This window comes from Delftia sp. DT-2 (assembly GCF_028401915.1).
Lineage (GTDB): Bacteria > Pseudomonadota > Gammaproteobacteria > Burkholderiales > Burkholderiaceae_C > Comamonas > Comamonas tsuruhatensis.
On sequence record NZ_JAQOTI010000004.1, the window covers coordinates 56,606 to 168,887 of the forward strand.

Annotated in this window: 105 protein-coding genes, 2 tRNA genes and 1 pseudogene (2 of these 108 cut by a window edge); 59 read left to right on the forward strand and 49 right to left on the reverse strand. The window is 67.7% G+C overall.

Annotated features, from left to right (window positions below):
* Window positions 1–949, forward strand: partial view of a LysR family transcriptional regulator gene (locus PO605_RS07515; protein ID WP_016448205.1) — the 3' portion only. The gene continues 2 nt to the left of window position 1, outside the view; 949 of the gene's 951 nt are visible here — the last part of the coding sequence; the start codon is cut by the window's left edge — 1 of its three bases falls inside, at window position 1; its stop codon occupies window positions 947–949.
* 29 nt (window positions 950–978) lie between these two features.
* Here PO605_RS07515 and PO605_RS07520 read toward each other — a convergent pair whose 3' ends face one another.
* The gene (locus PO605_RS07520) at window positions 979–1,539 is read right to left on the reverse strand and encodes a dihydrofolate reductase family protein (RefSeq protein ID WP_047470746.1); all 561 of its coding nucleotides are present in this window, start codon (window positions 1,537–1,539) and stop codon (window positions 979–981) included.
* Window positions 1,540–1,759: 220 nt separating this feature from the next.
* On the opposite strand from PO605_RS07520, the gene PO605_RS07525 reads away from it, so the two are divergent.
* Genes PO605_RS07525 through PO605_RS07535 form a run of 3 tightly spaced genes read left to right on the forward strand, consistent with a single transcriptional unit; the run spans window position 1,760 to window position 4,248 of the window.
* Entirely contained in the window at window positions 1,760–2,866 is a 1,107-nt protein-coding gene (locus PO605_RS07525) for an alkene reductase (RefSeq protein ID WP_047470749.1), read from the forward strand.
* A gap of 59 nt (window positions 2,867–2,925) precedes the next feature.
* Window positions 2,926–3,945: a zinc-binding alcohol dehydrogenase family protein gene (locus PO605_RS07530; protein WP_047470751.1), complete on the forward strand. Its 1,020-nt coding sequence runs from the start codon at window positions 2,926–2,928 to the stop codon at window positions 3,943–3,945.
* Between the two features lie 3 nt (window positions 3,946–3,948).
* Complete coding sequence (locus PO605_RS07535; protein ID WP_047470753.1) at window positions 3,949–4,248, forward strand: putative quinol monooxygenase; 300 nt, start codon at window positions 3,949–3,951, stop codon at window positions 4,246–4,248.
* A gap of 40 nt (window positions 4,249–4,288) precedes the next feature.
* Here the strand turns inward: PO605_RS07535 and PO605_RS07540 are convergent, their stop codons facing one another.
* A complete protein-coding gene (locus PO605_RS07540; RefSeq protein WP_231574382.1) occupies window positions 4,289–5,233 on the reverse strand; it encodes a LysR family transcriptional regulator in 945 nt (314 codons plus the stop codon).
* Between the two features lie 105 nt (window positions 5,234–5,338).
* Between PO605_RS07540 and PO605_RS07545 the strand changes: the two genes are divergently transcribed.
* Together PO605_RS07545 and PO605_RS07550 are read left to right on the forward strand one after the other, a co-directional pair.
* Window positions 5,339–6,319 carry a Bug family tripartite tricarboxylate transporter substrate binding protein gene (locus PO605_RS07545; RefSeq protein WP_047470757.1) on the forward strand — a complete coding sequence of 327 codons (981 nt, stop codon included), beginning with the start codon at window positions 5,339–5,341 and terminating at the stop codon, window positions 6,317–6,319.
* A gap of 12 nt (window positions 6,320–6,331) precedes the next feature.
* Window positions 6,332–6,751 (forward strand): 5-carboxymethyl-2-hydroxymuconate Delta-isomerase, encoded by a 420-nt coding sequence (locus tag PO605_RS07550; RefSeq protein ID WP_047470759.1) that lies wholly within the window; start codon window positions 6,332–6,334, stop codon window positions 6,749–6,751.
* Window positions 6,752–6,818: 67 nt separating this feature from the next.
* Here PO605_RS07550 and PO605_RS07555 read toward each other — a convergent pair whose 3' ends face one another.
* Window positions 6,819–8,105, reverse strand: coding sequence for a M16 family metallopeptidase (locus PO605_RS07555; protein WP_047470765.1), 1,287 nt, complete (start codon window positions 8,103–8,105; stop codon window positions 6,819–6,821).
* A 236-nt stretch (window positions 8,106–8,341) separates the two neighbouring features.
* Between PO605_RS07555 and PO605_RS07560 the strand changes: the two genes are divergently transcribed.
* Window positions 8,342–8,806, forward strand: coding sequence for a WapI family immunity protein (locus tag PO605_RS07560; protein WP_442855466.1), 465 nt, complete (start codon window positions 8,342–8,344; stop codon window positions 8,804–8,806).
* A 165-nt stretch (window positions 8,807–8,971) separates the two neighbouring features.
* Here the strand turns inward: PO605_RS07560 and guaA are convergent, their stop codons facing one another.
* The 4 genes from guaA to PO605_RS07580 all read right to left on the reverse strand — a co-directional run bounded on the left by guaA (window position 8,972) and on the right by PO605_RS07580 (window position 12,399).
* Window positions 8,972–10,588 carry a glutamine-hydrolyzing GMP synthase gene (guaA, locus tag PO605_RS07565; RefSeq protein ID WP_272206215.1) on the reverse strand — a complete coding sequence of 539 codons (1,617 nt, stop codon included), beginning with the start codon at window positions 10,586–10,588 and terminating at the stop codon, window positions 8,972–8,974.
* A gap of 31 nt (window positions 10,589–10,619) precedes the next feature.
* Complete coding sequence (locus tag PO605_RS07570) at window positions 10,620–11,054, reverse strand: type II toxin-antitoxin system VapC family toxin (RefSeq protein ID WP_012204856.1); 435 nt, start codon at window positions 11,052–11,054, stop codon at window positions 10,620–10,622.
* Window positions 11,051–11,329 (reverse strand): type II toxin-antitoxin system Phd/YefM family antitoxin, encoded by a 279-nt coding sequence (locus tag PO605_RS07575; RefSeq protein ID WP_047474144.1) that lies wholly within the window; start codon window positions 11,327–11,329, stop codon window positions 11,051–11,053. The genes PO605_RS07570 and PO605_RS07575 overlap by 4 nt, the downstream gene beginning before the upstream one ends.
* Before the next feature lie 140 nt (window positions 11,330–11,469).
* Window positions 11,470–12,399 carry a LysR family transcriptional regulator gene (locus PO605_RS07580; RefSeq protein WP_047474145.1) on the reverse strand — a complete coding sequence of 310 codons (930 nt, stop codon included), beginning with the start codon at window positions 12,397–12,399 and terminating at the stop codon, window positions 11,470–11,472.
* Between the two features lie 93 nt (window positions 12,400–12,492).
* Between PO605_RS07580 and ilvD the strand changes: the two genes are divergently transcribed.
* Window positions 12,493–14,187: a dihydroxy-acid dehydratase gene (ilvD, locus tag PO605_RS07585; protein ID WP_047474146.1), complete on the forward strand. Its 1,695-nt coding sequence runs from the start codon at window positions 12,493–12,495 to the stop codon at window positions 14,185–14,187.
* A gap of 113 nt (window positions 14,188–14,300) precedes the next feature.
* On the opposite strand, the gene guaB is transcribed toward ilvD, so the two are convergent.
* Window positions 14,301–15,776 carry an IMP dehydrogenase gene (guaB, locus tag PO605_RS07590; protein ID WP_013803023.1) on the reverse strand — a complete coding sequence of 492 codons (1,476 nt, stop codon included), beginning with the start codon at window positions 15,774–15,776 and terminating at the stop codon, window positions 14,301–14,303.
* An 84-nt stretch (window positions 15,777–15,860) separates the two neighbouring features.
* Here guaB and PO605_RS07595 point away from each other — a divergent pair, with 84 nt between their 5' ends.
* A complete protein-coding gene (locus PO605_RS07595; RefSeq protein WP_272206216.1) occupies window positions 15,861–16,415 on the forward strand; it encodes a DUF4124 domain-containing protein in 555 nt (184 codons plus the stop codon).
* Between the two features lie 19 nt (window positions 16,416–16,434).
* On the opposite strand, the gene PO605_RS07600 is transcribed toward PO605_RS07595, so the two are convergent.
* Window positions 16,435–16,779 carry an RnfH family protein gene (locus PO605_RS07600; protein WP_016448868.1) on the reverse strand — a complete coding sequence of 115 codons (345 nt, stop codon included), beginning with the start codon at window positions 16,777–16,779 and terminating at the stop codon, window positions 16,435–16,437.
* Window positions 16,772–17,224 carry a type II toxin-antitoxin system RatA family toxin gene (locus PO605_RS07605; RefSeq protein ID WP_016452375.1) on the reverse strand — a complete coding sequence of 151 codons (453 nt, stop codon included), beginning with the start codon at window positions 17,222–17,224 and terminating at the stop codon, window positions 16,772–16,774. The genes PO605_RS07600 and PO605_RS07605 overlap by 8 nt, the downstream gene beginning before the upstream one ends.
* Window positions 17,225–17,392: 168 nt before the next feature.
* On the opposite strand from PO605_RS07605, the gene smpB reads away from it, so the two are divergent.
* From smpB to PO605_RS07625, 4 genes are all read left to right on the forward strand, one after another.
* Window positions 17,393–17,866 (forward strand): SsrA-binding protein SmpB, encoded by a 474-nt coding sequence (gene smpB / locus PO605_RS07610; protein ID WP_016448870.1) that lies wholly within the window; start codon window positions 17,393–17,395, stop codon window positions 17,864–17,866.
* 109 nt (window positions 17,867–17,975) lie between these two features.
* Complete coding sequence (locus PO605_RS07615) at window positions 17,976–18,392, forward strand: hypothetical protein (RefSeq protein ID WP_016448871.1); 417 nt, start codon at window positions 17,976–17,978, stop codon at window positions 18,390–18,392.
* 30 nt (window positions 18,393–18,422) lie between these two features.
* Window positions 18,423–18,956 (forward strand): sigma-70 family RNA polymerase sigma factor, encoded by a 534-nt coding sequence (locus PO605_RS07620; RefSeq protein WP_272206217.1) that lies wholly within the window; start codon window positions 18,423–18,425, stop codon window positions 18,954–18,956.
* A 10-nt stretch (window positions 18,957–18,966) separates the two neighbouring features.
* The gene (locus PO605_RS07625; protein ID WP_272206218.1) at window positions 18,967–19,815 is read left to right on the forward strand and encodes an anti-sigma factor family protein; all 849 of its coding nucleotides are present in this window, start codon (window positions 18,967–18,969) and stop codon (window positions 19,813–19,815) included.
* 15 nt (window positions 19,816–19,830) lie between these two features.
* Here the strand turns inward: PO605_RS07625 and PO605_RS07630 are convergent, their stop codons facing one another.
* On the reverse strand, window positions 19,831–20,526 hold the full coding sequence (locus PO605_RS07630; protein WP_272206219.1) for a DAPG hydrolase family protein: 696 nt from the start codon (window positions 20,524–20,526) through the stop codon (window positions 19,831–19,833).
* Between the two features lie 156 nt (window positions 20,527–20,682).
* Here PO605_RS07630 and PO605_RS07635 point away from each other — a divergent pair, with 156 nt between their 5' ends.
* A complete protein-coding gene (locus PO605_RS07635; RefSeq protein ID WP_046240364.1) occupies window positions 20,683–21,348 on the forward strand; it encodes a TetR/AcrR family transcriptional regulator in 666 nt (221 codons plus the stop codon).
* Between the two features lie 75 nt (window positions 21,349–21,423).
* Here the strand turns inward: PO605_RS07635 and PO605_RS07640 are convergent, their stop codons facing one another.
* The 4 genes from PO605_RS07640 to PO605_RS07655 form a co-directional block, all read right to left on the reverse strand.
* Window positions 21,424–22,515, reverse strand: coding sequence for an enoyl-CoA hydratase/isomerase family protein (locus PO605_RS07640; RefSeq protein ID WP_016448876.1), 1,092 nt, complete (start codon window positions 22,513–22,515; stop codon window positions 21,424–21,426).
* A 153-nt stretch (window positions 22,516–22,668) separates the two neighbouring features.
* Window positions 22,669–23,682, reverse strand: coding sequence for a Bug family tripartite tricarboxylate transporter substrate binding protein (locus tag PO605_RS07645; protein ID WP_047472685.1), 1,014 nt, complete (start codon window positions 23,680–23,682; stop codon window positions 22,669–22,671).
* Window positions 23,683–23,724: 42 nt separating this feature from the next.
* Complete coding sequence (locus PO605_RS07650) at window positions 23,725–24,222, reverse strand: MaoC family dehydratase (protein ID WP_047472684.1); 498 nt, start codon at window positions 24,220–24,222, stop codon at window positions 23,725–23,727.
* A 1-nt stretch (window position 24,223) separates the two neighbouring features.
* Window positions 24,224–25,420: a CaiB/BaiF CoA transferase family protein gene (locus PO605_RS07655; protein WP_047472683.1), complete on the reverse strand. Its 1,197-nt coding sequence runs from the start codon at window positions 25,418–25,420 to the stop codon at window positions 24,224–24,226.
* Window positions 25,421–25,503: 83 nt separating this feature from the next.
* Between PO605_RS07655 and PO605_RS07660 the strand changes: the two genes are divergently transcribed.
* Complete coding sequence (locus tag PO605_RS07660) at window positions 25,504–26,394, forward strand: LysR family transcriptional regulator (RefSeq protein WP_047472682.1); 891 nt, start codon at window positions 25,504–25,506, stop codon at window positions 26,392–26,394.
* A gap of 123 nt (window positions 26,395–26,517) precedes the next feature.
* Here the strand turns inward: PO605_RS07660 and typA are convergent, their stop codons facing one another.
* The 9 genes from typA to PO605_RS07705 form a co-directional block, all read right to left on the reverse strand.
* A complete protein-coding gene (typA, locus tag PO605_RS07665; protein WP_026062109.1) occupies window positions 26,518–28,347 on the reverse strand; it encodes a translational GTPase TypA in 1,830 nt (609 codons plus the stop codon).
* A 23-nt stretch (window positions 28,348–28,370) separates the two neighbouring features.
* A complete protein-coding gene (truB, locus tag PO605_RS07670) occupies window positions 28,371–29,336 on the reverse strand; it encodes a tRNA pseudouridine(55) synthase TruB (RefSeq protein ID WP_047472681.1) in 966 nt (321 codons plus the stop codon).
* A 4-nt stretch (window positions 29,337–29,340) separates the two neighbouring features.
* A complete protein-coding gene (gene rbfA, locus PO605_RS07675; protein ID WP_016448883.1) occupies window positions 29,341–29,712 on the reverse strand; it encodes a 30S ribosome-binding factor RbfA in 372 nt (123 codons plus the stop codon).
* A 6-nt stretch (window positions 29,713–29,718) separates the two neighbouring features.
* Complete coding sequence (gene infB / locus PO605_RS07680; protein WP_016448884.1) at window positions 29,719–32,574, reverse strand: translation initiation factor IF-2; 2,856 nt, start codon at window positions 32,572–32,574, stop codon at window positions 29,719–29,721.
* A 23-nt stretch (window positions 32,575–32,597) separates the two neighbouring features.
* Entirely contained in the window at window positions 32,598–34,085 is a 1,488-nt protein-coding gene (gene nusA / locus PO605_RS07685; RefSeq protein WP_016448885.1) for a transcription termination factor NusA, read from the reverse strand.
* Between the two features lie 86 nt (window positions 34,086–34,171).
* Entirely contained in the window at window positions 34,172–34,750 is a 579-nt protein-coding gene (rimP, locus tag PO605_RS07690; RefSeq protein WP_047472680.1) for a ribosome maturation factor RimP, read from the reverse strand.
* A gap of 278 nt (window positions 34,751–35,028) precedes the next feature.
* Window positions 35,029–35,430 carry a thioredoxin family protein gene (locus PO605_RS07695; RefSeq protein ID WP_016452383.1) on the reverse strand — a complete coding sequence of 134 codons (402 nt, stop codon included), beginning with the start codon at window positions 35,428–35,430 and terminating at the stop codon, window positions 35,029–35,031.
* 10 nt (window positions 35,431–35,440) lie between these two features.
* Entirely contained in the window at window positions 35,441–36,775 is a 1,335-nt protein-coding gene (locus tag PO605_RS07700) for a c-type cytochrome (protein ID WP_047472679.1), read from the reverse strand.
* Entirely contained in the window at window positions 36,772–37,599 is an 828-nt protein-coding gene (locus PO605_RS07705) for a c-type cytochrome (RefSeq protein WP_047472678.1), read from the reverse strand. Before PO605_RS07705 ends, PO605_RS07700 begins: the two co-directional genes overlap by 4 nt.
* A gap of 168 nt (window positions 37,600–37,767) precedes the next feature.
* Between PO605_RS07705 and PO605_RS07710 the strand changes: the two genes are divergently transcribed.
* Both PO605_RS07710 and PO605_RS07715 read left to right on the forward strand, forming a co-directional pair.
* Complete coding sequence (locus PO605_RS07710; RefSeq protein WP_047472677.1) at window positions 37,768–38,757, forward strand: DnaJ C-terminal domain-containing protein; 990 nt, start codon at window positions 37,768–37,770, stop codon at window positions 38,755–38,757.
* Window positions 38,754–39,089: a MerR family transcriptional regulator gene (locus tag PO605_RS07715; protein WP_047217228.1), complete on the forward strand. Its 336-nt coding sequence runs from the start codon at window positions 38,754–38,756 to the stop codon at window positions 39,087–39,089. The genes PO605_RS07710 and PO605_RS07715 overlap by 4 nt, the downstream gene beginning before the upstream one ends.
* An 89-nt stretch (window positions 39,090–39,178) precedes the next feature.
* Here the strand turns inward: PO605_RS07715 and PO605_RS07720 are convergent, their stop codons facing one another.
* Window positions 39,179–39,340 (reverse strand): hypothetical protein, encoded by a 162-nt coding sequence (locus PO605_RS07720; RefSeq protein WP_012204826.1) that lies wholly within the window; start codon window positions 39,338–39,340, stop codon window positions 39,179–39,181.
* A 247-nt stretch (window positions 39,341–39,587) separates the two neighbouring features.
* On the opposite strand from PO605_RS07720, the gene PO605_RS07725 reads away from it, so the two are divergent.
* Entirely contained in the window at window positions 39,588–40,214 is a 627-nt protein-coding gene (locus tag PO605_RS07725; RefSeq protein ID WP_016448892.1) for a lipocalin family protein, read from the forward strand.
* A 24-nt stretch (window positions 40,215–40,238) separates the two neighbouring features.
* Here PO605_RS07725 and PO605_RS07730 read toward each other — a convergent pair whose 3' ends face one another.
* The 4 genes from PO605_RS07730 to PO605_RS07745 all read right to left on the reverse strand — a co-directional run bounded on the left by PO605_RS07730 (window position 40,239) and on the right by PO605_RS07745 (window position 46,113).
* Window positions 40,239–41,927 carry an ABC transporter ATP-binding protein gene (locus tag PO605_RS07730; RefSeq protein ID WP_046240372.1) on the reverse strand — a complete coding sequence of 563 codons (1,689 nt, stop codon included), beginning with the start codon at window positions 41,925–41,927 and terminating at the stop codon, window positions 40,239–40,241.
* Window positions 41,924–42,997, reverse strand: coding sequence for an ABC transporter permease (locus PO605_RS07735; protein ID WP_082001570.1), 1,074 nt, complete (start codon window positions 42,995–42,997; stop codon window positions 41,924–41,926). Before PO605_RS07735 ends, PO605_RS07730 begins: the two co-directional genes overlap by 4 nt.
* Before the next feature lie 173 nt (window positions 42,998–43,170).
* Window positions 43,171–44,199, reverse strand: coding sequence for a microcin C ABC transporter permease YejB (locus PO605_RS07740; protein ID WP_016448895.1), 1,029 nt, complete (start codon window positions 44,197–44,199; stop codon window positions 43,171–43,173).
* Window positions 44,200–44,295: 96 nt separating this feature from the next.
* Window positions 44,296–46,113 carry an extracellular solute-binding protein gene (locus PO605_RS07745; protein WP_016448896.1) on the reverse strand — a complete coding sequence of 606 codons (1,818 nt, stop codon included), beginning with the start codon at window positions 46,111–46,113 and terminating at the stop codon, window positions 44,296–44,298.
* A 123-nt stretch (window positions 46,114–46,236) separates the two neighbouring features.
* Between PO605_RS07745 and fabI the strand changes: the two genes are divergently transcribed.
* The 4 genes from fabI to PO605_RS07765 all read left to right on the forward strand — a co-directional run bounded on the left by fabI (window position 46,237) and on the right by PO605_RS07765 (window position 49,049).
* Complete coding sequence (gene fabI, locus PO605_RS07750; protein WP_016448897.1) at window positions 46,237–47,037, forward strand: enoyl-ACP reductase FabI; 801 nt, start codon at window positions 46,237–46,239, stop codon at window positions 47,035–47,037.
* Between the two features lie 215 nt (window positions 47,038–47,252).
* Window positions 47,253–47,378: a hypothetical protein gene (locus PO605_RS07755; RefSeq protein ID WP_269431527.1), complete on the forward strand. Its 126-nt coding sequence runs from the start codon at window positions 47,253–47,255 to the stop codon at window positions 47,376–47,378.
* Between the two features lie 69 nt (window positions 47,379–47,447).
* Entirely contained in the window at window positions 47,448–48,083 is a 636-nt protein-coding gene (locus PO605_RS07760) for a superoxide dismutase (RefSeq protein ID WP_047472676.1), read from the forward strand.
* Window positions 48,084–48,128: 45 nt separating this feature from the next.
* Window positions 48,129–49,049: a ZIP family metal transporter gene (locus tag PO605_RS07765; protein ID WP_016448900.1), complete on the forward strand. Its 921-nt coding sequence runs from the start codon at window positions 48,129–48,131 to the stop codon at window positions 49,047–49,049.
* A gap of 24 nt (window positions 49,050–49,073) precedes the next feature.
* Here PO605_RS07765 and PO605_RS07770 read toward each other — a convergent pair whose 3' ends face one another.
* Window positions 49,074–49,805 (reverse strand): IclR family transcriptional regulator, encoded by a 732-nt coding sequence (locus tag PO605_RS07770; protein ID WP_047472675.1) that lies wholly within the window; start codon window positions 49,803–49,805, stop codon window positions 49,074–49,076.
* 159 nt (window positions 49,806–49,964) lie between these two features.
* Between PO605_RS07770 and PO605_RS07775 the strand changes: the two genes are divergently transcribed.
* From PO605_RS07775 to PO605_RS07785, 3 genes are all read left to right on the forward strand, one after another.
* On the forward strand, window positions 49,965–50,918 hold the full coding sequence (locus PO605_RS07775; protein WP_047472673.1) for a hydroxymethylglutaryl-CoA lyase: 954 nt from the start codon (window positions 49,965–49,967) through the stop codon (window positions 50,916–50,918).
* Window positions 50,919–50,957: 39 nt separating this feature from the next.
* Window positions 50,958–52,205 carry a CaiB/BaiF CoA transferase family protein gene (locus PO605_RS07780; protein ID WP_047472672.1) on the forward strand — a complete coding sequence of 416 codons (1,248 nt, stop codon included), beginning with the start codon at window positions 50,958–50,960 and terminating at the stop codon, window positions 52,203–52,205.
* A 145-nt stretch (window positions 52,206–52,350) separates the two neighbouring features.
* Complete coding sequence (locus PO605_RS07785; protein WP_017403993.1) at window positions 52,351–53,406, forward strand: Bug family tripartite tricarboxylate transporter substrate binding protein; 1,056 nt, start codon at window positions 52,351–52,353, stop codon at window positions 53,404–53,406.
* An 87-nt stretch (window positions 53,407–53,493) separates the two neighbouring features.
* On the opposite strand, the gene PO605_RS07790 is transcribed toward PO605_RS07785, so the two are convergent.
* Window positions 53,494–56,067, reverse strand: a complete 2,574-nt coding sequence (locus PO605_RS07790) for an arginine/lysine/ornithine decarboxylase (protein WP_047472671.1) — start codon at window positions 56,065–56,067, stop codon at window positions 53,494–53,496.
* A 151-nt stretch (window positions 56,068–56,218) separates the two neighbouring features.
* On the opposite strand from PO605_RS07790, the gene PO605_RS07795 reads away from it, so the two are divergent.
* Window positions 56,219–56,644: an NfeD family protein gene (locus PO605_RS07795; protein WP_016448906.1), complete on the forward strand. Its 426-nt coding sequence runs from the start codon at window positions 56,219–56,221 to the stop codon at window positions 56,642–56,644.
* A gap of 127 nt (window positions 56,645–56,771) precedes the next feature.
* The gene (locus PO605_RS07800; protein WP_016448907.1) at window positions 56,772–57,689 is read left to right on the forward strand and encodes an SPFH domain-containing protein; all 918 of its coding nucleotides are present in this window, start codon (window positions 56,772–56,774) and stop codon (window positions 57,687–57,689) included.
* Window positions 57,690–57,757: 68 nt separating this feature from the next.
* Here the strand turns inward: PO605_RS07800 and PO605_RS07805 are convergent, their stop codons facing one another.
* Window positions 57,758–58,165, reverse strand: coding sequence for a tautomerase family protein (locus PO605_RS07805; protein ID WP_047472670.1), 408 nt, complete (start codon window positions 58,163–58,165; stop codon window positions 57,758–57,760).
* Between the two features lie 185 nt (window positions 58,166–58,350).
* Between PO605_RS07805 and PO605_RS07810 the strand changes: the two genes are divergently transcribed.
* The gene (locus PO605_RS07810) at window positions 58,351–59,310 is read left to right on the forward strand and encodes a LysR substrate-binding domain-containing protein (protein ID WP_017403991.1); all 960 of its coding nucleotides are present in this window, start codon (window positions 58,351–58,353) and stop codon (window positions 59,308–59,310) included.
* A 13-nt stretch (window positions 59,311–59,323) separates the two neighbouring features.
* A tRNA-Ser gene (locus PO605_RS07815) sits at window positions 59,324–59,413 on the forward strand.
* Between the two features lie 76 nt (window positions 59,414–59,489).
* Here PO605_RS07815 and PO605_RS30980 read toward each other — a convergent pair.
* Entirely contained in the window at window positions 59,490–59,954 is a 465-nt protein-coding gene (locus PO605_RS30980; protein ID WP_272206220.1) for a zinc-binding dehydrogenase, read from the reverse strand.
* On the reverse strand, window positions 59,909–60,223 hold the full coding sequence (locus PO605_RS30985; protein WP_227472546.1) for an alcohol dehydrogenase catalytic domain-containing protein: 315 nt from the start codon (window positions 60,221–60,223) through the stop codon (window positions 59,909–59,911). The genes PO605_RS30980 and PO605_RS30985 overlap by 46 nt, the downstream gene beginning before the upstream one ends.
* A 98-nt stretch (window positions 60,224–60,321) precedes the next feature.
* Between PO605_RS30985 and PO605_RS07830 the strand changes: the two are divergent.
* The 3 genes and pseudogenes from PO605_RS07830 to PO605_RS07840 form a co-directional block, all read left to right on the forward strand.
* Window positions 60,322–60,922, forward strand: a pseudogene (locus PO605_RS07830) (sigma 54-interacting transcriptional regulator); the annotation flags it as partial.
* Between the two features lie 108 nt (window positions 60,923–61,030).
* Complete coding sequence (locus tag PO605_RS07835; protein WP_013803059.1) at window positions 61,031–61,153, forward strand: hypothetical protein; 123 nt, start codon at window positions 61,031–61,033, stop codon at window positions 61,151–61,153.
* Window positions 61,154–61,288: 135 nt separating this feature from the next.
* Entirely contained in the window at window positions 61,289–61,900 is a 612-nt protein-coding gene (locus PO605_RS07840; RefSeq protein WP_047474683.1) for a hypothetical protein, read from the forward strand.
* 45 nt (window positions 61,901–61,945) lie between these two features.
* On the opposite strand, the gene PO605_RS07845 is transcribed toward PO605_RS07840, so the two are convergent.
* Together PO605_RS07845 and PO605_RS07850 are read right to left on the reverse strand one after the other, a co-directional pair.
* On the reverse strand, window positions 61,946–63,883 hold the full coding sequence (locus PO605_RS07845; protein WP_047474681.1) for a hybrid sensor histidine kinase/response regulator: 1,938 nt from the start codon (window positions 63,881–63,883) through the stop codon (window positions 61,946–61,948).
* 86 nt (window positions 63,884–63,969) lie between these two features.
* Window positions 63,970–64,263 (reverse strand): DUF2789 domain-containing protein, encoded by a 294-nt coding sequence (locus PO605_RS07850; protein WP_016452404.1) that lies wholly within the window; start codon window positions 64,261–64,263, stop codon window positions 63,970–63,972.
* A gap of 203 nt (window positions 64,264–64,466) precedes the next feature.
* Here PO605_RS07850 and PO605_RS07855 point away from each other — a divergent pair, with 203 nt between their 5' ends.
* Entirely contained in the window at window positions 64,467–64,730 is a 264-nt protein-coding gene (locus PO605_RS07855) for a hypothetical protein (protein ID WP_016452405.1), read from the forward strand.
* Between the two features lie 181 nt (window positions 64,731–64,911).
* On the opposite strand, the gene PO605_RS07860 is transcribed toward PO605_RS07855, so the two are convergent.
* The gene (locus tag PO605_RS07860) at window positions 64,912–65,868 is read right to left on the reverse strand and encodes a LysR family transcriptional regulator (RefSeq protein ID WP_047474679.1); all 957 of its coding nucleotides are present in this window, start codon (window positions 65,866–65,868) and stop codon (window positions 64,912–64,914) included.
* Window positions 65,869–65,974: 106 nt separating this feature from the next.
* Between PO605_RS07860 and PO605_RS07865 the strand changes: the two genes are divergently transcribed.
* Entirely contained in the window at window positions 65,975–67,192 is a 1,218-nt protein-coding gene (locus PO605_RS07865; protein WP_070080484.1) for an MFS transporter, read from the forward strand.
* Window positions 67,193–67,239: 47 nt separating this feature from the next.
* Here PO605_RS07865 and PO605_RS07870 read toward each other — a convergent pair whose 3' ends face one another.
* From PO605_RS07870 to PO605_RS07880, 3 genes are all read right to left on the reverse strand, one after another.
* A complete protein-coding gene (locus PO605_RS07870) occupies window positions 67,240–69,045 on the reverse strand; it encodes an SAM-dependent methyltransferase (protein WP_047474115.1) in 1,806 nt (601 codons plus the stop codon).
* 70 nt (window positions 69,046–69,115) lie between these two features.
* Complete coding sequence (locus tag PO605_RS07875; RefSeq protein WP_034364978.1) at window positions 69,116–70,216, reverse strand: peptidoglycan-binding protein; 1,101 nt, start codon at window positions 70,214–70,216, stop codon at window positions 69,116–69,118.
* Between the two features lie 45 nt (window positions 70,217–70,261).
* The gene (locus PO605_RS07880) at window positions 70,262–71,284 is read right to left on the reverse strand and encodes a hypothetical protein (RefSeq protein WP_272206221.1); all 1,023 of its coding nucleotides are present in this window, start codon (window positions 71,282–71,284) and stop codon (window positions 70,262–70,264) included.
* Between the two features lie 589 nt (window positions 71,285–71,873).
* On the opposite strand from PO605_RS07880, the gene PO605_RS07885 reads away from it, so the two are divergent.
* From PO605_RS07885 to PO605_RS07940, 12 genes are all read left to right on the forward strand, one after another.
* Window positions 71,874–71,963: transfer RNA gene (locus PO605_RS07885), tRNA-Ser, on the forward strand.
* Between the two features lie 584 nt (window positions 71,964–72,547).
* Window positions 72,548–73,732: a non-hydrolyzing UDP-N-acetylglucosamine 2-epimerase gene (gene wecB, locus PO605_RS07890; RefSeq protein ID WP_016452411.1), complete on the forward strand. Its 1,185-nt coding sequence runs from the start codon at window positions 72,548–72,550 to the stop codon at window positions 73,730–73,732.
* Window positions 73,733–73,831: 99 nt separating this feature from the next.
* Entirely contained in the window at window positions 73,832–76,063 is a 2,232-nt protein-coding gene (locus tag PO605_RS07895) for a hypothetical protein (protein WP_047472461.1), read from the forward strand.
* 42 nt (window positions 76,064–76,105) lie between these two features.
* On the forward strand, window positions 76,106–77,827 hold the full coding sequence (locus PO605_RS07900) for a glycosyl transferase family protein (protein ID WP_047472460.1): 1,722 nt from the start codon (window positions 76,106–76,108) through the stop codon (window positions 77,825–77,827).
* Window positions 77,824–80,691 (forward strand): NfrA family protein, encoded by a 2,868-nt coding sequence (locus PO605_RS07905; protein ID WP_272206222.1) that lies wholly within the window; start codon window positions 77,824–77,826, stop codon window positions 80,689–80,691. The genes PO605_RS07900 and PO605_RS07905 overlap by 4 nt, the downstream gene beginning before the upstream one ends.
* A 54-nt stretch (window positions 80,692–80,745) precedes the next feature.
* Window positions 80,746–81,786 (forward strand): alginate O-acetyltransferase AlgX-related protein, encoded by a 1,041-nt coding sequence (locus tag PO605_RS07910; protein ID WP_047472457.1) that lies wholly within the window; start codon window positions 80,746–80,748, stop codon window positions 81,784–81,786.
* A gap of 3 nt (window positions 81,787–81,789) precedes the next feature.
* Window positions 81,790–82,923: an alginate O-acetyltransferase AlgX-related protein gene (locus PO605_RS07915; protein ID WP_272206223.1), complete on the forward strand. Its 1,134-nt coding sequence runs from the start codon at window positions 81,790–81,792 to the stop codon at window positions 82,921–82,923.
* Between the two features lie 13 nt (window positions 82,924–82,936).
* Window positions 82,937–84,517, forward strand: a complete 1,581-nt coding sequence (locus PO605_RS07920; protein WP_047471910.1) for an MBOAT family O-acyltransferase — start codon at window positions 82,937–82,939, stop codon at window positions 84,515–84,517.
* A 22-nt stretch (window positions 84,518–84,539) separates the two neighbouring features.
* Window positions 84,540–84,779: an acyl carrier protein gene (locus PO605_RS07925; RefSeq protein WP_016449889.1), complete on the forward strand. Its 240-nt coding sequence runs from the start codon at window positions 84,540–84,542 to the stop codon at window positions 84,777–84,779.
* Window positions 84,780–84,848: 69 nt separating this feature from the next.
* On the forward strand, window positions 84,849–86,312 hold the full coding sequence (locus PO605_RS07930; protein ID WP_047471911.1) for an AMP-binding protein: 1,464 nt from the start codon (window positions 84,849–84,851) through the stop codon (window positions 86,310–86,312).
* 17 nt (window positions 86,313–86,329) lie between these two features.
* Window positions 86,330–87,031, forward strand: coding sequence for an alginate O-acetyltransferase AlgF (locus tag PO605_RS07935; RefSeq protein WP_047471915.1), 702 nt, complete (start codon window positions 86,330–86,332; stop codon window positions 87,029–87,031).
* A gap of 26 nt (window positions 87,032–87,057) precedes the next feature.
* Window positions 87,058–88,203 carry an acyl-CoA dehydrogenase family protein gene (locus PO605_RS07940; RefSeq protein ID WP_047471917.1) on the forward strand — a complete coding sequence of 382 codons (1,146 nt, stop codon included), beginning with the start codon at window positions 87,058–87,060 and terminating at the stop codon, window positions 88,201–88,203.
* A gap of 16 nt (window positions 88,204–88,219) precedes the next feature.
* On the opposite strand, the gene PO605_RS07945 is transcribed toward PO605_RS07940, so the two are convergent.
* Both PO605_RS07945 and PO605_RS07950 read right to left on the reverse strand, forming a co-directional pair.
* Entirely contained in the window at window positions 88,220–89,194 is a 975-nt protein-coding gene (locus PO605_RS07945; RefSeq protein ID WP_047471919.1) for a DUF4434 domain-containing protein, read from the reverse strand.
* Between the two features lie 296 nt (window positions 89,195–89,490).
* Window positions 89,491–90,819: a dicarboxylate/amino acid:cation symporter gene (locus PO605_RS07950; protein WP_043791482.1), complete on the reverse strand. Its 1,329-nt coding sequence runs from the start codon at window positions 90,817–90,819 to the stop codon at window positions 89,491–89,493.
* 223 nt (window positions 90,820–91,042) lie between these two features.
* Between PO605_RS07950 and PO605_RS07955 the strand changes: the two genes are divergently transcribed.
* Window positions 91,043–93,694 (forward strand): hybrid sensor histidine kinase/response regulator, encoded by a 2,652-nt coding sequence (locus PO605_RS07955; protein ID WP_272206224.1) that lies wholly within the window; start codon window positions 91,043–91,045, stop codon window positions 93,692–93,694.
* A 26-nt stretch (window positions 93,695–93,720) separates the two neighbouring features.
* Here PO605_RS07955 and PO605_RS07960 read toward each other — a convergent pair whose 3' ends face one another.
* Window positions 93,721–94,359, reverse strand: coding sequence for a LuxR C-terminal-related transcriptional regulator (locus tag PO605_RS07960; protein WP_016449908.1), 639 nt, complete (start codon window positions 94,357–94,359; stop codon window positions 93,721–93,723).
* A gap of 528 nt (window positions 94,360–94,887) precedes the next feature.
* Here PO605_RS07960 and PO605_RS07965 point away from each other — a divergent pair.
* Together PO605_RS07965 and PO605_RS07970 are read left to right on the forward strand one after the other, a co-directional pair.
* Complete coding sequence (locus PO605_RS07965; RefSeq protein ID WP_047469093.1) at window positions 94,888–95,916, forward strand: porin; 1,029 nt, start codon at window positions 94,888–94,890, stop codon at window positions 95,914–95,916.
* 236 nt (window positions 95,917–96,152) lie between these two features.
* Window positions 96,153–96,317 (forward strand): hypothetical protein, encoded by a 165-nt coding sequence (locus tag PO605_RS07970; RefSeq protein ID WP_016449910.1) that lies wholly within the window; start codon window positions 96,153–96,155, stop codon window positions 96,315–96,317.
* Between the two features lie 59 nt (window positions 96,318–96,376).
* On the opposite strand, the gene PO605_RS07975 is transcribed toward PO605_RS07970, so the two are convergent.
* The 4 genes from PO605_RS07975 to PO605_RS07990 form a co-directional block, all read right to left on the reverse strand.
* Window positions 96,377–97,129 carry a hypothetical protein gene (locus PO605_RS07975; RefSeq protein ID WP_272206225.1) on the reverse strand — a complete coding sequence of 251 codons (753 nt, stop codon included), beginning with the start codon at window positions 97,127–97,129 and terminating at the stop codon, window positions 96,377–96,379.
* Window positions 97,126–98,118: an MlaD family protein gene (locus tag PO605_RS07980; protein WP_013803088.1), complete on the reverse strand. Its 993-nt coding sequence runs from the start codon at window positions 98,116–98,118 to the stop codon at window positions 97,126–97,128. Before PO605_RS07980 ends, PO605_RS07975 begins: the two co-directional genes overlap by 4 nt.
* Before the next feature lie 65 nt (window positions 98,119–98,183).
* Entirely contained in the window at window positions 98,184–98,987 is an 804-nt protein-coding gene (locus PO605_RS07985) for an MlaE family ABC transporter permease (protein WP_012204765.1), read from the reverse strand.
* 72 nt (window positions 98,988–99,059) lie between these two features.
* Entirely contained in the window at window positions 99,060–99,524 is a 465-nt protein-coding gene (locus PO605_RS07990) for a Cd(II)/Pb(II)-responsive transcriptional regulator (RefSeq protein ID WP_012204764.1), read from the reverse strand.
* Between the two features lie 39 nt (window positions 99,525–99,563).
* Here PO605_RS07990 and PO605_RS07995 point away from each other — a divergent pair, with 39 nt between their 5' ends.
* From PO605_RS07995 to PO605_RS08040, 10 genes are all read left to right on the forward strand, one after another.
* On the forward strand, window positions 99,564–101,774 hold the full coding sequence (locus PO605_RS07995; protein ID WP_272206226.1) for a heavy metal translocating P-type ATPase: 2,211 nt from the start codon (window positions 99,564–99,566) through the stop codon (window positions 101,772–101,774).
* Window positions 101,771–102,157: a DUF3703 domain-containing protein gene (locus PO605_RS08000; protein WP_016449914.1), complete on the forward strand. Its 387-nt coding sequence runs from the start codon at window positions 101,771–101,773 to the stop codon at window positions 102,155–102,157. Before PO605_RS07995 ends, PO605_RS08000 begins: the two co-directional genes overlap by 4 nt.
* A gap of 48 nt (window positions 102,158–102,205) precedes the next feature.
* Window positions 102,206–102,685, forward strand: coding sequence for a hypothetical protein (locus PO605_RS08005; RefSeq protein ID WP_231574568.1), 480 nt, complete (start codon window positions 102,206–102,208; stop codon window positions 102,683–102,685).
* A 121-nt stretch (window positions 102,686–102,806) separates the two neighbouring features.
* Window positions 102,807–103,175 (forward strand): hypothetical protein, encoded by a 369-nt coding sequence (locus tag PO605_RS08010; RefSeq protein WP_047475138.1) that lies wholly within the window; start codon window positions 102,807–102,809, stop codon window positions 103,173–103,175.
* Window positions 103,172–104,620, forward strand: coding sequence for a TolC family protein (locus PO605_RS08015; RefSeq protein WP_272206227.1), 1,449 nt, complete (start codon window positions 103,172–103,174; stop codon window positions 104,618–104,620). Before PO605_RS08010 ends, PO605_RS08015 begins: the two co-directional genes overlap by 4 nt.
* A 1-nt stretch (window position 104,621) precedes the next feature.
* On the forward strand, window positions 104,622–106,004 hold the full coding sequence (locus tag PO605_RS08020) for a multicopper oxidase family protein (protein ID WP_047474285.1): 1,383 nt from the start codon (window positions 104,622–104,624) through the stop codon (window positions 106,002–106,004).
* A gap of 20 nt (window positions 106,005–106,024) precedes the next feature.
* Entirely contained in the window at window positions 106,025–106,516 is a 492-nt protein-coding gene (locus PO605_RS08025; RefSeq protein ID WP_047474288.1) for a cupredoxin domain-containing protein, read from the forward strand.
* Between the two features lie 33 nt (window positions 106,517–106,549).
* Complete coding sequence (locus tag PO605_RS08030; RefSeq protein ID WP_047474283.1) at window positions 106,550–107,080, forward strand: DUF411 domain-containing protein; 531 nt, start codon at window positions 106,550–106,552, stop codon at window positions 107,078–107,080.
* A gap of 15 nt (window positions 107,081–107,095) precedes the next feature.
* Complete coding sequence (locus tag PO605_RS08035; RefSeq protein WP_047474281.1) at window positions 107,096–107,488, forward strand: copper-binding protein; 393 nt, start codon at window positions 107,096–107,098, stop codon at window positions 107,486–107,488.
* A gap of 66 nt (window positions 107,489–107,554) precedes the next feature.
* Entirely contained in the window at window positions 107,555–108,565 is a 1,011-nt protein-coding gene (locus PO605_RS08040; RefSeq protein WP_016449921.1) for a P1 family peptidase, read from the forward strand.
* A 6-nt stretch (window positions 108,566–108,571) separates the two neighbouring features.
* Here PO605_RS08040 and PO605_RS08045 read toward each other — a convergent pair whose 3' ends face one another.
* Both PO605_RS08045 and PO605_RS08050 read right to left on the reverse strand, forming a co-directional pair.
* Window positions 108,572–109,717, reverse strand: coding sequence for an FAD-dependent monooxygenase (locus tag PO605_RS08045; RefSeq protein ID WP_047468475.1), 1,146 nt, complete (start codon window positions 109,715–109,717; stop codon window positions 108,572–108,574).
* A gap of 169 nt (window positions 109,718–109,886) precedes the next feature.
* Window positions 109,887–112,282, reverse strand: partial view of a DUF1631 family protein gene (locus tag PO605_RS08050; RefSeq protein ID WP_272206228.1) — the 3' portion only. The gene runs 190 nt beyond the window's last position; only the last 2,396 of its 2,586 coding nucleotides appear in the window; its start codon lies off the right edge, out of view; its stop codon occupies window positions 109,887–109,889.

Sequence of the window (112,282 nt, forward strand, 5' to 3'; positions counted from 1 at the left end):
GCTGACACGACTGACCTTCAGACAATTGGAATACTGCGTGGCAGCGGGCGAGTTCGGCAGCATTGCCGAGGCCGCCAACCGCATCCACGTCTCGCCTTCGTCCATCTCATCGGCCATCACCCAGGTGGAGGCCGAGCTGCAGGTGCCGCTGTTCGTGCGCCACCATGCGCAGGGCCTGTCCGTCACGCCCGCAGGCGCCGAAGTCCTGCGGGAGATCCGCAGCCTGCTCGACCAGGCCATGGCCTTGTACGACGTGGCCAGCAGCGCGCAAAGCCAGGTGCGCGGCCCCGTGCGCGTGGGCTGCTTCACCACGCTGGCGGCCATGGTCGCCCCCGAGCTGTGCCAGGGATTCGCGCGCGCCCACCCCAAGGCCACGGTCACCCAGATCGAGGACCACCAGGAAGGACTGATCCACAAGCTGCGCACCGCGCAGATCGATGTCGCCATCACCTACGACCTGCTGGTGGCCGAATCGGACATCTGCTTCGAGCCCCTGGCCCAGCTGCCGCCCATGGTCATCGTCAGTGAACTCAATCCGCTGGCCAACCACCGCTCCACCACGCTGGAGGCGCTGGCCCAGCTGCCCATGGTCCTGCTGGACCTGCCCCTGAGCCGTGAATACTTCATGTCGCTGTTCCGCGAAGCCGGCGTCTCGCCCCTGATCGCGGCCCGCAGCGCCAGCCCCGACGTGGTGCGCTCCCTGGTCGCCAACGACGTGGGCTACTCCCTGGTCAACGTGCGCCCGCGCAACTCCCATGCGCTGGACGGCAAGAAGATCGTCAACCTGCACCTGAACGGCAACCACCGCCCCATGAAACTCGGCCTGGCCTGGGCCCGCGAACAAAAGCCCCGCCATGTGGTGGAAGCCTTCATGCACCGCTGCCGCAGCTTCATCTCCAATGAATACATTCCGGGGATGACGGCGCCTGGGCGCGGGGAGGCGAACTGAGCGGCGCGCAGACCGAATCAGGGAGCCTGTCAGCTCGTGCTCTTGCGCACCTCGTAATGCAGCACCGCCATGCCCTCGCCAATCTGCCGCACGGACAACAAACGCAACACCGGATGCAGCACCCGGCGCGGGAACAGCGGCTTGCCCCGGCCCAGCGTGGCCGAGCCCACGCTCAGGATCATCTCGTCCAGCAGGCCCGCGTCGTAGAACTGCCCCGCCAGGTCTCCGCCCCCCATGATCCAGAGATTGCCCCCGCCTGCCGCAGCCTGCATCTGCGCATGCACGGCACGCACATCACCGCTGACAAACCGGATATCGGCCCCCGGGATACCAGGCAGCGTGCGGCTGGAAAACACCCAGGCAGGCTGCGTATAGGGCCACGCCGTCCCGGTCTCCCTGGCCACCGTCTCCGCGTGGCGCAGCATCCATTCGTAGGTGGCCGACCCCATGGCCAGCGCGCCCACGCCGGCAATGAACTCCGGGTAGCCCGTGGCCTGCATGTCGCCCAGCGGAAACAGCCAGTCCAGGGAGTCGTCCTCGGTGGCCAGGAATCCGTCGAGTGAGGTGGCGGCGAAGTATTGGGTCTTCATGGGGGAGATGGTAGCCAGGCAGGCGCGGCACGGCCATCCGCCGGGGTGTCGTGCAGGCCGCGCCTGGACCCCATCGTCAAATTTCTTTTGAAGCCGCCTTCAGTCTTGCGGGTCTTTTTCAATTGAAACGCCCAGGTCAACATCGCTCCATGCCCAGACGACTTGCGAACCGGGTTTCCGCCACCGCCCCAACACCTCTACAGCTCCGCCAAGGAACCGCATGACCACCGCCTCCACGCCCCTGTTTAGCCCCCTGCAGCTCGGCCCGCTCAGCCTGCCCAACCGCATGGTGATGGCCCCCATGACGCGCAGCCGCACCAGCCAGCCAGGCGACGTGCCCAACGCATTGATGGCCACCTACTACGCACAACGCGCCAGCGCCGGCCTGATCGTCTCGGAAGCCACCCAGATCTCCCGCCAGGGCCAAGGCTACAGCTTCACCCCCGGCATCTATTCAGAGGCGCAGGTGGACGGTTGGCGCCGCGTCACGGACGCAGTGCACGCCGCCGGCGGGCGCATGGTGCTGCAGCTGTGGCACGTTGGCCGCATGTCGCATGCCAGCTTTCACGCCGATGGCCTGCCGGTCGCGCCTTCGGCGCTGTCGCCCCAAGCCCAGGTCTGGGTGGTCGGCGACGACGGTGTCGGCCGCATGGTCGACTGCCCCGTACCGCGCGCACTGAGCGCACAGGACATCCAGGACGTGATCGGCGACTTCCGCAGGGGCGCGGCCAATGCGATGCGTGCCGGTTTCGATGGCGTGGAAATCCACGGCGGCAACGGCTACCTGATCGATCAGTTCCTGCGCACCACCTCCAACCAACGCACCGACGCCTACGGCGGCGGCATCGCCCAGCGCACGCGCTTCGCCGAAGAGGTCGCGGCCGCCGTGGCGGGCGAGGTCGGGGCAGAGCGCACCGGCATCCGCCTGGCGCCCTTCATCACGCAGCGCAACATGAACTGCCCGCAGATCATCGAGACCATCCTGCATCTGGCCAGCAGGCTCGACGAGATCGGCCTGGCCTACATCCACCTGTCGGAAGCCGATTGGGACGATGCGCCCGAGATTCCGCAAGACTTCCGCCACGCGCTGCGCCGCGCCTACCAGGGCAAGGTGATCGTTGCGGGCAAGTACGACGCGGAGCGCGCCCAAGCCATCCTGCACGAGGGCCTGGCAGACCTCGTCGCCTTCGGCCGCCCCTTCATTGCCAACCCGGACCTGCCGGCGCGCTACGCCGCCCAGGCGCCGCTGGCCGCATTCGATCCGAAGGCCCTGTTTGGCGGCGACGCGCGCGGCTACTCGGACTACGCAGCCCTGGCCACTGCCTGAAACCCTCCTTGCTCGCCCTCCTTGCTATCCCCTCTTCCTCAACCTTTGAAAGCACGACCATGAAAGCCGTTGGATACCAGAAGCCCCAAGCCATCAGCCAACCCGAATCGCTGATCGACATCACCCTGCCCGATCCCGTGGCCACCGGCCGCGACCTGCTGGTCGAAGTCAGGGCCGTGTCCGTCAATCCGGTGGACACCAAGGTGCGCGCCAGCGGCGCGCCCGCCGAGGGGCAAACGCACAAGGTGCTGGGCTGGGATGCCAGCGGCATCGTCAAGGCTGTGGGCCCCGAAGTCACGCTGTTCAAGCCGGGCGACCGCGTCTGGTACGCCGGCTCCATTGCGCGCCCTGGCACGAACAGCGAACTGCACCTGGTGGACGAGCGCATCGTGGGCCACGCGCCCAGGTCGCTGGACTTTGCACAGGCGGCGGCCCTGCCCCTGACCGCCATCACCGCGTGGGAGATGCTGTTCGACCGCCTGGGCATCGCGCCGGGCAAGCACCCCAGCCACAAGACGCTGCTCATCATCGGCGCCTCCGGCGGCGTGGGCTCCATCCTCACGCAGCTGGCCACGCGGCTGACCAGCCTTACCGTCATCGGCACCGCATCGCGGCCCGAGACGCAGGCCTGGGTCAAGGAGCTCGGCGCCCACCACGTGATCGATCACAGCCAGCCGATTGCCGACGAACTCAAGCGCATCGGCTTTCCCACGGTGGACCACATCGTGAGCCTCACGCAGACCGACCTGCACTTCGCACAGATCGTCGAGGCGATCGCGCCCCAGGGAAAATTCGGCCTGATCGACGATCCCGCGTCGCTGGATATCACCAAGCTCAAGCGCAAGTCGGTGTCGGTGCACTGGGAATTGATGTTCACCCGCGCCCTGTTCGGCACCGACGACATGATCGGCCAGCACCGCCTGCTCAACGAGGTTGCCGCACTGGTCGATGCCGGCCTGATCCGCACCACGCTGGCCGAGCGCTTCGGCAGCATCAACGCCGACAACCTCAAGCGCGCCCATGCCCTGATCGAGTCGGGCAAGGCGCGCGGCAAGGTGGTGCTGGAGAACTGGGGCTGAGCCATGAAGAAAGAGACCATTTTCAACCTGGCCATCCTTGAGGCGAAGGCCGGCCAGCAAGACCAGCTGCGCGACGCCCTGCGCGCGCTGGTGCCATTCACCCGGCAGGAGGCCGGATGCCTGGACTACACGCTGTTCGAGCTGGCGGACAAACCCGGCACCTTCTACATGCGGGAGTCATTCAGGAACCAGGCAGCGCTGGATGCGCACTTCAGCATGCCGTACTTCAAGGCGTTCGAGAAACGCTTCGACGAACTGCTGGCACGCCCCCTGCAACTGGTGGGCCTGAAGGAAGTGCCCTGACGGGCGGTACGGGCCTGGGCGGTACGGGTCCGGCCGACGACTAGCGCGCGGCTGCAACGCGCCGCCCCCACGCTGGCGGCAGCGTGGGGGTTGCCGCCGACAGCTCGTCCCATACGTACTGGGCGGCAAAGCCGTGGTGACGGCTGCGTGAGCGCACCAGGCAGGCTTGCCGGCCCAGATTTCTTTCGGCCAACGGGACTGCGTCCTGCACGTCCAGGCTCATTGCCGCAGCACCGTTGAGCAACGCAACCATGCCGTTTTCACGGGCGGCATGCACCAGGTCCTCCAGCGTATCGGACTCCAGATGCACGCCCGGCTTCAGCCCCTGCGCCGCAAAGGCGTTGTCGAGCTGGCGCCGCATGGCGTATTCGCTTGGCAGCAAGGCCAGGGGGTGGTTCGCGACCTCGCTGAGCTCCAGCAGGCGTCGCCGCCGGCGGGGCTTCAATCCCACGGCCACCACCGGCTCGTCGAAACAGGCCAGGATCTCCAGATCGGCATGCGGCTCCGGGTCGAAGCTGACGGCGAGATCGAAATCGCCACGCAACACGCCCTCCACCAAGGCCTGTGCGGTGCGCCTGCGCAGTGCGATCGCCAGCTGCGGCCACTGCGCCTGGGCACTGCGCACGACGGGCAGTACCCAGCATCCCGCGTAGGACTGCACCAGGCCGATGCGCACCAGGCCCGCCACGGTGCTCGCACGCGCTTGCACGTCGCGCAGCGCCGCCTGCAGCTCCCTGAGGCAGGCCGACACCCGGCGGTCGAGCTCATGTCCGGAGGCCGTGGCTACGGCGCGCCCGCTCGCACGGTCGAACAGCTGCACGTCCAGGGTCGATTCCAGCAAGGCGATCTGCTCCGACAGCGCCGCCTGCGAGATCGAGGCATCGCGCGATGCCGCACTGAAGCTGTGCGCCCGCATCGCCGACACGAAGTAGCGCAACTGGCGCAATGAGACGAGATCAAGGGGGTCGCGGTTGCGTGCGGACATGGCCATCGGATTATCCGATAGGCGCGGCCAGAAAATGCGAATTGCGAAGAAACAAGGGCCTGCCGACACTACGGCCACGAGACAACTCTGGTCACGAGAGCACCGATGAAACGACGCAACTTCCTTCAGTACGCCAGCACGGCGACGGCCATTTCAGCCATGGGCGCAAGCCCCTCGGCGCGCGCACAGGCATTCCCTTCCAAGCCCATCCGCATCATCTGCCCCTATCCGGCAGGTGCGACCACCGATGCCGTCTCCCGCCTGATGGCGAATGCCTTGCAGACGGACAGCGGCAGCACGGTGATCGTCGACAACCGCAGCGGTGCGGGCGGCAACATCGGCACGGAGGCGGCAGCACGCGCAGAGGCCGACGGCTACACGCTGCTGCTGGGCGCGCTCGGCCCCATGGCCGCGAACCCGGCGCTGTACTCCAGGCTCAACTTCGATCCGGCCAAGGACTTCACACCGCTGGCATGGGCCGCCTCGGTGCCGTTGATCTGGGCCGTGCATCCCTCCTTCCCGGCGGCCACGGCCAAGGAGGCGCTCGAATGGCTGCGCAAGAACCCGGGCAAGTTCTCCTACGCATCCGCCGGCAACGGCACGCCGCAGCACCTGGCGGGAGAACTCGTCAAGCGCCAGACCGGCACCTCGATCCTGCACATTCCCTACCGCGGCTCCGCGCCGGCACTCAACGACGTGCTGGGCGGCACGGTGCAGATGGTGTTCGAAGCCACGCCGGCCATCCTGCAGCATGTGCAAAGCGGGCGCCTGAAGGCGCTGGCCGTGACGTCCGCCAGGCGCATTCCTGCGCTGCCCGGCGTGCCCACGCTCAAGGAATCGGGCGTGGACGCCGAGATCAGCGGTTGGTACGGCTTCCTCGCGCCCGCCGCGACCCCGGCCGACCGCAAGGCCTGGCTGATCAAGCACATGGGCGCGGCGCTGGCGGCCAAGGCCACACAGGACAGGCTGGCCGAACTCGGCTCGGTGCCCATCGACAACTCGCCCCAGGCATTCGCACGCCTGCTGGACAGCGAGCGGGCACGCTGGCAGACGCTGATCCGCGAAGTCGGCATCAAGCTCGACTGAAGGCACCGCCCCATGCCGCACATCGCCATCGAGGTATCACCATCCTTGCTCCCGTCGATCCAGTGGGAGCCGGTCCTGCACGCCATGCACCTTGCGCTGGCCGAGCGCGGATGGGCACGGCTCGCGGACCTGAAGTCGCGCGTGGCACCCATAGCCGTCGGACTGTGCGGCGACGACCGCCACGCGCAGCAACTCATCGCCACCCTGACGCTGACCAACCCGCGCCCGCCGCAGATGTGCTCGGCCATGGCCGAGGTCGTGTTCGAGCATCTCTCGCGCGCGATCGGTGCGATCGGTGCGATCGGCCCGTTCGAAGCGCCCCCGGAATCAGCGGCGTGGGTGCAGTGCTGCGTGTTCCTGCAGGAGCACCCGAAGTCGCACTACTTCAAGCGGCAATGGAACGCGCCGCCGCCCGCTCCCCCAATTCCATGACAAGGGGAAAAGCGCCATGTGTTGCGGCTGGCGGTTGGCCGCTGATCGCTGATCGCGCGCTGCCGGCTCAGGCCGCCAGGCCTGCGGCCAGCTGCCGCACGGCGCGGGCACTGGCGCCCTTGCCGGTGATGGCCACCGCCGGAGGGTGGGCCAGCATGCGCTCGAAGACCTTGCGCACTTCCTCGGCACCGATGCCATCGATCATCGCCAGCGTTTCGGCCACGGACGTCACGCTGCCATGGGCAAAGAGGTCCTCGACAGCCCGCTCCATGGTGGCGTAGGTCCGCTCGCCCGCACGCACCCGCGAGACCGCCAGCTGGTTCTTGGCCCGCTCCAGATGCACGGGGTCGATGCCGGCAGCCTGGGCGCGCAGCAGGCCGCCTGTCGCAGCCACCAGCGCTTCGAGCTTGTCCGGCGTCGTGACGGCATGCACGATGAAATTGGCCCACACGTCACCGCCCTCCATCGCCGCATAGGCCGTATAGGCCAGTCCGAGCCGTTCACGCACGGTATCGACCAGGGGCGACGACATCCCCTCGCCCAGCAGATGGGCCGCCAGCGAGGCCACGAGACGCGCACGCTGCGGGTGCTCGCCCTGCAGCTGCTCGAACACCAGGGGATAGGCCAGGTTCACGAACACCTGGGACACCTGCGTGAAGCGTTGCGCCAGGGCCTGCCCCACATACTTTGCGGGCTGAGGGGGCAGCGCCACAGCGGGATCGGCCGACGCAGGCATGCCGGCGAACAGCTGCGCCGCCTGCTCCAGCCAGGCCGGCACATCGAAGTTTCCGGCCGCGACGACGACGGTCTTTTCTCCCACGTAATGGGTTTGCACATGGCGCACCAGATCCTGCCGGGTGAAGCCTTCGATATTGGCCACCGTGCCGATCACCGGCATGCCCATGGGGTCATCGCCCCAGATGGCGCGGTCCAGCAGATCGCCGGCGCTGTCCTCCGGGTCCTCTTCGTACTCGATGGCCTCCTGCCGGATCACCTGCAGCTCCCTTTGCAATTCATGCTCGGGAAACACGCTGTTCAGCACGATGTCCGCAATCATTCCCAGCAAGGCCTGCGCATGCCAGCCCAGGCCGGTCATGAAATAGCCGGTGATGTCCTTGCCGGTGAAGGCGTTGACCTCCGCGCCCAGCCGCTCCGCATCCAGGTTGATCTCCTGCACGGAACGCGTATGCGTGCCCTTGAACGCCATGTGTTCCAGCACATGGCTGATGCCGTTGCTGGTGGAGGTCTCGTCGCGGGAGCCCACGCGCAGGAACACACCCACGCTGACGCTCTGCAAATGCGGCATAGGCAGCGCCAGCAGCCGCACTCCGTTCGCAAGAGTGCGCAAGGCCATGGCAGGCCGCTCCAGTTCGGTTGCCGCCAGGGGCTTTTCTTGAATCATGGGCTATTGTCGTCGCGCTCCAGAGGATGCGCAGGGCAGGCCTCTTCAGCCCTCTTTCGTGCGTCTGTGATCAAAGCTGCGGGGAGCTCGGCCGCAGCCCATGCGCCACCAGCACACAGCAAGGCGGACAAGGTCTGGGACCCTGCGCGTTACCCCTCAAACTAGCTGGATCTCTGTCGCGAGGCACGATGGAACCATTTCTCATTTCCATACAAACAAACATGCTGACCATTGATTTCGATGACTTCAAATTCGATATCGTGCCGACTTCTCGTTCCATCGAGGAAGATGGCGTCCCTTATAGGGACTGGTTGACCCTCAATGTAAAAATCACGGACGGCAATTTTTCGGGCAGTGTTCAGTGGTTGACAATGCCAGCCGAAATCAAAAAATTCCAGCAAGACCTTTCACAGGCCTATGGATCATTGATAGCGGGCAATTTTGATATTGAACCTGTCCAACTCTCGGGGATCGAGCCTCAATTTCTGCTTGCCATCGGGGTGGCGAACGCATGGGGCCACCTGTTCGCGCAATACACCATGAAGGACTCCCCGGACGGCCCCGAGCTCAAAGGCTCGTTCGGATTGGATCAGAGCTTTCTTCCCGAATGGATCCGTGACCTGGATGAATTGCTGGAATTCCGCGGCCATTAAGAGCCGATAGCACAATTTACCCAGAGCTCAGCACAATCACAAAATTTAATGCATTGGGCCCAGATAATTCCAGCCTTGCCAAAGTCAGAAACAAAAAAGCCCGCATTGATGCGGGCTTGATGCGGAAATACGGCCGGACGACCCCGGCCGTTTCCTATTGCGCAATCATTCCCACTCAATCGTCGCCGGCGGCTTAGTCGAAACGTCGTAGGTCACGCGGTTGATGCCGCGCACTTCGTTGATGATCCGGCCAGACACCTTCTTGAGCAGGCCGTAGGGCAGCTCGGCCCAGTCGGCGGTCATGAAGTCGCTGGTCTGCACGGCGCGCAGGGCCACGACGTAGTCGTAGGTGCGGCCGTCGCCCATGACGCCCACGCTCTTGACGGGCAGGAAGACGGTGAAGGCCTGGCTGGTGAGGTCGTACCAGTTCTTGCCGGTGGCTTCGTCGGTCCAGTTGCGCAGTTCCTCGATGAAGATGGCGTCGGCGCGGCGCAGCAGGTCGGCGTATTCCTTCTTGACTTCACCCAGGATGCGAACGCCCAGGCCCGGGCCCGGGAAGGGGTGGCGGTAGACCATTTCGCGCGGCAGGCCCAGGGCCACGCCGAGTTCGCGCACTTCGTCCTTGAACAGGTCGCGCAGGGGCTCGAGCAGCTTCAGGCCGAGCTGCTCGGGCAGGCCGCCGACGTTGTGGTGGCTCTTGATGGTGACGGCCTTCTTGCTCTTGGCACCGCCCGACTCGATGACGTCGGGGTAGATGGTGCCCTGGGCCAGGAAGGTGGCGCCCTTGTGGCCTGCATCGCCGGCCTTGAGCTTGGCGGCCTCGGCCTTGAAGACGTCCACGAACAGGCCGCCGATGATCTTGCGCTTGGCCTCGGGCTCGCTGACGCCGGCCAGCTTGCCCAGGAACAGGTCGCTGGCGTCCACGCGGATGACCTTGGCGTGCAGCTTGCCTTCGAACATTTCCATGACCATGTCGCCTTCGTTCAGGCGCAGCAGGCCGTGGTCCACGAAGACGCAGGTCAGCTGGTCGCCGATGGCGCGGTGGATCAGGGCTGCAGCCACGGACGAATCCACGCCGCCCGACAGGCCGAGGATGACTTCCTCATCGCCCACCTGCTCGCGGATTTTGGCGACGGCTTCCTCGATGTAGTCGCCCATGATCCAGTCGGCATTCGCCGCGCAGATCTCGCGCACGAAGCGGTTGAGCAGGGCCGCGCCCTGCACGGTGTGCGTGACTTCGGGGTGGAACTGGACGGCGTAGAAGCGGCGCGCCTCGTCGGCCATGCCGGCGATGGGGCAGGACGGCGTGGAGGCCATGACCTTGAAGCCCGGGGGCAACTCGGTGACCTTGTCGCCGTGGCTCATCCAGACCTTGAGCATGCCGTGGCCTTCGGCCGTGGTGAAGTCCTCGATGCCCTTGAGCAGTTCGGTGTGGCCATGGGCGCGCACTTCGGCGTAGCCGAATTCGCGGGTGTGCGAGCCTTCGACCTTGCCGCCCAGCTGGGTGGCCATGGTCTGCATGCCGTAGCAGATGCCCAGCACGGGAATGCCCAGCTCGAACACGGCGTCGGGGGCGCGGTCGTCCACTTCGTAGACGCTGGCGTGGCTGCCCGACAGGATCACGCCCTTGAGGCGGCCGTCGGCGGCGAATTCACGCACCCAGTCGCTGCTGACGTCGCAGGGGTGGACTTCGCAGTAGACATGGGCTTCGCGCACGCGGCGGGCGATCAGCTGGGTGACTTGGGAGCCGAAGTCAAGAATGAGGATCTTGTCGTGTTGCATGGTCATCTCAGGCAAAGGTGATGGGAGGGGATCAGAAATCTTCAGGGGCCAGCAGCGCCAGCCCGCGCTTGCGTGCGGCGGCGGCCTGGGCTGCGTCAAAGGTGGCCAGCGGCAGGCGCAGCGACTGCGCCAGCCACAGGTAGGCCGCGTCATAGACCGGCAGGCGGGTGTCCAGCGCCACGTCGAGCACGGCCTTGTGCTGGGCGGGCGCCAACTCGTGCAGTTCCACGCGGTGGCGGATGGCCTCGAGCACGCCCCACAGGCCTTCGACCGAGCTGTGCGGAATGCGGCCGCCGTGCACGCCCGAGGCGATCAGGTTGCCGCATTCCCACTGCCAGAGGTTGGGCGCCTGCGGGTCCACTTCGTGGCGGCGGATGCGGGTATACAGGCGCTGGGTGTGCACGCTGGCGGCATCGGGCAGCAGCCAGGCGGCGGTGACGGAGGCATCAAGCACGAAGGAGGTCATGCCTGGCTCCGGCCTGCGTGGCGCAGTCGGGTGGTGGAGTCCGGCGCCTGTGCCGCCTGTGCCGGCTGGGCTGGCCGCACCGTGGCCTGCAGCGCCTGCATCTGCTCCAGCTCGCGGGCGATCTGCTCGTCGGTGATCACGGGGCGGCGGCGCACCGGCAGCATGCGCACCACTTCCTTGCCGTGGCGGGTGATGCGCACTTCCTCGCCCTGCTCGACAAGTTCGATCAGGGCGGAGAAACGGGTCTTGGCTTCGTAGATGCCGACAGATTGCATGGCGGGGCTGAAAACAAAAGCAGGCCTGGTGTCCGGCCTGGCCCGAATTCTATCATTCTGGCCAGAATTTCCAAAAATTCAGACCAGAACCATGCGGATATTCGCGGGCCTTGCCTCGGGGGGCTGTCGGTGAACGCCACTCAGCGCTGTTCGCGCACGAAGCCGACAAACCGCGCCAGCGCGGGCGACATGGCTCCGGCAGGCCAGGCCAGGCTGGTCTCGCAGACCGGCAGGGCAACGGCCTTGCTGCCTGCACGGGCGCTGGCGAAAACCACCTCGCGGTAGACCACGCCGGGCCTGCAGAACTGCATCACGCTGGCGGGCACCCAGGCCAGGCCGATGCCGCCCCAGACCAGGTTCACGATGGTCTGCATCTGTATCGCCTGCTGCGCGATGCGCGGCACATGTCCGTGCCGTCGGTACAGATCCGTCACCGCGTCATGGAGCGAGGGCATGATGCGGCGCGGAAAGATCACCAGCGGCTGCTCCAGCACTTCGTCGAGCATCAGCCGGTCCGCACCGGCAAGCGCATGCTGCTGCGGCAGGGCCAGCACCATGGCTTCCCGTCCCACGGCCAGGCGCTCCAGGCCGGCCGGCGCATGCCCCGGGGCATGCAGCATGAGCCCGGCATCGATCTGCCCGCGCTCGAATGCCTCCATCTGCACATCGCTGGTGGCCTCGACCAGCTCCAGCGCCACACCGGGCGTTCCTGCAACGAAGTCCCGCACCCACAGCGGCAGCCGGGTGAAGCCGATGGTGGAGACAAAGGCCAGCCGCACGCGCCCCACTTCTCCCGCTGCCGCAGCCCGCGCAATCCCGGGCAGCGCTGCCGCCCGCGCCAGAAGCTCACGCACCTGCGGCACAAGCGCCTCGCCGGCGGGCGTCAGCGCGACGTGGCGGCTCGAGCGCTCGAACAGCGCCACGTCCAGGCTGCGCTCCAGCTGGGCGATGGCCTGTGTGAGCGGCGGCTGCGTCATGTGCAGGCGTGACGCGGCGCGGCCGAAGTGCAGCTCGTCCGCCACGGCCAGGAATTGCCGCCAGACGCGCAGATCAATGGGGGGCTCATTCATATGCGCAGCATATCAATCATGCCGATGAATAGGATTGGATCAGATGAATCAGTCGGCCCATACTCATCCAACCCCCACAACGAGAGACATGCCATGACCCCGCCGAACCAGATCAACCGCCGAAGCGCCCACATCACCGAAGGCAAGGCGCGCGCAGCCAACCGCTCCATGTTCTACGGCATGGGCTACAAGGAAGAGGATTTCAAGAAGCCCATGGTCGGCGTGGCCAACGGCCACAGCACGATCACGCCGTGCAACTCCGGCCTGCAAAGGCTGGCGGACGCGGCCATCGCAGGCATCGAGGAGGCCGGTGGCAACGCGCAGGTGTTCGGCACGCCGACCATCTCGGACGGCATGTCCATGGGCACGGAAGGCATGAAGTACTCGCTGGTCAGCCGCGAGGTGATCGCCGACTGCATAGAGACCTGCGTGGGCGGCCAGTGGATGGATGGCGTGCTGGTGGTCGGCGGCTGCGACAAGAACATGCCGGGCGGCATGATGGGCATGCTGCGCGCCAATGTGCCGGCCATCTATGTCTACGGCGGCACCATCCTGCCCGGCAGGTGGAAAGGCCGGGACCTGAACATCGTCAGCGTGTTCGAGGCCGTCGGCGAGAACGCCGCGGGAAAGATCAGCGACCAGGAGCTCAAGGACATCGAGCAGCACGCCATTCCCGGCACGGGCTCGTGCGGCGGCATGTACACCGCCAACACCATGTCGAGCGCGTTCGAGGCGCTGGGCATGAGCCTGCCCTACTCCTCCACCATGGCCAATCCCCATGATGAAAAGGAGAACTCGGCCAAGGAATCCGCCAGGGTGCTGATCGAGGCCATCAAGATGGACCTCAAGCCGCGCGATATCGTGACGCGCAAGTCCATCGAGAACGCGGTCTCGGTGATCATGGCGACCGGGGGCTCCACCAATGCCGTGCTGCACTTTCTCGCGATCGCCCATGCGGCCGGCGTGCCCTGGTCCATCGACGACTTCGAGCGCATCCGCCAGCGGGTGCCGGTGCTGTGCGATCTCAAGCCCAGCGGCAGATACCTGGCGGTGGACCTGCACCAGGCGGGCGGCATCCCGCAGGTGATGAAGATCCTGCTGAATGCGGGCCTGCTGCACGGCGACTGCATCACCATCTCGGGCCAGACCATCGCCGAGACCCTGGCCGGCGTGCCTGACGAACCGCCTAACCCCCAGGTCATCCGCCCCCTCTCGGATGCGCTCTACCCGCAGGGCCACCTGGCCATCCTCAAGGGCAACCTGAGCCCGGAAGGTGCGGTGGCCAAGATCACGGGCCTGAAGAACCCGGTCATCACCGGCCCGGCACGCGTGTTCGACGATGAGCAATCGGCACTGGCGGCCATCCTCGACGGCCGGATACAGGCCGGCGACGTGATGGTGCTGCGCTACCTGGGCCCCAAGGGCGGCCCCGGCATGCCGGAAATGCTGGCCCCCACGGGCGCCCTGATCGGCGCCGGCCTGGGCGAGAGCGTGGGCCTGATCACCGATGGCCGCTTCTCCGGCGGCACCTGGGGCATGGTGGTCGGCCACGTGGCGCCGGAAGCGGCTGTGGGCGGCACCATCGCGCTGGTGCATGAGGGCGACTCGATCACCATCGACGCGCACGCATTGCAGCTGCAGCTGAACGTGCCCGAAGACGTGCTCGCCCAGCGCCGTGCGGCATGGAAGGCCCCCGCGCCACGCTACACGCGGGGCGTGCAGGCCAAGTTCGCGTTCAACGCATCGAGCGCCAGCTCGGGCGCGGTGCTGGACAACTTCGCCATTTGAGCGTCGTCATCTGAGCTTCACCATCTGAGCTTCGTGAGCGCACGAAAAAAAGAGGTCCGGGCAGTGGCTGCCCGGACCTCTTTTCCATCTCGCGCCAAGGCGCTGGACCTGGATCAGTCGGCGCGGTAGTTGGGCGCTTCCTTGGTGATCTGCACGTCATGCACGTGCGATTCACGGATGCCTGCGGCGGTGATCTCCACGAACTCGGCCGTGTTGTTCATCTCTTCGATGGTGGCGCAGCCGCAGTAGCCCATGGCAGCGCGCACGCCGCCGGCCATCTGGTAGACGATGGAGACCATGGAGCCCTTGTAGGGCACGCGGCCTTCGATGCCTTCGGGCACGAGCTTGTCGGCGTTGGGATTGCCGGTGCTCGATTCCTGGAAGTAGCGGTCGGCCGAGCCCTGCTGCATGGCGCCGATGGACCCCATGCCGCGATAGCTCTTGTACGAACGGCCCTGGTACAGGATGACTTCGCCCGGCGCCTCTTCGGTGCCGGCGAACATGCCGCCCATCATGATGGTCGAGGCGCCAGCGGCCAGGGCCTTGGCGATGTCGCCCGAGAAGCGGATGCCGCCGTCGGCGATCAGCGGCACGCCCGTGCCCTGCAGGGCCTGGGCCACGCTGTCGATAGCCATGATCTGGGGCACGCCCACACCGGCGACGATGCGCGTGGTGCAGATGGAGCCGGGGCCGATGCCGACCTTGACGGCGTCGGCGCCTGCCTCGGCCAGTGCCAGCGCAGCGGCGCCGGTGGCGATGTTGCCGCCGATGACATCGACCTGCGGGTAGTTCTGCTTGACCCAGCGCACGCGGTCGATCACGCCCTTGCTGTGGCCGTGGGCCGTGTCCACCACCAGCGCATCGACGCCGGCCTTGACCAGCAGCTCCACGCGCTGCTCGGTGCCCTCGCCCACGCCCACGGCGGCGGCCACGCGCAGGCGGCCTGCGCTGTCACGCGCTGCGTTGGGGAAGGTGGTCTGCTTGGTGATGTCCTTGACGGTGATCAGGCCCTTGAGTTCAAAGGCGTCGTTCACGACCAGGATGCGTTCGAGCTTGTGCTTGTTGAGCAGGGCCTTGGCTTCCACGGGCGTGGTGCCGTCCTTCTCGTTGACGGTGATCAGGCGCTCGCGCGGCGTCATGATCTGGCTGACCTTGACGTCGTAGCGGGTCTCGAAGCGCAGGTCGCGGCTGGTGACGATGCCCACCACCTTGCCGCCGTCGCAGACGGGGAAACCCGAGATGCCGAGATTCTCGGACAGCTGCAGCACCTGCAGCACGGTGTGCTCGGGGGTGATGACCACGGGGTCGTGCACCACGCCGGATTCGTGGCGCTTGACCTTGGACACTTCGGCGGCCTGCTGCTCGGCCGTCATGTTCTTGTGGATGACGCCGATACCGCCCTCTTGCGCGATGGCAATGGCCAGACGCGCCTCGGTCACGGTGTCCATGGCGGCGGACACAAGGGGAATGTTCAGGGAGATGTTGCGCGAAAAGCGCGTCTTGAGCGAAGTGTCCTTGGGCAGGACCTGGGAGAAAGCGGGGACCAGAAGGACGTCGTCGAAGGTCAGGGCTTTACCGAGAAGGCGCATGTGAGAGCTCCAAAAGAAGGATTGTACCCGTGCGCCGGATCACAATGTATGCTGTAGGCCATTCGGCCCGATCCCCAACTCACCATGCACGCCATCAAGCTTGTTTTGCTAGTCACGCTTGCCGCCTGTTCGCTGCCCGCAGCCGCCCAGTGGCAATGGGTCGACGCCACAGGCCGCAAGGTCTTCAGCGACCGCGCACCGCCTCCTGACATTCCCGCCAAGAACATCCTGCGCCAGCCTGGCGGCAGCACACCGCCGCCTGCCGCCGCGCCCTCCGCCGCTGCGGCAGCTGCGGATGCAGGCACGGCGCCTGCGGCGGACGCCGGGGCACCGGCAGCACCTGCTGCAGCCGCCAAGGACACCAAGTCCGCAGGCACCGACAAGGCCCTGGAAGAGCAAAAGCGCAAGGCCGAAGCCCAGGAGGCCGCCAAGGCCAAGGCGGAAAAGGAACGGATTGCCAAGCAGCGCCAGGACAACTGCGCACGCGCCAAGCAGTCCAAGACCGCGCTGTCTTCGGGCCGCCTGCTGGGCTACACGAATGAGCAGGGCGAGCGCGGCTTCATGGACGACGCCACGCGCGATGCGGAACTCAAGCGCGCCGACGCCATCATCGCCTCCGATTGCGGCGCAATGCGCTGATCGCCGAATCCGGGCCGGCTCAGTAGCCGGCCTTGGCTCCAGGCCTCTGGCGCTGGAACAGCCCCGTGGCCCGAGCGCCCTGGCGTGCGAAACGCTCGCGGCGCGCCACCTTGGGGTCCACGGTCAAGGGCCGGTACAGCTCCACTCGGTCACCGTCGCGCAGGGCTTGCGTCAAAGGCGCGCTGCGGCCCCACAGGCCTGCCGGCCCGGCCTGCGCAAAGCCCAGCGCCTGCCAGCCGCCCGCCGCCGCCACCGCATCGGCAATCGTGGCACCGGCCGGCAATTGCAGAAACAGCTCGACGACTTCGCCGGCGCGCGCACTGCAGGCCAGCGTGATGCGCACAGCGGGCTGGGGCTCAGCCATAGACCTGCTCGGCACGCTTGATGAAGGCATCGACCATGGAGCCTGCAATGCGGTCGAACACCGGGCCGACCACGGCGGCCAGGGCCATGTTGTCGAAACCGTAGTCCAGTTGCAGTTCGACACGGCAGGCGCGCTGCGATCCGTCGCCCACGGGGCGGAACATCCAGTGGCCCTCCAGCCGCGAGAACGGCCCCTTGATCAGGCGGATGCTGACCTGGCGCCCGCCATCGTCGAGCACGCTGTGCGTGTTGCGCGTGACGAAGGACTTGCGCATGCCGCCGAATGCAATGCCCACCTCGGCCGTCATGCCCTGCTCGTCCTGCTCCAGCACCCTGGCCTGATCGCACCAGGGAAGGAAGTCGGCATAGTGGGCCACGTCCGTCACCAGGGCAAACATTTCTTGGGGGCTGTACCAGATCAGGACGGACTTGTTGACTTTTTTCATGAATGGGGCGGGCTGCACGGCATGCAAAACACCGGCAGCGCCGCCATGGCACAGCCGGCTGTCACAATGACGGCAAGGCGAAACTAAAATCCCGCACGGCGGGAAGACGGCAATCCAGTATTGTAGGGAGACCTTTCATCTCCAGGTTTTCGCCGCATCTATTACTCCATGGCCAAGAAACCTGAAACACAGTCGCGCATCGCCGACAACAAAAAAGCCGCATTCAACTACTTCTTCGAGGAACGCTTCGAGGCCGGCATCGTGCTGCACGGCTGGGAAGTGAAGGCACTGCGCAGCGGCAAGGTGCAGTTGACGGACGGCTACGTCATCGTCAAGGACGGCGAGCTGTTCCTGCTCGGCTGCCAGATCAACCCGCTCAAGACCGCCTCCACCCACGTCAACCCCGACGCGGCGCGCATCAAGAAACTGCTGCTCAAGAAGGACGACATCCTGCGCCTGATCGGCAAGGTGGAGCAAAAGGGCTTCACCCTGGTGCCCATCAACCTTCACTGGAAGAACGGCTATGTCAAATGCGACATTGCCCTGGCCAAGGGCAAGGCCGAGCACGACAAGCGCGACGTGATCAAGGACCGCGAAGGCAAGCGCGAGGTCGAGCGCGCCATGAAGAGCTTCAACCGTTGACGGGCATCCGCAGCTTTTTTTGCACTGCTGCGGAATAAACCGGCACGGCCCAGTGTTCATTGCAGTGTCCGGCCGCAATTTCGCGCGCCGGCAAGCACCGGAGACAGCGATGAAGAAGCTCGGCATGAAACTTGGTACCTGTGCCTTCACGGCAGCCCTGACATTGGCCCTGGCAGGCTGCTATTCCGCGCCTGCGGCCAACGCCTCTGGCCAGACGCCGCCCAGTGCGGTCAGCGTGCAAAACGGCATTCTGGTCGGCGCCAACGGCATGACGCTCTATACCTTCGACAAGGACACGGCCGGCAGTGGCAAGTCCGTCTGCAATGGCCCCTGCGCGACCAACTGGCCGCCCCTGATGGGCAAGCAGGCGCCCTCTGGCGGCAACTACAGCGTGATCCAGCGCGACGATGGCAGCAGCCAGATCGCCTACAAGGGCAAGCCCCTGTACTACTGGGTGAAGGACGGCAAGGCCGGCGATACCACGGGCGACGGCGTCATGGGCGTCTGGCATACCGCACGCCCCTGAGTCCGGCCCCCTGCGCGATCGGACCTGCCCATGGACCGCAGCCAGATCCTGGAGCACCTGCCCGGCCTGCGCCGCTACGCGCGGCTGCTGGCAGGCGATGCCTGGGCAGCCGACGACCTGGTGCAGGACACGCTGGAACGCGCCTGCCGCAAATGGCTGCTGTGGCGCTCCGATGGCGATCTGCGCGCCTGGCTGTTCACCCTGATGCACAACCTCTACCTGAACCAGCGGCGCTCTGCCGCACGAGGGCAGTGGCTGGACATCGACAGCCTGTCCGAGTCCCTGGCAGCGCCCGAGGACAGCAGCGACGCTGCCCTGGACCTGGAGCGCTGCCTGCAGCGCCTGCCCGCCGAGCAGCGGGCGGTGCTGCTGCTGGTCAGCGTGGAGGACATGAGCTATGCCGACACGGCGCGCGTGCTGCAGCTGCCCCTGGGCACCGTGATGTCGCGCCTGTCGCGCGCACGCTCCCGGTTGCGCGAGCTGATGGAGGCAACGCCCGCAGCTTCGCCCGCCCAGACTGCTGCACCCCAAGCCGCAGCCCCGTCGCTGCGCCGGCTCAAATGACGAGGCCGCCATGACTGCCCCCGCCCCCACCTCCCCCTCCTCCCCCTCCTCCTGTGGTGTCTCGGCTGCCACGGCCATCCCCGACGAGCAGCTGCATGCCCTGGTCGATGACCGCCTGTCGGCCCCACAGGCACAGGCGCTGCGCGAGCAGTTGGATGCAGACAGCGCAGCACGCGTGGAGCAATGGCAGCGCCAGCGGCAGCTGCTGCGCGCCCTGCACGGCGCCCGCAGCGAACCGCCCATGCCCGATGAAATGCGCGCCGCCGCCGAGCAGCTGCAGGGCCTGCAACAGCGCCAGCAGCAATGGTGGCGCTGGGGCGGCATGGCCGCAGGCTGGCTGCTGGCCTTCGGCCTGGGCTGGCTGGTGCACGGGCAGCAGGCAGCGCCTGCGGCACCCTCAACGGCGGACACGCTGGCCGCTGCCGCACCTGCCCGCTTCGCCCATCAGGCAGCAGTCGCCCACGCGGTCTACCAGCCCGAGCAGCGCCACCCGGTCGAGGTCGAGGCAGCGCAACAGGCCCATTTGCTGCAATGGCTTTCCAAGCGGCTGGGCCGGCCGCTGAAGCTGCCAGCCCTCACGGAACTGGGCTATGAGCTGGTGGGCGGCCGGCTGCTGCCCGGCGACAGCGGCGCACGCGCCCAGTTCATGTACCAGGATGCGGCCGGCGAGCGCATCACCCTGTATCTGGGCGCGCTGGAGGACCCGGCCACGCGTGGCGAGACCGCCTTTCGCTTCAGCAGCGACGGCCCCGTGCCCAGCTTCTACTGGGTGGACCAGGGCTTTGGCTATGCCCTCAGCGGCGCCCTGCCGCGCAACCGGCTGCTGCAGCTGGCCACGGCCGTGCACCAGCAGCTTTGAAGCCTGGGGCCACGGCTACCAAGGCAGCGGCGCCGCCTCGCCGTTGCCATGTTCGCCGTAGTACAGCGAGGGCAGGAAGCGCGACAGGTAGGTGAACTCCGTGTAGCAGTGGCGCAGCAGGCCCAGGCCCAGCGCGTCGGGCAGCTCGGCCGCCGGGTCAGCGCAGGACTGGCCCAGCAAAAAGCGGCTGCGCAGGACACAGCCAAAAGGCGTGTCACGCGCCAGGTGCACCATCTGCCCGCCCATGGGGTCCCCGCTGGCATCCAGCTGCACATGCTCGCCGAAGCCGATACGCGCATACACGGCGGCCGATGCGCGTTTTTCGGCAAAGGCCAGCTCCAGCTGCGCAGGGTCGAACAGCTCGCGCGGATCGTGGAACTTGAGCCTGGCCGCCACGGGCGGAATATCGGCCAGGGACTCCACCGCTTCGATGGACGCGCCGATATAGCTCTCGCCCTTCTTCCATTGCGCATCCCAGCCACGATGCGCGATGTGGTCATGCGGATGCCACCACTTGATGTGCTGCGTGGTCTCGAAGAACTTGAACCACCAGTCCAGCATGCGGCCGCTGCAGCCGTGCAGGTCGGTACGGCAGGCCACCACCAGACAGCCGCTGGGCAGGCGCTGGATTCCCGTCTCCAGCCGCAGCGGCGTGATGTGCAGCAGCTCGTCGATGCGGGAAATGTCGGGCTCGAAGGCATGGGAGTTCATGGGTGTTTTCCGTTCCTGGGTTGATGAGGAAAAGCCATCTTATATTAAAGAAACGAACATCGTTTCCAAACAATCGGATAATCCCAGCCGGGTAACAAAATGCTGCACAACCAGGCACGACCCTGCACAACACCGAACGGAACGACAAGAAATCCAATGGAATCCGAAATCACTCCTGCGGCCCCCAGGCCGCGCGGGCGGCCGGCCCGGCCCGAGCACGAGGCCAACGATGCCGCCCTGGCCGCCGCCACCTGGCTCTTGCTCAACGAAGGCTATGCCGCCACCACCATGGAAGCCGTGGCCAGGCGCGCGGGGCTGGCCAAGAAGACGCTCTACCGCTTTGCCGCCAACCGTGAGGATCTGGTGGCCCTGGTGGTGCGCAGCTGGACAGACGGTTTCCGCCCCGCCCTGTCGGCCGATGCGCAGTCGGCCTCAGAGGTGGCTCCGGCGCTGGCCGAGATCCTGCGCGTGATTGCCGCGCGCGTGCTGTCGGCCGAGGCGGTGGGGATGTTCCGCCTGCTCACCACCGATTTCCCCGCCAAGCCCGAGTTGCTGGAGGTCTACCAGCGCAACGGCATAGAGCGCGGCCGCGGCATGCTGGTGGACTGGCTGCGGCGCCAGTGCGCGAAGGGGTTGCTCAGGGCAGAGCAGCCCGATGTCATCTGCGACCTGTTGCTGTCCATGGCCATTGCCGAGCCGCTGCGGCAGATGGCCCTGGGCCTGACGCCGCCCGTGCCCGAATGGGATCCGGGCCCGCGCATTGACGACGCGGTACGGCTGCTGGCAGGCCATTCCTGCCGCATGGAGCCCGCTGATCGCTGAACCGAAAAAAAGGCCATCCGGCGCGGTGCCGGATAGCCTTTTGAACCCTTGGAGGTTTGAGCAACCGCCGCGCGATCAGTCCAGCGCCGCCAGCGGGTGCGAGTGCACTGGCCAGGGGCTGTCGAAGAAGGCACGCCATTGCGCGTCCTGCACGTCTTCGATGCGCGCGGGGTTCCAGCGCGGTTGGTGGTCCTTGTCCACGGCCAGGGCGCGAATGCCTTCGATGGTCTCGCTCTGGCCGGGGCGCAGGTAAAAGCAGTGGCGCACCATGTCGCGCTCCATGCGCAGGTCCTGGGCCAGCGTCATGCCGCGTGCGCGGCGAATCTGCTCCAGCACCACGTGCAGCATCAGCGGCGAGCGCTTGCGCAGCGTGGCTGCCGTGTGCTGCGCCCACTCGCCATCCGCCGCTTCCAGTGCCTGCACCATGGCAGCCACCGTGGGCAGGGCAAACACGCGGTCGATCTCGGCGCGGGGCTGGGCCGCTGGCTTGGCCGGGGCCGTGAACTTCGACTTCACCAGCGCCTCGACGGCCGCTGCATCGGCAAAGCTGCCGGCGGCCAGGGCATCCCACAGCGCAGGCTGCTGGTCCGAGGGCAGATAGCCATCGGCCAGGCCGAAGTCCAGCGCGTCGGCCGCGCCGATCACGTCGCCCGTCAGCGCCAGCCACTCACCCGCGTGACCGGGGCAGCGCGATAGGAAGTAGCCGCCACCCACATCGGGGAACAGGCCGATGGCCGTCTCGGGCATGGCCATCTTGGTACGCTCGGTGACGATGCGCAGCGTGCCGCCCTGGCTGATGCCCATGCCGCCGCCCATGACGATGCCGTCCATGAAGGCGATGTAGGGCTTGCCGAAGGTGTGGATCAGGTGGTTGAGCGCGTACTCCTCGGTGAAGAAGTCCTCCAGCTGCGGATTGCCCGTGCTGCCTGCGCCGTGCAGAAAACGGATGTCGCCGCCCGCGCAGAAGGCGCCGAAGGCCCCTTCCTTGCCCATGCCGCGGATGGCCACGGCCAGCACCTGATCGTCCTTTTGCCAGGCCAGCAGGGTGGCCAGCAGATCGCGCACCATGCCCAGCGACAGCGCGTTCAGCGCCTTGGCCCGGTTCAAGGTGATCATGCCAATGCGGCCCCGCACTTCGCTGAGGACTTCGCCGGCAGCTCCCGTCATATCTTGCTCCTTGTTGCTATGCATGCCCTGCCCCGGCAGCCCGGGGCGATGAGCCGCAACCATAGCTGAAAATCCGCGCCCACCCCTGACAAACAGGTGCCAATTTGCGCAAGTGCACGACAGGGCGGGCAGCCGCCGCGCACCGCAGCGCACTCAGTCCAGAGAGACGCCCGTGCTCTTGACCACGCCGGCCCAGCGCTTGATCTCGCTGCGGATGTAGGCGCCGTATTCCTCGGGCGAGGAGCCCAGGCCTTCGGCGCCCTGCAGCTGCAGCTTCTCGACCACGCCCGGGTCCTTGAGCGCGCGCATCAGCTCCTGGTTGAGCCGCTGGATGATGGCGGCTGGCGTCTTAGCGGGCACCATCACGCCCTGCCAGGCCCCGGCCTCGAAGCCGGACATGCCGCTTTCGGCCAGCGTGGGTACATCGGGGAAGTTGGGCAGGCGCTTGGAGGAACTCACGGCCAGCAGCTTGAGCCGTCCCTCCTTGATGAAGGGTGCGACGGAGTTGATGGTGTCGGTCATGAAGTCGATCTGCCCGGCCACCAGATCCACGTCGGCCGGCGCGCTGCCCTTGTAGGGCACGTGGCTGGCCTCGATCTGGTAGTGCTGCACGACCTGGAAGACCGCCAGGTGCGTGACATTGCCGTTGCCGGCCGAACCATAGGACAGCTGGCCCGCCTTGTCCCTGGCATGGCGCACGAACTCCTGCACGTTCTTCACCGGCAGCTTGGGGTTGACCACCAGGCCCAGCGGCACCACGGCCGTCAGCGCCACGGGCATCAGGTCCTTGTTCACGTCGTAGCTCATCTTCTTGTAGAGCGACGGGCTCAGCGCAATGGACGAGGTGTTGTAGAGCACGGTGTAGCCATCGGGCGCGGCCTTGGCCACCAGGGCGTTGCCGATGTTGCCGTTGGCGCCGGGCCGGTTGTCCACGATCACGGTCTGGCCCAGTTGCTGGCCGACCTGCTGGGCCAGCACGCGCGCCACCAGGTCGGTGGGCCCGCCCGGCGGGAAAGGCACGACCAGCGTGATGGGCTTGCTGGGCCAGGGCTGCTGTGCCAGGGCCGCTCCCGGCACTGCCGCTGCGGCTGCCATGCAGGCCGCCACGGCGGCCAGCACCCTGCGCCGCCCTTGTCTGCCTGCGGCCTTGTTGCCTTTCTTGTCCATGCTGTTGTCTCCTGGTGTCGTTATGGGAATTCTTTTGTCCGCCTAGCTGCGCCCTGCCAGCAGGCGCACGGCCGTGTATTCCATGACCTTCTGGTGGCCCTGGTTGAAGACCTCGATGCGCGAGGTGACGACGGCGCGGTTGCCCTTGGAGGTGGGCCTGATGGCGGTGACCTCGACCAGCGCCTCGATGGTGTCGCCCACCAGCACGGGGCCGAGGATCTTCTGGTGCAGCTCCAGCATGGCCAGGCCCGTGCCCTGGATCATGCTTTGCAGGATGAAGCCTTCGATCAGCGCATAGGTCATGGCGCCCGGCACGGGGCGGCCGGCAATGGCGCCGCCGTCGTAGCCCTCCTCGATGAAGATGGCCTCCAGCATGCCCGTGGCATTGATGAAGGCGACCAGGTCGGATTCGGTCACGGTGCGGCGGAAGGTGCGCAGTTGCTGGCCGACCTGCAGGTCCTGCCAGAAAAAGCCCTGGCCCATGCGGGGCACGGCGTTCCAGGCGGCGCCAGGGTGGGGCTGCGGGGTGTTCACTGTCATCTCATGTCTCCTGTTGCGTGGTCTGCAGGCCGGCGATGCGCTCGGCGCTCCAGCCCGCCTGGGCCAGCAGCGCCGCCGTGTGCTCACCCAGGCGCGGGGGCATGCCCATGGGCACCTGCAGGCCATCCATGCGCACGGAGGAGCGAGGCAGGTGCACGGTGCCCATGGCGGGGTCGTGCAGCGGCACGAAGAACTTCGTGGCCTGCAGATGCGGATCGGCGGGAAGCTCATCCATGCGCGCCACCGGGGCGGCGGGAATCTCCAGGCGCTGGCAGGTATCGAGCCAGTACTGGGTGCCGTGCAGGGCCACATGCTCGCCTGCGGTCTCCAGCAGCTCGGCAATGTGGGCCGTGCGGCTGGCCTGGCTGGCAAAGCGCGCATCCAGGGCCAGCTGCGGCTGGCCCACGGCGGCGAAGAAGCGCTGCCAGTGCGCATCGGTGTACGGCATCATGCAGACGTGGCCGTCCAGCGTTCGGTAGGGCTTGCGCCAGGGCGCCATCACGCGCGGGTAGCCTGCGCCGCTGAGCGCGGGGCTGAAGTGCATGCCGTAGAAATGCTCGACCAGGTTGAAGCCCACCATGGTCTCGTACATGGGCACTTCGACAAAGCAGCCGTGGCCGCTGCGCTCGCGCTGGAACAGCGCCGCCAGCACGGCATGCGCGGCCACCAGGGCGCAGGTCTTGTCGGCCGCGATGGTGGGCAGGTAGCGCGCCTCGCCCGTCTGGCGCTCCATCAGGTCGGCCAGGCCGCTCATGCCCTGGATGACGTCGTCGTAGGCGGGCATGCCCGCATAGGGGCCGTCCTCGCCAAAGCCATGCAGGCCTGCGTAGACCAGGCGCGGATAGCGCTCGCGCAGCGTGTCGGGGTCCAGGCCCAGCGGGGCCAGCTTCTGCGGGCGCATGCTGTGCATGAACACATCGGCCGTGGCCAGCAGCGCATGCAGGGCCTGGCGCGCCTCGTCCTGCTTGAGATCGAGCACCACGCTCTTCTTGCTGCGGTTGGTGCCCATGAACATGGCTGCCATGCCGGGCTCCACGGCCGGGCCGGTGTGGCGCGTGGAGTCGCCGGCCGGCGGCTCGATCTTGATGACTTCGGCGCCATAGTCGGCCAGCACCTGGCTGGCCAGCGGCCCGAACACCACGCTGGACAGATCCAGCACCCGAATCCCTGTCAACGCAGCCTGCACTGTGGTCTCCATGTTGCTTCAGGGAGCCAGTATTTGATATCTTTGAAGTCGCGTCTAAGACTTAATTCAGCATCGCTGATACACGGTGGATATCAATGGACCTGCGCCAACTGCGTCACTTCGTCATCCTGGCCCGCACGCTCAACTACCGGCAGGCGGCCGAGCAGCTGCACATGTCGCAGCCGCCGCTGTCCCAATCCATCCGCCGGCTCGAAGACAGCCTGGGCGTGCAGCTGTTCCAGCGCGACCGCCGGGGCACGGAGCTGACCGAGGCAGGCCGGGCGGCCCTGGAAAGTGCCGAGCTGGCACTGCACCATGCGCGCCAGGTGCAGGAGGTCTCGCAGGCCACGGCCAGCGGCGAGCGCGGCCGGCTGCACATAGGCTTCATAGGCTCGGCCACGTTCTCGCTGATTCCACGGCTGGTGCAGGCCTTTCGCAGCGAATATCCGCTGATCGACCTGGTGCTGACCGAATCGACCACGCGCGAGATCTGCGCGCAGGTGGCCAGCGGCGATTTCGATGCCGGCCTGCTGCGCTACCCTGTGACGCAGGCCACCGAGCTGTCCATCACGCCCGTGGAAAAGGACGAACTGGTGGCCGTGCTGCCCGAAGGCAACCCGCTGCTGCAGCGGCCCGCCTTGCGGCTGCGGGATCTGGCCGACCAGCCCTTCGTCAACTACCGCCCCAGCGAAGTGCCCGGCCTGCATGCGCTGGTGGTGCTGGCCTGCCAGAACGCGGGCTTCATGCCCCAGGTCAAGCAGCATGCGGTGCAGGCCCAGACCCTGGTCAGCCTGGTGGGCGCGGGCCTGGGCGTGGCCCTGGTGCCGGCCGTCGTGGCCAAGGGCAGCACGCCGGGCGTGGTGTTCCGCACGCTGCAAGACGCCGGGACCCTGCCCTCCATCGGCCTGGCCCTGGCGCTCAACCCGCACCAGAGCGCAGCGGCCGGCCAGCGCCTGCGCGAATTGCTGCTGCGGCTGAACGCCTGACGGACGGCCTGGCGGACGGCGTGGCAGAAGCCGCCGCAGAAAAGACAAAGGCCGCGGATGCGGCCTTTGACAATCAGGGCGACGAAGCCGGCTGGCTTGCGCGCGCCCTCGGCGCCACGGCGCTTATGCGCCTGCGCGCGAAGCGCGCTTGCGCTCGTTCTCGGACAGGTGGCGCTTGCGCACGCGGATGCTCTTGGGGGTGATTTCCACCAGCTCGTCGTCCTCGATGAATTCCACCGCGTATTCCAGCGACAGGTCGATCGGGGGCGTGATCTTGATGGCATCTTCCTTGCCGGACACGCGGAAGTTGGTCAGCTGCTTGGTACGCGTGGCGTTGACCACCAGGTCGTTGTCACGGCTGTGGATGCCGATGATCATGCCTTCGTACACGGGATCGTTGGCCTTGACGAACATGCGGCCACGGTCGTCCAGCTTGCCCAGGGCGTAGGTGAAGATTTCGCCTTCGTCCATGGAGATCAGCACACCGTTCTTGCGGCCGCCGATTTCGCCCTTGTGCGGCTCGTAGCTGTCGAAGATGTTGGAGATCAGGCCGGAACCACGGGTCAGGTTCAGGAATTCGTTGGTGAAGCCGATCAGGCCACGCGCAGGAATGCGGTATTCCAGGCGCACGCGGCCGCGGCCATCGGGTTCCATGTTGACCAGCTCGCCCTTGCGCTCGCCCAGGGCCTGCATCACGCCACCCTGGTGGCCTTCCTCGATGTCGGCCGTCACCAGCTCGATGGGCTCGTGGCGCACGCCGTCCACGTCGCGGTAGACCACGCGGGGCTTGGACACGGCCAGCTCGTAGCCTTCACGGCGCATTTCTTCCAGCAGGATGGTCAGGTGCAGTTCGCCGCGGCCCGACACTTCGAAGATGCCGTCTTCGTCGGTTTCCTTGACACGCAGGGCCACGTTGGAACGCAGTTCCTTTTGCAGGCGGTCCCAGATCTGGCGGCTGGTCACGAACTTGCCTTCACGGCCCGCCAGCGGCGAGGTGTTGACGCAGAAGTTCATGGTCAGCGTGGGCTCGTCGATCTTGAGCATCGGCAGCGGCCGGGGGTTCAGCGGGTCGGTCAGCGTGACGCCCATGCCCAGGTCGGCGATACCGTTGACCAGCACGATGTCGCTGGGGCCGGCTTCGGTCACCTGCACGCGGTCGATGCCCTGGAACTTCAGCACCTGGTTGATGCGGCCCTTGTAGCTCTTGCCGTCAGGACCTTCCATGACCAGCACGTCGGTCGAAGGCTTGAGCGTGCCGGAGGTGATGCGGCCCACGCCGATGCGGCCCACGAAGGTGGAGTAGTCCAGCGCCGAGATCTGCATTTGCAGCGGAGCGGCGGGATCGCCCTTGACCGAAGGCACGTGCTTCAGGATGGTGTCGAACAGGGCCGACATGTCGGGGCCCCACTGCTCGCCCGGAGCGCCTTCTTCCAGCGAGGTCCAGCCGTTGATGCCCGAGGCGTACACCACGGGGAAGTCCAGCTGCTCGTCGGTGGCACCCAGCTTGTCGAACAGGTCGAACGCGGCGTTGACCACGTAGTCGGGACGCGCACCGGGCTTGTCCACCTTGTTGACCACGAGGATGGGCTTCAGGCCCAGGGCCAGTGCCTTCTTGGTCACGAAGCGCGTCTGGGGCATGGGGCCTTCCTGCGCGTCGATCAGCAGCACCACGCCGTCGACCATGGACAGGGCACGCTCCACTTCACCGCCGAAGTCCGCGTGGCCGGGCGTGTCGAGGATGTTGATGTGCGTGTCGTTCCAGCTCACGGCGCAGTTCTTGGCCAGGATGGTGATGCCACGCTCGCGTTCGATGGCGTTGTTGTCCATCACCGTGTCCACGACTTTCTCGTGTTCGGCGAAGGTTCCGGATTGGCGCAGCAGCTGGTCCACCATGGTGGTTTTGCCGTGGTCCACGTGGGCGATGATCGCGATATTGCGGATTTGTTTGCTCATAGTGTTTTCCCATTGCCGCTGCGTCATGGGCGCGGCGTGTCTTCCAAAATCTGTTGAATTTCCAGTGAACTGAGCAGGCGGGCGGGGATGAGTTCCCCACGCACCACGCGCCCCACCCCCAGCAGAGCCTGGGGGTTTTCGCCATACACAGCCACCGCCTCGGCATCGGCCCAAGCGCCCTTGCGGGGCAGGCCCGTGAGAAAACGGGCCGCATCTTGCTCGCCCAGCGTGACAGCCGTGTGGCTGGCCAGCAAGGCATCGACAGGCTGCAACTGCTGCAGACGCTCGTCCTCGCCCATGGCGGCCAGCGCCTCCAGCGAGATACAGCGCTCGACACCCAGCCCGCCGGTGTCGATACGGCGCAGCGCGCGCAGGTGCGCGCCGCAGCCCAGGGCCTCTCCCACGTCCTCCGCCAGCGTGCGGATATAGGTGCCCTTGCTGCAGGTCACCAGCATCCGGATCGCCGGCTGGCCTTGGCTGTCTTGCGTCAGCGAAAGCTCCAGTGCGTGGATTGTCACTTCGCGCGCCGGACGCTCGACTTCGATGCCGGCACGCGCATATTCATAGAGAGCCTTGCCGTCCTTCTTGAGGGCGCTGTACATGGGTGGCACCTGGCGGATCGCACCCGTGAACTGCGCCTGCACGGCGGCCAATCGCTCGGCCGTGAGGGCGGCGAAGTCAACGGCGCGCTCGCGCAGCACCTCGCCCTCGGCATCGGCCGTGGTCGTGGTCTGGCCCAGGCGCGCAATCGCCTCGTAGGTCTTGGCAGCTTCAAGCTGCAACTGGCTGAACTTGGTCGCCGCACCGAAGCACAGCGGCAGCACGCCGGTGGCCAACGGGTCCAGCGTGCCGGTGTGTCCGGCCTTTTCGGCGCGCAGCAACCACTTGACCTTCTGCAAGGCGTCGTTGCTGGACAGCTCCAGCGGTTTGTCGAGCAGCAACACCCCATGCACAGGGCGCCGCTGCACCCTTGTGCGTGGCGCGTTCATGGGGCTACTCTTCCTTCCCGCGCGAGGAGACGGCCTTGGCGATCAAGGCGTTCATGTCGGCCGCACGCTCGGTGGTGCGGTCGTAGATGAAGTGCAGCGTGGGCACGGTATGGATGTGCAGGCGCTTGAACAGGCCGTTGCGCAGGAAGCCTGCGGCCTGGTTCAGGGCGTCCTGCGTCTCCTGCGGATCGCCGATCAGCAGGCTGAAGTAGACCTTGGCGTGGGCATAGTCCGGAGTCACCTCCACGCTTTGCAGCGTCACCATGCCCACGCGCGGGTCCTTCAACTCGCGTGCGATCAGCTCCGCCAGATCCCGCTGGATCTGGTCGGAGACTTTGAAGCTGCGGTTCGGCGCAGCGGACTTGCGTGTTGCCATGTCGAATTACAGCGAGCGCGCGATTTCCTTGATCTCGAACACTTCGAGCACGTCGCCTTCGCGAATGTCGTTGTAGTTCTTGAGCTTGATACCGCACTCGAAGCCTTCCTTGACTTCCTTGACGTCGTCCTTCAGGCGCTTGAGCGATTCGATCTCGCCCGTGTAGATGACCACGTTCTCGCGCAGCAGGCGGAAATGCGCATTGCGCGTAACCTGGCCTTGCGTGATGTACGAGCCAGCCACGGTGCCGATCTTCGACGCCACGAACACGGTACGGATCTCGGCCATGCCGATGATCTCTTCCTTGCGCTCGGGAGCCAGCATGCCGGACATCGCTGCCTTCACCTCTTCGACGGCGTCGTAGATGATGTTGTAGTAGCGCAGGTCCACATCGTTGCTCTCGGCCGTCTTGCGCGCCTGGGCATCGGCCCGGACGTTGAAGCCGATGATGATGGCCTTGGAGGCCAGCGCCAGGTTCACGTCGGACTCGCTGATGCCGCCCACGCCCGAGTAGACCAGCTGCACGCGGATCTCTTCGGTGGAGAGCTTGAGCAGCGATGCGCCCAGTGCTTCCTGCGAGCCCTGCATGTCGGCCTTGACGATGATGGGCAGGGTCTGGACCTCGCCCGCACCCATTTCGGCGAACATGTTCTCGAGCTTGGCAGCCTGCTGGCGGGCCAGCTTGGTGTTGCGGAACTTGCCGGCGCGGTAGGTCGCGATTTCGCGGGCGCGGCGCTCGTCCTGCAGCACCATGAAGTCGTCGCCGGCCTGGGGCACGTCGGACAGACCCTGGATTTCCACCGGGATGGAGGGGCCAGCGGACTTGGTCTGCTTGCCGTCTTCGTCCAGCATGGCGCGCACGCGGCCGTAGGTCTGGCCTGCCAGCACCACGTCGCCCACCTTCAGCGTGCCGGACTGCACCAGCACCGTGGCCACGGGGCCGCGGCCCTTGTCCAGCTGCGCTTCGATGACCAGACCCTTGGCAGCGGCTTCCACGGGAGCGGTCAGCTCCAGCACTTCGGCCTGCAGCAGGACCTGTTCCAGCAGCTCGTCGATGCCCTGGCCGGTCTTGGACGACACGGCGATGAACGGGGACTCGCCGCCGTACTCTTCAGGCACCACCTGCTCGGCCACCAGGCCTTGCTTGACGCGGTCGAGGTTGGCATCGGGCTTGTCGGCCTTGGTGATGGCAACCACGATGGGCACACCCGCCGCCTTCGCGTGCTTGATGGCTTCCTTGGTCTGGGGCATCACGCCGTCGTCGGCAGCACACACCAGGATGACGATGTCGGTGGCCTGTGCACCACGGGCACGCATGGCCGTGAAGGCCTCGTGGCCCGGGGTGTCCAGGAAGGTGACGATGCCGCGGGGCGTCGTCACATGGTAGGCACCGATGTGCTGGGTGATGCCGCCGGCTTCGCCCGACGCAACCTTGGTGCGGCGGATGTAGTCCAGCAGCGAGGTCTTGCCGTGGTCCACGTGGCCCATGACGGTGACCACGGGGGCGCGCGACTCCTGGGCAGCTTCCTGCTGGGACACTTCCTCGGCCGTGAAGGCTTCGGGATCGTCCAGCGCAGCGACCTTGGCGGTGTGGCCCATTTCCTCGACCACGATCATGGCCGTGTCCTGGTCCAGGGGCTGGTTGATGGTGACCATCTGGCCCATCTTCATCAGCACCTTGATCAGCTCGGATGCCTTGACCGACATCTTGTGCGCCAGCTCGGCCACGGTGATGGTCTCGGGCACGTGCACTTCAATGGCACGGAATTCCGTTGCCGCGCTCTGGTGCTGTCCGTCATTGCGGTCATTGCCACGACGCCCGCCACGCGGGCCGCCGCGCCAGTTGGAACGGCCGCCCACGCCACCGGAGCTGTCGCCACGGGTCTTGATTTCCTTCTTCTTGCCATCGCCGGCCCAGCTCGAGGAGAGCTTGGCGGACTTGACTTCCTTGCCGGCGCCGGCAGGCGCGCGCGCACCGGCTCCGCCGGCGGTCGTGCCAGCGGGCTTGTGCAGCGTGGTCTTCTTGGCATCGGCGGCAGCAGGCGCTGCAGGCTTTGCCACGGGCTTGGGCTCTTCGGGCTTCTTGGCCACGAGCACCTTCTTGGGCGCAGCCATCATGGCGCGAATGGCTTCGGCTTCGGCCAGCGCCTTGCGGCGGCGGTCTTCCAGATCCTTGGCGCGTTCGGCTTCCTCGGCCGCACGGGCCTTGGACTCTTCCTCGGCCTTGGCGCGTGCCGCGAGCTGGGCTTCGGCGCGCGCTATCTGGCCGGCAGCCTGCTCGCGCGAGGCTTCCTGCTTAGCGCGGTTGGCCTCGACAATCTTTGCGGCTTCGGCAGCCGCATAGGCGGCTGCGCGCTCTTCGGCTTCGCGCTCGCGCTGTTGGACTAGCTCGCGCTCTTCGCGCTCACGGCGTTGCTGTGCCAATTCTTCCTCCTCCCGGCCGATCATTTCGGCCTGGCGACGTGCTTCCCCTTCGCGGCGCACCAATTCCTGAGATTCGCGCTCCGACGCCGCGCGCTGCTCCTGGGCAGCCGCAACGGCAGCGGGATCGGAGGCGCCTTCGGCGGCCTCGTCGCGCTTGACGAAGGTGCGCTTCTTGCGCACTTCCACCTGGATGGTGCGGGCGCGGCCCGACGAATCGGCCTGCTTGATCTCGCTGGTGGACCGTTTGGTCAGCGTGATCTTCTTGGCGCCACTTCCGTGGCTGGCCTGCAGATGGCTGAGCAGTTGCTGCTTGTCGCCGTCGGTCAACGCATCCGATGCGTTGTCCTTGGCGACGCCTGCAGCCTTGAGCTGCTGCAGCAACGTGTCAGGGGTCTTGTTGAGCTCTTTTGCAAACTCGGCAACCGTATTACTGGACATAAATGCTCTGAACCTCCCTGACCTTACTCTTGCCCTTCGGTGAACCAGTGCTCACGCGCCTTCATGATCAAAGCCTTCGCTTCTTCCTCGGTCTGCCCGGTCAGCTCGGTCAACTCATCGATGGCCAGATCGGCCAGATCGTCGCGAGTGTGCACATTGGCCTCGGCCAGCTTGTCCACGATCTCCGGAGTCATTCCCTCGAGCGTCAGCAGATCCTGCGACACCTTGCCCACGTTTTCCTCGTGCGCGATTTCCTGCGTCAGCAGGGCATCCTTCGCACGGGTGCGCAGCTCGTTCACCGTCTCTTCGTCGAACGCCTCGATTTCGAGCATTTCCTGCAGCGGCACGTAGGCCACTTCTTCCAGGGTCTCGAAACCTTCCTCGATGAGGATGTTGGCGATTTCCTCGTCCACATCGAGCTTTTCCATGAACAGCTGGCGCGCAACGGCAGACTCGTCCGCCTGCTTTTGCGCAGACTCAGCCGCGTCCATGATGTTGATCTTCCAGCCGGTAAGCTCGGAAGCCAGGCGAACGTTCTGGCCGCCACGGCCGATGGCGATGGCGAGGTTTTCCTCGTCAACCACCACGTCCATGGCGTGCTTTTCCTCGTCCACAACGATGGACGACACATTGGCCGGAGCCAGCGCACCGATCACGAACTGTGCGGGGTCCTCGGACCACAGCACGATGTCCACGCGCTCGCCAGCCAATTCATTGGTGACGGCGTTGACGCGGGTGCCCCGCACGCCGACACAGGTGCCGATGGGATCGACACGCTTGTCATGGCTGAGCACGGCGATCTTGGCGCGGCTGCCGGCATCGCGAGCGCAGCTCTTGATCTCCAGCAGGCCCTGCTCGATCTCGGGCACTTCGTTGCGGAACAGCTCGACCATGAACTCCGGCGCCGAACGCGACAGGATGATGGGCGCGCCGCGCAGCGTGGCGTCCACTTCCATGATCATGGCCCGCACGCGGTCGCCGTTGCGCAGGTTTTCCTTGGGGATCATTTCGCTGCGGCGCAGGCGTCCTTCGACACGGCCGGCCTCGACGATGATGTCGCCCTTGTCCATGCGCTTGACCGTGCCCGTGAAGATCCGGTCGCCGCGCGACAGGAACTCGTTGAGCAGCATTTCGCGCTCGGCATCGCGGATCTTTTGCAGGATGACCTGCTTGGCCGCCATCGCACCGATGCGGCCGATGGGCACCGACTCGATCTCTTCCTCGATGTACTCGCCTTCGGAGATGCCGGGGACGCGGTCCTGTGCGTCCATCAGCATTTCTTCGGCATCGGGGTTTTGCAGGCCCGCATCATCGGGCACCACCAGCCAGCGGCGGAAGGTGTCGTAGTTACCGCTGTCGCGATCGATGGCCACGCGGATGTCCACTTCACCTTGGTACAGCTTCTTCGTGGCTTGGGCCAGGGCCGATTCCACTGCACCGAACACCAAATCGCGCTCCACGTTCTTTTCGCGCGAAATGGCTTCTACCAACATCAACAATTCGCGATTCATGCGACGACTCTCCTATTTCAATCACGCAGAAAGGGGATGGCAATGCCCTTCTGCCCCAATGATTCGACGTACCCTGCCCGCTCCGATCAGACCGGCTTGGCAGAACGCCCCTTGAAATCCACAAGGGGAGCCAGACGCGCCTCGCGCAGCTCCTCCAGCGTGAAACCCAGCGCCTGCAGGGGCGCGGGAACACGCTTCTTGCTGACCCTCTGGCCAGGCTTGGCGGGTGGCTCGTCGCTCCAGACGATCTGCCAGCCACCACCTTCGGCACGCTCCAGCGTGCCGCGGAATTTCTTGCGATTGGCGCTGACCTGCCCTTCAGCGGCAGCGCCGATGGGCTCCTTGAGGGTCAGGTCGATGACTTCCCCGACAAAGCGGATGAAGTCCTGCTCATGCCGCAGGGGGCGGTCGATGCCCGGGGAGGAGACCTCGAGGCGCGTGTAATCCGTGCCATCGACCTCCAGCGCGAACTGCAGCTGGCGCGTGATCTTCTCGCAGTCCTCGACTGTCACGAACTGCTCCGGCACCACCGGCTCGCCCTCCACCGGGGGCTGCCAAGGCAAATCAATTGTGACGCGCAACAGCCCGCCTGCCGAGCGTTCTATTTCCACCAGGTCATAGCCCAGACCTGTCACGGTTTGTTCAACGATTTGCTGTAGTGCCACGTGTAATTAAATTCAATCCTGCAAACACAAAAGACCCGGAACGCCCCTGGAACCTTGGCAGCAGCCATGTCCCAACAGCGCCGAGCCCCATGGCAATCCCTAAGGTCGCCCGAAGATCGCCCAAAAAAAAGGGCGGTTGGTACCCGCCCGTTTGGTCGTGAATATGCCATTGTATCCGCAAACGACCTCCAGGCCAAGTTCGCGCCGTACAAAAACAGGCGCTGGCAGGCACTGCGCAAGGCAGCCCAGGCCAGGGCGGACACCCCTCCGCCGGATGCTCAGGCGCCCACGCGCTCAAGCGCCTGCGCCGACTGAAGCCGCCGCAAAAGGGCCTGCGCTTCGGCGGGGTCGGCCGGGGCCGCGCCAGGGTCCTGGGCCAATGACTGCAGCATGCGCGCCACAACGCCCGGCTGGGGCAGCACCGGCCCCAGAAAGCGCGCGCGCTCGCCGTCAGCGATCAGCACAGAGGGAAAGGTTTCGATGTCCAGGTCCCCGGCCACATCCTCGCGGTCCTCGACATCAAGCCAGACGAAGTGCATCTGCGGGAACTGGGTGGCCAGCTCCGCAAACGCGCTCCGGTACTGGTTACAAACGCCGCACCATTGCGCACACAGGCAAACCACCCACCAGGGGCTGGCTGCCGCGCTGTCGTCCGGCAGCTTGCCGGCCATTGAATCCATGGAAAACCTCTCAGAAACCACGCCCTTCCCGGGCGCGATAAACCTCCATGGTACCGATTTCCGCCGCCTTGTTGCCCCAGGCATTGCGCACATAGCTGGCCACGGCGGCCACCTGTGCGTCAGACAGCACATGGCCAAAGGGCGGCATGCCATGCGGCTGCGGCTGTTGCCGCGTGGACGGGGGATAGCCACCGTCCAGCAGCACCAGCAGCAGGTTGCGCGGCTCGGCCATGGTCACGGAGGCATTGCCGGCCAGCGCAGGAAACGCGCCCGGTGTTCCCTGGCCCTGCGCACCATGGCAGACCGCGCACTGCCGTTCGTACACGGCCCGCCCCAAGGCCATCTGCCCGGGCTGCACAGCCTTGATGGCGCCGTGCCCGTCTGTGCCGGCAGATGGGGCAGCAGCGCCCTGCTCCTGCAGATAGGAAGCCAGCGCCTGCAGATCCTTTGGCTGCCAGTGCTGGGTGCTGCGCGCCACGACTTCGGCCATGGGGCCCAGTGCCGAGCCTGAAGGGCCGGACCCCGTCTGCAGCAACTGCACCCAGGCGGACTCCTGGCCGGCACGCACACCCGCCTCGCCGGGATCGAGCAGCGAAGGCGCATACCAGGACTGCCCTGCCACAAAGCCGCCGGACATGGCCTGGCCGGAGGCACCCAGGCCATTGCGCGGCGCATGGCAGGCCGCGCAATGGCCCAGCCCCTGGGCAAGATAGGCGCCGCGATTCCAGGCCGGGGCCTTCCCTGGCTGGTCCTGCCAATCCTTCGGCGAGAAGAACAGCGCCCGCCAGACGGCCAGCGACCCCTGCCAGCCATAGGGAAAGTCCAGCGCATGCGGCGGCGTCTGCGCGCGCACGGCGGGCAGGCTTTGCAGATAGGCGAACAAGGCGTCCGAATCGGCGCGCGTCACGCGGGTGTAGCTGTCATACGGGAAGGCGGGATACAGCAGGCGCCCTTCGCGCGAGCGCCCGTTGTGCAGCGCACGCCAGAAGTCCTGCGCCGACCACAGTCCCAAGCCCGTCTCCTTGTCGGAGGTGAGATTGCTGGTGTACAGCGTGCCGAACGCGGTGGGCAAGCCCCGCCCGCCCGCATATTCGGCACCGCCCGCCGCCGTGTGGCAGCCAGCGCAGTTGCCTACCCGCGCAAGGTAGGCGCCGCGCTCGACCAGGGCGGCCTGTGTTTCGGTCGATCCCGACCAGCCGCCGTGGCCATAGGCATGAACCCCCTGCTCCCCCCGCAGGTTGAGCCAGACCAGCAGCAGCCCCACCAGGACCAGGACCACAAGAGCCAGCAGGGGCCACCGCCCGCGTACGCTCGCGCTGGCCGGATTTTCCACTTGGATACTCATGGCCTGCCCTCCTGACCGCCCACAGCGGCCACCGCACCGCAGCGCAGCGGCAAGGAGCGCGCCAAGGCCTCATGTCCTCCCGGCGTCGCCGATGCAGGCCGCGACGACAGCCATGCCGTGACGGCCACGACTTCCTGCGGCGTCAGCGCCTTGGCCACCTGGTCCATGCAATCGGGAGCGGCCGCCTGACGCTGGCCCGAGCGCCAGGCGCCGATCTGGCTGTTGAGATAGTCGCGTGACAGGCCCAGCAGACCCGGGATATCGTCGCCCGCGCCCATGAGCCGCTGGCCATGGCAGGCAGCACAGGCGGGCAGGCCCCGCTGCGCGTCGCCCTGCAGCACCAGCTGCTCGCCACGCGCGAGGTCGGCGGGCGGCAGCTGCGCCGGCACGGGCGACGCATAGGGCAGCTCAAGGCTTGCGAAATGCACGGCGATCTGGCGCAGATAGTCGTCCGACATGAATTCGATCAGCCGGTTCATGGCCGGATAGCTGCGGCGCCCCTGCTGGAAATTCTTGAGCTGGCGGTAAAGATAGCCCGCAGGCTTGCCCGCAATGCGAGGAAAGTAGCCGCTGGGTGTGGCCCGTCCCTCGGGACCATGGCAGGCCGTGCAGGCCAGCACCCTGGACGCCATGGAGCCCACATCGGGCAGAGGCGCACTGACCACGGCGGGGGGCAGGTCCGCCATCGGCACGCCCGGTGCCGGCTGGGCGGACTGCGCCATCACGCCGCATGCACAGGCCGCCAGCCATGCGCCCAGCACGCTCCTTGCCCCCTTGACGCCTGAAAGCCCTGTCCCGTACCGCCATCGCCTGCCATGTGCCATGTCCGACGCCTCCTTTTGCGTCCTGCCGACGCGCGAATGTAGTAAACCCGTCACAAGATGCCAGTCCAGCAGGAAAAGGCCCATCGGTTGAGACCCTGCCATGACCGGGCTATGCTGGCTTCTGGCTTGTCCAGAACATCGCCCGCAAGGGCTGGAGGACGGAAATTCATGGAATACAAGGACTACTACCGCATCCTGGCCGTGGACCGGCAGGCCAGTGCTGACGAGATCAAGAAGGCCTACCGCAAGCTGGCGCGCAAGTACCACCCGGACATCAGCAAGGAAGCGGATGCCTCGCAACGCATGGCCGAGATCAATGAAGCCAACGCCGTGCTGTCCGATCCCGAAAAGCGTGCCGCCTACGACGCGCTGGCCGATGCGCCCCGCCGCAGCGCAGGCGCCGGCGGATTCCAGCCGCCACCGGACTGGGAAGGTCAGGACTTCCACTTTCGCAGCGGCGATGGCGCCATGCCGGACGGCGATGCGGATTTCAGCGAATTCTTCTCGCAGATGTTCGGCCAGGGCGCCCGCGCGCGCCATGCGGGCGGCGGGCAGCACCGACCTCCACCCGACCTGCGGGGGCAGGACCAGCACGCCAGCATCGAGCTGGACCTGCTGGACAGCTACCACGGCGCCCAGCGCAGCCTGCACCTGCGCAGCACGGTGCTGGATGAGGACGGGCGGCCGGTGGCGCGGGACAAGGAATTGCAGGTCAGCATTCCCAAGGGGGTGCGCGAAGGCCAGATGATCCGTCTGGCAGGCCAGGGGGGCCCGGGCCTGGGCAACGGTCCGGCAGGCGATCTGCTGCTGGAAGTGCACCTGCGCCACGACCCGCGCTGGTGGGCCGAGGGCAAGGATGTCTACCAGCCCGTGTCCCTGGCTCCCTGGGAAGCCGCACTGGGCGGCCCGGTCCGCGTGGCCACCATTGCCGGTGAATTCGAGGTCAGCGTGCCCGCGGGCAGCCGCGCTGGCCGCAAGCTGCGCATCAAGGGCAAGGGCTTGCCAGCCGCCACGCCGGGCGACCTGTACCTGGTGCTGGGCATCGCCCTGCCCGAGCCCAAGACCGACGCCCAGCGCCAGGCCTATACAGCACTGGCCCAGGCCTTTCCTTCGTTCGATGCCCGCCAGCACGCAGCGGGCCAAGGAGCCACGCGATGAGCACGCCGCTGTATCCCTTCTACGAGCCCGCAGAACTGCTGGGCGAAGGCGCTCTGGACCTGCAGGATCTCGCCCGCCACTGCCAGCGCAACACCGCCTGGGTGGTGGAGCGCGTGCAGACCGGGGTGCTGTACTGCGAGAACGAGCCGGCCGGCGACGCGGCCGACGCGCAGGCACAGTGGCGCTTCAGCAGCCACATGCTGGTGCGTGCGCGCCGCATAGCCCATCTGGAGCACAGCTTCGATGCCGACCCTCAACTGGCCGCGCTGACGGCGGACCTGATCGAGGAAGTGCAGATGCTGCGCCGCAAGCTCCAGGCACTGCAGCACTGAGCGCATTCGCCCCAAAAGCAAAAGCCCTCTTTCGAGGGCTCTTGCTTTCGGAACGCGGCCGCAGCAGTCATGCATGCGGCCAGCCGTGCTCAGCGGTGACGCTTGCCGGGGTTCTTCTTGGTATGGGTGTGGGCGCCACGGGCGCGGCTCACGCGCTGGCCACGGCCGGGCGTCGGCAGGGTGACGCCGTTGGGCAGGGGAGGCTGGGGAGTGAACTTGCGGTCGGCTTCGGTAACGATCTTGTTGCCCATGGCATTTCCTTCTTCAAAAAAATGAGAACGCGCAATTAGGCCATAGACCTGCAGGCCCGCGCATAAAAAAACACATGGCCTGCTCCGGCATAGGGAAAGTTCCTGCGTTGCGCAGCCCGCACAGCCGCAGTTCCGGCAGCGCCGGCCTACACCGCGGCCCGGCGTTCTGTCCTAAAGTAGGAGCACGCTGCCAAGCGCACATGATGCCCCTGGCATGCGCTCCTGCCTGAACACGGAGTTCCGCACGATGTCACCCCGCCAACCACGCACAGAAGTCACCACCCCGTCCACACCCCGCCCTGCCTGGGTTCGGCCCGCGGCAGGCCTGGCTGGGCTTGCCGTCGGGGCCGCTGCAGCCGCCTTGCTTTGGAAGGGCCTGCGCAACCCGCCCATTCCTGCCACAGTGGAGCCCGTACGCGGCTGGGACATCCAGCGCTACATGGGCCGCTGGTACGAGGTGGCCCGCATAGACCACCGCTTCGAAAAAGGCCTGGAGCGCACCCAGGCCGAATACACGCCGCTTCCCGATGGAAGCGTGCATGTGCTGAACCGGGGCTACGACGCAGGCCGCCGGCGCTGGAAGTCCGCTGAAGGCAAGGCCCGCACGGTGCATGGACCCGGCGTTGCGGCGCTCAAGGTCTCGTTCTTCGGACCGTTCTACGGCGGCTACAACGTGGTGGCCCTGGATGCCGACTACCGCTGGGCCATGGTGGTCGGCTCGGACCTGCGCTATTTCTGGATTCTTTCGCGCACCCCTGAACTGCCCGATGGCGTGGCAGCGCGCCTGCTGGCCCAGGCCCGGCTGCTGGGCGTGCCCGTGGACAAGGTGCAGTGGATTCTTCAGGACGGTGTCAATCCCACGGGCAGCTGGTAGCGGCCCGGCGGCAGGCCGGCGAACTCAGAACCCTTCGGGCATGCCGTCACCCGAAAAGCCAGCAGCCTCCACCAGCCGCTGGGTATAGGACTCACGCGGCGCGCCCAGCACCTGGGCCACGGGGCCGGATTCGACGATGGCGCCATCCTTCATCACCACCACGTCATGGGCCATGGCGCGGATCACGTCCACATCGTGCGTGATGAGCAGATAGGCCAGGCCACGTTCGCGCTGCAGCCGCTGCAGCAGGCCCAGCACCTGCTGCTGAATGGTCACATCCAGCGCACTGGTGGGCTCGTCAAGCACCAGCACTTCAGGCTCCAGCACCAGGGCACGCGCAATGGCGATACGCTGGCGCTGGCCCCCGGAGAACTCATGCGGATAGCGATCGAGCAGACCGGGGAACTGCTCATCCGTCAGCCCGACGGCAGACAGCATGTCCACGACACGGTCACGGCGCTGCCGCCCCGTGAGCGCCGGGGCGTGCACGCGCAGGCCCTCGCCAACAATCTGCTCCAGCGTCAGCCGTGGCGACAGCGATGAATACGGGTCCTGGAACACCACTTGCACCTTGCGCCGCAGCGCAAGATTGGCCGGCGAGTTGCGCGTGGCCGGCTGCCTCCAGGCCTGGCCAGCGATGCGCAGTTGGCCTTCATGCGGCAGCAGGCCCAGCACGGCCTGGGCCAGCGTGGACTTGCCCGAGCCCGACTCCCCGACCACACCCACGGTGCGCCCGGGCATCAGGTCCAGGTCGGCGGACTGCACGGCAACAAAACGCCCCTGGCCAAACCAGCCGCGCACGCCCGTCAACGGCACCGGGTAGCTGACCTTGAGGCCCTGCGCATGGACCAGCGGCTCGGGAGCCGCCCCCGGTGTACCGGCCTGCGCCTCGACCAGATCGCGGCGCGGCACACTGGCCAGCAGCTTGCGCGTGTAGGCATGGCGCGGAGCTGCCATGACCGCCGGCACCTCGCCCTGCTCCACCAGCTGCCCGCGCTCCATCACCGCCACGCGATCGGCAAAGCGCCGCACCAGGTGCAGGTCGTGGGTGATCATCAGCACGGCCATGCCGGTCTGGCGTTGCAGGTCATCGAGCAATTGCAGGATCTGTCCGCGCAGCGTGACGTCGAGCGCCGTGGTCGGCTCATCGGCCAGCAGCAGGCGCGGGCTGCTGGCCAGTGCCATGGCGATCATGGCGCGCTGACGCTGGCCGCCGCTGAGCTGATGCGGAAAGGCGCGGGCACGGCGCACGGGCTCGGCAATGCCCGTGGTCGCCAGCAGTTCGGCCGCCTGGGCCAGGGACTGCGCCCGCGTCAGCCCCTGCTTGAGGCGCAGCACCTCGCCCACCTGTTCGCCCACGGTCATCAGCGGATTGAGCGCCGTCATGGGCTCCTGGAAGATCATGGCTACGTCGCCGCCGCGCACGGCCCGCATCTCGCGCTCGGGCAGGCGCAGGAGGTCGCGGCCGTCGAAAAGCGCCTGCCCGCCCAGCTGGGCGTCACCGGCCAGCCGCAGCAGGGACAGCGCCGTGATGGTCTTGCCCGAACCGGACTCACCCACCAGCGCCAGCTTCTCACCGGCCGCCAGATCGAAGCTCACGCCGTGCACCACGTCCTTGCTGCCAAAGCGCACGCGCAGGTTGCGCACAGACAGCAGCGTCCGGCCGCGACCGGGGGCGGAAGGCATGTCCATTGCCGGCTGCTCTGCGTTCATGCGGCGTCCTTCGCATCAACGGCCGGGGCTGCATCGGTGGCAGCGGCCTTGCGCGGGTCCAGCGCATCGCGCAGCGCATCGCCCATGAAGGTCAGCAGCAGCAGCGTCACCACCAGCACCGCAAAGGTGGACAGCGAGATCCACCAGGCATCGATGCTGTTCTTGCCCTGGCTCAGCAACTCGCCCAGGCTGGGCGTATCGGGCGGAACGCCCAGGCCCAGGAAATCAAGCGAAGTCAGCGCCAGGATGGCTGCACTCATGCGAAACGGCAAAAAGGTGACCACGGGCGTCATGCTGTTGGGCAGCAGATGGCGCCAGATCAGCGCGCCATTGCCCACGCCCAGCGCACGCGCCGACTTCACGTAGTCGAGCTGGCGGTTGCGCAGGAATTCGGCCCGCACATAGTCCGACAGCCCCATCCAGCCGAACAGCGACAGCAGCACCAGCAGCAGCGAGACGCTGGGCGCCAGCACCGCGCTGAAGATGATCAGCAGATACAGCTCGGGCATGGAGCCCCAGATCTCGATGAAGCGCTGAAACGCCAGATCGGTCCTGCCGCCGAAAAAGCCCTGGATGGCCCCCGTCACCACGCCCAGCACCACGCCGGAGGCCGTCAGCGCCAGCGCAAACAGCACGCTCACGCGAAAGCCGTAGATCAGTTGCGCAAGCAGATCGCGCCCGCGATCGTCCGTGCCCAGCAGGTTCTCGCGCGAGGGCGGCGCCGGATTGGGCAAGCTCGCAAAGTAGTTGAGCGCCTGCGGCCCGTAGGGATTGAGCGTGTACAGCGCCCAGTTGCCACCCTGGCTCAGGCGATCCCGGATGTAGGGATCCAGATAGTCGGCCGCCGTCTCGAAGTCGCCGCCGAAGGTCTTCTCGGAATAATCGTTCCACAGCGGCCAGTAGGTCTGGCCTTCGTAGCGCACCACCAGGGGCCGGTCGTTGCTGATCAGCTCGGCGCCCAGGCTCAGCACCACCATCACGCAAAAAGCGACCAGGCTCCAATATCCCAGCCGATTGCGCCTGAACCGCAGCCAGGCCCGCCGCGCCGGCGAAACCGCCGCCGCCGCCATCGGTGCAGGCGCCCCAGCCCCTGGCAGCCCCGTTCCAGAAACCACAACGGATTGCATTTCAGTGTCCATGTCGCTCCAGGAAACGAAGCCCGGCGCCACGCGCCGCCCGTCCGCCCCCCGCGATACAGGGCGCCGTGCATACCGGGCAAGCCGCGAAGCGGCTCGGAAGGTACCTAGTCAAACCGTACACGCGGATCCACCCACACATAACAAAGATCGCTGACCAGCTTGGTCACCAGGCCGATCAGCGTGAACAGGTACAGCGTGCCCAGCACCACGGGATAGTCGCGCCGTATCACGCTGTCATAGCTGAGCAGGCCCAGGCCGTCCAGCGAGAACAGCGTTTCTATCAGCAGCGAGCCCGTGAAGAAGGCACCGATGAAGGCGGCCGGAAAGCCGGTGACGATGGGAATCAGCGCATTGCGCAGCACATGCCGATAAAGCACCTGCCGCTCCGACAGGCCCTTGGCGCGGGCTGTCAGCACATATTGCTTGCGGATCTCTTCCAGAAAGGCATTCTTGGTGAGCATGGCGGTGATGGCGAAGCTGCCCGCCACCATGGCCGTGACCGGCAGCGCGATATGCCATAGATAGTCCACGATGCGCGCGCCCCAGGACAGCTCATCCCAGTTGGCCGAGGTCAGCCCGCGCAGCGGAAACCATTGCAGCTGCCCGCCGAAGATCACCAGCAGCGCCACGCCCAGCACAAAGCCCGGAATCGCATAGCCCACCAGGATCAGCAGCGTGGTGAAGAAGTCGAAACGCGAGCCGGCACGCACGGCCTTGGCAATGCCCAGGGGCACGGCCACGAGGTAGCTGATGAAAAAGGTCCACAGGCCCAGGCTGGCCGAGACCGGCAGCTTCTCCTTGATCAGCTGCCAGACATCCTTGTTCTGAAAGAAACTGCGCCCCAGGTCGAACCGCGCGAACTGCCCGAGCATCTGGAAGAAGCGCTCATGGGCCGGCTTGTCAAAGCCGTAGAGTGCCTTGATCTGCTCTATGCGCTGGGGGTCCACCCCCTGGTTGCCACGGTAGGCCAGGCCACCGCCTTCGCCGCCACGGCCCACGCTGGCCTTGGCTTCGGCAAGGTACTGCTCCACCGGGCCACCGGGCACGAACTGCACGACCACGAAGGTCAGCAGCAGCACGCCCAGCAGGGTCGGCACCATCAGCAGCAAGCGTTTGAGTATGTAGGCCCACATAAGAAGTCCTGCATTATGTCGATTGCCGGGGGGCACCCCGGCCCGGGAGCGTGCCCATCATGCAACGGATCGCAACGATGCGGCGGCAGCGCCCGCTCATGGAGGCGGCGCGGTCAGCACCGGCATGCGGGCCCACCAGGTATCCATGGCCCAGCTCTCGCCCTTCGCGTAGGCGGGAACCACGGCGGGCCGCACCAGCCGCCAGGAGTCGTAGACCATGCGGTGCGTTCCCGCGCTCCACTGCGGAATCAGGTAGTGTCCATGCGCGATGACACGCTCCAGTGCGTGGCACGCGGGCAACAGCTGCGCCTCGGTCTTGGCCTCGGTCATGCGCCGGATCAAGGCATCGACGGCGGGATTCTTGACTCCGGGAAAATTGCCCGAGCCGTCCGTGTCCGCCGCCCGACTGCCGAACAGGTCGGCGAATTCCTGGCCCGGGTTGTTCGTGCCCTGGTAGGCAATGGAGATGATGTCGTAGTCGAACTTCTCCACGCGCTGCTGGTACAGCGCAAAGTCCGCCGAGCGAAAGCGCAGCCGTATGCCCAGCTTTTCCAGATTGCGTATCCAGGGCGAGACCTGGCGTATGCCCGACTCGCTGCTGTCCAGGTACTCCAGCTCCATGGCCTGGCCCCGCGCATTGCGCAGCACGCCATCCTGAATGGTCCAGCCGGCATCGGCCAGCAATTGCCGCGCCTGGCGCAGGTTGGCACGCAGCGAGTTGTTGCCATCGGTGCGCGGCGGCTCGGCCATGGGGCCGAAAGCCTCCGGCGGAATGCTCTTGCGCAGGGGCTCCATGAGCGCCAGCTCCTCTGGCGAGGGCTCGCCATGGGTCTCGCAGGCCGTGTTGCCGAACAGCCCGCGCACGCGCTGGTAGGAGCCGTAGAACATCTGCCGGTTCATCCATTCGTAGTCCAGGGCCAGGTCCAGCGCACGGCGAACGCGCACGTCCTGCAGCAAAGGGCGCCGGGTATTGAGCACATAGCTCTGGAACCCCGAGGGCAGCTTGTTGCTGAATTCGCCCTTGACCAGCTCGCCCCGGTCGAAGCGCTTGCCGTACAGGCGCCGCGCCCAGTCGCCGGCGCTGTAAAAACGCATCAGGTCGAACTCGCCGGCCTTCAGCGCTTCCAGCTTCGCCGTGTTGTCGCGGTAGATCTTGACGGAGATGCGGTCGAAATTGGCCGTGCCCACGCGCGCGGGCAGATCGCGCCCCCAGTAGTCCGGGTCGCGCACATAGGTGATGTCCTTGCCGAAGCGCACAGGTCCTATCCTGTAGGGCCCACTGCCGATGGGCGTATCCGTCACCACCTGGTCGAAGGGCTTGGGCTTGCCGTTTTCCATGCCCCAGTCGCGGCTGAAGACGGGAATGGCGCCCACAACCAGCGGCAGTTCCCGGTTCGGCTGCTTGAAGCGAAAGCGCACCGTGCGTTCATCCAGCACGTCGACCCCCGCCACATCGAAGAACAGCGATCGGTAGCCAGGCAATGCGTGCGGCCCCACCAGCGTGTCATAGCTGAACTTGACATCGGCAGCCAGCACGGGCTTGCCGTTGTGAAAGCGCGCTTGCGGCCGCAGCCGGAACGTGGCCGACAGGCCGTCGGGGGCAGCCTGCACATCCTCTGCCAGCAGTCCGTAGCCCGTGGCGGTCTCGTCCAGCGAGGGCCACAGCAGGGTGTCGAACATCAGTTCGGCCAGATAGGCCGGAGACGATCCCTTGATGGTGAACGGGTTGTACTTGTCAAAGGTGGAGATGCGCAGGTTGCTCACCAGGCGCAGCTCGCCGCCCTTGGGGGCCTTGGCGTTGACATAGTCGAAATGGCTGAAGCCCTCGGCATAGCGGGGCTCTCCCCACAGGGCATAGGCATGCGAGCCCCACGCCGGCACACACGCCGAGGCCAGCAGCAGCGAAGAAATCATCCAATGGCGCATGCGACAATTCTGCACCACGCAGCCAGCCGCCCGCTGGCAAACGCTGACGCGGGGCCCCGCCTTCGCCGCCAGCTGCTGCGCACTTCCACTCACTTCCTCTGGAGAACAACAATGGGCTTTCTCGCCGGTAAAAAACTGCTGATCACGGGCGTTCTGTCCAACCGCTCCATCGCCTACGGCATCGCCAAGGCCTGCCACGCACAGGGCGCGGAGCTGGCGTTCAGCTATGTGGGCGAGCGCTTCAAGGACCGCATCACCGAGTTCGCCGCCGAATTCGACTCCAAGCTGATCTTCGACTGCGACGTGGCCGACGACGCCCAGATCGACAAGCTGTTCGCCGACCTGGGCGCCACCTGGGGCAAGTTCGACGGCTTCGTGCACAGCATCGGCTTCGCGCCGCGCGAGGCCATCGCCGGCAACTTCCTGGAAGGCCTGTCGCGCGAGGGCTTCAAGATCGCGCACGACATCAGCGCCTACAGCTTCCCCGCGATGGCCAAGGCGGCCCTGCCTTACCTCAATGACAAGTCCTCGCTGCTGACGCTGTCGTACCTGGGCGCGTTGCGCTCCATCCCCAACTACAACACCATGGGCCTGGCCAAGGCATCGCTGGAAGCCTCGGTGCGCTACCTGGCCGAGGCCGTGGGCCGCACGGCAGACGGCCGCGCCATCCGCGCCAACGGCATCTCGGCCGGTCCCATCAAGACGCTGGCCGCATCGGGCATCAAGGACTTCGGCAAGCTGCTGGGCCGCGTGGCCGATGCATCGCCGCTGCGCCGCAACGTGACCATCGAGGATGTGGGCAATGTGGCCGCCTTCCTGCTGTCCGACCTGGCCTCGGGCGTGACGGCCGAGATCACCTACGTGGACGGCGGCTTCAGCCAGACTGCAGGCCTGTCGGCCGACCAGGTCTAAGCGGCCACCGCCACCCGACCGGCCCCGCAGGCATTGCCGCCTGCGGGGCTTTTTTTCGCCCGGAACCCACGACTGCGGGTCCTGCCTGCACGCGCAAGGAAATACACATCGGCTTGACTGAGGTCATTTTTGTTTTGAATGAGAATGATTCTCATGAATAATACAATTCTCAGATCAATATCAAGGAATCTCTGAAACCCTCGGAGCCAGCAGAGATGCAAGCAACCCCTGACCTCAGCCTGCCCTCTCCCGTTCAAGCCCCCATCGATGCGGCACTGCAGGCCTCGTCCCGGGTCTTCGACATCGCGGCAACGGCCCTGCCCTCGCGGCTGGCGCACTGACTGCAGGTCTCGCCCCCCCACACGCCTTACGACGCACCGATTTCCCCCGTAGTCCCTGAAAGAAACCACATGAGCAACTACACCCTGCCTCCCCTGAACTACGCCTACGACGCGCTGGAGCCCCATATCGATGCGCAGACCATGGAGATCCACTACACCAAGCACCATCAGGCCTATGTGAACAACCTGAATGCCGCACTCAAGGACACGCCGCACGGCAGCCAGCCCGTGGAGCAGCTGATCGCCGACCTGTCCCTGCTGCCCGAAGGCGTGCGCGGCGCCGTGCGCAACAACGGCGGCGGCCATGCCAACCACAGCCTGTTCTGGACCGTGATGGCCCCGGCAGACCAGGGTGGCGGAGGCGCCCCCTCGGGCGAGCTGGCCCAGGCCATCGACAGGGAGCTGGGGGGCTTCGATGCCTTCAAGGCCACCTTCACCCAGGCCGCGCTCACGCGCTTTGGCAGCGGCTGGGCGTGGCTCGTGGTGGGCAAGGACGGCAAGCTTGCCGTGGAAAGCAGCGGCAACCAGGACAGCCCGCTGATGGCCGGCATCGGCTCCGGAGCCACCCCCATCCTGGGCCTGGACGTGTGGGAACACGCCTACTACCTCAAGTACCAGAATCGCCGCCCCGAATACATCGCGGCGTTCTACAACGTAGTCAGCTGGACCGAAGTGGCCCGCCGCTACGCCGCAGCCCGCGGCTGATCGGCCAAGCCTGCCCGCCAACGCCCCAACCCATTCCCGACCAGCATGGATCTGCCACAACGCTTCCGCTCCAAGACCAGCGTACGGTCCAACATCCGCCTGTGGATCGGCCTGGCCATCATGATGGCCGGCGCCTGGGCGCTCACCAGCCAGTTCTGGGCCTATGCCCAGAACCATCCGGTGGTCTTCCAGGCCCTGGCCGGCGGCTCGGCAGCCGCGCTGGCGACAGCCCTGGGCACCGTTCCCGTGATGCTGTCCCAGCGCCTGTCCGAGCGCACGCAGGACACCTTGTTCGGCTTTGGCGCCGGCGTCATGCTGGCGGCCTGCGCCTTCTCGCTGATCCTGCCGGGGCTGGAAGCGGTGCGTACGCAGGGCCTGTTTGGGGGCGGGGGCTGGGCGGCAGGCGCTGTCATCGGCACGGCAATCCTGCTGGGCGGCGCGGCGCTCATGCTCATGGACCGGCTGCTGCCGCACGAACACTTCATCAAGGGCCGCGAAGGCCTGGACCCGCAAGGCGCGCGCAAGCTGCAGCGCACCTGGCTGTTCGTCTTTGCCATTGCCCTGCACAACCTGCCCGAAGGCCTGGCCATCGGCGTGGGCTATGCGGGCAACGACGGACTGCGCGCCAATGCGCTGGCCACAGGCATTGCCATCCAGGATGTGCCCGAGGGCCTGGTGGTCGCCGTGGCCCTGCTGGCTGCGGGCTACAAGCGCAGCTTTGCTGTGGCGCTGGGCATGGCATCGGGCCTGGTGGAGCCGCTGGGCGCCGTGCTGGGCGCAGTCATCGTCAGCGGCTCGGCCGCGCTGCTTCCCTGGGGCCTGGGCTTTGCGGCAGGCGCCATGCTCTTCGTGATCAGCCACGAGATCATTCCCGAGTCGCACCGCAAGGGCCACGAGGCCTTTGCCACGGGCGGCCTCATGCTGGGCTTTGTGCTGATGATGGTGCTGGACACGGCGCTGGGCTGAGTCCGCGCACCGCGCACGCCTGGCTCAGGGCAGCAAGAGCCCCAGCTCCCGCGCCGCCGCCAGCACATGGCGGGCGTGGCGCTCCTCGTAGCGGTGGGCTGGCATGGTCAGTGTCAGTGCCGCTGCCAACTCTCCATCGCGCTTGAAGACCGGGGCAGAAATCCCGGCGATCTCCCGGTGCCTGTCTCCCACCATGGCGCAGTAGCCATCGGCGCGCACGCGGGCCAGCTGCGTGCGGCTGCCGCCGCGCGATGCGGCGTACAGCTCGGCATCGAACGCGGACAGCACCCGCCCGCCCGCACCCTGCCCCAGCGGCAGCAGATCGCCGGTGCGCGCATGGTCGCGCACGGGATGGGGCGAATCCACGCGGTACAGGCACAGCCGGTCCTGCCCCTGGCGCACGTGGTAGGCCGCACTCTCGCCCGTGGCCTGCACCAGGGTACGCAGCACGGGCATGATCACGCTGTCCAGCGAGAAATGCCGGGCATACACGGTGTTCAGCCGTGCCACGGCCGGGCCCACGGCATAGCGGCCATCATCCATGCGCAGCACCCAGCCGCCATGCTCCAGCGAAGCCAGCAGCCGCAGCACGGTGCTCTTGTACAGGCGCGTGCGTTCCGACAGCTGGGCCAGCGTCAGCCCGTCATCTCCGTCGCGAAAGGCGGCCAGCAGGCTCAAGGCCCGGTCCACCGCAGCCACGCCGCCCGGCGCGGCGTTCTCGTCGGCTACCGATTCCGTCACTGATTTGCGAGGCATATCGAAGGCACCCAAGGGAAAACCCCAGGCACGCAGGCTTGACGATAGCGCGTGCAGCAGGGAATATTTCAATAGAGAGAATCAAGTTCTATCTATTAGAACAACTCAAGCAACCGATGTCAACAGGCGAATCCTGCGGTCATCGCCACCCACCACCGGATGTCCCTGCCCATGTCCTCCCACCGTTTTGACGTACTCATCAGCGAAGTCGGCCCGCGCGATGGCCTGCAGTCCGTGGCCTCCACCATGTCCACAGCGCACAAGCTGGCGTGGATCGACGCCCTGGCCCATGCGGGCCTGCAGGAGATCGAGGTCGGCTCCTTCGTCTCGCCCAAGCTGCTGCCCCAGATGGCCGACGCGGCCGAGGTGGTCGCCCACGCCATCACGCTGCCCGGCATCACCGTGATGGCCCTGGTCCCCAATCTGCGCGGTGCCGAGGCTGCGCTGCGCGCCGGCGTCCACAAGGTCACCCTGCCCGTATCGGCCAGCCCCGCGCATTCCATGGCCAATGTGCGCAAGACCCCCATGCAGATGGTGGACGAGGTGCGGGCCATTGCCGCGCTGCGCGACGAGATCGCACCGCATGCCCTGATCGAGGCGGGCATCTCCACGGCCTTCGGCTGCACGCTGCAGGGCCTGGTGCCCGAGGACGAAGTGATTGCACTGGCCCTGGCCTGCGTGGCAGCCGGCGCCGATGAATCGGGCCTGTCCGACACCACGGGCATGGCCAACCCGGCCCAGGTGCGGCGCCTGTTCACACGGCTGCGCGCCGAGCTGGGCGAACAGGCAGGCGCGGCCCACATGCACAATACGCGCGGCCTGGGCCTGGCCAACTGCCTGGCCGCCTACGAGGCTGGCGCGCGCACCTTCGATGCCTCGCTGGCCGGCCTGGGTGGCTGCCCGTACGCGCCGGGCGCCTCGGGCAACGTGGTCACCGAAGACCTGGTCTTCATGTTCGAGGCCATGGGCATCCGCACCGGCGTGGACATCGATCGCCTGATCGCCGCCCGCCAGCCGCTGGCCGCAGGCCTGCCCGGCGAGGAGCTGCACGGCATGACGCCGCTGGCCGGACTGCCCAAGGGCTTTGCGCCCCACCCCTACGCACCGGCCTGAGCCGCGGCGACAACCCATACATTCATTCACCGTTTTCCCATGAGCCAACCCACCTCCCCCGACACGGCCGCAGGCCAGGCCACGCCACTGCCCTACGCAGGCATCCGCGTGGTCGAGTTCACCCACATGGTCATGGGCCCGTCCTGCGGCATGATGCTGGCCGACCTGGGCGCCGAAGTCATCAAGGTCGAGCCCGTGGGCCACGGCCGCGACGGCGATGCCACGCGCAAGCTGCTGGGTTCGGGCTCCGGCTTTTTCCCGCTGTTCAACCGCAACAAGAAGAGCGTGACGCTGGACCTGCAGACCGAGGAAGGCAAGCAGGCCGCGCTGCGCCTGATCGCCACGGCCGACGTGGTCTGCGAGAACTTCAAGCCCGGCACCATGCGCAAGCTGGGGCTGGACTACGACAGCCTCAAGGACCGCTTCGAGCGCCTCATCTACGTGAGCCACAAGGGCTTTCTGCCCGGCCCCTACGAGCACCGCACGGCGCTGGACGAGGTGGTGCAGATGATGGGTGGCCTGGCCTACATGACGGGCCGCCCCGGCGACCCGCTGCGCGCCGGCGCCAGCGTCAACGACATCATGGGCGGCATGTTCGGCGCCATGGGCGCGATGGCTGCCCTGGCCCAGCGCGAGAAGACCGGGCGCGGCCAGGAAGTGCAAAGCGCACTGTTCGAGAACAACATCTTCCTGGTCGCCCAGCACATGATGCAGTTCGCCGTCACCGGCAAGCCGGCCGCGCCCATGCCGGCACGCATCTCGGCCTGGGCCATCTACGACGTGTTCGAGGTCCAGGGCGGCGAGCAGATCTTCCTGGCCGTGGTCAGCGACGGCGCCTGGCGCCTGTTCTGCGATGCCTTCGGCCTGGGCGAGCTGCGCGACGATCCGCGCCTTGGCAGCAACAACGACCGCGTGCTGGCGCGCAGCTGGCTGATGCCGCTGCTGCGCGAGAAGATGGCCCCGCACAGCGCCGCCCACATTGCCGAGGTCTTCGAGAAGAACGGCCTGCCCTTCGCCCCCATCGCACGCCCGCAGGACCTGCTGCAAGACCCGCACCTGAACGCCACGGGCTCGCTGGCCCCCATCACCCTGCCCGATGGCCGCGAGACCAAGACCGTGCTGCTGCCCTTCACGCTGGACGGCAAGCGCCTGGATGTGCGCCTGTCGCCCCCGCGCCTGGGCGAGCACAGCCTGGAGATCCTCACCGCACTGGGCTACAGCAGCGAGCAGGCCCTGGCCCTGGCCCAGGGCGAGGCCACCGACAGCCACGCCAAGGCCTCCCATTGATGCCAGGCTGAGCCACTGAAGCCGCCGCCGTCCACCCGACGCGCGGCGCCCCTGCAACCTTGCACCCCATCCACCCCACACCGGACGACGCTTGCCGCGCGCCCGGCGGGGAGGCCTTTTCCCAGAAATTCCCGGAGACAACACCATGCCCGCCATCCACCGCAACCCGGCCGCCCAAAACCGGACTCAGACACTGACCCAGGCCCGCCCCTGTTCCGCCCCGCGCCGCCAGTTGCTGCTGTGCGCCCTGCCCGCATTGGCTGCCGCCCTGCTCCCCCTGGCGGCCCAGGCCCAGCCCGGCAACTGGCCCTCGCGCGCCGTGCGCATGGTCGTGCCCTACACGCCGGGCGGCGGCACGGACGCGGTCGCGCGCCAGATCAGCGAGCGCGTGGGCACGCTGAACCAATGGACCGTGGTCGTGGACAACAAGCCCGGCGCAGGCGGCAACATCGGCCTGGATGCGGTGGCCAAGTCCGCGCCGGATGGCTATACCTTCGGCATGGGCCAGACCGCCAACCTCGCCATCAACCCCGCCCTGCTGCCCAGCATGCCCTTCAACCCCCGCACCGACCTGATCCCCGTGGCCCTGGTCGCCGCCCAGCCCACGGTGCTGGTCGTGCCGCAGGACTCGCCATGGAAATCGGTGCAGGACCTGGTCAAGGCCGCCAAGGCCGACCCGGGCGGCATCCGCCAGGGACTGGCATCGACGGGCACGGTGGGCCACCTGGCCGGCGAGATGCTGGCCTTCAAGGCCGGCATCCAGGTGCTCAACGTGCCCTACAAGGGCGCAGCGCCGGCCGTGACCGACCTGCTGGGCAAGCAGACGCACTACATGTTCGGCACGCCCCAGGCCGTCTATCCGCTGCTCAAGGGCGGCAAGCTGCGCGCCCTGGCCGTGACCTCGGCCAGGCGCCTGCCCATCCTGCCCGAGGTGCCCACAGTGGCCGAGTCGGGCTATGCAGGCTTCGAGGCCGTGGACTGGAAGCTGATCGTCGCGCCCAAGGGCACGCCGGCCGCCGTCGTGCAGAAGATGAATACCGCCGTGAACGCGGCCCTGCAGCAGCCCGCCGTGCAGCAGCAACTGCAGGCCGAGGGCAGCACGGCCCTGGGCGGCAGCATGCAGGACGCGGCCCGGTACCTGCTCAAGGAGCAGACGGACTGGGCCGCGCTGATCCGCGATGCCAGGATCCGCCTGGAGTGAGCGGCAAACAGCGGGCAAGAAAAAAGGCGCGGCGCCCCTTGCGGGCACCGCGCCTTTTTGACGGGCCGTCGTCAGCCGGCCAGCCGATCAGATCGTGCGGCCGAAGGGGCCATCATCGCCCACCTGCACCATCTTGCGGCCACGCACCGGCTTGGCAGCCGTGCCGACTTCCGGCGCCGACCCGGCCTTGCGGGCCGCTGCGGGGCGCTTGGCCGGCGCCTTGACGGCAGCAGCCTTCACGGCCTTTTTGGCAGCGGGCTTTGCCGCAGCCTTGGCAGCCGGCTTGGCCGCAGCCTTGGCCGCTGCAGATTTTCCGGCCGCAGACTTGCCGGCAGCCGGCGCCTTGCGGGCAGGAGCGGCCTGGGCCACGCAGTCGGCGTAGTAGCGCACCTCGCCGTCTGCGTCCTCCAGCTCCACCAGGCCGTGAATGTCGGTCTCGAAGCCAGGGCACTCCTTGGCGAACTCACGCGCGAACAGCAGGTAATCCACGATCTTGCGGTTGAACACCTCGCCGGGGATCAGCAGCGGAATGCCGGGCGGGTACGGCGTGACCAGGCCCACGGTGATGCGGCCTTCCAGGTGGTCGATCTCCACGCGCTCGGTCTTGCGGTGCGCGATGTGGGCGTAGGCATCGCTGGGCTTCATCGCGGGCTTGAGGTCCGACAGATACATCTCGGTCGTCAGGCGGGCGATGTCGTACTTGGCGTACAGCTCGTGCACGTGCTGGCACAGGTCGCGCAGGCCCATGCGCTCGTAGCGGCGGTGCTGCTGGCAGAACTCGGGCAGGATGCGTGCCAGCGGCTGGTTGCGGTCGTAGTCGTCCTTGAACTGCTGCAGCGCCGTCAGCATGGTGTTCCAGCGGCCCTTGGTGATGCCGATGGTGAACATGATGAAGAACGAGTACAGGCCCGTCTTCTCCACCACCACGCCGTGCTCGGCCAGGTACTTGGTCACGATGGAGGCCGGGATGCCCGTGTCCGAGAAATCGCCGTCCAGGTCCAGGCCCGGCGTCACGATGGTGGACTTGATCGGATCCAGCATGTTGAAGCCGTCGGCCAGCTCGCCAAAGCCGTGCCAGTTGTCGAACTCCTTGCCGTTCTTGGCCTTGGAGCGCTTGGGCGCCGCGTCCTGGCCGCGGATGATCCAGTCCTGGGCCGAGCCGACGCCTTCATCGGCCAGCTTCTCGGGACCCCAGACCTCGAACCACCAGTCGTCGTCGCCGAACTCGTCTTCGACCTTGCGCATGGCACGGCGGAAGTCCAGCGCCTCCAGAATCGACTCTTCCACCAGGGCCGTGCCGCCGGGCGGCTCCATCATCGCGGCGGCCACGTCGCAGCTGGCGATGATGCTGTACTGGGGGCTGGTCGAGGTGTGCATCAGGTACGCCTCGTTGAACAGGTGGTGGTCCAGCTTTTCGGTCTGGCTGTCCTGCACCAGCACATGCGATGCCTGGCTGATGCCGGCCAGCAGCTTGTGGATGGACTGCGTGGCATACACCACCGAGTGCTTGGGGCGCGCGCGCTTCTTGCCCATGGCGTGGTAGCTGCCATAGAACGGGTGGAAGGCAGCGTGCGGCAGCCAGGCTTCATCGAAGTGCAGGTTGGCCACATAGCCGTCCAGCATGCTCTTGATGGTCTCGGTGTTGTAGAGCACGCCGTCGTAGGTGGACTGCGTCAGCGTCAGCACGCGGGGCTTGACCGTCTTGGCATCCACGCCCTTGAGCAGCGGATTGGCCGCGATCTTGGCCTGGATGGACTCCACCGAGAACTCGCTTTGCGGGATCGGGCCGATGATGCCGAAGTGGTTGCGCGTGGGCTTGAGGAACACCGGAATCGCACCCGTCATGATGATGGAGTGCAGGATGGACTTGTGGCAGTTGCGGTCCACCACGACCACGTCGCCGGGCGCCACGGCGTGGTGCCAGACGATCTTGTTCGACGTGGACGTGCCGTTGGTCACGAAGTAGCAGTGATCGGCATTGAAGATGCGCGCGGCATTGCGCTCGCTCTCGCCGATGGCGCCGTTGTGGTCCAGCAATTGGCCCAGTTCCTCCACCGCGTTGCACACGTCGGCGCGCAGCATGTTCTCGCCGTAGAACTGGTGGTACATCTGGCCCACGGGGCTCTTGAGGAAGGCCACGCCGCCCGAGTGTCCGGGGCAGTGCCAGCTGTAGGAGCCGTCTTCCGCATAGTCCAGCAGCGCCTTGAAGAACGGCGGCTGCACGCCTTCCAGGTAGCTCTTGGCCTCGCGGATGATGTGCTTGGCCACGAACTCCGGCGTGTCCTCGAACATGTGGATGAAGCCGTGCAGCTCGCGCAGGATGTCGTTGGGCAGGTGGCGGCTGGTCTTGGTCTCGCCGTAGATGTAGATCGGCACATCGGCGTTCTTGCGGCGCACTTCGCCGATGAAGCTGCGCAGGCTGTGGATCACGGGATCGCTTTCGCCACCCAGCGAGAACTCCTCGTCATCGATGGACAGGATGAAGGCACTGGCCCGGCTTTGCTGCTGCGCGAACTGCGACAGGTCGCCGTAGCTGGTCACCCCCAGCACCTCGAAACCTTCTTGCTCGATGGCCTGTGCCAGGGCGCGGATGCCCAGGCCCGAGGTGTTCTCGGAACGGTAGTCCTCGTCGATGATGACGATGGGAAAGCGAAACTTCATGGGGGCAGCCTCCGTAACCTGAGCGGGCCTAAAAAACGAAACAGGCGCGAAGTGTAAGGAATATCCTTATTGCGCCTTTGAAGCGTGCGGCTTTTCACCCAGAATGTGGTGCACTAAACACAAGCAACCGTCATAAACAGGGAGTCTGGGAATGGAATATTCCACCATCTGGTGGCTCGTCGCCGGCGCATTGGTCATCGCCGAATTGCTGACCGGCAGCTTCTATCTGCTGATGCTGGCACTGGGCGCCATCGTCGGCGCGCTGTGCGCCCACATGGGCCTGGCGCCCATTGCCCAGCTCGTCATTGCCGCCGTGCTCGGCAGCGCCTTCGTACTGGCCTGCTACCTGGTGCGCCGGCGCCTGCCCAGCCGCCAGCCCGCCTCCAGCAACCGCGACGTCAACCTCGATGTCGGCGAATCCGTCATGGTCGAGCAATGGAACTCCGACGGCACGGCCCAGGTCCGCTACCGCGGAGCCCAATGGACCGTGATCAGCCGTCCGGGCAACCTGCCCTCTGCCGGCATGCACCGCGTGGCCGAGGTCGTCGGCAACCGGCTGCTGGTGGACAAACTCTGATTGCCCATCCCCACGCCCGCGCTTCACGGCGCGGGCATCTGCATCGGGCATAGTGGCAGGCACCATCCGCCAGCCGTCCCGCCGCCCTCTTGTTTCACCGAACGCCCCTCCGGGGCCTGGAGACACCATGGAAATCGCCATCGTCATTCTGGTCATCGCGGCCATCTTCATCGCACGGTCCATCAAGGTCGTGCCCCAGCAGCACGCCTGGGTCAAGGAACGCCTCGGCAAGTACGCCGGCACGCTCACGCCCGGCCTGAACTTCCTCGTGCCCTTCGTGGACCGCGTGGCCTACAAGCACAGCCTCAAGGAAATCCCGCTGGACGTGCCCAGCCAGGTCTGCATCACGCGCGACAACACCCAGCTGCAGGTGGATGGCATCCTCTACTTCCAGGTCACCGATCCCATGCGCGCCAGCTACGGCTCGTCCAACTACATCATGGCCGTCACCCAGCTGGCCCAGACCTCGCTGCGTTCCGTGATCGGCAAGCTCGAACTGGACAAGACCTTCGAGGAGCGCGACATGATCAACGCCCAGGTGGTCTCCGCCATCGACGAGGCCGCGCTCAACTGGGGCGTGAAGGTGCTGCGCTATGAAATCAAGGACCTGACGCCGCCGGCCGAAATCCTGCGCTCCATGCAGGCCCAGATCACGGCCGAGCGCGAAAAGCGCGCCCTGATCGCAGCCTCCGAAGGCCGCCGCCAGGAACAGATCAACATCGCCACGGGCGAGCGCGAAGCCTTCATCGCCCGCTCCGAAGGCGAGAAGCAGGCCGTCATCAACAAGGCCCAGGGCGAGGCCGAATCCATCAAGGCGGTCGCAGACGCCACGGCCCAGGCCATCGAACGCGTGGCCAACGCCATCCGCCAGCCCGGTGGCGAGCAGGCCGTGCAGCTCAAGGTCGCCGAAAAGGCCGTCGAGGCCTATGGCCAGGTCGCCTCTGACGCCACCACCACGCTGATCGTGCCCAGCAACATGACCGAAGTCTCCAGCCTGATCACCTCGGCCATGAAGATGATCCAGACCGGCCAGCGCACCAGCTGAGAGCCGCCGCCACGCCATGAACAACGGGCCATCGCGGCCCGTTTTTCATTGCAGCGGTGTTGTGCGGATCAGGCGGGTGCGCCCACCTGCTGCACCAGGCCCATGGCGAAGCGCCCGTGGCCCACGGACCAGTCCGAGTAGTCGTTCTCATGCATGAAGATGAACACGTCGGCCGGCGCAACCCCCGCCCCTTCATGCAGATTGCGCGCAATGGCCGCATACAAGGCCTTCTTCATCGCATCGCTGCGCCCGCGCCGCATGGTGATCTCGACCACCACCACCGCATCCGAACGCGCCATCCCGTTGAAACTGCGGCTGAACGCGAACTGCCCGGGAGCGTACGGATGCACCATGTTGAACAGTTCGTCCTCGGGCATGCCGATGCCCTCCACCAGGGCCCGGTGAATGCCCTGCACGACGGCATCGCGCTGGGAAGTGGAGGTGGACTGGGGCAGATAGGTGTGGACGAAGGGCATGGTGCTATGTGCTTTGGGATCGAATGGAGATGGAAAGTCCGGCCAGAATCCACGCAGGATTGCCAGCCGAAGCGGCAAATCTACCGACCGGCCCATGGCCTGAAAAGCGATGATTCGGCCGGTTCTATGTACCTGGAACTCACATAGCCTCCACCCGCCCCGTGACCCGACCCATGACCCGACCCATGACCCGCCGCCTGCCCCCGCTGGCCGCCCTGCGCGCCTTTGAAGCCGCCGCACGCCTGGGCCGCATGACGGCGGCGGCGGACGAGCTGTGCGTCTCGCCCGGCGCCGTCAGCCGCCAGGTCAGGCAGCTGGAGCAGCACCTGGGCCTGCCGCTGTTCGCAGGCACCAAGGCCCGCCCCACGCTCACCGCGGCAGCGCGCACCCTGCAGCCGGCGCTGACCCAGGCCTTCGAGCAGATCCATGAGGCGGTGCGCAGCCTGGGCGACGCCCACGAAGGCCCTCTGGACGTGGCCTGCTTCAGCACCTTCACCGTCAAATGGCTGATCCCCCGGCTGTTCGACTTTCACGCGCACCACCCCGGCATCGAGGTGCGCCTGCGCACCACCGACACCGGCACCGACGCTGCACGCGAAGGCTGCGACCTGCTCATCACGGCCATCACGCACGACAGCGGCGAGGCCCTTGCAGACAACGAGACGTCCCTGCCTCTTTTCGCCGAATACCTGGGCCCGGTGATGTCCCCGGCCATGGCAGGACGCCTCCAGCAACCTGAAGACCTGGCCAGCCTCCCCTTGCTGCACACACGCGGCCGGCGCAACGCCTGGGACCTGTGGGCCGCCTCCATGGACATGGCCCCGCCCGCAGCGGCCGGCCCCGTCTACGAGCACTACTACTTCACGCTGGAAGCGGCGCTGCGCGGCCTGGGCGCGGCCGTCGCCCCCTGGCACCTGGTGATGGACGACGTGCAGGCCGGTCGCCTGCTGGCGCCCTTCGGCTTCACGGCCTCCGGCTACCGCTACCTGGCGCTGCGCCGCAGCACTGCGGTGCAGACCCGGCTCGACATCTTCTGCAACTGGCTGCAGGCGCAGGCACGGGCCATGCCCGAAGCGCCAGCCGTCCAGGGCATATCGATCACGCATGCAGGAAACTTCGCGGCCACCCCAAAAAATCGATGCTAGAATCGCGGTCTTCGGAGAGGTGGATGAGCGGTTTAAGTCGCACGCCTGGAAAGCGTGTGTGGGCTAATCCCCACCGCGGGTTCGAATCCCGCCCTCTCCGCCAAAATGATCTAAGCCCTTGATTGATTCAATCAAGGGCTTTTTTCTTTGCGCAGCGTGACCACAAGGCAGGCATCAGGTCATCGAGCTGGATGCACTGGGTGATGAAGGGCTCGAGGTTGATCGAGCCCTCCTCGACCAGCTTGATGGTTTCCTGGTGGTCGTTGCAGTAAGCAATGGTGCCGCGCACGTCCAGCTGCTTCATGACCACGCTGTGCACGTTCGAACGACACATCCACGCCCTTGCCGCCGGTGAGCTTCATCACCTCGGCCACCACGTCCACCTCGGAGGGGTCCAGGATGTGATCGGCCACGCCCGATTCACGCGCCTTTTGCTTGCGTTTGGCACTGAGCTCGGTGATGACGACGGTCAGGCCCTTGGCCTTGAGGATGGCCGACAGCAGCAGGCCGATGGGGCCGGCGCCGCCCACCAGTGCCACATCGCCGGCCTTCGCTCCGCTGCGGGTGTAGGCATGGTGGCCCACGGACAGCGGCTCGATCAGCGCGGCCTGGTCCAGTGGAATGGCATCGGAGATGGGATGCACCCAGCGGCGCTTGACGGCAATCCGCTCGGACAGCCCGCCACCACGCCCGAGAACTCATGCCCCATGGTGATGGATGCGGACTCGCCCGAGATGGGATGCGGGTGGCCGCAGGGCGGGATGAAGATCGGCCCTTCCATGAACTCATGCAGATCCGTGCCGCAGATGCCGCACCAGGCCACCTCGATGCCCACGGTGCCGGGCTCCACCACGGGTTCGGGGATGTCCTCGATGCGGATGTCGCCCCGGTCGTGGAAACGTGCTGCTTTCATGATTGAACTTTCTGTTTTGCAAGGCTGGGTTGGCGGGCGGCACAGCCGCCCCATGGCGACTATTCGGCCTTACCGCAGGTGATGAACTTGCTGCAGGTAACTGCGCAGCCATTCCCGAGGCACTGCTGGAGAGCGAGCTGTTCGGCTATCTGCCCGGCACCTGGACCGGCGGCGCCAGCAAGGGCCGCGAAGGGCTGATTGCTGCGGCACACGAGGGCACGCTGTTCCTTGACGAGATCGGCGACATGCCCCTGGCCCTGCAGGCCAAGCTGCTGCGGGTGCTGTCCGAATCCGAAATCACTCCCTTGGGCGCGCGCGCCACGGGCGGTGGCGGTGCGCTTCATCTCGGCCTCGCACCAGCCGCTGGCCGAGCTGGTGCGGCGTGGCAGCTTCCGGGAAGACCTGCTGTACGCGCTGCGCTACGCCGCAGCCCTGTGTGGCCACGATGGCGACGGCACCATCGAGCCCGACCACCTGCCTGACAACCTGCACGATGCGCTGCACCGCGCACCAGCGCGCACCGCCTTGGCTGGCAATGCCGGCGAGCCCGCCGCGCAGGCGCTGGAACAGCTGCTTGCGCAATGCCAGGGCAATGTCTCCGAGGCGGCGCGCCAGCTCGGCGTCAGCCGCTCCACCATCCACCGGCGCATCCAGCAGCTGCAGCTGGGCGTGCGGCATGCCCAATGGCGCGGGCCCTAGGGCCGAGCGGCAACCGGCAATACCGAAGCATCGCTGACACGGTGTTACAGGAGCTACGGCGTTCACCAGTAGATTGACGCGTTTCGTCCATTGCAGCCCCAAAAAAAGATGAAACCCAAGATCAACTTCATTGAACGCGAGCGCCTGTTCCGGAGGGAACTGAAACGGCGAAAGGTCAGGTTCCTGCCCATGCAGGTATTGCGCCGGCTGTTCGAGAAGGCAGGTGTCTGAGCCCTCCCCCACGGCTGCAACAACTGGAGCAGGTCTGGCTGCGCATGCAGCCTCGTCAAACCCGCCGCATTCAGCGCTACACTGCTCGGCTCGCTGCCCATGGGCGAAGCAATGAATACGGCCGGGTGACTTGGCATGTATGGGCAGCTTTGGCTTTGGATTGCCCCAGAAAAACGGGAGAGTGGCTTGCCGATATACAGCTTGTCTTGTGCCAATTGCTCCGCTCCACTGGAGATTGGAGGTGATACGGAACGCTTCATCTGCGCGCATTGCGGAAGCGCCCAAATTCTTGAACGTCAAGGCGGGATCATTTCACTGAAAAAGGTGGAACACTCCCTTCACGCAATCCAACGGGGCACAGATCGCACAGCGGCAGAACTGGCCATTCCAAGGCTGACGCAAGAAAAGCAGCAGATTCTGGCGCTACGTGCACAAGCGTTGGAAGCCCATCAAAAGAAGCGTGCACACGCACGTGGCCGAAGGTTGAAGCTGACCGGCATCAGCTTCCTCGTCCTGCTTCTTGCGGGTCCTACGGCGATAAACCAGATCAAGATGCCTGCCATCAACACTGCGCTCACGTTGGCGTGGATGCTTTCCTTGATCGTCATACCCGCTCTTGTTTTTCTAAAAACAAGGATGCCGCGAAGTACCCCCGCGCAAGTCATCAGTGATTACGACGCGCAATTGGCGTCGATTGAAGCCCACTTACAGGCCAATCGCGCCATTGTTTCCACCCTGCCATCTTGATGTGATGGCTTGTGAAAACTCTTCGCAGGCCATCTCCATGGGTGCTCACGCCCTCACCAACTGAAGCAGCAGCTGGCGTAGATCGTCCTGCGAATAGGGCTTGGCCAGCCGCGTCATTCCTGGTGGCAGCGCCGGTATGTCGGCAAAGCCGCTGGCCAGGATGAAGTTCAGGCCCGGGTATCGCGCTGCAATATGCCGGGCCAGCTCCACGCCGTTCATGCCGGGCATGGCGTAGTCGGAGATGACCACGTCGAAGCGAGCCTGCCGCGCAAGCAGGTCGATGGCCTCCTGCCCGGCGCCCAGGGTCGTGACGCGGTGGCCCAGGTCTTCCAGCAGGGCCGAGGCATTGGCCCTCACCAGCGGGTCGTCATCCACCAGCAGCACATCCAGGGGCCCCACGTCCTGCACGCTTTGCCCGCCCAGATGGCAGGCCGTGCTTTCGTCCTTGGAGACGGGCATCCACATCTCCACCGTGGTGCCGCTGCCCAGGGCGCTGTGCAGCACGAGCTTGCCGCCGGACTGGGCCACCAGCCCGTCCACCATGGCCAGGCCCAGGCCGGTGCCCTTGCCCACGCCCTTGGTGGTGAAGAAGGGCTCGACCACATGCGAGAGTGTCTGTTCGTCCATGCCCTCGCCGGTGTCCACCACGCGCACGCAGACATACGAGCCCGAGGCCAGGCCCGCAAGCTGGCGCGGCAGCGTGGTTTCCACGGCCGCCGTGATCTTGATGACGCCGCCGCCCGGCATGGCATCGCGCGCATTGGCAACCAGGCTGAGGATGCTGCTCTCGAACTGGCTGGGGTCGGTGGCGATGCGCGGCAGGTCTGAGGCCAGGGCCATCTTCAGAAAGATATGCGGGCCAGCCGTCTGCTGCAGCAGGCCTTGCATCCCGGTCAGCAGCACAGCGACGTCCACGGCCTGCGTCTTCAATTCCTGCTGCCGCGCAAAGGCCATCATGCGCTGGGTCAGCGAGGCACCGCGCTGTGCGCCGCGCGTGGCGATCTCCACCAGCGAACGCAGGCGATCGTCGGGCGGCATGCGCTTGCGCAGCAGTTCCAGGCTGCTGAGCACGGCCATCAGCAGATTGTTGAAATCATGGGCCACCCCGCCCGTGAAGCGGCCGATGGCCTCCATCTTCAAGGCCTGGCGCAGCTGGGCCTCGGCAGCCTTGCGCTCCGTCACATCACGCGTGACCTTGGCAAAACCGATCAGCTGGCCCTCGTCGTAGATGGCATCGATCACGACCGATGCCCAAAAACGCGAGCCGTCCTTGCGCACGCGCAGGCCTTCGGCCTCCATGCGGCCGGTGCTGACGGCCGTGCGCAGTCCCGCCTGTGGCAGCCCCGCCTGCTGGTCCTCTGGTGTGTAAAAGCGCGAGAAATGGGTATGGAGGACCTCGTCCTCTTCATAGCCCTTGATGCGCTTGGCACCCAGGTTCCAGCTGACGATGCGGCCCTCGGGATCCAGCATGTAGATCGCACAGTCGGTCACGCTCTGCACCAGCAAGGCAAAGCTGCGCTCGGCGCTGGAAAGAGGGCTGGACCGGGAAGGCACAGCCAGAGCCTGCGATGCCCCGGACGGGGGTGCATCCGCCTCGCGCACACTCAGCAGCAGGGCCAGGCTGCCATCGCCGAGCCGTACGCGCGAGCTGCATGAGGCCACGGGCCGCTCGCGTCCCGTGCAGGTCAGCAAGGGCCAGAGTCTGGCCTGCCGTGCGGCGCCGGCGGGCTCGCACTGGCTGTTGAACCAGCCTGCGCGCCCGCTGCTGGCGACGAAGCGGTCCTCGAAAACACTGCCCTCCAGGGCATCGCCGGAATGCTCCAGCAGGCTCAACGCATGGCGGTTGCAGCGCGCCAGGCGTCCATCGAGTCCGACGACGAAGACTGCGTCCGGAAAGGCCTCCAAAGCAGCAAGACCCGGATCAAGGGGGAGTTGTGCGTCGGAGCCTGCAGGGGCCGGCGCCAGACCAGTCGAGGTCAGCATGTGAACGACTCCGTAGGCAAATGGGTTGAACGAGCCGGAAAAATTGTAAGCACCACGGGTTCATCGCAAGCGGTTGCATCACAGGATCAGGGACGAGCCTCCTGCTCGTGCCCGGCAATTGCGGGCGAAGGCGCAGCCTGGAGGTCCGGCTCGGCATGCAAGGCCTCGCTGAGCTGGTCCACCACCAGCGCCCAGGTCGCATCGGCATGCCACTGCTGCGAGAACAGGGCACGTTGCGCGTCGGTCCAGAACGGTGCATCCACCAGCAGCGTGTCCTTTTCCAGCCGGTGCGAGAGGATGAACTGCTTGATGCCCTCCGGGCTGGAGTCCAGACCCAGCTGGTCGAAGAGATTGGTCATGGTAGGTTCGGCTGTGATCATGGGGGGGTCCTTGTTGTGACGGGGTTGGCTCAAGGCTAGAAGCTCGGCCGGCGGCACCATGTCGGACACTGAAGCAAGCTGCCGTCGGCGGCCCTTCTGCGAGTGGGCCGCAGCGCCCGCGCCGTGCAAAGCCCTGCTCCTACACGGTTGCCTCGGCGGTCCGGCGCACCATGCAGCCATCTCATCACAGGACATTGCATTCCATGAAGAAACTGCTGCTTGCCACCGCCATTTCCTTCGCAGCTGCCGCTGCCCTGTCACCCGTCCATGCCCAGGTGGGCAAGGCCGCCTCCGAAGCCGCCGACGCTGCAGACCACAAGGTGAAGGAAAAGCAGGCCGACGCCAAGGCCAAGGACAGCGGGCCGGTCGGCAAGGCCGTGAACAACGTCAAGTCGGACTACCACAACAAGCGCTCCAAGCAGTCGGCAGAGAACGCCAAGGAATCGCTGAAGAAGGCGACCGAGTAGACGGCAACGCCCGGATAGACAAAGGCCCACTCGCGTGGGCCTTTGTCTTTTGGAGAAGCCCGGGGCCATGCCGGGCGCAGCCTCAGAAGCTGTGCCGCAGCGCCAACATCACACTGCGCGGCGCACCGGGCAGGTTCAGGTCGGGGCTGGTGCCGTGGGCGGACACGATGCAGCAAGCAACTCAGGGAAGCGGCGCGCGCATTCCCGTCAGGCCCGGCATGACTTCCCGCATGGCCGCAATGAAGGCGCGCAGCCGCGCCGGCTGGTGGCGCGCGGGTGGGTAGACCAGATGCACGGGCAGCGGCGCCGCCTGCCAGTCGGGCGCCAGATGCACCAGGCGGCCCGCCTCCAGATCGTCGCGCACGATCCAGGCCGAGGCCAGGGCCGCACCCAGCCCGCCCAGGGCGGCGTTGCGCAGCGCATAAAGGCTGTCGGTGCTGAGCCGGGGCTCGAACTGCAGGCGCCAGGATTTGCACACCCGCTCATCGCCCACGCGGTGCAGTTCCAGCTCGCGCTGGTAGAAAGTGCGCAGCGCAATCCAGGGCAGCCCCTGCAGCTCGCGCGGGTGCTGGGGCACGCTGCCCTGCCCCAGCAAGGCAGGCGCGGCCACGGCAATGCGCGGCACCTCGGCCACGCGCAGCGCGACCACCGATGGATCAACCACGGCGCCCACCTGCACGGCGCAGTCGATGCCTTCGGCAATGAAGTCCGGCTGGCGGTCATGCAGCAGCCATTCGACCTTGACGGCCGGATGGCGGTCCAGAAACGCCAGCAGCGGCGCCATGAGCTGGTCCTGGCCAAAGGCGTGGGGCGCGACCACGCGCAGCAGGCCGCGCGGCGTGTCCTGGGCGCCGCGCAGGTCGGACTCCAGCGCGTGCCATGCCTCCAGCAGCTCGCGCGCATGCTCCAGGCAGCGCTGGCCGTCGTCGGTCAGCGCCATGGCGTGGGTGGAGCGCCGCAGCAGGCGCAGGCCCAGCGCGCGCTCCAGCGTCTGCAGGCGCCGGCTGACCGTGGGCTGGGTGGTGGACATCTGCTGCGCAGCGGCCGAAAGACTGCCGCTTTCGACGATGCGCACAAAGGTCTGCAGCAGCTCGATGCGGTCAGCGCCAGAAGGCAGGGGAAGGTCGGCAAGGGTCATACGCCAAGCGTATATCGATTCTGCAGGCGCAGCCACTACCGTGGTGTACTGCGCCGCACCACACTACGGCCATCGCTTTTCAACTGCGCCTGACAGGCGCCTCAACATGTCTTCTATTCAATCTACGCATATGCAAACCGCTGCGGGCGCGCAGGCTGCCGGCGTGCCGGCATCGCTGGTGCTGCTGATGGCGACCACGGCGGGCGTGGGCGTGGCCTCGCTCTACTACAGCCAGCCCATGCTGGGGGTGCTCGGCCCCGACCTGGGCGCAGGCGAACGCGCCGTGGGCTTTGTGCCCACGCTGACCCAGCTGGGCTATGCGCTGGGCATTTTGCTGCTGGCACCGCTGGGCGACCGCATGGACCGCCGGCGCATCATCCTGGCCAAGACCGCCGCGCTGATGCTGGCCCTGCTGGCCAGCGGGCTGGCTCCGGACCTGGCGCCGCTGCTGGCTGCCAGCCTGGCCGTGGGCCTGGCCGCCACCCTGGCGCAGGACGTGGTGCCGGCCGCCGCCACGCTGGCGCCCGAGCACCAGCGCGGCAAGGTGGTGGGCACGGTGATGACGGGGCTGCTGCTGGGCATCTTGCTGTCGCGCGTGGTCAGCGGCCTGCTGGCCGAGCATGGGGGCTGGCGCAGCGTCTACCTGCTGGCCGCCGCTGCCATGGCACTGCTGGGGGTGGCCCTGTGGCGCGGGCTGCCCAGTTTCAAACCCACCACGCAACTGGGCTATGGCGCGCTGCTGGGCTCCATGGTGCAGCTGTGGCGCAGCCAGCCTGCGCTGCGCCGCGCGGCACTGGCACAGGGCCTGCTGTCGGTGGCCTTCAGCGCGTTCTGGTCCACGCTGGCCGTGATGCTGCACCAGCAGTTCCACATGGGCAGCGCCGCTGCCGGCGCCCTGGGCCTGGCGGGTGCGGCCGGTGCACTGGCCGCCCCGCTGGCAGGCCGGCTGGCCGACCGCAGCGGCCCGCAGCGCGTGACCTGCCTGGGTGCGGGCCTGGCCCTGGCATCGTTCGCCGTGCTGGCACTGTCGCCCTGGCTGCCGGCCGGCGCACAGCTGCCACTGCTGGTGGCCAGCGCCATCGGTTTCGACTTCGGCATCCAGGCCACGCTGGTGGCGCACCAGACCCTGGTGTATGGCCTGGAGCCTGCGGCGCGCAGCCGGCTCAATGCGCTGCTGTTCACGGGCGTGTTCATCGGCATGGCCTCGGGCTCCGCGCTGGGCGCGCTGGCCCTGGCGCAATGGGGCTGGGGCGGCGTGGTGGCCCTGGCCTGCGCGGCATCGGCGGCAGCGCTGGGCGTGCGGCTGGCCGGCCGCCAGCACTGAAGCTGGCAGGCCGGGCCGTTGGCGGGCCTGCCAGCCTATGTCCTGGCCTATGCCCCGGCCTGCAGACGCGCCGCGCGCTGCGCCAGCCGCTGCTGCTGCGAGGCACGCAGGGCAGCGATCTGCGCCAGGATCTGCTGCTGCTTTTCCATCAGGCGCTGCGTGTGCACGCCATGGGCATCTCCCGCCAGGCCCTGGGCGATGCAGGCGAGCGCGCGCCCCGGGTCGCCGCACTGCTGCCAGGTGTAGGCCAGGTTGAGCTGGGTGCGGGCATCGCGCGGGTCTATGCGCTCGGCCTGCAGGTAGGCGTCATGCGCGGCAGCAAACTGCTCCTGGCAGAACAGGCAGTCGCCCAGCACGTTCCACAGCCAGGTGCTGAGCCAGGGGTTGAGCTCCAGCGCGCTGCGCGCCAGCTCGATGCCTGCCGCAAAGTCCCGCAGCTGCAGCCCCACGAACTCCGCCACCTCGCCCAGCAGGCGCCAGTCGCGCGGGCTGCGGGTGATGGCCTGGCGGTAGCTTTCCAGCGCGGCGTCCTGCCGGCCCGACTCCAGGTGCGTGCGGGCCTCATGGGCCGGGGCCTCGAAGAACTGCTGCGCGTCGGCGCTGAAGCGGTTGAGAAAGGCGGCCGCCGTGCGCTCGCAGCCCTCGCCGATCAGCAGCCGCGCATGGATGGCCCTTTGCGCATCGCCCGGAGGCGCCAGCACCTGCCAGCCCTCGCGCCCGAACAATTGCGCCAGCAGCGGGAAGTTCAGGCCGATGGCGCTGGTGCGGCCAAAGCGCTGGGAGGCGCCCGACTGGGCCGCCGCCTCGGGCGTGCAGGCGCCGTAGTCGTTGATGAGCACCAGGCCCTTGGGCGCCAGCCGCTGCTGCAGCGTCTGCAGCGCGCCGAAGGCGCCGTGGTTGACCAGCAGGCGTGTCGCGTCCTGGCTGACGGACAGGGCGGCATCCACCCAGGGCGACAGTGCCGCGTCGCCGCAGTCGAAAAATCCCGTCTCCTGCTCGAACAGGCCCACCAGGGGCAGCAGGCGCGCGCGCTCGGCCGCATCCGCGTGATCCACCAGGGCGCGGATCTCATGCGGCGACAGCGCGGTGTACTGGCGCACGAGCTGGGCATCGTCCGTCAGGCGGGTGCGTATGCGCAGCTCCTGCACCGGCCCGCCGTTCCGGCGCCGCACGACGGTGGCGGGCAGCACATCCAGCACGTAGTTGCAGAACACGGCATGCAGCGGCGGCAGCGGCACCGTGCTGCCGTCGTGCAGCCGAACGGCCTCGGGATGCATGGCGTCGCAGCAGCCTGCCACGACCTGGCCGCCAAACTCGGCAAACAGGCCGCGCTCGTGCCACTGCGCAACGGTGCGCGGCGAGCCATCTGTCACGTAGCAGACCAGCCGCTGGTCGAAATCACGCCCTTCCTGCTGGCACAGGTGCCGGAAGGCCTGCAGGAACATGCGCGCAAACAGGCCGCAGCCCGCGCCCAGCTCCAGCACGGCAATCGTGCCCTGCGGCGCCGTGTCCGCGCAGTGATGGAACAGCAGGGCCGCCGCATCTTCGGAGAGACGGCCGCTGTTGTTGACCACGTAGGGCACCTCGTTCTCGGCAAAGGTCAACAGGCCCGCCTGCGCCCAATGCAGATGGCCCAGCTCCCACTCGATGCTTTCGGTGATGGGCCGAAAGTCCTGCAGCAGTTGCGAGGCGACGCGCACACCGGACAGCACGTCCTGCGGCGCACGGACCGCAGCGGGCGGCCCGGTGGGCGCACCGGCAGAGGCGGCAAGGGACAGGGAAACGGGCATGGACATGGACAGGGGCAAGGGCACGCGCAGCGCGGCCTCGCCCTTCGAATAGTCGGTTCTCAAGATGCTTTCTCCGGGAGATGCACGGCAGTGGCGCCTGCCCGCGCGGCAGGCGGCAGACGTCCGGCCGGGCTCAGGGCACGGGTGCCCACTTGGACCAGTTCAGGTCGGCCTGCTCGAAATCGGCCTTGAGCATGCGGCGCATGGCGGCCACCTCGTCCTGGGTGATCTGCGTTTCCTTCACCTGCTTGCCCGTGGCCAGGGTGCGGGCCTTGGCCAGATCGGCCTTGGTCACGGAGGCCGTTCCGGCCCAGATGGACTTGGCCGAACCCACGGTGACCCAGTGCTTGCCCTGGGACTGCAGGTCGGCCTGGTAGGCGGATTTCCAGCGCATGTTGTTCTGCGAAACGGCATTGAGCAGCTTGGCCAGCGAGCGCTGGTTGCTCACGCCTTCCTGGGCGAAGGCCTGCAGGTGCACGCGCTCGAACTTCAGCGGCAGCAGGCCCTGCTTGGCGGCCAGGCGGTCGCGCTCATCCCACCAGCGCGCGGCATCGGCCGCTTTGGCGGTATGCAGCTGGTTGAGCCAGTCGGCATCGGTGACGATGCTGCCGTCGCCCTTGACCCACTGGAAGCGCTTGAAGCCGATGTCGGCCGCCCGGCCGAAGTTGTGGTTGCTCTCGCCGGGGCCGGCCTTGGTCTGGGTCTCTGCCGCCTGCTGGGCAAAGGTGCGGCGGCGGCCGGTGGGCGTGATCCACAGCGCGATCTTGTGCGTGTCGTACATCTGCTGCACCAGGCTGGCCAGCTTGGCGCGGAAGGTGGGCTCGTACTCCGCATCGTTGGCAATGGCGGCCTTGCTGGTGGCCGCATCCTGGGCCTTGGCCTCGATATACACCGTCTTGGAGTTGTTCGCGGAGCGCATGTTCTGGTGCGATGCAGGCAGCATGGCGCTGAGCTTGGCCACCGTGGCGCCACCGGCTGCCGCCAGGCCCAGTGCCTCCTTGGCGCCACCGGCCTGCGGCTGGCCGGGCGCGGCCTTGGCCGCCGCCAGCTTGTGGTCGTTCTGGAAACGCTCCAGCGCGGCGCGCGTCTGCGCGCCGTAGCTGCCGTCGTAGTCCACGCCCAGATAGGGTGCATTCTTGGCGTCCTTCACCACGCGCAGCATGGCCTGCAGCAGGGCCACGTCATGGACCTGGTTGCTGCCGCCCTCGCCTACGCTGTCCTTGATGTCTGGCATGTGTCTTCCCTCTTTGCGGTTGTCGGTGTCACGCGCTGCACGGGCTCAGCGGGCGGGATCGGTCTTGCGTTCAGGTTTCCGGCCGGGCGCCTGTTCCGCCTTCGGCAGCAGATGCGCCAAAGGCACCGTGCGCGGCTGCAGCCTGGCCGAGCAGGCACGCAGCCGCAGCGATTCGGCATGCGCCTGTGCCATATCCGCGGCCACCTGCACCAGGGCGTGATGCGGCGCAGCTCCTGCGGGGCGTGTGAGCACCACGGCATAGCCGCCCAGGCAGTCGGCCTGCTGCGCGCGCGCCGCACGCGCGGCGGCCACGCCGGCATAGCGCGCAGCCACCACGGCCTGCACGGCAGCCGGCGGCGCCGATGCCTGTTCGGCAAACGCCTGCCGGCCTGCGTTCCAGCGCAGGCTGCGGGTCTCGATCTGGTCGGGGGCGTCGTCCTGCGGTGAGTCATAGCGCACCAGCAGCACCGGGATCCGGCCCGTGGGCGCCAGCACCCAGCTTTGGTAGCTGCCCGGAGGCTCTTCGTACTGCCAGGCCAGATGCGGTCCCTGGGCCGTGGCGACATAGAGCGCATGGCGGCGCTTGGGATGGTCGAAGCCGCCCATCTGCGTGACCAGCAAGGCGCGCGCCCCGCCTTGCACGCCGGGCAGGCGCAAGGTCCGCGCCGCAGCGGTGACCGTGCCTTCTTCCTCGCCGGTCGTCCAGACGCGCGTGCGCTGCGCGGCCTCGGACAAGGGATCTCCCACGCCGTACAGCGGATCGGATGGCGCCAGCTGGGCCTGCCCTCTTGAAGCAGGCCAGGCCAGCGCCGCTGGCTTGCCTTGCTCCATACCGGCACGCACCAGCCTCAGTTCGAAGGGACAGGCCGACGCCGTGCAGGCAGGCAGGGACAACTCATAGGCAGGCGCCCCCTTGGCCGTGCCGGACGGCAGGCTTTCCAGCACCTGCCGCTGCAGCCCGGCAGCGAACGCCGTCGTACCCAGCAGCGCCACAAGCCCGAAGGCCAGTGCGGGCAATACCGGCGTCTGGCGAAATGAAGAATCGGCGCGCATTGAGTGGAAAGCCATGGTGATAGCGAGTTCCTATGATTTGCCAGACGGAAATCCGTTACTGCTGCATTTCATCGGCGCAGGCATTTTCCACAAGCTCCCATTCGATGTCTGTTGCAAAATGCATCCAACGCCGCATGAAGGTAATTCGTCCTCTGCATTCCCTCCGGACCCCGTGCAAATACCGATTCATTGGCGGTGTTTTTTCAAGAAACCTCAACAATATCAATAGCTTGCACCAACACAGATGGACAATGAAAATACCATCTTGTACACATGAAAAATGTCGCCACAGATGGACGGGCCGCACCGGAGATTCACACCGCATTCCGGCACCTTCCATTTACACGAACTCCATTACATTTTTCACCCTGAAAATCAGTGGATGACACCAGGCGCATGCATTGAACCCATCGCAAATCCGTCCCATGTCACGGTATTGCCTGCCGTCACTACCCGCCTGTCCGCGCCCGGACAGGCAACACCCGGCATTGCCACGGTTGCACTGCAGGCCCTGAGTGGAGCAACCATCGCCGCACGGGCCAGCGCAGCCGGCACCAGTTTCTTACCGTGGACGCCCGAAATCACTGCTACAATCGAGGGCTTCGGAGAGGTGGATGAGCGGTTTAAGTCGCACGCCTGGAAAGCGTGTGTGGGCTAATCCCCACCGCGGGTTCGAATCCCGCCCTCTCCGCCATACACCCAGCAAAACGGGCCCCTACACGGGGCCCGTTTTCGTTTCCGGGCCTGCATTCGACCCGGGTCCTGCCCTGCGCAGCCTCGCGTCGCATCCACCCGGCAGGCCGTCAGCGCATCAGGGAAAGTCACAGGCTGTACCTGCCCCTCAAGCCTTGCGCAGACCCCTGCCTGGGCATGCAATACGCAGGTGTCCGACAGGCACCGCCTTGTTTCAGTGATGTACTAGCTGCAACAAAGCACCCAGGCGCGCAGCTTTGTGCAACCGCAGCGCGGCGCGAACAAGCATTCAGGCCCAGCCGCAAGAGGCTTGCAGGGTGAGAGATCCGACGGAGGTTCCAAATGGAAAGCAATGTCACAAAATCCCTTCAAGTCCTCTTAATTTCCGTCAATTTCACTCAATTGACGATAGTTTTCAATCAGAGACGCCAAGCCGATCGAAAAAGCCAAAAACCCGACGTATATTCCACACCGCCTTGCAGCCTGCCCGGCCCGCCCTCGGACTGAGACGGCCCCCGCTCTCCGGGCGCGGAGCACCAGAACAACGCAGGAGCGAAGAGCACAAGAAGACGCAAAGGGGTTGGCATGAAAATTCTTTCGTTCTTCGGGACCCGTCCCGAGGCCATCAAGATGGCGCCGCTGGTGACGGCCCTGTCGCAGACGCGCGGCATCGAAAGCGTGGTGTGCGTGACGGGCCAGCATCGCCAGATGCTGGACCAGGTGATGGAGCTGTTCGGCCTGCAGGCCCGGCACGACCTGGCCGTCATGCAACCCAGCCAGACACTCAACGGCCTGTTCTCCCGCGTGGTGGCGGGCGCCGACGGCGTGCTGGAGCAGGAAAAGCCCGACTACGTGCTCGTGCACGGCGACACCAGCACGGCCACGGCCTGTGCGCTGGCAGCATTTCACCGGCGCATTCCCGTGGGCCATGTGGAAGCCGGCCTGCGCACGGGGGATCTGGCCCAGCCCTTTCCCGAGGAAATGAACCGCCGCGTGGTCGATGTGGTCAGCCAGTGGATGTTCGCGCCCACGCCCACGTCGCGTGCCAACCTGCTGCGCGAGAACCTGCAGGGCCGCATCGCCGTGACCGGCAATACCGTCATCGATGCGCTGGCCACGCTGTGCGACCGGCTCGATGCCCGACCCGAGCTCGCCCGCGACATTGCCGGGCGCCATCCCTGGGTGGACGCGCAGCGCCCGCTGCTGCTGGTCACGGGCCACCGGCGCGAGAACTTCGGCGAAGGCTTCCAGAACATCTGCGCCGCGCTGGCCGAGCTGGCGCGGCGCCATCCGGACCTGCTCATCGTCTACCCGGTGCACTTCAATCCTGCCGTGCGCGAGGTGGTCATGCGTACGCTGGGCGGCATGGACAACATCCGCCTCATCGATCCGCTGGACTATGTGGACTTCGTCTGGTTCATGCAGCGGGCCCGCATCATCCTGACCGATTCCGGCGGCGTGCAGGAGGAAGCACCCTACCTGGGCAAGCCCGTGCTGGTGATGCGCGATGTGACCGAGCGGCCCGAGGCCGTATCGGCCGGCACCGTGCTGCTGGTGGGCACGCAGCGCGCGCGCATCGTGGCCGAGGTGAACCGCCTGCTGACCGATGAAGGTCACCGCGCCTCGTTCGCGCGCCGCATCAATCCCTATGGCGACGGACGGGCCTCGCAGCGCATCGTACGGGCCTTGCTGGGACAGCCCTTCGAGGAGTTTGCCGCCGGACCGGCAGGCATCCTCGCCACCATGGGCAAGGGCCTGGCGCCGGCCTGAAGGCCGCCAGTCCCAACGCAACGGCAGCCGCCCTGCAGCAACTGAACGTGTCACGAATCGCGTCACGAACCGAGCACCGAAGTGAAAAAGAGGCCCCCCATGCAACCGACCATCCACCGCCATTCGTTTTCCCGCACCGGGGCCCGCTGGGCGCTGGGTTCGCTGCTGGGCCTGGGCGCCCTGTTCGCCCAGACGGCATCCGCCTCGGCGCTGGGTGACGCCATACGGCAGCTGGGCGCCAGCGACGGGCTGCAGCGCAGCGTCACGCTCAAGGAGCTGGGCATTGTCGACCCGGTCGTGCTGGCCGGCACGGCCACCCAGGACTTCTACCTGCCCGTGCCGCGCGGCCTGCCTCTGGGCGATGCCAGCATCGCCTTCGATGGCCGCTACCTGAAGGGAGAGCCGGGGACCTCGACCGTGGTGATCTCGCTCAACGGTACGCCGGCCGTATCCCAGACCGTGCCGGACGGCGAAGGCACGCTGCAGCGCAACCTGCCCGTGGCCCAGCCTGCGCGCGCCAGCGACTTCGTGCGCCTGGGCGTGAACTGGCGCAACCGCAACAACAGCCAGCAGCGCTGCGACGAAAACCACTCCCTCGCCAACTCGCTGACCATCTCGCCGCAGACACGCCTGAGCTACCGCGTGGACCCGCGCGATGTGCGCACCATCGAGGATGTCTGGAACACCCTGCCCGTGCGCACCACCGTGCTGGTGTCGGGCAGGCAGCTGGAGCAGGCCTCGTTCGACAGCGCCTGGCGCATCGGTGCCAGCCTGCAGCGCAACAACAGGCGCATGCAGGTACGGGCCCTTCCTGCCGTGGGCGAGGTGATCGACCTGCGCGGCCTGGAGGTTCCCGCCGCCCTGGCCGGCGTGCCCGCCTTTGCCGCACTGCGCGGCGCCGAGCCCCAGCACAAGCTGGCCAGTGACGCCGAACTGGGCGCGCTGCTCATGCTGGGGGCCGCCCAGGTCAGCGGAGACATCGTGGTGGCCGACAAGGCACTGCAGCAGCGCCTGACCGCCGCCTTCGCGGCCCTGCAGACCCAGCTGGCGGCCGACCCCGATGCGGGCCAGGCGCTGCAGCAATGGCGTGCCCGCCGCGCGCCGCTGGCCAGCGAGGCGCTGGCCTCGCAGCAACTGCGAGCCTTGCCCATGGGCCGCCAGATGGTGCTGGCCGTGGCCTCCGATGCGGGTGCGCGCGTGGCCGGCCTGCAGGAGGCCGCCCTGCAGCGCCTGCTGGTCAGCGACAACGTGACGGTGGCTGCGGCCCAGCCCCCGCAATGGGACGAGGCCAAGGGCATCCGCCTGTCCAGCCTGGGCGGCAGCCCCGACAGCTTCGACGTGCTGTCGCGCGGCGAGTGGACGATGAACTTCCCGCTGAGCGCCGTCGCCTCGCAGGGCCGGATGCCGGGCGAGATCACGCTGTACGTGGCCGCAGCCCCCGGCGCCTCGGCCACGCGCCCCGTGGCCACGCTGTTCTGGAACGGCATGCTGCTGTCGGCCCGCCAGCTGGACGCCAACGGCCAGCCCGAGCGCCTGCGCGCCCGCGTGCCCGGCTACGCGCTGGGCATCAACAACACCTTGCGCGTGTCGGTGCAGCGCCAGCCCTACTCGGCCGACTGCAACGAGATTCCCCAGCCCTATCCCGCCAGCGTGCTGCCGGCCATCAGCTATGTGACGCCCGGCAAGGCCGAGCCCAACGGCAGCTTCATCGGCCTGCTGCCCCTGCTGGGCGCCAGGTCGCAGCTGCTGGTGCCTGCCAGCTACCTGTCGGCCGCGCCGGCCGCGCTGGAGCGCATGGCCAACCTGGCAGCCGCCAGCGGCCTGTCGGCCTCGCAGGCCGAGCTGGTCGTGGCCCAGGCCGATGCGCCCGCCAAGCCCTCCATGCCCTTCGTGGCCATGGAGGTGCCGGTGGACGGCGCCAAGCCCCTGGTGACGGTCACGGACGGTCAGCAGCTGCGCATTCGCGGCAAGTCGCTGGACTGGCTGGACATCAAGGGGCTGAAACAGCTGTCCTCGGCCGAAGTCGTCACTGCCGGCGGCCAGCAGGGCGTGCTGTGGCGTGCCATCGGCGAGTGGACTGGCGGCCTGGGCGAGCCCTTCCTGCTCAATCGCGGCAACATCGCCGTGATCGGCGGTGACGGCCCGCTGGCCTGGCTCGACAGCAGCAACCCCGATGCCGGCATTCCGTCCGGTCCGCGAGAAGGCGCCTTCCACGAATGGCGCAACTTCCTGTCCTGGAGCGTGCCCGGCATCGCCATTGCGCTGGTCGTGGTGGTGCTGCTGGTGCTGCTGGCCTGGGCGGTGGCGCGCAGCAAGCAGCCCAGGCACTGAGCCGGGCCCGAGCCACGATGACGACGGCATGAGGCGATCACCATGATCTCTTCCCTCTACTGGCCCTACCTGGTGGCCGACTACTACCACGCGCTGGAGATCACCAGCGCCGTGGTGGCCGTCATCATCCTGCTGTCCAGCATCGATGACCTGTTCATCGATGCCTGGTACTGGGTGCGCGAGGCCTGGCGCGCGCTGACCGTCAAGCGCCGCTACCAGCCGCTCAAGGCACAGCAGTTGCAGGAGGTCGAGGAAAAGCCGCTGGCCATCATGGTGCCGGCCTGGCTGGAGTACGACGTGATCGCGCCCATGCTCGAGAGCATGGTGGGCACGCTGGACTACAAGAACTACATGATCTTCGTGGGCACCTACCGCAACGACGAGCGCACCAAGAACGAGGTGGAGCGCATGCGCCGGCGCTACCGCCAGTTGGTCCGCGTGGAGGTGCCGCATGACGGCCCCACCTGCAAGGCCGACTGCCTCAACTGGATCGTGCAGGCCATCTTCCAGCAGAACACGCTGCAGCCCGAGCCCTTTGCCGGCCTGATCCTGCACGACAGCGAAGACGTGCTGCACCCGCTGGAACTCAAGTACTACAACTACCTGCTGCCGCGCATGGACTTCATCCAGCTGCCCGTGACCTCGCTGGAGCGCGAGTGGTACGAGCTGGTGGCCGGCACCTACATGGACGAATTCGCCGAATGGCACACCAAGGACCTGGTGGTGCGCGAGAGCATGTCGCACATGGTGCCCTCGGCCGGCGTGGGCACCTGCTTTTCGCGCAAGGCGATGGAGGAACTGGCCGCCGAGACCCACAACCAGCCCTTCAACACCGACACGCTGACCGAGGACTACGACATCGGCGCGCGGCTGGCGCGCCGGGGCATGAAGCAGATCTTCGGCAAATTCCCCGTGGACTACGTGATACGGCGCAAGCCGCTGTTCGGCCTGGGCAAGGAAAAGGTTTCCACCCTCACCATGCCGCTGGGCATACGCGAGTTCTTTCCCAACACCTTCAAGACCGCCTACCGGCAAAAGGCGCGCTGGACGCTGGGCATCGGCCTGCAGGGCTGGAGCCAGGTCGGCTGGGCCGGGCCGCTGTCCACCAAGTACCTGCTGTTCCGCGACCGCAAGGGGCTGGTGACCTCCTTCGTGGCCATCCTGGCCTATCTGCTGCTGCTGAACTTCCTGGTCTTCCTGCTGGCCGACCACATGGGCTGGTGGACGGTCTACTACCCCTCCCTGTTCGCCCCCAATGGCTGGCTGGTGACGCTGATGAGCGTCAACGTCATCGCCCTGCTGCTGCGCGTGGTGCAGCGCGCATGGTTCGTCTCGCGCCTGTACGGCTGGGAGCACGCCATGCTGTCCGTCCCACGCATGGTGATCGGCAACTTCATCAATGCCATGGCAGCGGCGCGCGCCTGGAAGCTGTTCATCGTCCACCTGGTCACGGGCAAGCGCCTGGCCTGGGACAAGACCATGCACGACTTCCCCTCCACAGACCAGCTGGTGCACCAGCGCCAGCGCCTGGGCGAGCTGCTGCTGTCCTGGCAGGCCATCGACGAAAGCCGGTTGGCCAGCGCGCTGGAGATCCAGCGGCGCGAACGCCGCCCGCTGGGCGCCATCCTCATGGAGCAAGGCTGGCTCGACGAGGCCACGCTGCGCGAGGCCATCAGCTTCCAGCAGGGGGAGCCCACCGATCCCCCGGCACATCCCGGCTTGGCCGCAACAGGCAATCCAAGCACACCAAGGGCCGGCATATGAAGCGTCTCGCACCCCTCGTTCGCCCACTCACCCTGGCCGCCCTGCTGGGCGCCGGCTGGAACGCGCCGCCGGCCTGGCCGCAGGCCGCAGCAGCCGTCAAGGCCGAGGCGCCGCTCAGGGGCCGCGCCTGGCAGCTGGCCAACCAGGCCTATGCCCACTACCAGGCCGGCCGCTTTGCGCGGGCCGCCAGCGCCGCCGCATCGGCCATACAGTTGCGCCCCGACCTGCTGCGCCTGCGCATGCTGCTGATCTACTCGCTGCAAAGGCAGGGCAAGAACGAGGAAGCGCTCAAGGCCATCGCCTCGGCCCGCGCCGCCGGGATGGACGAGGCCACGCTGCAGCAGGCCGAGACGAATGTGCGCGCGGCTGCGGCAGGCGGGGCCGCCGCAGGTGGCGGCGCGGCCACGGCCTCCGGGGCCTACAACAAGGCCTTTCCCATCGCCACCGAGGCCTACGCCGACTACAACGCCAGGAACTACGCGGACAGCGCGCGCAAGGCCGAGCAGGCCTTTCGCCTGGACCCCACGCAAGGCCAATGGGCATTGCTGTGGATTGGTGCGCTGGAAGCCCAGGACCAGCTGGGCGCCGCCATCGAGGCCGCAGATGCCGCCCTGGCCCTGGACCCACCCAACAAAAGCGACCTGGTGGCCAAGCGCCAGACCCTGCGCCGCAGCCAGGCCGTGCTGCCCGCGCAAAAGGCCTACCAGGCGCTGATCGCCAACAACCCGGCGCAGGCCGTGCCCTTTGCACGCGAAGCCGTGGCGCTGGCGCCGGGAACGGCATCGCACCGCTTGCTGCTGATCACCTCGCTCATGCTGGCCGAGCAGCTGCCCGACGCGGAAAAGGCTGCCGACGAGGCACTGGCGCAGGACAACGAGGACACGGCCGCCCTGGGCATGCGCGGCTACATACGCCAGCGCCAGGGCAAGACCACGCTGGCCAACGAGGACTTCGACGACGTGCTCAAGCAGGACTGGCTGGACGAAAAGCAATCGGCCAACCTGCGCCTGATCGCGGCCGACGCAGCCCTGGCTGCGGGCGACGCGGCACGCGCCCGCGCGCTGCTGGCGCCCATGCCGGCACAGGATGAAGCCGTGGCCCGCCGCCTCAAGCAAGCCGATGGGCTGCGCCCGGGCCGCGACACGCCCATGGTGGCCGATACGCGCGGTGCCTCGCAGACCCTGGCCATGGCCGACTACCCGCCGCCGCTGCAGGACTGCCGCGACACGCCCTACGGAACGGTCTGCGAGCTGCAGCCCTCCGATGCCCAGGGCGCAGGCGGCCCCAGCGCCCAGGCCTATGCGGCCTACGCGCGCCAGGACTACAAGGCCGCCATCGACCACGCGCGCACGGCCGTGGAGCAGGACCCCGACAACGAGCAACTGCAAAAGCTGCTGACCACCACGCTGGCCGCAGGCAACCGCGACCAGCAGGGCCAGGCCCTGCTGCGGCTGGACAAGTCCCTGTCCCTCACCCCCAACGACGCCCAGCTGCTGATGCAGCGCGGCTACCTGTACTCGCGCCAGGAAGAGCCGGCCAAGGCGCTGCAGGATTTTCGTGCCGCCCGCGCCACGGGCGAGGCGCCTGCGGGCGCCATGCTGGACGAGGGCTATGCCCTGGCCGGCACCGGCGACAGCCGGGGCGCCGTGCGCACCTTCAAGCAAGCCATCGACCTGGACGATGCCGGCACCGCCAAGCTGACGCCGGGGCAGCGCGAGAACGCGCGCAGCGCCGTCTCCGGCTACTCGCGCGAATGGGGCGCCATCGTCTCCATGGGCTACCGGGGTGCGCGGCCTGCGGGGCGTGCGTTCTCGGACGGCATCCTCACGCAGGCGGGCGATGCGGTCTTCGGCACGGCCGAGGCCTACTGGCGCCCGTCCAACTTCCTGAACTCATCGACGCGCATCTTCGATGTCTACGGGCGGCTGGGCAGCACCTTGCATGACGGCGGCGGCACCACGCTGGGCCAAAGCGCCATCGACCCCTGCACGGGCCTGCCCATCAATGTGCAGGCGGGCGACAACCGCGGCATCTCTGGCCTGCCCACCACCACGGGCTCGCTGGGCATGCGCTTCACGCCGTCCACCAAGTACGCGCTGACCTTCGGCATAGAGCGCCAGTTCAACATCGGCTCCGCCACGCGCTCGGGCTTCATCACGCCGGAATCGCCCCAGCTGCGCTGCCTGATGAGCGGGCGCGATCCGCTCAACCCCACGGGCCCCGCGCTGGGCAATCCCATCTCGGCCAAGTACAGCGCGGGCGCGGGCCAGGGCGGCTGGCTGGCCTATGTCACCCACGGCTTCTACGAAGGCACGGGCCGGCGCACGGACCGCTCCAGCTGGTTCACCATGGAAGGCTACAGCCAGGCCGGCTATGCCAACCAGAGCATGGCCTCGCGCTTCACGCTGACAGACCAGACCAATGGCGCCGTGGTGGGCGACGGCTCGGGCCGCTACAAGCGCGAGCAATGGTTCTTCTCCACCGAGGCCCGCATCGGGCGCAGCTTCCGCGCCGACGGCATCAACCAGGGCCTGGTGATCTTCCCGTTCGGCGTGGTCGCGGCCGACTGGATCAAACAGAGGAACCGCGTGCAAGTGCGTTCCCTGCAGGCCGCCCCTGGCGCCACGCCCACCGCAGCCCAATTGGCCGCCCAGCAGGGACAGACCCTGGCCCTGCAAGGCAACGGCAGCAGCTGGTCGGCCAGCGCCGGCGTGGGCATCAGCCTGCGCCAATGGTTCCGCGAAAGCCACTACAGCACGGCCCAGTCCTATCTGGACTGGTCCATGCAGTACCGCTTCAACATCGGCGGCGGCCAGGCCGACCGCGCCAAGGGCCTGTTCATGACGCTGACGCTGTCCTATTGAAAGCCCCGCCCCGCCGCCGCCACCACACAGACAAGAGAAAAGGAGAAAGCTCCCATGGATTCGACCAAGCAAGCACCCCGCCCCGCCCTGCACGGACTGCGCTCGGGCATGGCGCGCGCCGCACGCGGGCTGGCCGGCTGCGCCCTGGTGCTGGGCGCGCTGGCAGCGCAGGGTACGGCTCAGGCCCAGGCACAGGACAGCTCCTCCATCGTTCTCAGGGGCAAGGACGGGTGGCTGTTTCCGGGCTGGGGCAGCCTGACCCAGGTGGACCGCGCCGGCATCACGGAATCCACGCGGCTGATCACCGAGGCGCGCAACCTGCTGGCCGCGCGCGGCGTGAAGCTGCAGGTGCTGCTGCTGCCCGACAAGGTGCGCTTCTACGCTGACAAAATGCCCGATGGCAAGGCCATGAGCGCCGATGTCCAGGGCCGCTACAAGCAGGTGCTGCAGGCGCTGCAGGGCGCAGGCATTCCCAGCTTCGACGACGAGGCCGTGCTGCGCACCGTGCGCGACAGCGGCAAGGACGTGTTCTACCGCACCGACCAGCACTGGACCCAGGCGGCAGCCGACGCCACGGCCGAGGCCACCGCCCGCATGGTCCAGGGCGAGGTGCCCCAGCTGGCCGGCAGCGCCGGCAGCGGCCTGGCCCTGGGCGACACCGTCACCGAGCGCCGCTATGGCGACCTGGCCGAGCTGTTTCTGACCGCCGAGGAGCGCAAGCAGATCGGCCGCGAGGTCTATACCGTGCGCCGCCAGGCTCCGGCCAAGGGCCTGCTCGACGATGAGCCCGCCCCCGTCCATGTCACCGGCCACAGCATGGTCCAGCCCTACTTCGGCTTCCCGCAAAAGCTCTCCAACCTGCTGGACCGCCCGGTCTCGCTGAACTGGAAGCCCGGCAACGTGGGCCAGTGGACCATGCTGCTGGAGTACCTGGAGTCGCCGGCCTTCAAGTCCCACAAGCCCCAGGTGCTGGTGTGGCAGATGTTCGAGCCCACCTACAGCTACGGCCCCAACGCGGCCGGCCAGTGGGACAACGCCTCGCTCATGCCCAACGCCACCTGGCTGGAGCGGCTGCGCGCCGCACTCAAGGGCTGACCCGTGGACCAAGCCGCGCAAGACCTGCAAACCGACAAGGGCCACCGGCGCAATGCCTGGATCTGGGGCGCCCTGCTGCTGTCGGGCCTGGCCTGGGGTGGTTGGTCGCTGGCCCGCCACGGCCCCAAGGCCGGCGAGCTGCAGCTGTCGGCCTGGCTCGATGGCCGCGCGGGCACGGCGCTGAACAAGGGCCTGCGCCTGCCTGCGCAGTCCTCGCTGGAAACCGGCCAGGCCGCGCTGCGCTATCGCCTGCTGGGCGATACAGGCGCGCAGGTGGCCCTGGGCTGCCCGCAGTGGATGTTCTACCGCGACGGCCTGCGGCCCCAGCCCGGGGTAGGCGCCGCGCCCTTCGAGGCGCGCCAGCGCCTGCTGCGCCACTGGACACGGCAGTTGCAGGACAAGGGCATTGCCACCCTGGTGGTGGCCGTGCCCGACAAGTCGCGCATCGAGGCCGACCACCTGTGCGGCCTGCCCGTGGCACCCGTGATGCTCCAGCGCCTGGACCTGTGGCAGCAGCGCCTGCAGGCCGACGGCATTGCCTTTGCCGACCTGCGCCCCGCCCTGCAGGCCCAGGAACAGACGCAGCCCGTGTTCTTTCGCACCGACGTGCACATGAACGCCGAGGGCGCACGCGCCGCCGCCCTGGCCGTGGCCCGGGCCGCGCTGCCGCTGCTGGGCGGGCAGCGCGGCAGCCAGGCCTTCGAGGAGTCTGCACCCGGGCCGCTGCAGCCCTTGCCCGGCGACCTGCTGGCCCTGGCCGGCCTGGCCGACGCACCGGCAGGCTGGCGCCCGCAGCGCGACGAAATACGCCCCCAGGCCATCACCCCCGTGCGCGGCGGCGGCCTGCTGGACGAGACGCCGCCCGTGCAGGTGCTGCTGGCCGGCAGCTCCAACGGCCTGCGCAGCAATTTCGCGCCACAGCTGGGCCGCGCGCTGGGCCATGAAGTCTGGAACCTCAGCATGGATGGCGGCCAGTTCAGCGGCGCCATGGTGGCCGCGCTCAAGCGCCGCGCCTCCTGGCCGGCCAGCCTGCGGCTGGTGATCTGGGAGTTCTCGGAAAACACCTTGTCCCTGCCCCTGACGGACGATGAAAAAGCGGCGCTCAAGGAGCTGGACGCCGCCTCCCCGCCTGCGTGAAACCGCCCGCTACATGCTGTTCAACTCCTATCTTTTCCTGCTGCTGTTCCTGCCCATCGCGCTGGCGGGCCACTACCTGGCCGGCGCCATCAGCCTGCGGCTGGCCGCGTTCTGGCTGTGCCTGACGTCCTTCGTCTTCTATGGCTGGTGGAACCCGCAGTTCGTCGCCCTGCTGGCCCTGTCCATTGCCTTCAACTACGTGGTGAGCCGGCTGATCCTGCGCTTTGCCGGCCATGCGCGGCTGCAGGGGCTGGTGACTGCGCTGGGCGTGGGCGCGGACCTGGCGGCACTGTTCCACTACAAGTACTTCGCCACGCTGTTCAACTTCCTGGGCGAATGGGGGCTGACGCAGGGCGGCATGCACGAGCTGATCCTGCCCCTGGGCATCTCGTTCTTCACCTTCACCCAGATCGGCTACCTGCTGGACTGCCGCTCGGGCATCGTCAAGGAACGCAGCCTGCTCAGCTACGTGCTGTTCGTGACCTTCTTCCCGCACCTGATCGCGGGGCCCATCCTGCACCACAAGGAAATGATGCCGCAGTTCGCGCAGCCGGATAACTACCGGTTCCGCGCGGACAACCTGTCCATCGGGGGCACGCTGTTCGTGATCGGCCTGGCCAAGAAGGTGCTGCTGGCCGACGAGATCGCACCCTATGCGGACGCCGGCTTCGCCGCGCCCGGCGAGCTGCAGTTCTGGGCCGCCTGGGGCGCCAGCCTCAGCTACGCGCTGCAGCTGTACTTCGACTTCTCGGGCTATTCGGACATGGCCCTGGGCCTGGCGCGCATGTTCGGCATCCGTTTCCCGCTGAACTTCAACTCGCCCTACAAGGCCGGCAGCATCATCGACTTCTGGGCGCGCTGGCACATGACGCTGACGCGTTACCTCACGGCCTACCTGTACTACCCCGTGGCCATGGCCATCTCGCGCGCACGCGAAAAGCGCGGGCTGTCCGTGGGATCGAGCGCCGCGCGCACGCCGGGCGGCTTTGCGGCCACCATCGTCGTGCCCACGCTGTTCACCATGGGGCTGGCGGGCATCTGGCACGGCGCCGGCCTGCAGTACGTGATCTTCGGTCTGCTGCATGCCTTCTACCTGTCGGTCAACCATGCCTGGCGCATCTTCGTGGTCAGCCGCAAGCCGGCCGCCGCCCGCAAATCGGGCCGGGGCGTGCAGGCGCTGTGCGTTGTCATCACCTTCATCGCCGTGCTCATCGCACAGACCTTCTTCCGCGCCCACGGCGTGGGCGACGCCATGCTGCTGCTCAAGGGCATGGCCGGCCTGCGCGGCGTGGAGGCGCTGGAGTCGCTGTCCCACGTCCAGGGCCTGGCAATGGGCGATGCCATCCGCCTGGCCATAGGCCACCATATGCAGCTGGCCCTGGTGCTGCTGCTGCTGGCCATTGCCTGGTTCACGCCCAATGCCCACCAGATCCTGGGCCGCTTCTCGCCCGCCATGTTCAAGGTGCAGGAGGCGCCCCAGGCCTGGATGCGCTGGCGCCCCAGCGCGGGCTGGACGGCCGTGACCCTGGTCCTGCTCTTCCTGTGCCTGGTCAACCTGCACAAGGAAACCCGCTTCCTGTATTTCCAGTTCTGAAACGCCTGTTGGAGAAAAAAGCATGTCCCACAATGACATCGAAACCAAGATTGCCCAGATCATCGGAGCCATCATCCTGACCTCGGTCGAGCCCGATACGCTGCTGCTCGAATCGGGCCTGGTGGACTCGCTGTCCGCCGTGGACGTGGCCCTGGCCATCGAGAAGGAATTCGGCGTCAAGATACCGCCATCGGAGATCGACCTGCACCTGGAGTCCGTGCAAACGCTGGCGCAGTACGTGGCCGAGCAGCGCAAGGCGTGATGAGACGCCGGCACTGTCGGCCCGGCCTGCGCAGCCATCCCCATCCACCCACCGCCGCAAGGAGCCCGCATGCGATTCAGTTTTGACCGCTTCGACTTCATCGAGCCCGACGCCGGCACGCAGCGGCCGGCCGTCATCGATGCCGCCGGCACGCTGGACTGGCAGCAACTGGCCCAGGCCGTGGCGCGATGGGAGCAGCAGGCGCTGGCGCGCGGCGCTCGCCGCGACGAGCCGCTGCTGATCACGGGGCACAAGGAGACCGCGTTCCTCGTGGCCATCCTCGGCTGCCTGCGCCTGGGCGTGCCCTTCGTGCCGGTGGACGTGATCAACCCGCCCGAGCGCATGGCGCGCATCGCCACGCTGGTGCAGGCCGGCCTGCACTACGACGCGCAGGCCCGCAGCTTCCTGGACACCGGCATCGCCGCGCAGCCGCTGCAGGAAAAATCGCTGGCCTACATCATGTTCACCTCGGGCAGCACGGGCGATCCCAAGGGCGTGCAGATCGGGCGCGAGAGCCTGGGCCTGTTCGCCGGCTGGATACGCGACTGCCTGGCCCTGGGCGAGGCGCCGGTGTTCATGGACCAGATGCTGTTCAGCTTCGACTTTTCGCTGTTCAACTGGATGGGCGCCCTGGTCACGGGCGGTGCCTGCGTGCTGTGCGCGCGCGAGACCATTGCCGACCGCCAGGCCTTTGCCGCCTACCTGGCGCGCACCCATGTGAACGTCTGGGCATCCACGCCCTCCTTCGTGCGCCAGCAGCTGCTGGATGCCGACTTCGACCAGCAGCACCTGCCCGACCTGCGCGTCTTCGTCTTCGGCGCCGAATCGCTCACGCCCACCGTGGCCGAGGCGCTGTGGAGCCGCTTTCCCCAGGCGCGCATCATCAACTCCTACGGCCCCACCGAGGCCACCTGCTCCACCACCTGGGTGGAGATCGACCCCGCGCTGCGCCAGCGCGCGCCGCTGCCCTTTCCCATCGGCCGGGCCAAGCCCTATGCCGACGTCTTCCTGGACGAAGGCGAGATCTGCGTGGCCGGCGACCACGTGATGCGCGGCTACCTCAACCGCCCCGACCTGCACGCCACACGCATGTTCATGCGCAACGGCAAGCGCGGCTACCGCACGGGCGACCTGGGCGAGATCGACGGCGAGGGCCTGGTCACCTTCCACGGCCGGCGCGACGACCAGATCAAGATGCACGGCTACCGCATCGAGCTGGCCGAGGTCGATGCCGTGCTGGCCACCCTGCCCGGCGTGCGCGCAGGCGCGGCGGTGGCACTCAAGCGGCCCGATGGCTTCATCGTGCGCATGATCGGCTTCGTGGACCTGGACCGCAGCGGCCCGCCCGGCATGCAGCCCCTGCCCGAAGACCTGGCCGGATGGCGCGAACTGCTGGCCCAGCGCGTGCCGCCCTACATGATTCCGTCGGAACTGCTGGCCTGCCACGGCTTTCCGCTGACGCAGACTGACAAGGCCGACCGCAAGCAACTGGAGCGCATGTACCTCGACTCGCGCATGCGCCCCGCCCAATGAAACAAGGATCTGCAGGCATGACTTCCGTTTTTTCCGCTGTGAGGCGCCAAGCACTGTTCACCCTGGCCGGGCTGGGGGCCCTGTCCTGCCTGCCTGCAGCGCATGCCGAAGGCACGCTGGCCCAGCTGTACGCCGCGCGCCCCCCCGCAGGCTCGTCCTTCGTGCGCGTGGTCCACCCCGACGCGGGCAGCCTGCGCGTGAAGATCGCCGACGGCCCCGAGCAGACGCTGTCCGGCAGCAAGCCGGCCAGCAGCTACGCCATCGTCAAGGGCGACACGCCCTTTGCCATCCAGCTGGACGGCAAGAGCGCCAGCAGCATGAAGGTGGCGCCGGGCAGCTTCACCACCCTGGTGCCGCAGCGCCAGGGCAAGAACGCGGCCACGCGCTTCACGGCCATCGACGACTCCGGCGGCAGCCAGGACGCGCTCAAGGCCGAGCTGCGCTTCTACAACCTGATCGACGATTGCACCGAAGGCGGGCTCAAGATCGCCGGCACGGGCACGCCGCTGTTCACGGGCGTGGCGCCCGCCAGGTCGGCCAGCCGCTCCATCAACCCGGTCAGCGCCCAGCTTGCCGCCATCTGCGCCACTGCGGCCAGCGCGCCGCTGGCACTGCCCCAGCTGCAGCCGGGCGACCACTACAGCCTGTTCATGACGGGTACGGCCGCCGCACCCGTGCTGCGCGGCCAGGCCAGCGCCACCGACACCTATCGCCCCTGACCCAGCCCAAGGAGACCGACACAGACATGCGCACCCGCTCCGTATTGCGTGAAGACCACCTGCTGTTCAAGGAACAGGTGGACCGATTCGTGGCCACCGAGATCCTGCCCCACATCAATGACTGGGAGGCAGAGGGCATCACGCCGCGCGCCCTGTGGCGCAAGGCTGGCGACAGCGGCCTGCTCAATTGCGACCTGCCCCCGCCCTACGGCCAGGGCGGCGACTTCGGCCACGCGGCCGTGGTCATCGAGGCGCTGGCGCGCGCCAACTGCCTGGGCATCGGCTTTTCCATCCATTCCGACATGGTGGCCCCCTATCTCTGGAACTTCGGCACGCAGGTGCAGAAGGACCGCTGGCTGCCGCGCATGGCCACGGGCGAGCTGATAGGCGCCATCGCCCTGACCGAGCCTGGCGCGGGCAGCGACCTCAAGGCCGTGCGCACGCGCGCCCTGCGCAAGAGCGAGAGTGAGGGCGGCGGCTACGTGCTCAACGGACAGAAAACCTTCATCACCAACGGCGTCAACGCCGGCCTGATGGTGGTGCTGGCCAGCACCGAGCCCGACCTGGGCGCGCGCGGCCTGTCGCTGTTCGTGGTGGAAGAAGGCATGAAGGGCCTGGGCAAGGGACCGGCGCTGCGCAAGATAGGCCAGCACAGCCAGGACACCTGCGAGCTGTTCTTCGACGAACTGCACCTGCCGGCCGACCACCTGCTGGGGCGCGAGAACGCAGCCTTCGAGCATGTGACCCAGGAGCTGGCGCAGGAGCGGCTGGCGATCGCGCTGCGTGCGGCGGCCTCCACCGAAGGCATGCTGGACGAGGCTGCCGAGTTCGTGCGCAACCGCAAGGTCTTCGGGCGCCGCGTGCTCGACTACCAGAACACCCGCTTCAAGTTCGCCGACGCCCTGGCCAGGACCACCATGCTGCGCGTCTTCCTGGACGACTGCCTGGCCCAGCACCTGGAAGGCTCGCTGGACTCCGTCACCGCCGCCATGGCCAAGCTCAACGCCACCGAGCTGCAGGGCCAGGTGCTGGACGAGCTGCTGCAGCTGCACGGCGGCTACGGCTACATGGCGGAATACGGCATCGGCCGTGCCTGGGCCGATGCAAGGGCACTGCGCATCTTCGGCGGAAGCAGCGAGATCCTGCGAGAGATCATCGCCAAGCGCTTCTGACCCGGCCGCCTGCCGCTCAGCGCGCGGCGGATTTCCACCCGCGCAGCAGTTGCCGGGCTTCGGGCGTGTCGTTCAGCACCCAGGGATCGATGGCGAAGGCAACGACGCGCTGGGCGCCGTAGTCGCGGGCCACGTCCCATTGGCGACGCACGCGCTCGAAGCTGGCCGTGCGCGCCTGGAAGTCCGAGCCATCGGGCCGCGCGGGCGGCAGTTGCTCGAACAGCTCCACGATGAGATCGAACGGCGCCCTGCGCTCCAGCAGCATCTGCTGCAGCGGCGCCAGCGCCTCGTAGTTGCCCAGGCCCGCCACGCCCACGCCGTCCTGCACCATGGGGCGCAGGGACACGCGGTCCAGCAGGATGCTCCACAGCGTGGGCAGGCTGCCCAGGGTCTGCAGCTGGCTGAAATAGGTGGAGATGCCGGGCACCTGGCCGGATGTGGCCGCTGCCGCCTGGGCCAGCGGTTGCAGCGCGCTCACCAGCAGCTCGATGCGCTCGGGCGCGGCCCAGTGGTACTGCTCCAGCTCGTAGGGGATGTACCAGCCGCGAAAGGCCGCATGGCGCGGCCAGGTGCTGGCGTACATGTGGCTGGTGCCCAGCTCGGCGATATGCGCAAGGTAAGGCGCAGGGCCTGCGGCGTTGTCAAGGCTGATCTGCTTCCACCAGCGCTCGTCATAGGGCAGGCCCAGGTGCACGCCCATGCCCAGTTCGGTGCAGATGTCCAGCAGGTCGGCGATCTGCGCGTCGGCCAGCATCCAGCTGTCCGCCTCGGTATCGCCCAGCAGGCCGCTCCATTGCACGAACAGCTCGCGGCAGCCCAGCGCCTGGGTGGCGGCCAGGCGCTGGCGCCATTGGTCGCGCGGCATCTCCAGATGGCTGCGCCACGGCTGCAGGAAACTGCCCGACACGGGCGCCGAGGCCGCGCAACCGACCAGCGAGGCACAGGCGGCGGCCACGCCGGCGCCGAGGAATTCGCGTCTGGACAAATGCATGTTGGGGACGGCCGCAAGGCTGCGTGAAGGCAAGCGCCAAGAATACAGCCAAGCGGCACCGCCCCGTCCCAAGGGGGCCGGCCCAGCGGGGGTTGACCCGGCCGGGCTGAGGGTTGAATCAGAACCGACGATGAATTGGAGCCAAGGGGACGATGTCCGCGCAGATGTACTGTCGGCCCGAACCAGGCAAGGGCTTGCCGCCATTGGATCAAGTAGAAATGCCTCGCGCCACCCTGGGGTGGCGCGAGGCATTGGCGGGTAGGCCGTTGCCGGCCCTTGCCCTGGCAAGGGCGTTCTCAGGCCTTGGCCACGGCGGCCTCGGAAGGCAGGGCCTGCACAGGCTCTCCGTCCAGGGCGGCGTTGAGCTTGCTGTAGTCCAGCTCGTTTTCCCAGCGCGAGACCACCACGGTGGCCACGGCGTTGCCCATGAAGTTGGTCAGCGAGCGGCACTCGCTCATGAAGCGGTCCACGCCCAGGATCAGGGCCATGCCCGCCACCGGCACCTCGGGCACCACGGCCAGCGTGGCGGCCAGCGTGATGAAGCCCGCGCCGGTCACGCCGGCAGCGCCCTTGGAGCTGAGCATGGCCACCAGCAGCAGCGCGATCTCGTGGCCCAGGGTCAGGTGGGTGTTGGTGGCCTGGGCGATGAACAGCGCGGCCAGCGTCATGTAGATGTTGGTGCCGTCCAGGTTGAAGGAGTAGCCCGTGGGAACGACCAGGCCCACGACGGACTTGCCGCAGCCGGCGCGCTCCATCTTCTGCATCAGCGAAGGCAGGGCCGATTCCGAGGACGAGGTGCCCAGCACCAGCAGCAGCTCGGCCTTCAGGTAGCGTGCCAGCTTGAGCACCGAGAAGCCGCACAGCCGCGCCACGAAGCCCAGCACCACGACCACGAAGAGCAGCGAGGTGATGTAGAACGAGCCCACCAGCCAGGCCAGGTTGACCAGCGAACCCAGGCCGAACTTGCCGATGGTGAAGGCGATGGCGCCGAAGGCGCCCAGCGGCGCAGCCTTCATCAGGATGCCGACCAGCTTGAACACGGGGGCCGTCAGCGCCTCCAGGAAGTTGAGCACGGGCTTGCCGGCGTCGCCGACCATGGCCAGCGAGATGCCGAACAGCACGGCCACGAACAGCACCTGCAGGATGTTGTCGCCCACGAAGGGGCTGACCAGCGTCTTGGGGATGATGTCCATGGCAAAGCCGGTGAGCGTCAGCTCATGCGACTTGGCCACATAGCCCTTGACGGCGGCCTGGTCCAGGTCGGCCGGGTTGATGTTCATGCCCGCGCCAGGCTGCACCACGTGCGCCACCACCATGCCGACCACCAGGGCCAGCGTGGAGAAGAACAGGAAGTAGGCCATGGCCTTGAGGAACACCCGGCCCACCGTGCGCAGGTGCGTCATGCCCGCAATGCCGGTGACGATGGTCAGGAAGATCACCGGCGCGATGATCATCTTCACCAGCTTGATGAAGGCGTCGCCCAGCGGCTTGAACTGCTCGGCGTACTGGGGCTCGAAGTGGCCGAGCAGCACGCCCGCCACGATGGCGACCACCACCTGGAAATACAGCTGGCGGTAGAAGGGCAGCCGCTCGGGGCTGGCGGCGTGGGTGGGGACGGCATGCATGGTGCGGCTCCGGCAGGATTTCTGTGGGGTTGACGCACCACCGAGGTGCGGCAAGTTGCGGGAAGGTGCAGGTTGTACCGCTGGCATCCTCCGGCGCCGATAACCTATTGGTATTAGGCGCAGGCGCTCTCCCAGGGAGAATGGACGCAGAATCAGGGTAATCCCCAACCCCTTCCCGTCCCTGGAAGGCACCAAGCTGGCGCCCAATCGGGCCCAGACCACCATGCCCCAACCCGTTCGACGCCCTTCACGCCGCTCCTTCTGGACCCTGCTGCTGCTGTTCGGCGGCATGCTCGCCTGCATGCTGCTGGCCGGGGAGCTGGTCTACCACCGCGCCCTGCGCGGCGAGGCCGAAAGCGTGCAGCGCCAGCTCAGCCTCTACGCCCAGGCCCTGGGCCAGCGCATAGACCGCTACCGAACCCTGCCCGAGGTGCTGGCGCTGGATGCGCAGTTGCGCGCCGCCCTCACCCACCCGCTGTCCGCCGCCGAGGTCGATGCCCTGAACCGCAAGCTGGAGCAGGCCAACGGCGCCAGCCAGTCGTCCACGCTGACCCTGATCGACCGCCACGGCACGGCCCTGGCCGCCAGCAACTGGCGCGAGACGCGCAGCAACGTGGGCGTGGACTACAGCTTCAGGCCCTATGTGCAGCAGGCGCTGTCGCGCGGCAGCGGGCGGTTCTACGGCATTGGCCTGACCACGGGCCTGCCGGGCTACTTCCTGTCGCAGGCCATCCTGGACGAGCACAACGCCGTCGCGGGCCTGGTGGTGATCAAGATCGCGCTGCTGGAGCTGGAGCGCGAATGGCTGCAGACGCCTGACGTGGTCATGGCCTCGGACGAGCACGGCGTGGTCTTCCTGGCCAGCCAGCCCGGCTGGCGCTACCGCCTGCTGTCACCCCTGAGCCCCGCCGACGAGGCGGACCTGACCGCCACGCGCCAGTACATCGACCAGGAACTGCACCCCATGCGCTACCGGGTGCGCCAGGGCCTGGAGCAAGGCAGCCGCCTGGTGCAGATGCAGGAACCCGCCCTGCCCGGCACCACGCTGTGGCAGACCCTGCCCCTGCCCGGCAGCGACTGGCAGTTGCACCTGCTGCATGACACGCAGGCCAGCACCGTGGCCAGCCGCTGGGCGGCGGCGGCCGCGGCGGGGGGCTGGCTGGCCCTGGGCATGCTGGTGCTGTTCGTGCGCCAGCGCAGGCGGCTGGCCGCGCTGCGCCTGCGCAGCCGCCTGGAGCTGGAGACCGTGCTGCGCCAGCATGCCCAGGAGCTGCGCACGGCCCAGGACGGCATCGTCCAGGCCGCGCGCCAGGCCGACACGGGACTGAGCCGCAGCCTGGAGCACCTGCCCCAGGGCGTGGTGGTGATCGATGCCGACCTCAACCTGGTGGCCTGGAACTCGCGCTACGTGGAGCTGTTCCGCTTTCCCTCCGAACTGCTGCGCACGGGCCAGCCCATAGAGAACCTGTTTCGGTACAACGCCCGGCGCGGCCTGCTGGGGCCCGGCCCCATCGAAGAGGCCATCCACCGGCGGCTGCAGCATCTGCGCAGCGGCAGCCCGCACCTGCGCGAAAGCACCAAGGACGACGGCACGGTGCTGGAGATCCGCGGCAACCCCCTGCCCGACGGCGGCTTCGTCACCAGCTATGCCGACATCACCAGCTACAAGAACGCCGCACGCGAGCTGCGCTCGCTGGCCGATGCGCTGGAGCAGCGCATTGCCGAGCGCACGCGCGACCTGGCCGAGGCCAAGCGCGAGGCCGAGCAGGCCAACCGCTACAAGACCCGTTTCGTGGCCGCTGCCGTGCACGACCTGCTGCAGCCTCTGAACGCCGCGCGCATGTTCAGCTCCCTGCTGCGCAGCCATCTGCATGACGAGGCGGGCCGCCACGTGGCCGACAGCATCGACGGCGCCCTGGCCGCGCAGGACGCCATCCTGGGCAGCCTGCTGGACATCTCGCGCATGGAATCGGGCCAGCTGGAGGTGCGCGTGCGCGACTTCGCGCTGGGCCCGCTGCTGCAGGTCATGCGCCACAACTTCGGCATCCTGGCCGAAAGCCGGGGCCTGCGCCTGAGCGCGGTGGACACGCGCTGCGTGGTGCGCAGCGACGAGGCCCTGCTGCGCCGCATCCTGCAGAACTTCCTGTCCAACGCCATACGCTACACGCGCCAGGGCCGCATCGTCATCGGCTGCCGGCGCCAGGGCCAGCAGTTGCGCATCGAGGTGCACGACCAGGGACCGGGCATTCCCGAGAGCCTGCAGCACGAGATCTTCGAGGAATTCCGCCGCCTGGACGAGGGCCATGGCGACGACCGTGGAGCCGGGCTGGGCCTGGCCATCGTCGAGCGCCTGGGCCGGCTGCTGGGCCATGAGATCGGCCTGCGCTCGCAACTGGGCCAGGGCAGCGTGTTCTGGGTCTGCGTGCCGCTGGGCGACCCGGGCGCCGTGCCGCAGATCGCCGCAAGCGCGCAGACCGGCGACCCGGACCAGGATGCACCGCTGCAAGGCATGAACGCCTGGTATGTGGAGGACGATCCCCAGTCCTGCACCGCCATGCGCGCCCTGCTGCAGCGCTGGGGCTGCAGCGTGCCGCTGGCCGGCGGCCCGGCCGAGGCGCTGGCGCTGGCCGCGCCCGGCGAGGCACCGCAACTGGTGCTGCTCGATGTGCGCCTGGGCCAGTTGCACGGCCCCGATGTCTACGCGCAACTGTGCCAGCGCTGGGGCCAGTCGCCGCCCGTGATCCTGGTCACGGCCGAGCGCGACGGCATGCTGCGCCGCCAGGCGGCCGAGCGCGGCTGGGGCTTTCTGGCCAAGCCCGTGCGCCCGCCCGCACTGCGTGCGCTCATGAGCCAGATGCTGCTGCGCCACCGGTAGGGACACGGCACGCCGCGGCATGGAGTTCAGGCCGTGCCGTCGTTCTCCAGGCTCTTGACCAGCACGGCAGCCTGCGTGCGGCTGTAGCACTCCAGCTTCTTGAGAATGGCCGTCACATGCACCTTGACGGTGTTCTCGGCCAGCCCCAGTTCATGGGCGATCTGTTTGTTGAGCAGGCCGTCGGCCAGGCACAGCAGCACGCGGAACTGCTGGGGCGTGAGCTGGGCCAGCCGCGCGGCCAGCGCGGCGTCGGCCTCGGAGCGCTCGGCGGCCATGGGCGGGAACCAGCTGCCGCCGTCCAGCACTTCCTGCAGGGCCGTGCCTATGGCCTCGGCCGGCGCCGATTTCGGAATGAAGCCCGCGGCACCGAACTGCTGGGCACGGCGGATCACGCGCGGATGGTCGTTGGATGAGATCACCACCACCGGAATGTCGGGGTACTCGCCGCGCACATGCAGCAGCGCGGAGAAGCCGCGCGCGCCCGGCATGGCCAGGTCCAGCAGCACCAGTTCGATCTCGGGGTGCTGCTGCAGCGCCGCCCCCAGGGTCGCAGCGCTTGCGGCCTCCAGCACGGCGAACTGCGGCAGGGCCTCGCGCAGCACATGGATCACCGCAGCGCGGAACAGCGGGTGGTCATCGGCAACGAGCAGGGTGGATTCGGACATGGGCGCGAGTCTGACACGTCTGCAAACACATGCCCGGCTCATGGCCCCCCGTGGAGGCCGGTGGCCGGGTTGCAGGCTGGCACGCCGTTTGCAATCAGTTGCAGCCACAGGCCTGGCAACAGGCGGAAATCTTCCTCCAACCGACGAACAAGGAGCCCTGAATTGACCTTTGAGCCCTCTTGCAAGGACCTGCTGCACAGGCCTGGTGCCCCGGCCCCAACCCAGTGCACGGCAGCGTTCAAGCCGCGAGAGTGCAAAACACAAATTAAGTTTCGTCATAACTGTGTCAAAGACACCACTTTCTGGCCGGTGCAATGGCTGGGATGCGTTGTAATACGCGGCTTAGCCAGTCTGGACTGCCTCGCGCGCGCACCGCAAAGGCACGCCGACACCGGCCGGACCCTGATGCGAAAACGCCACTGTCCCAGGTTTGCCACATAGCCCGCCCAGGGCGTTTGCCTCATCGTCTGCCCCGGTCACAGCACTGGCCAACCGTTTCCACTATCCAACAATGAAAGACTCCTCAACATGAAACGTTCCTTCATCGCACTGGCCGCTGCACTGGCCTGCGCCGGCGCTGCACACGCCCAAAGCTCGGTCCAGCTGACAGGCCTGGTGGACGCCTATGCCGGCTCCATGCGCATGGCTGGCGACGCCAGCGGCAAGGGCGTCGTGGGTTCGGGCGGCATGACCACCTCCTGGTGGGGCATGAAGGGCCAGGAAGACCTGGGCGGCGGCCTGAAGGTCGATTTCCAGCTGACGGCCTTCATGCGCGTGGACACCGGCAGCCCCGGCCGCTTCGACGGCGACCCGTACTTCTCGCGCGATGCCAACGTCGGCCTGTCCGGCGGCTTCGGCACGGTGCGCCTGGGCCGCGGCATGGCGCCCAACTTCCTGCCCACCATCCTGACCAACCCCTTCGGCGACTCCTTCACCATCTCCCCGCTGGTGCTGCACGCCAACGTGGGCACGGCAGCCTGGGGCTCGGCCAACCTGACCACGCCGTCGGACACCGGCTGGAGCAACCAGATCGTCTACAGCACGCCCAAGTTCGGCGGCCTGCAGGCCAACGTCCACTACCAGTTCGGTGAAAAGGGCGGCGACTCCGGCAAGAAGAACATCGGCGTGAACGCCATGTACTTCGGCGGCCCGCTGAGCCTGGTGGCCTTCTACGAACGCGCCCAGATCAGCAACCCCGTGAGCCTGGCCGTCATGCCCACCAAGACCGACTGGATGCTGGGCGGCACCTACAACTTCGAAGTGGCCAAGCTGTACGCGACCTACGGCCAGGCCAAGGTCAAGGACCTGGACCGCAAGAACAGCACCTACTCGCTGGGCCTGGACGTGCCCGTGAGCAGCGCCGGCACCATCAAGGCAGCCCTGGCCCGCACCAAGGCCGGAGTCGGCGCCGTGGACTCCACGCGCACCACGGCCAGCCTGGGCTACGACCACTACCTGTCCAAGCGCACCGATGTGTACACCGTGCTGATGCACGACCGGATCACGGACCTGAAGTCGGGCACTAGCCTGATAGCGGGTATCCGCCACCGTTTCTAAGGCGACGCCTGGCCTGCCAGCACGGGCCGGGGACTTACGTCCCGAACTTTCAGCGAGGCCCTGCCTCGCTTTTTTTTCGGCCTTCTGAAGATCGATAGGGAATTTCTCCCACCGCTTTTTTCACAAACGTCAAGAGAGAAAGCGATTGTCCGACAGCCACGCTGCGCAATCCGGTGTGCAATGGAGTCCAGGCCCAGCCCCATGCTCTGCCTGCGCTGCCAGACAGGAGGTGCACCATGCGCAGACCCAGCCCCTTCGGACGTCATCCCTTCATTGCCTTCACCGCCACGGTATTGCTTGCCGTCGCAGCCAGCGTTGCCACCTTGTGGCTGGACAGCGCCGCCCCGGCCGCAGACACCTTGCTGCAAAAAGACCCGGGCGCCCTGCTGTCGTCGATGTAGGCCCTGCAAGCGCCTGCAAATGCCTGCTCAGCGCCATCCCTTTCGGACTGGCGCTGTTTTCATTTGCCGGCCGATGCGCCGGTTGATGTACCTGCCGATGCGCCCCCACCGCTGGCCGTCTTCTCCAGCAGCGCCAGCCTGCGCCTGACGGCCTGGGCCTTGTCCACCTCGCCCGCCTGATCATGGGCCCTGGCCTGCAGCTGCAGCCAGGCCATCACCGCACGGCGCCAACCCTGGGCCGAGGCGGTCTCGGCACCCAGCTCCAGCAACTGCGGCTGTGCCGCCCCCGCCCGCAAGGCCGCGCCGGCCGCCACCAGCCGGGGCAGCGGCTCCTTGATGGCGCCCACGGCGGCCAACGCCGAGGCAGGCACACCCAGCAACGCCTGCGCCACGGGGCGCTGTAGTTCCGGCAATAGCGCAATGTCTTCGGGCCGGGGCCTGCCTTGCAAATAGCGCGCATAGGCGGCCTCCGCCGGCGCCGCGTCAAGCGCCAGCGCCTGGTAGCCGGGGCAGTCGTCCCATTCGAGACTGGCCACCTGGGCCGCGCAGCGCATCAGCTCCAGACGCGCGGCCAGGTCGGTGCGGCCCGTGGCGGCCACTTCGGCGCGGGCCTTGTCCCATTCCAGGGCCTGCACGCGCTGGCGGCCTTCCAGGTAGGCGGTGGAGGCGCGCTGGGACGCAGATTCGGCATTCAGCGCCCAGTCCGGTGCGGGCGGGCGGCTGCTGCAGCCGGCCAGCACCACGGTCAGCACGGCGCCGGCATGGCGCGCCAGGAGGGTTGCGGCAGAAAGTTTCTTGGCGGCAGCACTCATGGCAGCTTCAACTCCGGTTGATGGGCAAACGGCCACTTGCGCTGCAGGTCGGCCAGCACGCCTTCCAGGCGGCGCAGGTTGCCCTCCACCTCGGCGCGCAGGGCACCCAGGTCCGCCGTGGCCTCGCGCGCATTGGAGCCCACGGCCTGGGCCTCGGCCAGCACGGCGTCCACCTTGCCCAGCGTGCGGCGCGTGTCGGCCAGCAGGCCGTTGAGCTGCACCACGGTGGAACGCACCTCGGGCATGACGCCGCCGGCGTCGAACACTTGGCTGTCGGCCCGCGCCACCATGCGCTCCATGCGGGCCAGCGTAGCATTGGCGCGGTCCAGCAGGGCCGTGACCTTGCGCGCCTCCTGCTCGCTGCCCATGACCACGCCCAGCACGCCGCCCGGCCCCTGGGCCCGGCCGGCCAGGCCGCGCAGCTCGGTCAGCGACCCGCCCAGGGCCGAATCCGGCGCGGTGAGCTGGGCGATGTTGCCCAGCACTTCCTTGGCCGTGGACATGATCTGCGGCAGCTCGGCCGTGGCATCGCCGCGCAGCACGGGGCGCACGGCCTCGTCGGGCAGCGGCGGATCGCTGAGGATGCCGCTGTAGGCCTTGATGGTGGTGCCACCCACCAGCCCCTTGACCAGGGTGAAGACGCTGGACTCGCGCAGCCAGTGCGCGTCCTTGCGCGGCACGTCGATGAGGATGCGCACATTGCCGTCCTCGGCCAGCTCGATGCGGCGCACGCGCCCGATCGGAAAGCCCGAGAAAGTCATGTCCATGCCCACGCTCACGCCCTCGGAGTCGTCGGCCGTGAGCACCAGGCGCTGCGTGGCGTCGAACACGCCGCGCGAGTACAGCAGGTACAGGGCCGATCCAAGAATCAGCACCAGCGTGAACAGCAGCAGGCCCGCGGCCTTGGCGCGCAGGTGCGCCACGGGCTTGAGGGCCTCGATTTCCTCGCCGTCCCAGGGGTCTGGCGGCGTGCGCCGCGTATCGGTCATGGCATTCCTTGTTCTGGCACGGGCCTTGCCGTGCATGTGGGGTTCGTGGAGTTCAGCGGGCGTGCTCAGTAGTAGTTGCCCATGAGCGAGATCACCTCGATCACCAGCAGCACGGCAAACATGCGCGCAAAGCCGCCCAGCGCCGCGCCGCCGAGCCGGTGGCGCCGCAGCGGCGCATACAGGCCGGAAGCCATGGGCATGATGGCCACGGTGAGGCTGAAGAACCAGGTCTTGAGCACGAAGACCAGGGTCACGGCCGGCGTGAAGATCTGGCCGAAGATGCGCGTGTAGCCGGGCAGGCCCGCCAGCGTGAAGCCATAGACACTCAGGTAGACGGTGACCAGGGCCACCACGCAGCTGAGCACGGCCAGCGTGACCGAGGCAAACACGCCACCGGCGGCGCGCGGCACCAGGGCCATGCGCAGCGGATCGGAGCCGCGCTCCTGCCAGGCCTGGAGCTGGCCCCGCGCGCGCAGCTGCGCAATCAGCGTGCCGTTGGGAATGGTGCAGCGCATGGCCACGAACAGCGCGGCCGTCAGCGGGATCAGCTCGATCACCAGCACGCGCACCACCATCTCCAGCGCATAGCGCGACAGCCCATAGCTCAGCGCCGTGACGATGACGATGCGCGTGATGACCGCGCACAGCAGGGCCGCAAGCGCCGTGAAACCCAGCAGGATGGGGCCGGTCTGCACATAGATCTGGTGCGCCATGGCACGCCGCGCGCCGCGCCGGTAGCTGGAAGGGGACATGGCCAGCACCAGCAGCACGGCGCCCAGGTAGACGCTGCGCCACCAGGCCAGCGCATGGTCGCGCAGCGCCGCCCAGATGCGGTCGGGAAGGGACAGGGCTGCGTGGCTGAGGCTCATCGGTCGATGATAGCGAGCCGTACCGGGACGGTCCGTCGGACGCCGGCGCAAGACAGGCAGCCGCGGACGGCGCTACACATGGCGCTTGGCGCCGGAGCTGCCCAGGGCAGGCGCCAGCGGCTCGTCGGCCTGGGCATGCAGGGCCTCGATCAGATGGCAGTAGCTGGCCGACCCGTCGCACTGGCTGCGCAGTTGCATCAGCTCATGCTCCAGCGCGCGCAGCTCGGCCAGGCGCTCGCGCACATGGCCCAGGTGCGCATCCAGGGTTTCGTTGGCGGCCACGCAGTCGGCCTTGCTGGCGCCGTCCAGCGCCAGCAGGGTGCGCACCTCGTCCAGCGACATGTCCATGGCGCGGCACAGGCGGATGAAGCGCAGCCGGTGCACATCGCTGTCGCTGTACAGCCGGTACTGGTTGTCCTCGCGCACGCCCGCGCTCAGCAGCCTTTCCTTCTCGTAGTAGCGGATGTTGGCGGCGGCCACGCCGGAACGCTTGGCCGCCTCGCCGATGCGCCAGCGCGCAGATTCATGCTGTGACATGCTTGACCTTGAAGTGACTTCACCGTTTCCAATGCTCGCATGAACTCCAATCGCCTGCCAAGCCCTCAGGGCAACGAGGCCCTGAAAGCCTTCCCAGCCCATTCCACGCCCGCCTCGACTTCGCCGTCTTCCGCCTGCGGCACCGATTGCTGCGCGCCCTTCACCATCACCCAGCCCACGCCGGCCCGCAAGAAGGCCCATGGCCACTCGCATGCGCACGGCGAGGGCCACGATCACGCCCACGCCCATGACCACGACCATGACCACGGTCACGACGAGAGCGATCCCCATGCCGGCCACGACCACAGCGTGCTGCCCGGCTGGCCGCGCATCACGGCCGCGCTGATTGCAGCCGTGCTGGCCGAAGCCGCCCACTGGCTCAGCGGCTCCCAGGGCGGCGTGCCGGCCCTGCAATACGGCGGCATGGCCGCGGCCGTGCTGGCCATTGCCCTGTCGGGCCTGGGCGTCTACAAGGCCGGCATCCACGACGTGCTGCGCCTAAAGCTGGGCATCCATGCGCTGATGGCCATTGCCGTCACGGGAGCCTTCGCCATCGGCCAGTGGCCCGAGGCCGCCATGGTCATGGCCCTGTACGCCGCGGCAGAGCGCATCGAGGACCAGGCCATGGACCGCGCGCGCAATGCCATCCGCAGCCTGCTGCAGATGGCGCCCGAGACGGCCGACGTCCTGCAGCCCGACGGCAGCGTTCAGCGCGTGGCGGCCGCCGACGTGGCGCTGGACGCCACCGTGCGCGTGGCCCCCGGCGCGCGCGTGCCGCTGGACGGCGTGGTCCTGCGAGGCCAAAGCTCAGTCAACCAGGCGCCCATCACCGGAGAAAGCGCCCTGGCCGACAAGGCCCCGGGCGACGAGCTCTACGCCGGCAGCATCAACCAGGATGGCGAGCTGCAGATGCGCGTCACCTCGGCGGCCAATGACAGCCTGATCGCGCGCATCGTCCACGCCGTGGAGCAGGCCCAGGCCTCCAAGGCGCCCACCCAGCGCTTCGTCGATCGCTTTGCCGCCGTCTACACGCCCATCGTGCTGGTGCTGGCCATTGCGCTGGCGGTGCTGGCGCCGCTGGTCATGGACTGGAGCTGGCATGACGCGGCCTACCAGGCGCTGGCCCTGCTGGTCATCTCCTGCCCCTGCGCCCTCGTGCTGTCCACCCCCGTCACCGTGGTCAGCGCGCTCACGGCGGCTGCACGCCGCGGCCTGCTGATCAAGGGCGGCCAGGCGCTGGAATCGGCGCGCAAGCTGCGCGCCATTGCCCTGGACAAGACCGGCACGCTGACCACGGGCAGCCCGAAGCTGGTCGAATGGAAGTCCTGGAGCGAAGAGGATGCAGCCCGGGACGCCGCCCCTGGCCCCGCCCTGCCCGCCGCGCGCGCCCTGGCCCTGGCCGGCCGCTCGGACCACCCGGTCTCGCGCGCCATTGCTTCCGGCCTCCAGGCCGACGCCGCCGTGGCCGCCGATGCCGCGCGGGCCTCGGTCAGCAAGCTGCTGGCCCTGCCCGGCCGTGGCGTGCAGGCCGAGATCGACGGCCAGCTCTGGACCCTGGCCAACCTGCGCTGGGTGCAGGAGCAAGGCTGGGACAGCGCCGCGCTGCGTGCCAGCCTGGCCACCCATGAGGCCCAGGGCCGCACCGTGACCCTGCTGGCCAACAGCAGCGGCGTGCGGGCCCTGTTCGCCGTGGCCGACCCGCTGCGGCCTCAGGCCCGCGAGGCCGTGGCACGCCTGCAGGCCCTGGGCGTGCAGCCCGTGGTGCTCAGCGGCGACAACACGGCCACCGTGCGCTCCATCGCTGCCGAAGCCGGCATCCAGGACGCACGCGGCGGCCTGCTGCCCCAGGACAAGCTCGACGCACTGGCCGAGCTGCAACGCACCCGCGGCCCCACCGCCATGACGGGCGACGGCATCAACGACGCACCGGCACTGGCCCAGGCCGACATCGGCTTTGCCATGGGCGGCATGCACAGCACGGGCATGGCCATGGAAACCGCCGACGTGGTGCTGATGAACGACGACCTGCGCCGCCTGCCCGAAGTGGTGGAACTGTCGCGCAGCGCCCACGCCGTGCTCTGGCAGAACATCGCCCTGTCGTTGGGCGTCAAGCTGGTGTTCTTCGCGCTGGCCCTGGCCGGCAACGCCAGCATGTGGCTGGCCGTGCTGGCGGACATGGGCGTGAGCCTGCTGGTGGTCGGCAACGGCCTGCGGCTGCGCCGCTGGGGCAGCGACAGGGAGGCGGCATGACCGACGCCCAGCGCCGCGCCGCCTTCACCCACCTGCTGCACAGCTTCCGTTCAAGCCAGGACCAGGCGCCCGCACAGCGCTGGCTGCTGCTGGAGGCCAGCCATGTGCTGGGCCAGCAGCTGCTGGGCCTGCACTGGCGATCCCACTGCTGGATGCTGCGCCACGCGCTGCAGCTGCGCGACGGCAGGGAGGTCGCCGGCCAGCTGCTGCGCCTGGCCCTGGTGCCCGCAGGCCATCTGCTGGACCGGCTGCCGCGCGGCAACACCGGCCGCACCACGGTGCCGGCCACCCTGCCCATGGACATGCCACCCGCCATATCGGCGCTGATCGCCGAGGCACTGCGCACCACGCGCCGCCCGCCCGGGCAGAGGGCCCGCACCTGAGGAACTTCGCGGCACCGTCCGGTATCATCCATGCCTATGCGTCGCCCCTTGTCCATTGTCCTGGTCTTGCTGCTGGTCCTTCGTGGCCTGCTGGGCGACGCCATGGCCATGGGGGCTGCGCCCGTCATGTCGGCCCTGGCGCCGGCTGCCGCATCTGCGCCAGCGTTGGATCCGGCGTCGGCACTCCACCACCATGCGCCCGAAATCGCGCGGGAAGTCGCGCTGGAAATCACGCAATCGCCGGACAGCCCCGAGCAGCATCACGCGGCGCACGCCGCAGACCACGGCCCGGATCACGCATCACACGCCGAGCACAGTGCAGGCTGCGCTCCCCAGGCGGGCGGCAGCTGCGGCGAACATGAACATGGGCCCAGCTGCACCCTGTGCGGCATCTGCCATTCGGCCCTTTTCACCCCTGGCCAGATCGGTTCGGACGGCGCTGCGCCGTCCGCCGCACTGCGCCCCCAAGGCAGCACGCGCTTTGCCAGCGCGGCCAAGCTGCAGGCCATCAAGCCACCCATTTCCTGAAGCCTGACGCCCGAAGTGCGTCCGCGCCATCCCTGCCGCCCGTCCATGGGCAGCCCGTTCTCGGGCATGGCAGGGCGCTTGGCTGCGGATGCGTCACCCGTTACGCATTCAGGAGATCACCATGCGCCGCGCGCATTTTCTCGCCCCCCTCATCCCCCTCATCCATTTCGGGCTGGCGGCCCTTGCCGTCTCCAGCCCCGCGGCCTGGGCCCAGGTCCATGACGGCAAGCATCCGCCGGCCTCTTCGTCCGCAGGCCTGACCGGCGCCATCGATCCGGCAGCCGCCAGCCTGCCCCTGCGCCATGCGGCCCTGCCGCCCAGCGGCGCCGTGGAAACCGAACTGACCGACTGGCGCCAGGCCAATGCCGCCGTGGCCGAGTTTCCCAACGGCCATGTGGACATCCTGCGCTGGGAGGCGGCCCAGGCCGGCCGATCCACGCCTGCGCCGTCCCCGCACGGCTCTCACATGCAGCACGGAGGCCGGCCATGAAGCGCACCGTCTTCGCCCCCACCCGGCTGGTCGGCGCCATGGCTGCCGTGCTGGCCCTGGCCGGCTGCGCCAGCATCTCGCCCGACGGCCTGCGCGGCGCGGTTCAGTCCCATACCGCCAGCCGCCTGCCGGACGGCGCCCAGCTGCCGCCAACCGATCTGCAGGCCCGCGACGCGGCGCAGCAGCGCATCGACGAGTGGCTGCGCCAGCCGCTGGACATGGACCAGTCCGTGCGCATCGCACTGCTCAACAATCCCGGCCTGCAGGCGCGCCTGGCGCAACTGGGCGTGCAGGATGCAGACCGCGTGCAGGCCCTGACGCTGCCCAACCCCACGCTGACCCTGGGCCGCATGGTCAGCAGCGACGAGCGCGAGACCGAGCGCCAGCTGAGCTTTGGCCTGATCAGCCTGATCACCCTGCCCTGGCGCAGTCGCTGGCAGGGCATGCAGATGGAACAGGCCACGCTGACCGCCGCGCAGGACGTGCTGCGGCTGGCCGCCGACACGCGCCGCGCCTGGCTGCGCGCCGTGGCCGCACGCCAGCAGTTGGCGTCCAGCGAGCGCATGCACGAGGCGGCCGAGGCCGGTGCCGAGCTGGCGCGGCGCATGGCCCGCGTGGGCAACTTCAGCCGGCTGCAGCAGGCGCGCGAGCTCAGCATCCAGCAGGACACCGCAGCGCAGCTGGCGCGTGCGCGCCTGGCCGCCACGGCCGAGCATGAGCAACTGGCCCGCCTGATGGGCCTGTGGGGACGGCGCATCGATTTCAAGCTGCCCGACCAGTTGCCCGCCATCCCGCAGGCCGCCACGCAGTTGCGCGCCGGGGACGATGCCGAGGCCACCGCGCTGCGCGAGCGCCTGGACCTGCGCGCCCTGCGCCGCGACCTGGACCATCTGGGCGAGCGCCGGGGCTGGGCGCGCGCCGGCGCCATCTTCGGCGACATCGGCCTGGGCTACAGCCGCAACACCGCCACGGACCGGGCCACTGGCCACAGCGATGTGACACGCGGCTGGGAGATCGACCTGCCCGTGCCGCTGTTCGACTGGGGCGGCGCTGCCAGCGGCCGCGCGCGCGCCGAGCTGCAGCGCAGCGCGGCCCAGCTGCAGCAAGGCGCCATCCAGGCTCGCGCCGAGGCGCGCAGCAGCTGGATGCGCTACCGCACGGCCTGGGACCTGGCCCACCAGCAGCAGGCCGAGGTGCTGCCGCTGCGCCGCTTCATCCAGGACGAAACCATGCTTCGCTACAACGGCATGTTCGTCAGCGTCTGGCAATTGCTGGCCGAGGCCCGCAGCAGCGCCCAGGCCGTGGCCACCGCCACCGATGCGCAGCGCGACTTCTGGCTGGCAGAGACCGACCTGCAGCTGGCACTGACCGGCACGTCGCCGGGAGCCATCCAGGCTGCCGCCAGCGCTGCCGCGCCCACTCCCACCAACGAAGCGAGCCACTGACATGAACCGCCGCAATTTCTTCACCGGCGCCGCCGTGGCCGCCGTCTCCAGTGCCGCCGTCAGCCGCGCGGCCCTGGCCGCCCTGCCCGAGGCAGCGACCCAGTCCTCGGCCGAAACCGCCGCCCCGCTGGCCCCGCCCAACGGCCGCCCCTACCGCCCCGTGGTCACGCTCAACGGCTGGACCACCCCCTGGCGCATGAACGCAGGCGTCAAGGAATTCCACCTGGTGGCCGAGCCCGTGGTGCGCGAGGTGGCGCCGGGCTTCTTCGTCAACATGTGGGGCTACAACGGCCAGAGCCCCGGCCCCACCATCGAGGTGGTGGAAGGCGACCAGGTCCGCATCTTCGTGACCAACCGCCTGCCCGAGCACACCACCGTGCACTGGCACGGCCAGCGCCTGCCCAACGGCATGGACGGCGTGGGCGGCCTGACCCAGCCGCACATCCCGCCCGGCAAGACCTTCGTCTACGAGTTCACGGCGCGCCGCCCCGGCACCTTCATGTACCACCCGCATGCCGACGAGATGGTGCAGATGGCCATGGGCATGATGGGGCTGTGGATCACGCACCCGAAGGCCGCGCACCCGCAGATTGCCGAGGTCCAGCGCGACTACGCCTTCCTGCTGTCGGCCTACGACGTGGAGCCCGGCTCCATGACGCCGCGCGTGGCCGAGATGACGGACTTCAACATCTGGACCTTCAACAGCCGGGTGTTCCCCGCCATCAGCCCCGTCGTCGCCAGGCGCGGCGACCGGGTGCGCCTGCGCGTGGGCAACCTGACCATGACCAACCACCCCATCCACCTGCACGGCCACGAATTCGAGGTCACGGGCACGGACGGCGGCCCCGTGCCCCGGTCCGCGCGCTGGCCCGAGGTGACCACCGACGTGGCCGTGGGCCAGATGCGCCAAGTGGAGTTCATCGCCGACGAGCTGGGCGACTGGGCCCTGCACTGCCACAAGAGCCACCACACCATGGGCGCCATGGGCCACGACACGCCGACCATGATCGGCGTGGACCACCGGGGCCTGGTCGGCAAGATCCAGAAGATCGTGCCCGACTACATGGTCATGGGCGAGCGCGGCATGGGCGACATGGCCGCCATGGAAATGCCGCTGCCCGACAACACCTTCCCGATGATGACGGGCACGGGCCCCTTCGGCCCCCTCGAGATGGGCGGCATGTTCACCACCCTCAAGGTGCGCGAGCAGCTGGGCGCCAACGACTACGGCGACCCGGGCTGGTTCAATCACCCCAAGGGCCGCGTGGCCTATGAATGGAAGGGGCCGGCGGCCGAGGCCTCCGCGCCGCGCCAGACCACGCCCGGCCAGTCCCCCGGCGCACCCAGCGTGCGCAAGCCCGGTGCGGGCCATGAGCACCACTGATGCCATCCAAGGAGCACCTCATGAACACCTTTGCCCTCCTCCTCGCCACCGCACTGCTCGCCGGCCCCGCTGCCGTCTTCGCCCATGGCAGCGAAACCCACGATGACGCTCCCAAGGCCGCCGCGGTCAAGGAGCAAAAGCCCTGGGGCATTGCCGGCGATGCCTCGGCCGCCCGGCGCACCATCACCCTGGACATGAGCGACAACATGCGCTTCACGCCAGAGCGCATCAGCGTCAAGCGCGGCGAGACGGTGCGCCTGCGCGTGGCCAACAAGGGCCAGGTCATGCACGAGATCGTGCTGGGCACACCGGCCTCGCTGGACGAGCACGCGCAGATGATGCTCAAGTTTCCCACCATGGAGCACGGCGAGCCCTACATGGCCCATGTCTCGCCCGGCAAATCCGGCGACCTGGTCTGGAATTTCAACCGCGAAGGCAGCTTCGACTTTGCCTGCCTCATCCCCGGCCACTACCAGGCCGGCATGCGCGGAACCATCACGGTGACGCAATGAGCGCGCCACTTCTTCCCCCTTCAGGAGCACCCCATGAAACATGAACGCATGGCATCCGCCCACCCGCGCCGCAGTGCGCTGCGCCGCATGGCCCTGGCCTGCACGGCATTCGCCGCCCCTTCGCTGTGGGCGGCTGCACCCACGGTGCCCAAAGAAGCACCCAGCACCCGCATCCCCGTCGAGGTCTGGAAGGACCCCAACTGCGGCTGCTGCCAGGACTGGGTGGTGCACATGGAGCACAACGGCTTTGCCGTCACCGTGCACGACACCGGCAACAACGCCGTGCGCGCCAGGCTAGGCATTCCGGCGCGCCTGGGCTCCTGCCACACGGCCCTGGTCGAAGGCTATGCGCTCGAAGGCCATGTGCCTGCGGCAGACGTGCACAAGCTGCTCAAGCAAAAGCCCAAGGCGGTGGGCATTGCCGTGCCCGGCATGCCCGTGGGCAGCCCTGGCATGGACGGCCCCGAGTACGGCGGCCGCAAGGACCCCTACGAGGTGCTGCTGATCACCAAGAACCTCATGAACAGCGACGTTTCCACCCGCACCTTCACCAGCTACCGCTGAACCCCGGAGCACACCATGCACAACACAGCCCTCCTTGTTTCCCGTACGTCCCGTACCGCCCTTGCCGTGCGCCTGGCCCTTGCCGCCGCGCTGATCCCGGCCTGGGCCGGTGCCCAGGCCACGGCCCACGACCATGCGGCGCATGGCGCGCAATCTGCCGAAACCGAACCTGCCGCCGCCAGCCAGGACCTCAGCGAAGGCGAGGTCACGCGCTGGGATGCACGCACCAGCAAGGTCACGCTGCGCCACGGCGAACTCAAGAACCTGGGCATGCCGCCCATGACCATGGTCTTCCAGCTGCGCGTGGCTGCACCCGAGCCCGCCCTCAAGGCGGGCGACAAGGTGCGCTTTCGCGCCGAGCAGGACCAGGGCGCCTTCGTGGTCACGCAGCTGGAAGTGCTGCGCTGAAGACCGGGTGCAGGGCTGTTGTTTCGGCTAAGGTGAAGGCCTGTCCATCACAGAGCAGAGCAGCGCATGCCAAGCACCGACTCAGACCCCGGCTCCATCACCCGCGTACAGGGCATCGAGGTAGGCCACCACACCGATGCCCGCCGCCCCACGGGCTGCACCGTCGTGCTGGCGCGCGGCGGTGCCGTGGGAGGCTGCGATGTGCGTGGCGCCGCCCCCGGCACCCGCGAGACCGACCTGCTGCATCCCTCCAACCTGGTGCAGCAGGTGCATGCCGTCATGCTCTCGGGCGGCAGCGCATGGGGGCTGGACGCGGCCAGCGGCGCCATGCGCTGGCTCGATGAGCAGGGAATAGGGCTGGATGTGGGCGTGGGCCGCGTGCCCATCGTGCCGGCCGCCGTGCTGTTCGACCTGGCGGTGGGCGACAGCCGCATCCGCCCGGGTGCCGATGCCGGCCATGCGGCCTGCCAGGCCGCCAGCGCCGCGCGGCCTGCCGAGGGCAATGTGGGCGCCGGCATGGGCGCCTGCGTGGGCAAGGTCTTCGGCATGGATCGCGCCATGAAGGGTGGCATCGGCACGGCCTCGCTCACCGTGCACGGCGTCACCGTGGGCGCGCTGATCGCCTGCAATGCCGTGGGCGATGTGGTCGATCCCCACAGCGGCGTGCTGCTGGCCGGCGCGCGCAGCCCCGATGGCCGCCAGCTGCACGACACCTGCCGTGCCTTGCTGCGCGGCGAAGAGCCCCGGCCGCTGCTGGCAGGCACCAACACCACCATCGGCGTGGTTGCCACCGATGCACGCATCACCAAGGCCCAGGCCCAGCGCCTGGCCGTGGTGGCCCATGACGGCCTGGCACGCGCCATACGACCCGTGCACACCATGAGCGATGGCGACACCCTGTTCGCCCTGGGCACGGGCCTGGCCGAGCACTCGCTGGGTATGCTGACCCTGTCCGCCATGGCCGCCGAGGCCGTGGCCCTGGCCACGGTGCGCGCCGTGCTGGCCGCGCAGTCGCTGACCACGGCCGAAGGGCTGGAGCTGCCCTGTGCCAGGGAGCTGGCCGCCTGCCGGCCCTGACCGGGTTCAGGCCTGCAGTGCCACCGCCCAGGCGTCGTAGCCGTAGACGCCATCGGCATTGCCACCGGCGCGCAGCCAGTTGTTGCCGCGCGAGCCGATCTGGATCTCGCTGGTGCGGTGCATGCGCATGGCCTGGTAGCGCGCCAGGGCAGCGGGCACCTGCTGCGATCCCTGGGCAGCGTCCAGGTTGCGCGCCAGCACCACGGCATCCTCGATGGCCATGCCCGCACCCTGGGCCATGAAGGGCATCATCGGGTGGCAGGCATCGCCCAGCAGCGTGATGCGGTCCTGCGACCAGGCCGGCAGGGGATCGCGCTCGTACAGCGCGGTCTTGAGCACCGTGTCGCAGGCGTCGAGCAGCGCCCGCGCGTCGGGATGGAAATCGGCATAGAAGCCGCGCAACTCCTCGACGCTGCCGGGCGTGGTCCAGGATTCCTCATGCCACGATTCCTGGGCCGTGGTGGCAAAGATGAAGGTATCGCGCCCCTGGTTCAGCGGAAAGGTCACGATCTGGCTTTGCGGCGTGGCGCCCCACCATTTGGTGAAGGCCTGGATGTCGGGCACATGGCGCACGCGCTCGGTAGGCACCACCGCGCGGAAGGCCACCACGCCCGTGAAGCGCGGGCTTTCGGCTCCGAACACGGCCGCGCGCACCACGGAGTGGATGCCGTCCGCGCCAATGAGTGCGTCCAGCCCGGCCACTTCGCTGCCATCGGTGAAGGCGATGTCCACGCCGTGCCCTGTCTGCGTGATCTGGCTGGCGCGCTTGCCCAACTGCACCTGGTCCAGCGGAAAGGCATCGGCCAGGGCCGCCAGCAGGTCCGCGCGGTGGATGGTGAGCTGGGGCGCGCCGTATTTGCGCTCGGCCTCGTCACCCATGGTCAGGCGTGAGGTTTCCTCGCCCGTGTCCCAGTTGCGGCTGATGCGGTGCGTGGGCCGTGCGGCGCTGGCACGCACGGCGGCGGCGATGTCGGCGCCCAGGCCATCGAGGGCGCGCACGGCATTGGGCGTGAGGTTGATGTCCGCGCCCACGCGCAGGAACTGCCGACTTTGCTCGAACACCAATACTTCATGCCCTGCCTGGTGCAGCGCATTGGCTGCCGCCAATCCGCCAATGCCTGCTCCGACGATGCCTATCCTCAAACGCGCCATGGTTCCTGTCTCCTGCTGGTGGGGTCTATTCGGTGGTGATGCGCCCCGTGATCCGGGGCGCATCGATGCAGGACATTGTCTTTTTGACGCGCCTCAAGCCTCAACCTCCGCAACGCCCGAATTGGGCACGATTCGTCCCATCGGCGCCGGCGCATGTCCGGCAGGCGCCTCAGTCCACGCGCCGCAGCTGCCCTTGCGCCAGCAGCTTGTCGCGCATGCGGCGCGTCATGGACTGGGTGCTGCCATCCGTGGCCGTGAACAGGAACAGCGTCTGCTGCGGGCTGACCCAGGTCAGCTGGGTGCGGATGCTCTGCCGGGCATTGGACAGCTCCACCCAGGTGCCCAGCGCCCAGTCCTCGGACACCACGGGCGCCACGGGTGCCGCAGGTTCAGGTGCAGGTGCCACGGATGTCGCATGCGGCCTCACCTGGGGCCCGGCAGGCTCGCCGGGCATCCTGGTCGGCGACGCCGCAACGGCCGGGGGGGCAGGCAGCTCGTCCTGCAGCGCCTCGGGCAGCTCCAGGTCCTGCTCGGTCAGGGTGGCCATCTCGTGCGCCATATCGCTCGCCATGGGCTGCGGCACATCCAGCGGCACCGGCATGGAGGCCGCCACGCCGAACAACGACTGTGGCAGGCGCGCTGCCGAGGAGCCGGGCCTGGCCTGGCCGGGCCCGGCAGCATCGAACCGGGAAGGCAGGGACGCCAGCACCGAGTCCGACCCATAGACGGTGGGCGGCACGGAGTCCAGATAAATATCCACGCTCTCTATGGGCTGGCGGACCACACCCGCATCCAGCGCATCCTGGTGCAGGCCGGCCAGGCGCGCGGCAAAGGCCTGGATCTCCTCCTCCGTGCGCCCCACGCTGCGCAGGCCGGCGCGCAGCCGGGCCTGCAGGCGCGGCGCCAGCGCCACCAGCCGGTCGGTATCGCGGCCGGCGTGTGCGGACACGCTCCACAGCAGGCTGGGCACCAGGGCGAGGTAGCCACCGGGGTCGCGGGCCTCGCTGCCGTCCACAGGCTCCTGGACGCTGGCAATCACCTGGGCCCACGGCCCCGTGGCGAATTCCAGGATGTCATCGGGTACGCCCTGGGCACTGGGCAGGCGCCGGATGGCGGCTGCGATCTGCTCGGCCCGGGGCATGACGGTTTCCGGCCAGCGCGGGTCCGCACGCCGCCCTTCCACGCGCCGGAGCGCGGCCGAGACGGGGCCGGTCACCGTGCCATCTTCAGGCGCTTCGCTCGGGCCCACGGGCTGCATGCCGCTGCCGCCCCAACCGTCACGCAGCTGCTGCAGCACCGTGGCAAAGGCCGATGCATCGGCGCGCTGCAGGGCCGCCAGCCGCTTGGCAGCGTAATCGGCCACCTGCAGGAACTGGCCATAGCCCGGTGCGGATTCACTGTCGAACCACAGGCTGCGCGCCGTCAGCTCGTCGAGCAACTGGCGCGCAGGGTGATTGCGGTCCTCGAAAAAGCGCGTGTCCTGGACCACCAGTTGCTGCAGCAGCGGCTCCAGCCGGCCCACCGTGCGCTGCACGGAAGGCAGCAGGCGCGTGTCGGCGGCCATGAAGCGCATCATGCGCTGCAGCGTGTGCAGCGCCGCGCCGTCGTCGGCGCGCGCGCCGGGGGGAGGCTCCTGCGGCTCCTGTGGCTGCAGGGCCTGCATCAGCTGCTCCAGCTGGGCCGAGTGGTGCTGCACGGACTCCAGCGCCATGCAGCTCAGCGAGGTCCAGCCTTCGGGCAGCGCCGCCAGCACGGTGGGTGCCGTCTCGCTGCCCTGCCAGGCGGTGGTCTGCAGCCGGCTTGCGCCGTCCATGGCCGGCGCAAACTGCCCGGGCACGGAATAGGCGGATGGTTGGGCCAGCATGGAAGAAGGCGCCGCAGCGGGCGCCTCGCGGTGTGAATCCATCCAGCGGGGGTCGGACAGCAGGGCGGCCACCAGGCGCCGCGTCAACTCATCTTCCTGCGCCTGCTGGCCGAAGGCGCCGTAGGCGCGGCTCTGTGCCACGGCATCGCCATAGTGTGAAGGCGCACGCCAGCGGTTCGGCCCCGGCATGTCGGTCTGGCGCCGGCCCGGCTCGGGCGGCGGTGCCACGCCATAGGCGGCAGGCTGCACGCCCTGGTCGCGCAGGGACTGGGCCACATGGCCGTACTCGGATACCAGCAATGCGCCCAGATGCTCGCGCATGAAGCCCAGCCAGCAGGCGGCGCATTCGGGCTCGACCCCGGTGTCGTCGATCACGCGCTGCAGCGCCTGCACATAGTTGTGGGGCCTGAGCGGGTTGCGTTCGGGCTGGACACGGTCCAGGCCCTGGATGGCGCTGACCAGGGCATCGAGCTCGGCCAGTGCGATCTCCACCTGCGGAGCCACATGCTGCAGCAGGCGCTGGTGGGCCAGCTGCGACTGCAGCACGGAGTCATCCAGCAGGGAGAGGGAGGCGAAATCGGTGGTGCCGGGCACACCGGACGCACCGGAGATGCCCGGCACCGGCGGCCAGGCGGCAGCGCCACCGGATTGGCCAAAGCATTCCAGCAGCGCCAGCCCATAGCCCTTGAGCATGGCGGCCC

Coding starts and splice junctions, on each gene's coding strand:
- PO605_RS07560 (WP_442855466.1), top strand. CDS start 8,342: ATGGAACCATTTCTCATTTCCATACAAACAAACATGCTGACCATTGAT.
- PO605_RS07620 (WP_272206217.1), top strand. CDS start 18,423: ATGGACCGCAGCCAGATCCTGGAGCACCTGCCCGGCCTGCGCCGCTAC.
- PO605_RS07540 (WP_231574382.1), bottom strand. CDS start 5,233: ATGTCCGCACGCAACCGCGACCCCCTTGATCTCGTCTCATTGCGCCAG.
- PO605_RS07935 (WP_047471915.1), top strand. CDS start 86,330: ATGACTTCCGTTTTTTCCGCTGTGAGGCGCCAAGCACTGTTCACCCTG.
- PO605_RS07730 (WP_046240372.1), bottom strand. CDS start 41,927: ATGAACGCAGAGCAGCCGGCAATGGACATGCCTTCCGCCCCCGGTCGC.
- PO605_RS08030 (WP_047474283.1), top strand. CDS start 106,550: ATGAAACATGAACGCATGGCATCCGCCCACCCGCGCCGCAGTGCGCTG.
- PO605_RS08040 (WP_016449921.1), top strand. CDS start 107,555: ATGCCAAGCACCGACTCAGACCCCGGCTCCATCACCCGCGTACAGGGC.
- PO605_RS07780 (WP_047472672.1), top strand. CDS start 50,958: ATGAGCCAACCCACCTCCCCCGACACGGCCGCAGGCCAGGCCACGCCA.
- PO605_RS07920 (WP_047471910.1), top strand. CDS start 82,937: ATGCTGTTCAACTCCTATCTTTTCCTGCTGCTGTTCCTGCCCATCGCG.
- PO605_RS07900 (WP_047472460.1), top strand. CDS start 76,106: ATGATCTCTTCCCTCTACTGGCCCTACCTGGTGGCCGACTACTACCAC.
- PO605_RS07530 (WP_047470751.1), top strand. CDS start 2,926: ATGAAAGCCGTTGGATACCAGAAGCCCCAAGCCATCAGCCAACCCGAA.
- PO605_RS07710 (WP_047472677.1), top strand. CDS start 37,768: ATGGAATACAAGGACTACTACCGCATCCTGGCCGTGGACCGGCAGGCC.
- PO605_RS07810 (WP_017403991.1), top strand. CDS start 58,351: ATGACCCGCCGCCTGCCCCCGCTGGCCGCCCTGCGCGCCTTTGAAGCC.
- PO605_RS07925 (WP_016449889.1), top strand. CDS start 84,540: ATGTCCCACAATGACATCGAAACCAAGATTGCCCAGATCATCGGAGCC.
- PO605_RS07840 (WP_047474683.1), top strand. CDS start 61,289: ATGTATGGGCAGCTTTGGCTTTGGATTGCCCCAGAAAAACGGGAGAGT.
- PO605_RS07895 (WP_047472461.1), top strand. CDS start 73,832: ATGCAACCGACCATCCACCGCCATTCGTTTTCCCGCACCGGGGCCCGC.
- fabI (WP_016448897.1), top strand. CDS start 46,237: ATGGGCTTTCTCGCCGGTAAAAAACTGCTGATCACGGGCGTTCTGTCC.
- PO605_RS07905 (WP_272206222.1), top strand. CDS start 77,824: ATGAAGCGTCTCGCACCCCTCGTTCGCCCACTCACCCTGGCCGCCCTG.
- PO605_RS07720 (WP_012204826.1), bottom strand. CDS start 39,340: ATGGGCAACAAGATCGTTACCGAAGCCGACCGCAAGTTCACTCCCCAG.
- PO605_RS07570 (WP_012204856.1), bottom strand. CDS start 11,054: ATGACCTCCTTCGTGCTTGATGCCTCCGTCACCGCCGCCTGGCTGCTG.
- PO605_RS07600 (WP_016448868.1), bottom strand. CDS start 16,779: ATGGCTGAGCCCCAGCCCGCTGTGCGCATCACGCTGGCCTGCAGTGCG.
- PO605_RS07595 (WP_272206216.1), top strand. CDS start 15,861: ATGCACGCCATCAAGCTTGTTTTGCTAGTCACGCTTGCCGCCTGTTCG.
- PO605_RS07975 (WP_272206225.1), bottom strand. CDS start 97,129: ATGAGTGCTGCCGCCAAGAAACTTTCTGCCGCAACCCTCCTGGCGCGC.
- guaB (WP_013803023.1), bottom strand. CDS start 15,776: ATGCGCCTTCTCGGTAAAGCCCTGACCTTCGACGACGTCCTTCTGGTC.
- PO605_RS07930 (WP_047471911.1), top strand. CDS start 84,849: ATGCGATTCAGTTTTGACCGCTTCGACTTCATCGAGCCCGACGCCGGC.
- PO605_RS07625 (WP_272206218.1), top strand. CDS start 18,967: ATGACTGCCCCCGCCCCCACCTCCCCCTCCTCCCCCTCCTCCTGTGGT.
- PO605_RS07945 (WP_047471919.1), bottom strand. CDS start 89,194: ATGCATTTGTCCAGACGCGAATTCCTCGGCGCCGGCGTGGCCGCCGCC.
- PO605_RS08010 (WP_047475138.1), top strand. CDS start 102,807: ATGCGCCGCGCGCATTTTCTCGCCCCCCTCATCCCCCTCATCCATTTC.
- PO605_RS07775 (WP_047472673.1), top strand. CDS start 49,965: ATGTCCCTGCCCATGTCCTCCCACCGTTTTGACGTACTCATCAGCGAA.
- PO605_RS07940 (WP_047471917.1), top strand. CDS start 87,058: ATGCGCACCCGCTCCGTATTGCGTGAAGACCACCTGCTGTTCAAGGAA.
- PO605_RS07760 (WP_047472676.1), top strand. CDS start 47,448: ATGAGCAACTACACCCTGCCTCCCCTGAACTACGCCTACGACGCGCTG.
- PO605_RS07835 (WP_013803059.1), top strand. CDS start 61,031: ATGAAACCCAAGATCAACTTCATTGAACGCGAGCGCCTGTTCCGGAGG.
- PO605_RS07630 (WP_272206219.1), bottom strand. CDS start 20,526: ATGAACTCCCATGCCTTCGAGCCCGACATTTCCCGCATCGACGAGCTG.
- PO605_RS07545 (WP_047470757.1), top strand. CDS start 5,339: ATGAAACGACGCAACTTCCTTCAGTACGCCAGCACGGCGACGGCCATT.
- PO605_RS07970 (WP_016449910.1), top strand. CDS start 96,153: ATGCGCAGACCCAGCCCCTTCGGACGTCATCCCTTCATTGCCTTCACC.
- PO605_RS07850 (WP_016452404.1), bottom strand. CDS start 64,263: ATGATCACAGCCGAACCTACCATGACCAATCTCTTCGACCAGCTGGGT.
- PO605_RS07800 (WP_016448907.1), top strand. CDS start 56,772: ATGGAAATCGCCATCGTCATTCTGGTCATCGCGGCCATCTTCATCGCA.
- PO605_RS30985 (WP_227472546.1), bottom strand. CDS start 60,223: ATGAAAGCAGCACGTTTCCACGACCGGGGCGACATCCGCATCGAGGAC.
- PO605_RS07875 (WP_034364978.1), bottom strand. CDS start 70,216: ATGCCAGACATCAAGGACAGCGTAGGCGAGGGCGGCAGCAACCAGGTC.
- PO605_RS07865 (WP_070080484.1), top strand. CDS start 65,975: ATGTCTTCTATTCAATCTACGCATATGCAAACCGCTGCGGGCGCGCAG.
- PO605_RS07640 (WP_016448876.1), bottom strand. CDS start 22,515: ATGACGGGAGCTGCCGGCGAAGTCCTCAGCGAAGTGCGGGGCCGCATT.
- PO605_RS07845 (WP_047474681.1), bottom strand. CDS start 63,883: ATGCTGACCTCGACTGGTCTGGCGCCGGCCCCTGCAGGCTCCGACGCA.
- PO605_RS07735 (WP_082001570.1), bottom strand. CDS start 42,997: ATGGCGGCGGCGGCGGTTTCGCCGGCGCGGCGGGCCTGGCTGCGGTTC.
- PO605_RS07985 (WP_012204765.1), bottom strand. CDS start 98,987: ATGAGCCTCAGCCACGCAGCCCTGTCCCTTCCCGACCGCATCTGGGCG.
- nusA (WP_016448885.1), bottom strand. CDS start 34,085: ATGAATCGCGAATTGTTGATGTTGGTAGAAGCCATTTCGCGCGAAAAG.
- PO605_RS07575 (WP_047474144.1), bottom strand. CDS start 11,329: ATGCAATCTGTCGGCATCTACGAAGCCAAGACCCGTTTCTCCGCCCTG.
- PO605_RS07700 (WP_047472679.1), bottom strand. CDS start 36,775: ATGAGTATCCAAGTGGAAAATCCGGCCAGCGCGAGCGTACGCGGGCGG.
- PO605_RS07745 (WP_016448896.1), bottom strand. CDS start 46,113: ATGATTTCTTCGCTGCTGCTGGCCTCGGCGTGTGTGCCGGCGTGGGGC.
- guaA (WP_272206215.1), bottom strand. CDS start 10,588: ATGCAACACGACAAGATCCTCATTCTTGACTTCGGCTCCCAAGTCACC.
- PO605_RS07605 (WP_016452375.1), bottom strand. CDS start 17,224: ATGAAAAAAGTCAACAAGTCCGTCCTGATCTGGTACAGCCCCCAAGAA.
- PO605_RS07790 (WP_047472671.1), bottom strand. CDS start 56,067: ATGAAGTTTCGCTTTCCCATCGTCATCATCGACGAGGACTACCGTTCC.
- PO605_RS07860 (WP_047474679.1), bottom strand. CDS start 65,868: ATGACCCTTGCCGACCTTCCCCTGCCTTCTGGCGCTGACCGCATCGAG.
- typA (WP_026062109.1), bottom strand. CDS start 28,347: ATGAGCAAACAAATCCGCAATATCGCGATCATCGCCCACGTGGACCAC.
- PO605_RS08035 (WP_047474281.1), top strand. CDS start 107,096: ATGCACAACACAGCCCTCCTTGTTTCCCGTACGTCCCGTACCGCCCTT.
- PO605_RS07805 (WP_047472670.1), bottom strand. CDS start 58,165: ATGCCCTTCGTCCACACCTATCTGCCCCAGTCCACCTCCACTTCCCAG.
- PO605_RS07965 (WP_047469093.1), top strand. CDS start 94,888: ATGAAACGTTCCTTCATCGCACTGGCCGCTGCACTGGCCTGCGCCGGC.
- PO605_RS07770 (WP_047472675.1), bottom strand. CDS start 49,805: ATGCCTCGCAAATCAGTGACGGAATCGGTAGCCGACGAGAACGCCGCG.
- PO605_RS07995 (WP_272206226.1), top strand. CDS start 99,564: ATGAACTCCAATCGCCTGCCAAGCCCTCAGGGCAACGAGGCCCTGAAA.
- PO605_RS07765 (WP_016448900.1), top strand. CDS start 48,129: ATGGATCTGCCACAACGCTTCCGCTCCAAGACCAGCGTACGGTCCAAC.
- PO605_RS07960 (WP_016449908.1), bottom strand. CDS start 94,359: ATGTCCGAATCCACCCTGCTCGTTGCCGATGACCACCCGCTGTTCCGC.
- PO605_RS08045 (WP_047468475.1), bottom strand. CDS start 109,717: ATGGCGCGTTTGAGGATAGGCATCGTCGGAGCAGGCATTGGCGGATTG.
- PO605_RS07950 (WP_043791482.1), bottom strand. CDS start 90,819: ATGCATGCCGTCCCCACCCACGCCGCCAGCCCCGAGCGGCTGCCCTTC.
- PO605_RS07795 (WP_016448906.1), top strand. CDS start 56,219: ATGGAATATTCCACCATCTGGTGGCTCGTCGCCGGCGCATTGGTCATC.
- PO605_RS07650 (WP_047472684.1), bottom strand. CDS start 24,222: ATGACAGTGAACACCCCGCAGCCCCACCCTGGCGCCGCCTGGAACGCC.
- wecB (WP_016452411.1), top strand. CDS start 72,548: ATGAAAATTCTTTCGTTCTTCGGGACCCGTCCCGAGGCCATCAAGATG.
- infB (WP_016448884.1), bottom strand. CDS start 32,574: ATGTCCAGTAATACGGTTGCCGAGTTTGCAAAAGAGCTCAACAAGACC.
- ilvD (WP_047474146.1), top strand. CDS start 12,493: ATGACCCCGCCGAACCAGATCAACCGCCGAAGCGCCCACATCACCGAA.
- PO605_RS07695 (WP_016452383.1), bottom strand. CDS start 35,430: ATGGATTCAATGGCCGGCAAGCTGCCGGACGACAGCGCGGCAGCCAGC.
- smpB (WP_016448870.1), top strand. CDS start 17,393: ATGGCCAAGAAACCTGAAACACAGTCGCGCATCGCCGACAACAAAAAA.
- PO605_RS07725 (WP_016448892.1), top strand. CDS start 39,588: ATGTCACCCCGCCAACCACGCACAGAAGTCACCACCCCGTCCACACCC.
- PO605_RS07785 (WP_017403993.1), top strand. CDS start 52,351: ATGCCCGCCATCCACCGCAACCCGGCCGCCCAAAACCGGACTCAGACA.
- PO605_RS07755 (WP_269431527.1), top strand. CDS start 47,253: ATGCAAGCAACCCCTGACCTCAGCCTGCCCTCTCCCGTTCAAGCCCCC.
- rbfA (WP_016448883.1), bottom strand. CDS start 29,712: ATGGCAACACGCAAGTCCGCTGCGCCGAACCGCAGCTTCAAAGTCTCC.
- PO605_RS07980 (WP_013803088.1), bottom strand. CDS start 98,118: ATGACCGATACGCGGCGCACGCCGCCAGACCCCTGGGACGGCGAGGAA.
- PO605_RS07880 (WP_272206221.1), bottom strand. CDS start 71,284: ATGGCTTTCCACTCAATGCGCGCCGATTCTTCATTTCGCCAGACGCCG.
- PO605_RS07645 (WP_047472685.1), bottom strand. CDS start 23,682: ATGGACAAGAAAGGCAACAAGGCCGCAGGCAGACAAGGGCGGCGCAGG.
- PO605_RS07740 (WP_016448895.1), bottom strand. CDS start 44,199: ATGTGGGCCTACATACTCAAACGCTTGCTGCTGATGGTGCCGACCCTG.
- PO605_RS07855 (WP_016452405.1), top strand. CDS start 64,467: ATGAAGAAACTGCTGCTTGCCACCGCCATTTCCTTCGCAGCTGCCGCT.
- PO605_RS07910 (WP_047472457.1), top strand. CDS start 80,746: ATGGATTCGACCAAGCAAGCACCCCGCCCCGCCCTGCACGGACTGCGC.
- PO605_RS07660 (WP_047472682.1), top strand. CDS start 25,504: ATGGACCTGCGCCAACTGCGTCACTTCGTCATCCTGGCCCGCACGCTC.
- PO605_RS07635 (WP_046240364.1), top strand. CDS start 20,683: ATGGAATCCGAAATCACTCCTGCGGCCCCCAGGCCGCGCGGGCGGCCG.
- PO605_RS07615 (WP_016448871.1), top strand. CDS start 17,976: ATGAAGAAGCTCGGCATGAAACTTGGTACCTGTGCCTTCACGGCAGCC.
- PO605_RS07705 (WP_047472678.1), bottom strand. CDS start 37,599: ATGGCACATGGCAGGCGATGGCGGTACGGGACAGGGCTTTCAGGCGTC.
- PO605_RS07955 (WP_272206224.1), top strand. CDS start 91,043: ATGCCCCAACCCGTTCGACGCCCTTCACGCCGCTCCTTCTGGACCCTG.
- PO605_RS07535 (WP_047470753.1), top strand. CDS start 3,949: ATGAAGAAAGAGACCATTTTCAACCTGGCCATCCTTGAGGCGAAGGCC.
- truB (WP_047472681.1), bottom strand. CDS start 29,336: ATGAACGCGCCACGCACAAGGGTGCAGCGGCGCCCTGTGCATGGGGTG.
- PO605_RS08025 (WP_047474288.1), top strand. CDS start 106,025: ATGAACACCTTTGCCCTCCTCCTCGCCACCGCACTGCTCGCCGGCCCC.
- PO605_RS08015 (WP_272206227.1), top strand. CDS start 103,172: ATGAAGCGCACCGTCTTCGCCCCCACCCGGCTGGTCGGCGCCATGGCT.
- PO605_RS07550 (WP_047470759.1), top strand. CDS start 6,332: ATGCCGCACATCGCCATCGAGGTATCACCATCCTTGCTCCCGTCGATC.
- PO605_RS08000 (WP_016449914.1), top strand. CDS start 101,771: ATGACCGACGCCCAGCGCCGCGCCGCCTTCACCCACCTGCTGCACAGC.
- PO605_RS07580 (WP_047474145.1), bottom strand. CDS start 12,399: ATGAATGAGCCCCCCATTGATCTGCGCGTCTGGCGGCAATTCCTGGCC.
- PO605_RS07715 (WP_047217228.1), top strand. CDS start 38,754: ATGAGCACGCCGCTGTATCCCTTCTACGAGCCCGCAGAACTGCTGGGC.
- PO605_RS07520 (WP_047470746.1), bottom strand. CDS start 1,539: ATGAAGACCCAATACTTCGCCGCCACCTCACTCGACGGATTCCTGGCC.
- PO605_RS07990 (WP_012204764.1), bottom strand. CDS start 99,524: ATGTCACAGCATGAATCTGCGCGCTGGCGCATCGGCGAGGCGGCCAAG.
- PO605_RS07555 (WP_047470765.1), bottom strand. CDS start 8,105: ATGGCCTTGCGCACTCTTGCGAACGGAGTGCGGCTGCTGGCGCTGCCT.
- PO605_RS08020 (WP_047474285.1), top strand. CDS start 104,622: ATGAACCGCCGCAATTTCTTCACCGGCGCCGCCGTGGCCGCCGTCTCC.
- PO605_RS07655 (WP_047472683.1), bottom strand. CDS start 25,420: ATGGAGACCACAGTGCAGGCTGCGTTGACAGGGATTCGGGTGCTGGAT.
- PO605_RS07525 (WP_047470749.1), top strand. CDS start 1,760: ATGACCACCGCCTCCACGCCCCTGTTTAGCCCCCTGCAGCTCGGCCCG.